The sequence below is a fragment of the Pseudomonas brassicacearum genome (assembly GCF_009601685.2).
Taxonomy (GTDB): domain Bacteria; phylum Pseudomonadota; class Gammaproteobacteria; order Pseudomonadales; family Pseudomonadaceae; genus Aquipseudomonas; species Aquipseudomonas kilonensis_B.
In genome coordinates, this window is the sequence record NZ_CP045701.2 from 746,965 (window position 1) to 861,519 (window position 114,555).

At 62.2% G+C, this 114,555-nt stretch carries 98 protein-coding genes, 2 tRNA genes and 1 rRNA gene (1 of these 101 only partly in view); 39 read left to right on the plus strand and 62 right to left on the minus strand.

Annotated elements, in window-relative coordinates; all coding sequences use genetic code 11:
* Positions 1 to 1,866: the 3' portion of an AsmA family protein gene (locus GFU70_RS03205; protein ID WP_153387587.1), read on the plus strand. Its footprint begins 210 nt before the window's first position; the window shows 1,866 of its 2,076 coding nt (coding positions 211–2,076); its start codon lies beyond the left edge, outside the window; it ends in the stop codon at positions 1,864 to 1,866.
* A gap of 65 nt (positions 1,867 to 1,931) precedes the next feature.
* Here GFU70_RS03205 and GFU70_RS03210 read toward each other — a convergent pair whose 3' ends face one another.
* Together GFU70_RS03210 and GFU70_RS03215 are read right to left on the minus strand one after the other, a co-directional pair.
* Positions 1,932 to 2,462 carry a ferritin-like domain-containing protein gene (locus tag GFU70_RS03210; RefSeq protein ID WP_058546561.1) on the minus strand — a complete coding sequence of 177 codons (531 nt, stop codon included), beginning with the start codon at positions 2,460 to 2,462 and terminating at the stop codon, positions 1,932 to 1,934.
* Between the two features lie 227 nt (positions 2,463 to 2,689).
* Positions 2,690 to 3,604 (minus strand): LysR substrate-binding domain-containing protein, encoded by a 915-nt coding sequence (locus tag GFU70_RS03215; protein ID WP_058546562.1) that lies wholly within the window; start codon positions 3,602 to 3,604, stop codon positions 2,690 to 2,692.
* 136 nt (positions 3,605 to 3,740) lie between these two features.
* Between GFU70_RS03215 and GFU70_RS03220 the strand changes: the two genes are divergently transcribed.
* The 4 genes from GFU70_RS03220 to GFU70_RS03235 all read left to right on the plus strand — a co-directional run bounded on the left by GFU70_RS03220 (position 3,741) and on the right by GFU70_RS03235 (position 6,959).
* Positions 3,741 to 4,379 (plus strand): FMN-dependent NADH-azoreductase, encoded by a 639-nt coding sequence (locus GFU70_RS03220; RefSeq protein ID WP_153387588.1) that lies wholly within the window; start codon positions 3,741 to 3,743, stop codon positions 4,377 to 4,379.
* 114 nt (positions 4,380 to 4,493) lie between these two features.
* Positions 4,494 to 5,384 carry an esterase/lipase family protein gene (locus GFU70_RS03225; protein WP_153387589.1) on the plus strand — a complete coding sequence of 297 codons (891 nt, stop codon included), beginning with the start codon at positions 4,494 to 4,496 and terminating at the stop codon, positions 5,382 to 5,384.
* A gap of 69 nt (positions 5,385 to 5,453) precedes the next feature.
* Complete coding sequence (locus GFU70_RS03230; RefSeq protein ID WP_058546565.1) at positions 5,454 to 5,726, plus strand: PsiF family protein; 273 nt, start codon at positions 5,454 to 5,456, stop codon at positions 5,724 to 5,726.
* A gap of 219 nt (positions 5,727 to 5,945) precedes the next feature.
* Entirely contained in the window at positions 5,946 to 6,959 is a 1,014-nt protein-coding gene (locus GFU70_RS03235) for an AI-2E family transporter (protein ID WP_116643271.1), read from the plus strand.
* A 134-nt stretch (positions 6,960 to 7,093) separates the two neighbouring features.
* Here GFU70_RS03235 and GFU70_RS03240 read toward each other — a convergent pair whose 3' ends face one another.
* The gene (locus GFU70_RS03240; RefSeq protein ID WP_058546567.1) at positions 7,094 to 8,368 is read right to left on the minus strand and encodes an Hsp70 family protein; all 1,275 of its coding nucleotides are present in this window, start codon (positions 8,366 to 8,368) and stop codon (positions 7,094 to 7,096) included.
* Between the two features lie 297 nt (positions 8,369 to 8,665).
* Here GFU70_RS03240 and GFU70_RS03245 point away from each other — a divergent pair, with 297 nt between their 5' ends.
* The 3 genes from GFU70_RS03245 (at position 8,666) to GFU70_RS03255 (ending at position 15,299) form a co-directional block, all read left to right on the plus strand.
* On the plus strand, positions 8,666 to 9,604 hold the full coding sequence (locus tag GFU70_RS03245) for a DnaJ C-terminal domain-containing protein (protein ID WP_058546568.1): 939 nt from the start codon (positions 8,666 to 8,668) through the stop codon (positions 9,602 to 9,604).
* 233 nt (positions 9,605 to 9,837) lie between these two features.
* Positions 9,838 to 10,137 carry a chaperone modulator CbpM gene (locus tag GFU70_RS03250; protein ID WP_058546569.1) on the plus strand — a complete coding sequence of 100 codons (300 nt, stop codon included), beginning with the start codon at positions 9,838 to 9,840 and terminating at the stop codon, positions 10,135 to 10,137.
* Positions 10,138 to 10,247: 110 nt separating this feature from the next.
* Positions 10,248 to 15,299, plus strand: coding sequence for an NEL-type E3 ubiquitin ligase domain-containing protein (locus tag GFU70_RS03255; RefSeq protein WP_153387590.1), 5,052 nt, complete (start codon positions 10,248 to 10,250; stop codon positions 15,297 to 15,299).
* A 105-nt stretch (positions 15,300 to 15,404) separates the two neighbouring features.
* On the opposite strand, the gene ureC is transcribed toward GFU70_RS03255, so the two are convergent.
* From ureC to cbiE, 23 genes are all read right to left on the minus strand, one after another.
* On the minus strand, positions 15,405 to 17,105 hold the full coding sequence (gene ureC / locus GFU70_RS03260) for an urease subunit alpha (RefSeq protein ID WP_116643269.1): 1,701 nt from the start codon (positions 17,103 to 17,105) through the stop codon (positions 15,405 to 15,407).
* A gap of 127 nt (positions 17,106 to 17,232) precedes the next feature.
* A complete protein-coding gene (locus GFU70_RS03265) occupies positions 17,233 to 17,541 on the minus strand; it encodes an urease subunit beta (protein ID WP_064107018.1) in 309 nt (102 codons plus the stop codon).
* Entirely contained in the window at positions 17,538 to 18,071 is a 534-nt protein-coding gene (locus GFU70_RS03270; RefSeq protein WP_058546573.1) for a GNAT family N-acetyltransferase, read from the minus strand. Before GFU70_RS03270 ends, GFU70_RS03265 begins: the two co-directional genes overlap by 4 nt.
* A 7-nt stretch (positions 18,072 to 18,078) precedes the next feature.
* Complete coding sequence (locus GFU70_RS03275; protein WP_058546574.1) at positions 18,079 to 18,612, minus strand: GNAT family N-acetyltransferase; 534 nt, start codon at positions 18,610 to 18,612, stop codon at positions 18,079 to 18,081.
* 9 nt (positions 18,613 to 18,621) lie between these two features.
* Positions 18,622 to 18,924, minus strand: coding sequence for an urease subunit gamma (ureA, locus tag GFU70_RS03280; RefSeq protein WP_003197350.1), 303 nt, complete (start codon positions 18,922 to 18,924; stop codon positions 18,622 to 18,624).
* A gap of 266 nt (positions 18,925 to 19,190) precedes the next feature.
* Positions 19,191 to 20,033: an urease accessory protein UreD gene (locus tag GFU70_RS03285; protein ID WP_153387591.1), complete on the minus strand. Its 843-nt coding sequence runs from the start codon at positions 20,031 to 20,033 to the stop codon at positions 19,191 to 19,193.
* A gap of 31 nt (positions 20,034 to 20,064) precedes the next feature.
* Positions 20,065 to 20,763, minus strand: a complete 699-nt coding sequence (gene urtE / locus GFU70_RS03290; RefSeq protein WP_058546576.1) for an urea ABC transporter ATP-binding subunit UrtE — start codon at positions 20,761 to 20,763, stop codon at positions 20,065 to 20,067.
* A gap of 168 nt (positions 20,764 to 20,931) precedes the next feature.
* Positions 20,932 to 21,810, minus strand: a complete 879-nt coding sequence (gene urtD, locus GFU70_RS03295) for an urea ABC transporter ATP-binding protein UrtD (RefSeq protein ID WP_153387592.1) — start codon at positions 21,808 to 21,810, stop codon at positions 20,932 to 20,934.
* Positions 21,810 to 22,886 (minus strand): urea ABC transporter permease subunit UrtC, encoded by a 1,077-nt coding sequence (urtC, locus tag GFU70_RS03300; RefSeq protein ID WP_116643266.1) that lies wholly within the window; start codon positions 22,884 to 22,886, stop codon positions 21,810 to 21,812. Before urtC ends, urtD begins: the two co-directional genes overlap by 1 nt.
* A complete protein-coding gene (gene urtB, locus GFU70_RS03305; RefSeq protein WP_116643265.1) occupies positions 22,886 to 24,382 on the minus strand; it encodes an urea ABC transporter permease subunit UrtB in 1,497 nt (498 codons plus the stop codon). Before urtB ends, urtC begins: the two co-directional genes overlap by 1 nt.
* A 126-nt stretch (positions 24,383 to 24,508) precedes the next feature.
* The gene (urtA, locus tag GFU70_RS03310) at positions 24,509 to 25,774 is read right to left on the minus strand and encodes an urea ABC transporter substrate-binding protein (RefSeq protein WP_058545695.1); all 1,266 of its coding nucleotides are present in this window, start codon (positions 25,772 to 25,774) and stop codon (positions 24,509 to 24,511) included.
* A gap of 403 nt (positions 25,775 to 26,177) precedes the next feature.
* Positions 26,178 to 27,188 (minus strand): FecCD family ABC transporter permease, encoded by a 1,011-nt coding sequence (locus GFU70_RS03315; RefSeq protein ID WP_153387593.1) that lies wholly within the window; start codon positions 27,186 to 27,188, stop codon positions 26,178 to 26,180.
* Entirely contained in the window at positions 27,185 to 28,132 is a 948-nt protein-coding gene (locus tag GFU70_RS03320) for an ABC transporter substrate-binding protein (protein ID WP_058545697.1), read from the minus strand. Before GFU70_RS03320 ends, GFU70_RS03315 begins: the two co-directional genes overlap by 4 nt.
* Complete coding sequence (locus GFU70_RS03325) at positions 28,129 to 28,917, minus strand: ABC transporter ATP-binding protein (RefSeq protein ID WP_058545698.1); 789 nt, start codon at positions 28,915 to 28,917, stop codon at positions 28,129 to 28,131. The genes GFU70_RS03320 and GFU70_RS03325 overlap by 4 nt, the downstream gene beginning before the upstream one ends.
* A 232-nt stretch (positions 28,918 to 29,149) precedes the next feature.
* On the minus strand, positions 29,150 to 30,529 hold the full coding sequence (locus tag GFU70_RS03330; protein WP_116643263.1) for a PepSY-associated TM helix domain-containing protein: 1,380 nt from the start codon (positions 30,527 to 30,529) through the stop codon (positions 29,150 to 29,152).
* 201 nt (positions 30,530 to 30,730) lie between these two features.
* Positions 30,731 to 32,857, minus strand: a complete 2,127-nt coding sequence (locus GFU70_RS03335; protein WP_153387594.1) for a TonB-dependent copper receptor — start codon at positions 32,855 to 32,857, stop codon at positions 30,731 to 30,733.
* Positions 32,858 to 32,940: 83 nt separating this feature from the next.
* On the minus strand, positions 32,941 to 33,336 hold the full coding sequence (locus GFU70_RS03340) for a DUF2946 domain-containing protein (protein WP_153389145.1): 396 nt from the start codon (positions 33,334 to 33,336) through the stop codon (positions 32,941 to 32,943).
* A gap of 57 nt (positions 33,337 to 33,393) precedes the next feature.
* Positions 33,394 to 33,873, minus strand: a complete 480-nt coding sequence (locus GFU70_RS03345; protein ID WP_116643262.1) for a copper chaperone PCu(A)C — start codon at positions 33,871 to 33,873, stop codon at positions 33,394 to 33,396.
* 46 nt (positions 33,874 to 33,919) lie between these two features.
* Complete coding sequence (locus GFU70_RS03350) at positions 33,920 to 34,318, minus strand: DUF2946 domain-containing protein (protein ID WP_058543639.1); 399 nt, start codon at positions 34,316 to 34,318, stop codon at positions 33,920 to 33,922.
* Between the two features lie 573 nt (positions 34,319 to 34,891).
* A complete protein-coding gene (locus GFU70_RS03355; protein WP_053185407.1) occupies positions 34,892 to 35,251 on the minus strand; it encodes a DUF6124 family protein in 360 nt (119 codons plus the stop codon).
* Positions 35,252 to 35,610: 359 nt separating this feature from the next.
* Positions 35,611 to 36,333 (minus strand): cobalt-precorrin-6A reductase, encoded by a 723-nt coding sequence (locus GFU70_RS03360; protein ID WP_153387595.1) that lies wholly within the window; start codon positions 36,331 to 36,333, stop codon positions 35,611 to 35,613.
* Positions 36,330 to 37,427, minus strand: a complete 1,098-nt coding sequence (locus tag GFU70_RS03365; protein ID WP_153387596.1) for a cobalt-precorrin-5B (C(1))-methyltransferase — start codon at positions 37,425 to 37,427, stop codon at positions 36,330 to 36,332. The genes GFU70_RS03360 and GFU70_RS03365 overlap by 4 nt, the downstream gene beginning before the upstream one ends.
* Entirely contained in the window at positions 37,420 to 38,631 is a 1,212-nt protein-coding gene (gene cbiE / locus GFU70_RS03370; RefSeq protein ID WP_153387597.1) for a precorrin-6y C5,15-methyltransferase (decarboxylating) subunit CbiE, read from the minus strand. Before cbiE ends, GFU70_RS03365 begins: the two co-directional genes overlap by 8 nt.
* A 280-nt stretch (positions 38,632 to 38,911) precedes the next feature.
* Between cbiE and cobG the strand changes: the two genes are divergently transcribed.
* Genes cobG through cobJ form a run of 4 tightly spaced genes read left to right on the plus strand, consistent with a single transcriptional unit; the run spans position 38,912 to position 43,278 of the window.
* The gene (gene cobG / locus GFU70_RS03375; RefSeq protein WP_153387598.1) at positions 38,912 to 40,231 is read left to right on the plus strand and encodes a precorrin-3B synthase; all 1,320 of its coding nucleotides are present in this window, start codon (positions 38,912 to 38,914) and stop codon (positions 40,229 to 40,231) included.
* A complete protein-coding gene (locus tag GFU70_RS03380; RefSeq protein WP_003197389.1) occupies positions 40,224 to 40,850 on the plus strand; it encodes a precorrin-8X methylmutase in 627 nt (208 codons plus the stop codon). The genes cobG and GFU70_RS03380 overlap by 8 nt, the downstream gene beginning before the upstream one ends.
* On the plus strand, positions 40,850 to 41,581 hold the full coding sequence (locus GFU70_RS03385) for a precorrin-2 C(20)-methyltransferase (RefSeq protein ID WP_058544608.1): 732 nt from the start codon (positions 40,850 to 40,852) through the stop codon (positions 41,579 to 41,581). The genes GFU70_RS03380 and GFU70_RS03385 overlap by 1 nt, the downstream gene beginning before the upstream one ends.
* Complete coding sequence (cobJ, locus tag GFU70_RS03390) at positions 41,581 to 43,278, plus strand: precorrin-3B C(17)-methyltransferase (RefSeq protein WP_153387599.1); 1,698 nt, start codon at positions 41,581 to 41,583, stop codon at positions 43,276 to 43,278. The genes GFU70_RS03385 and cobJ overlap by 1 nt, the downstream gene beginning before the upstream one ends.
* 117 nt (positions 43,279 to 43,395) lie before the next feature.
* On the opposite strand, the gene GFU70_RS03395 is transcribed toward cobJ, so the two are convergent.
* Positions 43,396 to 44,043, minus strand: coding sequence for a hypothetical protein (locus tag GFU70_RS03395; RefSeq protein WP_153387600.1), 648 nt, complete (start codon positions 44,041 to 44,043; stop codon positions 43,396 to 43,398).
* A gap of 224 nt (positions 44,044 to 44,267) precedes the next feature.
* Here GFU70_RS03395 and GFU70_RS03400 point away from each other — a divergent pair, with 224 nt between their 5' ends.
* Positions 44,268 to 45,092, plus strand: coding sequence for a hypothetical protein (locus GFU70_RS03400; protein ID WP_153387601.1), 825 nt, complete (start codon positions 44,268 to 44,270; stop codon positions 45,090 to 45,092).
* 17 nt (positions 45,093 to 45,109) lie between these two features.
* Here the strand turns inward: GFU70_RS03400 and GFU70_RS03405 are convergent, their stop codons facing one another.
* The 8 genes from GFU70_RS03405 to prmA all read right to left on the minus strand — a co-directional run bounded on the left by GFU70_RS03405 (position 45,110) and on the right by prmA (position 55,426).
* Complete coding sequence (locus GFU70_RS03405; protein WP_058544601.1) at positions 45,110 to 45,706, minus strand: MarC family protein; 597 nt, start codon at positions 45,704 to 45,706, stop codon at positions 45,110 to 45,112.
* A 62-nt stretch (positions 45,707 to 45,768) separates the two neighbouring features.
* Positions 45,769 to 48,543: a hybrid sensor histidine kinase/response regulator gene (locus GFU70_RS03410; protein ID WP_116643255.1), complete on the minus strand. Its 2,775-nt coding sequence runs from the start codon at positions 48,541 to 48,543 to the stop codon at positions 45,769 to 45,771.
* Positions 48,544 to 48,642: 99 nt separating this feature from the next.
* Positions 48,643 to 49,938 carry a phosphoribosylamine--glycine ligase gene (gene purD, locus GFU70_RS03415; RefSeq protein ID WP_058544599.1) on the minus strand — a complete coding sequence of 432 codons (1,296 nt, stop codon included), beginning with the start codon at positions 49,936 to 49,938 and terminating at the stop codon, positions 48,643 to 48,645.
* Between the two features lie 151 nt (positions 49,939 to 50,089).
* Positions 50,090 to 51,697, minus strand: coding sequence for a bifunctional phosphoribosylaminoimidazolecarboxamide formyltransferase/IMP cyclohydrolase (gene purH, locus GFU70_RS03420; RefSeq protein WP_116643254.1), 1,608 nt, complete (start codon positions 51,695 to 51,697; stop codon positions 50,090 to 50,092).
* 83 nt (positions 51,698 to 51,780) lie between these two features.
* Positions 51,781 to 52,101, minus strand: a complete 321-nt coding sequence (fis, locus tag GFU70_RS03425) for a DNA-binding transcriptional regulator Fis (RefSeq protein ID WP_003186237.1) — start codon at positions 52,099 to 52,101, stop codon at positions 51,781 to 51,783.
* Complete coding sequence (gene dusB / locus GFU70_RS03430) at positions 52,098 to 53,105, minus strand: tRNA dihydrouridine synthase DusB (RefSeq protein ID WP_053177936.1); 1,008 nt, start codon at positions 53,103 to 53,105, stop codon at positions 52,098 to 52,100. The genes fis and dusB overlap by 4 nt, the downstream gene beginning before the upstream one ends.
* Positions 53,106 to 53,290: 185 nt before the next feature.
* Positions 53,291 to 54,517, minus strand: a complete 1,227-nt coding sequence (locus GFU70_RS03435) for a DUF3426 domain-containing protein (RefSeq protein ID WP_153387602.1) — start codon at positions 54,515 to 54,517, stop codon at positions 53,291 to 53,293.
* A 30-nt stretch (positions 54,518 to 54,547) separates the two neighbouring features.
* A complete protein-coding gene (gene prmA, locus GFU70_RS03440; protein WP_116643252.1) occupies positions 54,548 to 55,426 on the minus strand; it encodes a 50S ribosomal protein L11 methyltransferase in 879 nt (292 codons plus the stop codon).
* Between the two features lie 195 nt (positions 55,427 to 55,621).
* Between prmA and GFU70_RS03445 the strand changes: the two genes are divergently transcribed.
* The gene (locus GFU70_RS03445; protein ID WP_153387603.1) at positions 55,622 to 59,593 is read left to right on the plus strand and encodes a dermonecrotic toxin domain-containing protein; all 3,972 of its coding nucleotides are present in this window, start codon (positions 55,622 to 55,624) and stop codon (positions 59,591 to 59,593) included.
* An 80-nt stretch (positions 59,594 to 59,673) separates the two neighbouring features.
* On the opposite strand, the gene accC is transcribed toward GFU70_RS03445, so the two are convergent.
* From accC to GFU70_RS03470, 5 genes are all read right to left on the minus strand, one after another.
* On the minus strand, positions 59,674 to 61,029 hold the full coding sequence (gene accC / locus GFU70_RS03450; protein WP_064107020.1) for an acetyl-CoA carboxylase biotin carboxylase subunit: 1,356 nt from the start codon (positions 61,027 to 61,029) through the stop codon (positions 59,674 to 59,676).
* A gap of 17 nt (positions 61,030 to 61,046) precedes the next feature.
* Complete coding sequence (gene accB, locus GFU70_RS03455) at positions 61,047 to 61,511, minus strand: acetyl-CoA carboxylase biotin carboxyl carrier protein (RefSeq protein WP_003197423.1); 465 nt, start codon at positions 61,509 to 61,511, stop codon at positions 61,047 to 61,049.
* Positions 61,512 to 61,558: 47 nt separating this feature from the next.
* A complete protein-coding gene (gene aroQ / locus GFU70_RS03460; RefSeq protein WP_058543870.1) occupies positions 61,559 to 62,011 on the minus strand; it encodes a type II 3-dehydroquinate dehydratase in 453 nt (150 codons plus the stop codon).
* A gap of 262 nt (positions 62,012 to 62,273) precedes the next feature.
* Positions 62,274 to 62,822, minus strand: coding sequence for a methyl-accepting chemotaxis protein (locus tag GFU70_RS28990; RefSeq protein WP_413468846.1), 549 nt, complete (start codon positions 62,820 to 62,822; stop codon positions 62,274 to 62,276).
* Positions 62,823 to 64,271: 1,449 nt separating this feature from the next.
* Entirely contained in the window at positions 64,272 to 65,942 is a 1,671-nt protein-coding gene (locus GFU70_RS03470; protein ID WP_058543872.1) for a response regulator, read from the minus strand.
* A gap of 284 nt (positions 65,943 to 66,226) precedes the next feature.
* On the opposite strand from GFU70_RS03470, the gene GFU70_RS03475 reads away from it, so the two are divergent.
* From GFU70_RS03475 to GFU70_RS03500, 6 genes are all read left to right on the plus strand, one after another.
* Complete coding sequence (locus GFU70_RS03475; protein ID WP_058543873.1) at positions 66,227 to 67,294, plus strand: DUF2333 family protein; 1,068 nt, start codon at positions 66,227 to 66,229, stop codon at positions 67,292 to 67,294.
* A 3-nt stretch (positions 67,295 to 67,297) separates the two neighbouring features.
* Positions 67,298 to 67,855 (plus strand): NUDIX hydrolase, encoded by a 558-nt coding sequence (locus GFU70_RS03480; RefSeq protein WP_058543874.1) that lies wholly within the window; start codon positions 67,298 to 67,300, stop codon positions 67,853 to 67,855.
* Positions 67,856 to 68,024: 169 nt separating this feature from the next.
* Positions 68,025 to 68,396, plus strand: coding sequence for a translation initiation factor Sui1 (locus GFU70_RS03485; protein ID WP_153387604.1), 372 nt, complete (start codon positions 68,025 to 68,027; stop codon positions 68,394 to 68,396).
* 211 nt (positions 68,397 to 68,607) lie between these two features.
* Positions 68,608 to 70,521, plus strand: a complete 1,914-nt coding sequence (gene speA, locus GFU70_RS03490; protein WP_058543876.1) for an arginine decarboxylase — start codon at positions 68,608 to 68,610, stop codon at positions 70,519 to 70,521.
* 559 nt (positions 70,522 to 71,080) lie between these two features.
* Complete coding sequence (locus tag GFU70_RS03495) at positions 71,081 to 72,388, plus strand: type VI secretion system Vgr family protein (protein ID WP_058543877.1); 1,308 nt, start codon at positions 71,081 to 71,083, stop codon at positions 72,386 to 72,388.
* Entirely contained in the window at positions 72,385 to 73,182 is a 798-nt protein-coding gene (locus tag GFU70_RS03500) for a DUF4123 domain-containing protein (protein ID WP_153387605.1), read from the plus strand. The genes GFU70_RS03495 and GFU70_RS03500 overlap by 4 nt, the downstream gene beginning before the upstream one ends.
* A gap of 3 nt (positions 73,183 to 73,185) precedes the next feature.
* Here GFU70_RS03500 and GFU70_RS03505 read toward each other — a convergent pair whose 3' ends face one another.
* Positions 73,186 to 74,535, minus strand: coding sequence for an MATE family efflux transporter (locus GFU70_RS03505; protein ID WP_058543879.1), 1,350 nt, complete (start codon positions 74,533 to 74,535; stop codon positions 73,186 to 73,188).
* A gap of 272 nt (positions 74,536 to 74,807) precedes the next feature.
* Complete coding sequence (locus GFU70_RS03510; RefSeq protein WP_003197447.1) at positions 74,808 to 75,101, minus strand: hypothetical protein; 294 nt, start codon at positions 75,099 to 75,101, stop codon at positions 74,808 to 74,810.
* 164 nt (positions 75,102 to 75,265) lie between these two features.
* Between GFU70_RS03510 and GFU70_RS03515 the strand changes: the two genes are divergently transcribed.
* Genes GFU70_RS03515 through GFU70_RS03530 form a run of 4 tightly spaced genes read left to right on the plus strand, consistent with a single transcriptional unit; the run spans position 75,266 to position 77,513 of the window.
* Positions 75,266 to 75,571: a MazG-like family protein gene (locus tag GFU70_RS03515; RefSeq protein WP_058543880.1), complete on the plus strand. Its 306-nt coding sequence runs from the start codon at positions 75,266 to 75,268 to the stop codon at positions 75,569 to 75,571.
* On the plus strand, positions 75,568 to 76,317 hold the full coding sequence (locus GFU70_RS03520) for a methyltransferase domain-containing protein (RefSeq protein WP_058543881.1): 750 nt from the start codon (positions 75,568 to 75,570) through the stop codon (positions 76,315 to 76,317). The genes GFU70_RS03515 and GFU70_RS03520 overlap by 4 nt, the downstream gene beginning before the upstream one ends.
* 12 nt (positions 76,318 to 76,329) lie before the next feature.
* Positions 76,330 to 76,938 (plus strand): DUF4136 domain-containing protein, encoded by a 609-nt coding sequence (locus GFU70_RS03525; RefSeq protein WP_058543882.1) that lies wholly within the window; start codon positions 76,330 to 76,332, stop codon positions 76,936 to 76,938.
* 20 nt (positions 76,939 to 76,958) lie between these two features.
* A complete protein-coding gene (locus GFU70_RS03530) occupies positions 76,959 to 77,513 on the plus strand; it encodes a DUF4136 domain-containing protein (protein WP_058543883.1) in 555 nt (184 codons plus the stop codon).
* A 104-nt stretch (positions 77,514 to 77,617) separates the two neighbouring features.
* On the opposite strand, the gene GFU70_RS03535 is transcribed toward GFU70_RS03530, so the two are convergent.
* Together GFU70_RS03535 and GFU70_RS03540 are read right to left on the minus strand one after the other, a co-directional pair.
* Complete coding sequence (locus GFU70_RS03535; RefSeq protein WP_116643247.1) at positions 77,618 to 78,472, minus strand: MaoC family dehydratase; 855 nt, start codon at positions 78,470 to 78,472, stop codon at positions 77,618 to 77,620.
* A gap of 2 nt (positions 78,473 to 78,474) precedes the next feature.
* Positions 78,475 to 79,827 carry a 3-oxoacyl-ACP reductase gene (locus GFU70_RS03540; protein WP_116643246.1) on the minus strand — a complete coding sequence of 451 codons (1,353 nt, stop codon included), beginning with the start codon at positions 79,825 to 79,827 and terminating at the stop codon, positions 78,475 to 78,477.
* Between the two features lie 256 nt (positions 79,828 to 80,083).
* Between GFU70_RS03540 and GFU70_RS03545 the strand changes: the two genes are divergently transcribed.
* The gene (locus GFU70_RS03545; protein ID WP_116643245.1) at positions 80,084 to 81,361 is read left to right on the plus strand and encodes an acetyl-CoA C-acetyltransferase; all 1,278 of its coding nucleotides are present in this window, start codon (positions 80,084 to 80,086) and stop codon (positions 81,359 to 81,361) included.
* Here the strand turns inward: GFU70_RS03545 and GFU70_RS03550 are convergent.
* On the minus strand, positions 81,348 to 82,376 hold the full coding sequence (locus tag GFU70_RS03550) for a bile acid:sodium symporter family protein (RefSeq protein WP_058543887.1): 1,029 nt from the start codon (positions 82,374 to 82,376) through the stop codon (positions 81,348 to 81,350). The two genes, GFU70_RS03545 and GFU70_RS03550, sit on opposite strands and share 14 nt — an antisense overlap.
* Positions 82,377 to 82,455: 79 nt before the next feature.
* Between GFU70_RS03550 and GFU70_RS03555 the strand changes: the two genes are divergently transcribed.
* Together GFU70_RS03555 and GFU70_RS03560 are read left to right on the plus strand one after the other, a co-directional pair.
* Positions 82,456 to 83,247, plus strand: a complete 792-nt coding sequence (locus GFU70_RS03555) for an AraC family transcriptional regulator (RefSeq protein WP_058543888.1) — start codon at positions 82,456 to 82,458, stop codon at positions 83,245 to 83,247.
* Between the two features lie 240 nt (positions 83,248 to 83,487).
* Positions 83,488 to 84,381: a PA4780 family RIO1-like protein kinase gene (locus GFU70_RS03560; RefSeq protein ID WP_025211642.1), complete on the plus strand. Its 894-nt coding sequence runs from the start codon at positions 83,488 to 83,490 to the stop codon at positions 84,379 to 84,381.
* Positions 84,382 to 84,694: 313 nt separating this feature from the next.
* Here GFU70_RS03560 and cueR read toward each other — a convergent pair whose 3' ends face one another.
* The 3 genes from cueR to GFU70_RS03575 form a co-directional block, all read right to left on the minus strand.
* A complete protein-coding gene (cueR, locus tag GFU70_RS03565; protein WP_058543890.1) occupies positions 84,695 to 85,096 on the minus strand; it encodes a Cu(I)-responsive transcriptional regulator in 402 nt (133 codons plus the stop codon).
* On the minus strand, positions 85,093 to 87,486 hold the full coding sequence (locus tag GFU70_RS03570; protein ID WP_058543891.1) for a heavy metal translocating P-type ATPase: 2,394 nt from the start codon (positions 87,484 to 87,486) through the stop codon (positions 85,093 to 85,095). Before GFU70_RS03570 ends, cueR begins: the two co-directional genes overlap by 4 nt.
* Positions 87,487 to 87,611: 125 nt before the next feature.
* On the minus strand, positions 87,612 to 87,995 hold the full coding sequence (locus GFU70_RS03575) for a hypothetical protein (protein ID WP_058543892.1): 384 nt from the start codon (positions 87,993 to 87,995) through the stop codon (positions 87,612 to 87,614).
* Positions 87,996 to 88,142: 147 nt separating this feature from the next.
* Here GFU70_RS03575 and GFU70_RS03580 point away from each other — a divergent pair, with 147 nt between their 5' ends.
* Both GFU70_RS03580 and GFU70_RS03585 read left to right on the plus strand, forming a co-directional pair.
* The gene (locus GFU70_RS03580) at positions 88,143 to 88,349 is read left to right on the plus strand and encodes a heavy-metal-associated domain-containing protein (protein WP_058543893.1); all 207 of its coding nucleotides are present in this window, start codon (positions 88,143 to 88,145) and stop codon (positions 88,347 to 88,349) included.
* 85 nt (positions 88,350 to 88,434) lie between these two features.
* Positions 88,435 to 89,637, plus strand: a complete 1,203-nt coding sequence (locus tag GFU70_RS03585; RefSeq protein ID WP_058543894.1) for a multidrug effflux MFS transporter — start codon at positions 88,435 to 88,437, stop codon at positions 89,635 to 89,637.
* Position 89,638: 1 nt separating this feature from the next.
* Here the strand turns inward: GFU70_RS03585 and GFU70_RS03590 are convergent, their stop codons facing one another.
* Positions 89,639 to 89,809, minus strand: a complete 171-nt coding sequence (locus GFU70_RS03590) for a hypothetical protein (protein ID WP_165826052.1) — start codon at positions 89,807 to 89,809, stop codon at positions 89,639 to 89,641.
* A 218-nt stretch (positions 89,810 to 90,027) separates the two neighbouring features.
* Positions 90,028 to 91,041: a zinc-binding alcohol dehydrogenase family protein gene (locus tag GFU70_RS03595; RefSeq protein ID WP_153387606.1), complete on the minus strand. Its 1,014-nt coding sequence runs from the start codon at positions 91,039 to 91,041 to the stop codon at positions 90,028 to 90,030.
* A 113-nt stretch (positions 91,042 to 91,154) separates the two neighbouring features.
* Here GFU70_RS03595 and GFU70_RS03600 point away from each other — a divergent pair, with 113 nt between their 5' ends.
* From GFU70_RS03600 to GFU70_RS03610, 3 genes are all read left to right on the plus strand, one after another.
* A complete protein-coding gene (locus tag GFU70_RS03600; RefSeq protein WP_058543896.1) occupies positions 91,155 to 92,084 on the plus strand; it encodes a LysR family transcriptional regulator in 930 nt (309 codons plus the stop codon).
* Between the two features lie 141 nt (positions 92,085 to 92,225).
* Complete coding sequence (locus tag GFU70_RS03605) at positions 92,226 to 92,960, plus strand: ArsR/SmtB family transcription factor (protein WP_058543897.1); 735 nt, start codon at positions 92,226 to 92,228, stop codon at positions 92,958 to 92,960.
* Positions 92,961 to 93,071: 111 nt separating this feature from the next.
* Positions 93,072 to 94,454, plus strand: a complete 1,383-nt coding sequence (locus tag GFU70_RS03610; protein WP_058543898.1) for an MFS transporter — start codon at positions 93,072 to 93,074, stop codon at positions 94,452 to 94,454.
* A gap of 54 nt (positions 94,455 to 94,508) precedes the next feature.
* Here the strand turns inward: GFU70_RS03610 and GFU70_RS03615 are convergent, their stop codons facing one another.
* The 3 genes from GFU70_RS03615 to GFU70_RS03625 form a co-directional block, all read right to left on the minus strand.
* Positions 94,509 to 95,462 carry an adenosine deaminase gene (locus tag GFU70_RS03615; RefSeq protein ID WP_058543899.1) on the minus strand — a complete coding sequence of 318 codons (954 nt, stop codon included), beginning with the start codon at positions 95,460 to 95,462 and terminating at the stop codon, positions 94,509 to 94,511.
* 83 nt (positions 95,463 to 95,545) lie between these two features.
* Positions 95,546 to 96,511, minus strand: coding sequence for a 2-oxoglutarate and iron-dependent oxygenase domain-containing protein (locus tag GFU70_RS03620; protein ID WP_058543900.1), 966 nt, complete (start codon positions 96,509 to 96,511; stop codon positions 95,546 to 95,548).
* A 146-nt stretch (positions 96,512 to 96,657) separates the two neighbouring features.
* Positions 96,658 to 97,740, minus strand: a complete 1,083-nt coding sequence (locus GFU70_RS03625) for a BMP family ABC transporter substrate-binding protein (protein WP_064107025.1) — start codon at positions 97,738 to 97,740, stop codon at positions 96,658 to 96,660.
* 377 nt (positions 97,741 to 98,117) lie between these two features.
* On the opposite strand from GFU70_RS03625, the gene GFU70_RS03630 reads away from it, so the two are divergent.
* Positions 98,118 to 99,209 carry a calcium:proton antiporter gene (locus tag GFU70_RS03630; protein WP_153387607.1) on the plus strand — a complete coding sequence of 364 codons (1,092 nt, stop codon included), beginning with the start codon at positions 98,118 to 98,120 and terminating at the stop codon, positions 99,207 to 99,209.
* 97 nt (positions 99,210 to 99,306) lie between these two features.
* Here GFU70_RS03630 and GFU70_RS03635 read toward each other — a convergent pair whose 3' ends face one another.
* The 3 genes from GFU70_RS03635 to GFU70_RS03645 all read right to left on the minus strand — a co-directional run bounded on the left by GFU70_RS03635 (position 99,307) and on the right by GFU70_RS03645 (position 101,883).
* Positions 99,307 to 100,665, minus strand: a complete 1,359-nt coding sequence (locus GFU70_RS03635; RefSeq protein WP_116643239.1) for an 8-oxoguanine deaminase — start codon at positions 100,663 to 100,665, stop codon at positions 99,307 to 99,309.
* A 155-nt stretch (positions 100,666 to 100,820) separates the two neighbouring features.
* Positions 100,821 to 101,507 carry an SDR family oxidoreductase gene (locus GFU70_RS03640; RefSeq protein WP_058545037.1) on the minus strand — a complete coding sequence of 229 codons (687 nt, stop codon included), beginning with the start codon at positions 101,505 to 101,507 and terminating at the stop codon, positions 100,821 to 100,823.
* A 25-nt stretch (positions 101,508 to 101,532) separates the two neighbouring features.
* Positions 101,533 to 101,883: a MerR family transcriptional regulator gene (locus GFU70_RS03645; RefSeq protein ID WP_116643238.1), complete on the minus strand. Its 351-nt coding sequence runs from the start codon at positions 101,881 to 101,883 to the stop codon at positions 101,533 to 101,535.
* 81 nt (positions 101,884 to 101,964) lie between these two features.
* Here GFU70_RS03645 and GFU70_RS03650 point away from each other — a divergent pair, with 81 nt between their 5' ends.
* Entirely contained in the window at positions 101,965 to 102,387 is a 423-nt protein-coding gene (locus GFU70_RS03650; protein ID WP_064107021.1) for a hypothetical protein, read from the plus strand.
* A gap of 141 nt (positions 102,388 to 102,528) precedes the next feature.
* Here GFU70_RS03650 and GFU70_RS03655 read toward each other — a convergent pair whose 3' ends face one another.
* From GFU70_RS03655 to GFU70_RS03680, 6 genes are all read right to left on the minus strand, one after another.
* Complete coding sequence (locus tag GFU70_RS03655) at positions 102,529 to 103,455, minus strand: ABC transporter permease (protein WP_058545034.1); 927 nt, start codon at positions 103,453 to 103,455, stop codon at positions 102,529 to 102,531.
* The gene (locus GFU70_RS03660; protein ID WP_153387608.1) at positions 103,455 to 104,561 is read right to left on the minus strand and encodes an ABC transporter permease; all 1,107 of its coding nucleotides are present in this window, start codon (positions 104,559 to 104,561) and stop codon (positions 103,455 to 103,457) included. The genes GFU70_RS03655 and GFU70_RS03660 overlap by 1 nt, the downstream gene beginning before the upstream one ends.
* Positions 104,562 to 104,572: 11 nt before the next feature.
* A complete protein-coding gene (locus GFU70_RS03665; protein ID WP_058545032.1) occupies positions 104,573 to 106,126 on the minus strand; it encodes an ABC transporter ATP-binding protein in 1,554 nt (517 codons plus the stop codon).
* A gap of 532 nt (positions 106,127 to 106,658) precedes the next feature.
* Positions 106,659 to 107,240, minus strand: a complete 582-nt coding sequence (locus GFU70_RS03670; RefSeq protein WP_153387609.1) for an IMPACT family protein — start codon at positions 107,238 to 107,240, stop codon at positions 106,659 to 106,661.
* Positions 107,241 to 107,247: 7 nt separating this feature from the next.
* Positions 107,248 to 107,898, minus strand: a complete 651-nt coding sequence (locus GFU70_RS03675; RefSeq protein WP_153387610.1) for a TetR/AcrR family transcriptional regulator — start codon at positions 107,896 to 107,898, stop codon at positions 107,248 to 107,250.
* A gap of 107 nt (positions 107,899 to 108,005) precedes the next feature.
* Positions 108,006 to 108,926 carry a LysR family transcriptional regulator gene (locus GFU70_RS03680; RefSeq protein WP_058542943.1) on the minus strand — a complete coding sequence of 307 codons (921 nt, stop codon included), beginning with the start codon at positions 108,924 to 108,926 and terminating at the stop codon, positions 108,006 to 108,008.
* A gap of 121 nt (positions 108,927 to 109,047) precedes the next feature.
* Here GFU70_RS03680 and GFU70_RS03685 point away from each other — a divergent pair, with 121 nt between their 5' ends.
* The 5 genes from GFU70_RS03685 (at position 109,048) to GFU70_RS03705 (ending at position 114,399) form a co-directional block, all read left to right on the plus strand.
* On the plus strand, positions 109,048 to 110,397 hold the full coding sequence (locus tag GFU70_RS03685) for an aspartate aminotransferase family protein (protein WP_153387611.1): 1,350 nt from the start codon (positions 109,048 to 109,050) through the stop codon (positions 110,395 to 110,397).
* A gap of 71 nt (positions 110,398 to 110,468) precedes the next feature.
* Positions 110,469 to 111,962, plus strand: coding sequence for a CoA-acylating methylmalonate-semialdehyde dehydrogenase (locus GFU70_RS03690; protein ID WP_153387612.1), 1,494 nt, complete (start codon positions 110,469 to 110,471; stop codon positions 111,960 to 111,962).
* Positions 111,963 to 112,598: 636 nt separating this feature from the next.
* Positions 112,599 to 114,135 (plus strand): 16S ribosomal RNA (locus GFU70_RS03695).
* Positions 114,136 to 114,216: 81 nt separating this feature from the next.
* Positions 114,217 to 114,293: transfer RNA gene (locus tag GFU70_RS03700), tRNA-Ile, on the plus strand.
* Positions 114,294 to 114,323: 30 nt separating this feature from the next.
* Positions 114,324 to 114,399, plus strand: a tRNA-Ala gene (locus GFU70_RS03705).
* Positions 114,400 to 114,555: the final 156 nt, after the last annotated feature.

The window sequence follows — 114,555 nt, forward strand, 5'->3', positions numbered from 1 at the left end:
GCCTGGTTGCCGTGGCCCCATGTGGTGGCCGAGGACTTGAGCCTGGGCAACCCGGAGTGGTCGAAAACCCCGCAAATGGTCACGCTCAAACGTGTTGAGTTGCGCGTCTCGCCCTTGGCCTTGCTGGCCCGGCGGGTGGCGATTGCGCGTATCGACCTGACGGAGCCCGACGCCAACCTGCAACGCCTGGCTGACGGGCGCGCCAACTGGACCTTCCAATTCGATCCGAAAGACCCTGACGCCAAGCCGTCCAGCTGGGTGGTGGACATCGGCGCCATCAGCTTCGACAAGGGCCACGTCACCCTTGACGACCAAACGCTCAAGACTCGCCTCGACCTGTTGATCGACCCCTTGGGCAAACCCATCCCGTTCAGCGATATCGTCGGTGAAAAGACCGCCAAAAAAGCCCAGGACCAGGGCGCGACACCGCAGGACTACGCGTTCGCCTTCAAGGTCGACGGGCAGTATCACGGGCAAGCCCTGGCCGGCTCCGGCAAGGTCGGCGGCTTGCTGGCATTGCAGGATGCGTCACGACCCTTTCCGCTCCAGGCCCAGGCGAAAATCGCCGAGACTCGCGTCGAACTGGCCGGCACCCTCACCGACCCGCTGAATCTGGGGGCCCTGGACTTGCGCCTGAAGCTGGCCGGCAACAGCCTGGCCCATCTCTACCCGCTGACCGGCGTCACCTTGCCGGATTCGCCGCCTTATGCCACTGACGGCCGCTTGATTGCCAAGCTGCATGAGCCGGGTGGGGCGCTGTTTCGCTATGAGGCGTTCAACGGCAAGATCGGCGACAGCGATATCCATGGCGACCTGGCTTATGTCGCCAGCCAGCCGCGGCCAAAGCTCAGTGGCACGCTGGTCTCCAATCAACTGCTGTTCAGCGACTTGGCGCCGTTGATCGGTGCCGACTCCAATACCGAGCAAAAGGCCCGGGGCGGCGCCAGCAAGCAGCCGGCCGACAAGATTTTGCCCGTGGAGGAGTTTCGCACCGAGCGCTGGGGCGTGATGGACGCCGATGTGGAGTTCACCGGCAAACGCATCGTTCATAGCGAGCAACTGCCGTTCACCGACCTTTACACCCATCTGGTGCTCAACGATGGGCAGTTGAGCCTCGAGCCCCTGCGCTTTGGCGTGGCCGGTGGTCGCCTCGATGCGCAGATCCGCCTCAACGGCCACACCCAGCCCCTGGAAGGCAAGGCGAAGTTGACGGCGCGCGGCTTCAAGCTCAAGCAGCTGTTTCCGGGCTTTGAGCCGATGAAAACCAGCTTCGGCGAACTGAACGGCGATGCCGATATCACCGGGCGCGGCAATTCGGTGGCGGCGTTGCTGGGCACTGCCAATGGCTCGCTGAAAATGCTCATCAACGATGGCGCCATCAGTCGTGAGCTGATGGAGCTGGCGGGGCTGAACGTCGGTAACTACGTGGTGGGTAAAATCTTTGGCGACGAGGAAGTGAAGATCAACTGCGCGGCGGCGGACTTCGACATCAAGACGGGCCTGGCGACCACGCGCCTGTTCGTGTTCGACACCGAGAACGCGATCATCTACATCGACGGCACGGCGAACATGGCGAGTGAGCAACTGGACCTGACCATCACTCCCGAGTCCAAGGGCTGGCGCCTGATTTCCCTGCGCTCGCCGTTGTACGTGCGGGGCTCGTTCGCCAAGCCTGCCGCGGGGATCAAGGCGGTGCCGCTGATGCTGCGCGGCGCCGGGATGGTGGCGTTGGGTGTGATCGCTGCACCGGCCGCCGGCTTGCTCGCGCTGATAGCGCCCAGCGGCGGTGAGCCGAACCAGTGCGCGCCGCTGCTGGAGCAGATGAAGGCGGGCAAGGCACCAGTGACGGTCAAGCCCACGCGGTAGCCAGATTTTGCGGTGAGGCGGTGGGCCTCATCGCGAGCTAGCTCGCGAAGGGGCCCTAAGGTGTATTAGAGATCGGCCAGGATATCGGCCATGTCATCGGCATGCTCTTCTTCCTGGGCCAGGATGTCTTCGAAGATGCGCCGGGTGGTTGGGTCTTTTTCGCCGATGTACTGGATGATTTCCCGATAGCTGTCGATGGCTATCCGTTCGGCTACCAAGTCCTCGTAGACCATTTCCTTGAGCGTGTTACCCGCCACGTACTGGGCGTGGGAATTGCGGGTCAACAGGTCGGGGTTGAACTCCGGCTCGCCACCCAACTGCACGATGCGTTCGGCGAGTTTGTCGGCGTGTTCGGCTTCCTGGTTCGCGTGTTCGAGGAATTCACTGGCCGCCACGCTGGCCTTGAGGCCGGCGGCCATGAAGTAGTGGCGCTTGTAGCGCAGCACGCAGACCAGTTCGGTGGCCAGCGCTTCATTGAGCAGGCGGACGACTTCCTGCCGATCGGCGCCGTAGCCCTCGGTCACTGCGCCGTTCTGCACGTTCTGCCGTGCACGTTCGCGCAGGGTGGTTACATCGGATAAGTGCATGTCGCTCATCTCGTTCTCCTGGAGGCTGATCCGGTGGGAGCGTCACGCTCTGATGGCGCGATCACTTCTTAAAGTGGGAGTGATGAGCGAAGCAAAAAGTTTTATGAAATACCCCGTGTAGGAGCTGCCGAGTGTAACGAGGCTGCGATCTTGTCCCAGACCATTGAGTCATGAGCGAACGCCAAAAGAGCAAAATCAAAAGATCGTCCGAACGCGGCCCGAGCCTTCGGCAGCTCCTACACCGGTGATGGCGTCAGGAGCGATGCGGACAGCCGCGCTTCCTCACCTAGCCACTGGAAGAACGCCCGCACCGGCGGATGGCGTTCGCGGCCCGGGACGCACAGTGCGCTGTAGCCGGCGCCGTTGACCTGGACGTCCGGGCGATAGCCCACCAGCAAACCGCTGGCGATGCTTTCAGAGGCCAGGATATTGCTCGCCAGCACCAGGCCCTGTCCGGCAATCGCCGCTTGCAAGGCGTAATGCTCCTCGTCGTACTCGCGCATGCACGGTTGCCGGGTGAGCCAGGTTTCCCCGGCCTGGGCGCACCAGGCATCCCAACCGTGGGCGTACAGCTTGGAGTTGTGCCAATGCACGCTGATCAGCGTCGGCACCTGTAGGGCCGCCAGGGCCACTTGTTCAGGCGAGCCATAGACCCCGAAGCTTTCATCGAACAGGCACATGCCGTACAGGTTCGGGTAGGCGTCCAGGCTGTAGCGCACCACCAGGTCGACGCTGGCGTCCTGGTGCAGGTCGATCACCTCGCAGTGGGTGTCCAGGCGCACGTTGATGTTCGGGTGGCGCGCATAAAAACGCCCCAGGCGAGGCACCAGCCACAGGGCGGCAAACGCTGCGGTGGTGGACAGTGTCAGGTGGCTGGTGCTGCGTTGCGGACGCAGGGTGTCGACGCTTTGTGCCACCTCCAGCAATGCCCCGTGCAGGCTGTGGAACAAGCGTTGCCCGCCGTCGGTGAGGCGTACCTGGCGAGGCAGGCGTTCGAATAGCACCAGCCCCAGCCAGCTCTCCAGGGACCGAATCTGATGGGAGACCGCCGTAGGCGTCACCGACAGCTCCGCCGCAGCCGCCTTGAAACTGAGCAGCCGCGCGGCTGCCTCGAAGGCGCGCAGGGCGTTGAGCGGCAGCTTGGCGAACATTCTGATTCTCCTGAAATACGATGGATGAAATTAACTCATCCAGATGAACTAACGCTCATTTGTCTGCCAGCGGCTACGAGCTTCAAGCTGCAAGGCACAAGCAGTGTTGATTGTAGCCGCATAAAAGGAGATTCAGATGAGTAAGATTCTTGTGGTGCATGGCAGTCCCCGTGGCGAGCGCTCTCATTCCCGGCGCTTGGCCGAGGCCTTTGTTTCGGCGTGGCAGGGTGCCCATCCGCAATCCCGATTGACCCGTCGCGAAGTCGGGCGGACGGTGATTGCGCCTGTCAATGAAGCATTCATCGCCGCGGCGTTCTACCCCGAGCCGCAGGCTCGACCGTTGACCATGCAAGCGGACCTGGCCCTGAGCGATGCCTTGGTCGAGGAGTTGCAAGCCCATGACCGATTGGTGATTTCCGCGCCCATGCACAACTTCAGCGTGCCCAGCGGCGTGAAGGCCTGGATCGACCAGATCGTGCGCATCGGGCTGACGTTCAACCACAGCCTGGATAACGGCGTGTCGCACTACGAGCCGCTGGTGCTGGGCAAGAAGGCCTTGATCGTGACCAGTCGCGGCGATTTCGGTTTCGGGCCCGGTGGCGCGCTGGAAAGCATGAACCACGCCGACACGCTATTGCGCTCCGTCCTGGGGTTTATCGGCATCACCGATGTGACGGTGGTGGCGGCAGAAGGCGAAGAATCGGCCGAGCGCAGCTTTGCGTTGTCCTGCGCCGAGGCCGAGGAGCGTTTGCTGGCGCTGGCGCGGACGTTCTGATCGGCCCAACGGGCGGCAATCTCTGGCCGCGGATCCCTAGCAGTGACATGGGTGTCATAGACGGGTCATCATCAGTGCCGATGCTGATCCCCTCTTGATCACAAGGATGTCGCCATGTCGCAACGCTGCGCCACTCGTTACCCGCTGGTACTGGTCCCGGGCATGCTCGGGTTCATCCGCCTGGTGCTGTATCCGTACTGGTATGGGATCGTCTCGGCGTTGCGTCGCGGCGGTGCCGTGGTCGTGGCGGTGAAGGTTTCGCCGCTGCATTCTTCCGAGGTGCGCGGCCAGCAATTGCTGGCGCGGATCGAGGAGATCCTGCGGCAAACCGGAGCGCAGAAAGTCAACCTGATCGGCCACAGCCAGGGCAGCCTCACCGCCCGCTATGCGGCCGCCAAACGTCCGGACCTGGTGGCGTCGGTCACGTCGGTGGCCGGCACCAACCACGGCTCCGAACTGGCGGATTACCTGCAAGCCCACTACCCCGCCGACAGTGCCAAGGGGCGTCTGCTCAGTGCCGTGCTACGCCTGGTCAACGCCCTGATGAGCCTGCTGGAAACCGGCTATCGTGGGCCCAAGCTGCCGGTGGATATTCACGCGTCCCATGCCTCCCTGACCACCGCCGGCGTGGCACTGTTCAACCAACGTTATCCACAGGGCCTGCCGGTTACCTGGGGCGGGAATGGGCCGGAAGAGGTCAGCGGCGTGCGCTATTACTCGTGGTCCGGCACCCTGCAGCCGGGCAAGACCGACAAGGGGGGCAACCTGTTCGACGGGACCAATCGCAGCTGCCGTTTATTTGCCCGCACGTTTGTAAGGGAAGCGGGGCAGTGCGACGGCATGGTCGGACGCTACAGCTCGCACCTGGGCACGGTCATCGGCGATGACTATCCGCTGGACCACTTCGATATCGTCAACCAATCGCTGGGACTGGTGGGCAAGGGGGCCGAGCCGATCCGCTTGTTTGTCGAGCATGCCGAGCGGTTGAAGGCTGCCGGGGTGTAGATCAGTAACAGGCTTTGTCTACACTGCATTTCATCGCCACGCCCTCGTGTGGCAGCCAGGAGAAACACTATGAAGATGCTGCGTGTGCCTTTGTTGATGATCGGTTTATTGCTTTGTTCCCAGGGCTTCGCCGAAACGGCGCAGCAGTCCAAGATGACCACCTGCAACGCCGACGCTACCGCCAAGGCGCTCAAGGGCGACGAGCGCAAGGCCTTCATGAGCAAGTGCCTCAAGGCTACCCCGCAGGAACGCATGAAAAGCTGCAACGCCACGGCCACCGAGCAGGCCCTGAAGGGTGACGCCCGCAAGGCGTTCATGAGTGAGTGCCTGAAGAAAAAATAAGCGTTGAATCCATAACCCTATCGCGAGCAAGCTCGCTCCCCACAGTGGGTTTTTATTGCCCGGCCCAGGGTGGGAGCGAGCTTGCTCGCGATGAGGGCGGCACAGCCACTGCAAAAAACACCTGAACTGCGGCCAATGTCGGCCGATACAATCTCTAGTGCTGCTGGTGGAAGGCTGGCAGACTGCCGATCCTTTCACGCCGTTTTGTCCTGAGGCTGTATGCCAACGTTTTCTCAGCGTCATGTGTTGTTGGTGATCAGTTGGGTGATCATTTTTGGTGGGTTGTTGCTGGTGCTGCCGCTGCGCCTGTTGCCGAGCCTGCTGGCCGGGCTGCTGGTGTTCGAACTGGTCAACATGCTCACCCCGCAGTTGCAGCGCCTGATCGAAGGCCGACGCGCTCGCTGGCTGGCAGTGGCGTTGCTGGGCACGCTGGTGGTCAGTGTGCTGACGTTGATCTTCGCCGGCGCCTTCAGTTTCCTGTTGCATGAAGCGGAAAACCCTGGCGCATCCCTGAACAAGTTCATGACCGTGGTCGACCGTGCCCGTGGGCAATTGCCGCCGTTCATCGACGCTTACCTGCCGGCCAGCGCCGCCGAGTTCCGGGTGGCGATCGGTGACTGGGTGAGCAAGCACCTGAGCGACCTGCAACTGGTGGGCAAGGACGCGGCCCACATGTTCGTGACGTTGCTGATCGGCATGGTGCTGGGGGCCATCGTTGCCCTGCAGCGCATCCCCGACGTGACCAAGCGCAAGCCCCTGGCCGCGGCGCTGTTCGATCGCCTGAGCCTGCTGGTCAAGGCGTTTCGCAACATCGTCTTCGCACAGATCAAGATTTCCTTGCTCAACACCTTCTTCACCGGGATTTTCCTGGCGGTGGTGCTGCCGCTGTTCGGCATCCATCTACCGTTGACCAAGACCCTGATCGTGATGACGTTTTTGCTGGGCCTGCTGCCGGTCATCGGCAACCTGATGTCCAACACCTTGATCACCATCGTCGCCTTGTCGCTGTCGATCTGGGTGGCGGTGGCGGCGCTGGGTTACCTGATCGTGATCCACAAGCTCGAGTACTTCCTCAATGCCCGCATCGTCGGCGGGCAGATCAGCGCCAAGTCCTGGGAGTTGCTCATGGCGATGCTGGTATTCGAAGCCGCATTCGGCCTGCCGGGGGTGGTGGCGGGGCCGATTTATTATGCGTATCTCAAGAGTGAGTTGAAGCTGGTGGGGATGGTCTGATCCAGTCAATGGGTTGACTGATCTGGCGTCTTCGCGAGCAAGCCCGCTCCCACAGGTGACCGAGTTCCTTCAGGAAGAATGCGATCAAACTGGGGGAGCGGGCTTGCTCGCGAAGGCCGCGCCTGGGTCTTGGATCAGACCTGGCTCCCATACCGCTTCATCGCCTCGATCGCCAACCCACTGCCAATACTGCCGAAGATATTGCCTTCCACATGCCGCGCCTGGGGCAGCATCGCCGAGACGCTGTTGCGCAGCGCCGGGATGCCGCTGGAACCGCCGGTGAAGAACACCGTGTCCACCTGATCGACCCGCACGTTGGCATCGTTGAGCAGCTGCGTGACGCTGCCGCGTACCCGCTCCAGCAAGCCGTCGATGGCCGACTCGAACAAGGCCCGGCTCAGGTCCACGCTCAGGCCCGGCTCGATCCGGTCCAGCGGCACGTGGCGCTGGTCGGCGTGGGTCAGCTCGATCTTGGTTTCTTCCACTTCCATCGCCAGCCAGTGCCCGGCGCGCTGTTCGATCAGTTTGAACAGCCGGTCGATGCCGCCGGTGTCTTCGATGTCGTAGCGCATGCTGCCCAGGGCCAGGGTGGATTTTTGCGAGTACACCGCGTTGATGGTGTGCCAGGTCGCCAGGTTCATGTGGTGACTGGTGGGCATGTAGGCGCCACTCTTCATGCGGCTGCCATAGCCGAACAGCGGCATCAGGCCGGCCAGCGAAAGTTGCTTGTCGAAGTCGGTCCCACCGATGTGCACGCCACCGGTGGCGAGGATGTCGGCGTGACGGTTATCGTGGGTGCGACGCTCGGGGGACAGGCGCACCAGGGAGAAGTCGGAGGTACCGCCGCCGATGTCGACGATCAGCACCAGCTCTTCTTTCTCGATGGTCGATTCATAGTCGAATGCCGCCGCGATGGGCTCGTACTGGAACGAAACCTCCTTGAAACCGATGGCGCGGGCGACGTCCACCAAGGTGTTTTCCGCTTCCTGGTCGGCCATTTCATCGTCGTCGACGAAAAACACCGGGCGACCCAGCACCACTTCTTCGAATTCCCGACCGGCGGTGGCTTCGGCGCGTTTCTTCAGCTGGCCGATGAACAGCCCCAGCAGATCCTTGAACGGCATGGCCGTGCCCAACACGCTGGTGTCGTGCTTGATCAGCTTGGAGCCCAGCAGGCTCTTGAGCGAGCGCATCAGCCGGCCTTCGTAGCCTTCCAGGTATTCGTGCAGGGCCAGGCGGCCATACACCGGGCGACGTTCCTCGAGATTGAAAAAGACCACCGAAGGCAGGGTGATCTTGTCGTCCTCCAGCGCGATCAACGTTTCCATGCCGGGGCGCAGCCAGCCGACAGTGGAGTTGGACGTGCCAAAGTCGATGCCGCAGGCACGGGCCGGGGATGCGTTTTTCATGTCTTTCGGGTTCCAGTTGAAAAAACGGCCGCGCAGTGTATGCCAGTGTGGCGCGGATTCGAAGGCCGGTTATCTAGTAATTCGCAATCGTCGGCCTTGAAAGCGGCCCTTATACCCCCAAACTTGCTGGCATGGGCCTGGTAGCCACAGGGCGGGTACAAGAACCGCCACCGGCTGCCGATAAACTTCTGAAGCGCCGCCCGGTCACAAACCTTGAGATTGGTCAAATTCCGGGGCTTGTACCACGGGCATGCTGTGCATGGCGGTGCTATATCGATAACGGATGGTGATCCTTCAATGGACTTCAAAGACTATTACAAGATCCTGGGTGTCGAGCCGACGGCTGACGACGCCACGATCAAGGCCGCCTATCGCAAACTGGCGCGCAAGTACCACCCGGACGTAAGCAAGGAAAAGGATGCCGAGACCCAGTTCAAGGACGTCTCCGAAGCCTATGAAGCGCTGAAAAGCGCCGACAAGCGCGCCGAATACGACGACCTGCGCCGCTACGGTCAGCACGGCCAACCCTTCCAGGGCCCGCCGGGCTGGCAGAGCCGTGGTGGTTTTGGTGGCCAGGACACCGGGGACTTCTCGGACTTCTTCAGTTCGATCTTCGGTAATCGCGGGCCAGGTTTCGGTGGTGGGCAGTCAGGTCGCAGCGCCGGCCGTCGAGGGCAAGACGTGGAAATGGAATTACCGATCTTCCTGGAAGAAAGCCTGTCGAGCGAGTCGAAAAAGGTCAGTTTCCAGGTGCCGCAGTACAACGCGGCCGGTCAGCATGTGAGCAACACCAGCAAAAGCCTGAACGTGAAGATTCCGCTGGGGGTGACCGACGGCGAACGCATCCGCCTCAAGGGCCAGGGCGCGCCGGGTATCGGTGGCGGCGCCAATGGCGATTTGTACCTGACCATTCGTTTCGCCCCGCACCCCAAGTTCGATGTCGAAGGCCAGGACCTGATCATCACCTTGCCCCTGGCTCCGTGGGAATTGGCGCTGGGTACGGAAGTGGCGGTGCCGACCCTCACTGGCAAGATCAACCTCAAGGTCCCGGCCGGCAGCCAGAACGGCCAGCGCATGCGCGCCAAGGGCCACGGCCTGCGCAACAAGGCCGGCGAGCGCGGTAACCTGTTCGTGCAGCTCAAGGCCGTGATGCCCAAGGCCAGTGACGAGGCGGTCAAGGCGTTGTGGGCGGAACTGGCGAAGAAAGCCGCATTCGATCCGCGGGAGAACTTCTGAACACGGGCCGGTTTTTGAGCATCGCCCCGTAGGAACGGGTAGGAACTTGTAGGAGCATGTAGGAGCTGACGAGTGAAACGAGGCTGCGATCTTTGCGCTAGCCATTGAGTCCGAAGCGAAAGATCAAGATCAAAAGATCGCAGCCTCGTTTCACTCGTCAGCTCCTACCAGCTCTACCAGCCCCTACCAGCTCCTACACTGCTACACAGTTACAGCATTGGGAGAAGCAGGCCATGAACAACCCGATCATTGAACTGAACCTGAGGGAATTTTGCGAGGCCGCGGCTTTGCTGGATGTCCATGTCATCGAAATCGTCGAACACGGCATTCTCGAACCTCACGGCGCCGCCCCCTCGGATTGGCGTTTCACTGACTACGAACTGGTCCTTGCCCGGCGCGCCGCCAAGCTGCGGCGCGAATTGGAATTGGAATGGGAAGGCGTTGCCCTGGCGCTGGACCTGCTCGAGGAAGTGCAACAGTTGCGCGCTGAGAACCGGCGGCTGCGTCAGCAATTGGGGCGTTGGGTGGGCTGACCATGGTGGGCCTTTACGTCATGTCATGTTGTACAAGCGATAAATAGTTACCTCATTCAACATGGGGCGAATGCTTAGGCTCGGGTTTTCTTCGTCAAGGATGACCCGATATGCCTATACCGCCAAACGAAGCCATTGCGGCTTCGCCTTCCAACCCCGCCGGCGTGCATGACGATCTGCTCAAGAGTCGGATCCCCGCCTGCTACACCCAGGCCAGTACGCTGCGCCAGGTGGCGCTGAGCAAACATCAGCTGGAAATTCCTGACTGGTACGCGAAGGCGGCCCCTGAAACCAGGACCGAGCTCAAGCGCAGCCATGAGCGATACTGCGCCGTCTTGAGCCAGATCGACAACACGTTGGGCTCGGTGCAAGACATTCGCACCTTTGCCGAACCGCTTCTCAGCCAGGCCATTGAAAACACCTTCCGGCGAACGTTGAACGTCAGGGAGGTTTATCTTGCGCGCAAATTCGCCGTCAAGACCCGCACCGACCTCGGCAGCAATCTGCTCCATCGCTTGACAGGAGAGGCGTTCGATACCATCGAGTATCGGGGCAGTTCGTTGCTGGAGGCGGCCCTCGCGAATTTCGAGCCGGACGAAGAACGCAAGCTCGACTGCGATGACTGCCATTTCATCACGACGACGCCCGTATCTTCCGATGGCACCCTGAACCATACCTTGCAGTCTGTCCGGGAGGGCGCGCTGCCGATTGCCCCGCAGGCCTTCATCAAGCTGTGCCGCGAGCTGGACCTGGGCCGCCGATACCAGGAGCACCTCAAGGCGATCCTGCAACCGAGCAATGACCGGGGCCGCAACGAACTGGACCGCCAACTGCGCGAGCATCATAGACAATCGCTGGCGATCAGCATCGAAATTGCCCGATCCAAGTCCGATATCCGCCAGGACACCTACCAGATGCTGCTGCAGCTCGTCGGGGGTCAATCCGGCATCAAGCTCGATGGCCGCTCGGTGACCGTCGCTTCGCTGAAAATCTTCGATGTGGAACTGATCGGCCCCCTGCTGATCGGTCCCGAGCGCGAGCACAGCAACCGTGTGGAGCGGGTGGTGGCGTACATACCTGACGACCCGGAACACCCGGTCAAGGAATATGCCTCCAGCGCCGAATTCATGGTGGAACTGCGTCGACGCCTGCATGGCCTCCAGTACCGGCGTTTCTTCAGTCGCTTCGTGCCGCTGCGCGAGCAAGGCGCTTTTTTCGAGCGCTTCAACCGGCTCTATCAACCTTCATCGCAAACCGACCAGCAGGCGGATTTTCCTCTCGCGTCGCAGTTGCGCAATCTGCCCATGGAGACATTGCTCATTCGTGACGCCCTGTGGGAGAAGCTGCGCCGCGAGCAAGTTGGCAAGATCCTGACGGATGCACGCGCGGCGGCGGTGCCCACCGGCGACGAAGACCAAAAAGCGCGCCAGGCGCGTCTGGATAGCTGGGAGAACACGGTTATCGATGTGCTCAACATGGCCGCCTTCATAGTGCCCGGGCTAGGGCCGGTGATGATGACGGTGTGGGCCGTGCAGATGCTCGATGAGGCAGTCGAGGGCATTGAAGCATTCGAGCGCGGTGAGACCCAGGAGATGTGGGCGCATTTCTCAAGCCTGGCGCTTAACGTGGTATTCGCCGCCGCCGGCGCGAAAGTGCTGCCGCACGTCGTGCCATCGGACACGGTGGCCCAAATGGAACCTGTGACCTTGGCCAATGGCGAGTCACGCCTCTGGCGTCCTGACCTGCGCGCCTACCGCAGCGATCGGGAACCGCCGGCCGCGTCGGTTCCCGACGCTCGAGGCCTGTATCGAGTCGATGGTCGGGATGTCGTGTCGCTGGACGGCGACCATTACGAAGTGCAACAGGAGCCGACGACCCAGCGTTATCGTGTCCGTCATCCTTCCCGCGGACCGCAGGCCTATCAGCCCGAGTTGATGCACAACGGCAGCGGGGCCTGGCGCCATGAACTGGAGCAGCCCCGGAGTTGGGAGGGAAGCACGCTGATGCGAAGACTCGGTCACCTCGTCAGGGACTTCAGCGATGCCGAACTGGAACAGATCCGTACGGCCAGCGGTACGAGCGAAGCGGTGCTGCGACGGATGCACGTCGAGGGCGAGCCGATGCCTGCCTTGCTGGCCGATACGATCAAGCGCTTCGGCCTGTGTCGGCAAGTCGACACATTTATCGGGCAACTGCGTAGCGAAGACCCGGAGCAATTTGAACAAGCCGATCCGATGACCCAGTTGCATCTGCTGGCGGGCTACGGGCCTTGGCCGAAGGGGCTGAGGCTGAAAGTGGTCGACGGCGCCGGCAAGACACGTTGGGAATACACTCGGCCATCGCAAACGGCAGGCGGCGACCGCGATGTTGTTCTCGCCGAGACGAAAATCCGCACGCCTCACGTGCTGAAAAACCTGATCGAGTCGGTGGACGTCGTCGGGGGCGACCTGCTGGCTGGTACGAGTCCGGCGATTCCAAAAAACGCTATCGACGCTCGGGTCCGGCAGTTGCGCAAAAATCTGGTGGCCCTGGTGGAGCGTAACAAGGTGCAGCTGTTGAACGATCACTATGCCAGAACGGATGTGGCGAGTGACCCGCGTGCGGCGCTGATCAAGTTCCGTTTTCCCTCGGTTCCTGCGGCGGCAGTCGAACAACTGGTGGCGTGTGCCAGCCCCACCGAGCAACAACAGATGGCCGCCTGGAACTTCGCCGACGCCGCCCAGACCAAACCCATCCCGTTGCGTATCGTCGAAGAACTGCGTGACTACCAGAAGGCGTTGCGTTTGAACCGGGCTTACGAAGGGCTCTACCAGCAAGCGCTGGCCACAGTCGACACGCCTCGACTGGCCTTGGCGACCCTGGAAACCTTGCCAGGCTGGAACGACTCGGTGCGCATCGAGTTGCGCGAGGAAGACGTCTCGGGTGCCTTGATCGACAGCATCGGATCGCCAGACGCATCGCAGACCAAGGTGGTGGTCAAGGATGGCGAGCGCTATATGGCCTTCGACGACAAGGGCAACGACCTGAGCCTCTGGGACAGCCTCTACGTAGCCTTGCAGCATGCCCTCCCGGATGCCGAGCGCCAGGCCATGGGCCGGCCTTCGATTCATCAGGGCGACCTTTTGCAGAAGGCGATCGGGGCGACGCCACTGAGCCGCGACGCGCTGGCCAGGCGTTTGAAGATGCAGCCGTCAAAGCCGTCCTTCAAGTCGCCGATGCGGCTGGTCTCGGGCGAGCTCGGCTATCCCATGAGTGGCATACGGGAACGTTTGGGCCTGGGCCGGTCGCCGGAGCTGCGGGTGTTGGATCTGTACCCGGACTATACGGTCGAGCAGGTCCAGACCTTGTTGCGGTCCCTGGGAGATGACGCCGTTGCGGAGCTCAAGCGGCGTAAAGTCGAATTGGAAACGCTGCGTCGGGATCTGGACCGCTGGGCCGGTCTTCCCCTGGTGCTGGATATCGGTGGGGATCGTGTCGTGCGGGTGCCGCAGGCCGTCAGGCAAGGCGTGGCTGAACGCATCAAGCGGTGCTGGAGGCGTCAGTCCACCATGGCGGTGACGGTGGACGGAACCCGGGCCGGATATGTGCTTGACTTGGGCGGACAGGACGTAGGTACGCTGCCAACCCTGACGGCTGACTTCAGCCATGTGGCCTCGCTGAATCTTCGGGACATGAACTTGTCACCGCTGTCTTGCGACCGCTTCCTCCAAGGGTTTTCCTCTGTTCGTTGGTTGGACATGACCAACAACCGGTTGACCGATCTCCCCGAATCGCTGGGGAGTATGAATGGTTTGACCCGGCTGCAATTGAGGGCGAATCAGATCAGGCTGACACCCCGCAGCATCCGGATCCTGGAGGAACGTGTCAGCCTCAAGATCCTCGTCCTGGACAATAATCCGCTAGGCCGGTTGCCGGACTTCAGCAGCCTGGTTGATTTACGGGGACTGAGCCTTAGGGGCGCGTGGATCGACACGTGGCCGACAGGGTTGCGCGATCAGCCGCTGGAGCAAATCGATTTGCGCGGCAACTTACTGACCGATGTGCCGGCAGAGCTGACCGATCCGCCGGCTGAGCGCGCTCATGCCACGGCACGTCTCAATGGCGTGACGTTGCTTCAAGGCAACCCGCTGAGCGAGGCGACCCAGCAGCGCTTGCGTGAATACTGGGCGAATCTTTTGCTGTCGCATCCCGAGTGGGTGGCCTTGCGTTGGCCCGGTGCGTTTGAAGCGGTCGAGGTACAGGGCCCCTCCACGGTGCAGCAATGGTTGCGAGACGTGCCCAGGGAACAGTTGCCGGACAAAACCACCTTGTGGCAAAACCTGGAGGCTGAAGCGAGTTCCGCGGAGTTTTTCCAGCTGCTGAATCGGTTGGCCGAGTCCTACCAGGGGGCGGAGCATTATTCCGACCTGCAGGCGCGTGTCTGGCAGATGCTCGAGGCGGCCGGTGCGTCCACCGAGTTGCGTCGAGAACTGTTCGACCTGGCCGGTGCCCCGGCGTGTGAAGATCGCGCCGCGTTGTCCTTCAGCTATTTGGAAATCCGTTTGATGATTCACAACGCCAAGGCGCTGTCGGCCGGGGAGCACGAGAGTGCGACGTTGATCCGCCTGGCCAAGGGGTTGTTTCACCTCGATGAAGTGGAGAGCATTGCCCTGCAGGATATCCAACAGCGGCGTGACGCGATCAACGCCCGTCAGGATCTCACCGCTGCGCAAAAGAACCGGCAGATCAGGCAGATCGAGGAAGTGGAGGTGCGCCTGGCCTACCGTGTCGGTCTCAAGGATCGATTGGCGCTGCCGGGGCAACCGGAGGGCGGGCGTTTCATTCAGATGGCCGGTGTCACGCCGGACATGCTCGAGGCGGCGGCAACCCGGGTCCTGGCATTGGACGATTCCCCCAGGGAGCTACAGGCGCTGGTCGGTCGGGATTTCTGGATCGAGTACGTCAAGCAACAGCACCGGGCATCGTTCCAGGCGCTCACTGACACACTCATCGCCAACCAACTCGAGCTGGATGAGGCGAGCGCGGCCGGAAACCTGGAGGAGGCTGACTATGTCCATCAATCCGAGGCGCTGGGCTTGCAGCACAAGGTCAAGGAAGCGGAACTGATCCAGTCGTTGACCAAAGAAGAGCTGGACGCGCAGGTGGAAAGCACGGACCTGTAAGACGACTCCGAAAAAATGTGGGAGCGAGCTTGCTCGCGATGGCGGCGGCACATTCAACACGTATGCAAGCTGAACCACCGCTATCGAGCAAGCTCCCACACAGGATCAAAACAGGAAATAGCGCTGCGCCATCGGCAACACATCCGCCGGTTCACACCACAACAGCACGCCGTCGGCCTTGACCTGATAGGTCTGTGGGTCGACGTCGATGCTCGGCAGGTAATCGTTGTGGATCAGGTCGGTCTTCTGCACATCGCGGCAGCCTTTGACCACGGCGATTTTCTTCTTCAACCCAAGCTGTTCCGGCAACCCGGCCTCGGCGGCGGCCTGGCTGATGAAGGTCAGGCTGGTGGCGTGCCGCGAGCCGCCGTAGCTTGCGAACATCGGCCGGTAGTGCACCGGTTGCGGCGTCGGAATCGAGGCGTTGGCGTCGCCCATCAGGCTGGCGGCAATCGCCCCCCCTTTGAGGATCAGGGTCGGCTTGACGCCGAAGAACGCCGGGCGCCACAGCACCAGATCGGCCCACTTGCCCACTTCGATGGAGCCCACTTCATGGCTGATGCCATGGGTGATCGCCGGGTTGATGGTGTACTTGGCGATGTAGCGCTTGATGCGCAAGTTGTCGTTGCCTTCGCCATCGCCGGGCAGGGCGCCGCGTTGCTTCTTCATCTTGTCGGCGGTCTGCCAGGTGCGCGTGATGACTTCGCCGACGCGGCCCATGGCTTGGCTGTCGGAGCTGATCATCGAGAAGGCGCCCAGGTCATGGAGAATGTCTTCGGCGGCGATGGTCTCGCGGCGGATGCGGCTTTCGGCGAAGGCCACGTCTTCAGCGATGCTCGGGTCCAGGTGATGGCAGACCATGAGCATGTCCAGGTGTTCGTCGATGGTATTGCGAGTGAACGGTCGGGTCGGGTTGGTGGAGCTGGGCAGCACGTTAGGCAAGCCGCAGGCCTTGATGATGTCCGGTGCATGACCGCCGCCGGCGCCTTCGGTGTGGTAGGTGTGGATGGTGCGGCCCTTGAACGCGGCGAGGGTGGTTTCGACAAAACCGGACTCGTTGAGGGTGTCGGTGTGGATCGCCACCTGCACGTCATACTGGTCGGCCACGCTCAGGCAGTTGTCGATGGCCGCGGGTGTGGTGCCCCAGTCTTCGTGTAGTTTCAGGCCGATGGCGCCGGCCTTGACCTGCTCGATCAACGGCTCTGGCAGGCTGGCGTTGCCCTTGCCGGTGAAGCCAATGTTCATCGGGAAAGCGTCGGCAGCCTGGAGCATGCGCGCCAGGTGCCACGGGCCGGAGGTGCAGGTGGTGGCGTTGGTCCCGGTGGCTGGGCCGGTGCCGCCACCGATCATGGTGGTGACACCGCTCATCAGCGCTTCTTCGATCTGCTGCGGGCAGATGAAGTGGATGTGGGTGTCGATACCGCCGGCGGTGAGGATCATGCCTTCGCCGGCGATCACTTCGGTGCTGGCGCCGATGGCGATGGTCACGTCGGGCTGGATATCCGGGTTGCCGGCCTTGCCGATGGCAGCGATGCGCCCGTCCTTGAGGCCGACGTCGGCCTTGACGATGCCCCAGTGGTCGATGATCAGCGCGTTGGTGATCAGCGTGTCGACGACCTCGGCGGCCAGCAGCTGGCTCTGGCCCATGCCGTCGCGAATCACCTTGCCTCCGCCGAACTTCACTTCTTCGCCGTAGGTGGTGAAGTCTTTTTCCACTTCGATCCACAACTCAGTGTCGGCCAGGCGGACCTTGTCACCGACGGTGGGGCCGAACATGTCGGCGTAGGCTTGTCTCGAAATCTTCATGTGCTCGCCTTGAAACTCAATTGACTGTTGGACCGCTCGCATAGCTCGCTATCGCAGCCTTCGGCAGCTCCTACAGGGGAAATGTGTACACCTGTAGGAGCTGCCGAAGGCTGCGATCTTTTGATCTTTAATCCAGGTTGCCCATGACCCGCGCGGCAAACCCGAACACCCGGCGATGCCCGGCCAGGTCCACCAGTTCCACCTCGCGGCTCTGGCCTGGTTCGAAGCGCACCGCGGTGCCGGCCGGGATGTTCAGGCGCATGCCACGGCTGGCGGCGCGGTCGAAGGTCAGGGCGTCGTTGGTCTCGAAAAAGTGATAGTGCGAGCCAACCTGGATCGGCCGGTCGCCGCTGTTGGCGACGTTCAGCGTGAGCGTGCGGCGGCCGACGTTGAGTTCGATGTCGCCAGGCTGGACCTGGTATTGCCCTGGAATCATTGCGGTTGCCCCAAAGTCTTGTAGTAAATGGCGGTCGGTGTGTAGGTCCCGTCCGGGCTCTGGCAGTAGTCGGGCAGTTCGCCGACGCGGATGTAGCCCATGGCGCGGTAGAACGCCTCGGCCTCGGAACCGGCCTCGGTGTCGAGGTACAGCAGGCCGCGCTTGTGCTGGCGGGCGCCGAGCTCCAGGGCGCTCATCAATTGCTGGCCCAGGCCCCGGCGACGGGCCTCGCCGCGCACCAGCAGCTTCTGCACTTCGGCGCGGTTGAGGCCGTTGGGTTTCTGGCACAAGGCAAGCTGGACGCTGGCCTGCACCTGTTCATCCTTGACCACCACCCACAGCAGCAGGTGGCCCTGGTCGAGGCTGGCCTGGACCTCGTCGAAATAGGCACGGGCCTGGACGGCATCGAGATCGGCCATGAACCCCACGCTGGCGCCGTACCCAACGGCGTCGAGCAACAGATCGATCAGACCCTGGCGATAATGCGCAAAGCTTTCGGCGTGGACTCGACGCAACTGGGCGGCGTTCATTGGCTTTTCACTCCTTGTTGACGGCAGGCGGTAGCGCCCCGGGGTTAAGGTTCAACTGCATGAAGGTCAGGTCCAGCCAGCGGCCGAACTTGGTACCCACCTCGGGCATCTGCCCGGTGGTGACGAAACCGGCCCGCTCGTGCAGGCGAATCGACGTCGTGTTGCCGCTTTCGATGGCGGCGACCATGACGTGTTTGCCGCAGGCCCTGGCGCGCTCGATCAACGCGCTCATCAGCCGTGGGCCGAGGCCGTTGCCGCGCTGGTCGCGGCAGACGTAGACCGAATGCTCCACGGTGTGCCGGTAACCATCGAAGGGGCGCCAGTCGCCGAACGAGGCATAGCCAAGCACGTTTTCATCGGCATCGACGATCACCAGCACCGGATAGCCCTGGGATTGCCGGGCGCTGAACCACGCCTGGCGATTGCCCAGGTCGACGGTCTGTTCGTTCCAGATCGCCGTGGTGTTGAGCACCGCGTCGTTGTAGATGTCGCGGATTGCCGGCAGGTCGGCAGGCCGGGCGTCACGAATGTGATAAATCATGCCGCGGCCTCAGGCGATGGGTTGGTGGACGGTGACCAGTTTGGTGCCGTCGGGAAACGTCGCTTCGACCTGGATTTCCGGGATCATTTCCGGGATGCCTTCCATCACCTGCTCGCGACTGAGCAGCGTGGTGCCGTAATGCATCAGCTCGGCCACGGTCTGGCCGTCACGGGCGCCTTCGAGCAAGGCCGCGGAAATATAGGCCATGGCTTCCGGGTAGTTGAGCTTCAAGCCACGGGCCAACCGTCGTTCGGCGACGAGGCCGGCGGTGAAGATCAGCAGCTTGTCTTTTTCGCGTGGGGTCAGGTCCATGTGCAATCCATAAGGGCAGATAAAAAAATTCGCTGTAAATAAACCCATTTCCCTGTGGGGGCGGGCCAGGGGAAGCAAAGCCTGTGAAAGCAAAGCCTGTGAAAGCAAAGCCTGTGAAAGCAAACCTGTGGGAGCAACGCTTGCTCGCGATAGCCGCGCCTCGGTCGATCAGAAGGACCGCGTTATCGTTCATCGCGAGCAAGCGTTGCTCCCACAGAAATTCATTGCTTCGACTTGCATGGTATCGCTCCCACAGAAAAGCAAATTCAGGTACTCCAGATTCTCGGTGGCAGGGCCTCTCGTCCAAGCAACGCAGGCCTGAGCAAACGCCACAATTCAATCAACCACCCCCGCGCCAGCAGCGCCTCGCTCGCCAGGCAGCGGGCCACGACCAGGCCGGGTAATTGGGTCAGGTCGCCACGTACGTCATGGCCCAGGGATCGGCATCGCGCCAGCAGCTCGCTGTCGATCTCGCCGGTCACCAACAACGTGGCAAACACCGGATCGCCGCCCAGCCCGATGGGTGAATCGAGCAACCCATCACCGCCCACAATGCGCTGGCGCTCGTGCCACAGCAACTGGCCGTCGCGCCGAATGTCCAGGCGTGACTGGAAGTGCCCCAGGTCGAACCGCTCGCCGCTGGCCGGTCGGCCGAGGGCAACCATGTCCCAGTAGAACAGGCGCCCGTCGCCCTGCAGGTCGATGCAGGTGCTGAGTTCGGCCTGGGCCGCGCTGAAGACGATGGTTTCCTGGGGCAGCCATTCCAGGGTCGCGCCGGGGGCCACGCTCAGGGTCAACTGCTGGTACGCAGGGCCTGCGGCGCGATACCACTTGGCCGCGCCGGGGCTGGTCAACTGCGCCCAGGCACCCGGGCCGACGTCGGCCGAGATGTCCAGTCGGTCACCGCCGGCAATCCCGCCGGGCGGGTGGACGATGATGTGCTGGCACACCTCGGGGCCTTCGGCATACAGGTGCTTCTGCACCCGCAGCGGGCCTTTATGACGGCGCTGTACCGGGCGTGTGCACTCGCCGAAGCGGGCGTAACCCAAGTCCAGCTCGGCGTGCCAGCTGGGGGTGAACAGGGCGGATGGCGAAACAGGTAGATTCATGATTTTCTGATTATCGTCAGGACGCTACAGACTAGATCGTAACCAGCCCGCGCACACCCTCGGCTTCCATGTTTTCTCCGCGCCCCTGCTGCACGATCTCGCCCCGGGACATCACCAGGTACTGATCGGCCAGCTCGGCGGCGAAGTCGTAGAACTGCTCCACCAGCAAAATTGCCATGTCGCCCCGGGCCGCCAGTTTCTTGATGACCACGCCGATCTCCTTGATCACCGACGGTTGGATGCCTTCGGTGGGCTCGTCGAGAATCAGCAGGCGCGGACGGCTGGCCAGGGCCCGGCCAATGGCGAGTTGCTGTTGCTGGCCGCCGGACAGGTCGCCGCCACGGCGCTGTTTCATTTGCAGCAGCACCGGGAACAATTCGTAGATAAACGCCGGCACCTCCTTGGCTTCGGAGCCGGGAAAGCGCGACAGGCCCATCAGCAGGTTTTCTTCCACCGTCAGCCGCCCGAAAATCTCCCGGCCCTGGGGCACGTAGGCAATGCCGGCATGCACCCGTTGGTGTGGCTTGAAGGTGGTGATGGCTTTGCCTTCCCAATTCACCACGCCTTCCTTGGCTGGCAACAGACCCATCAGGCATTTGAGCAGGGTGGTCTTGCCCACGCCGTTGCGCCCCAGCAGGCAGGTCACCTCGCCGACCTTGGCGTCGAACGACAGGCCGCGCAGGATGTGGCTACCGCCGTAGTACTGGTGCAGTTTGTCGACTTGCAGCATGTCTTGAATCCCCCCTCAAGTCCCCTGTGGAAGTAATGGCTTTCTGTGGGAGCAAAGCTTGCTCGCGATAACAGCACCTCGGTCTATCAGAAGGACCGCGTTTTCGTTCATCGCGAGCAAGCTTTGCTCCCACAGGCGCGCTCCCACAGGGGGAGTGTGTTTGCAGGTCTACCGCCCGAGATACACCTCGATCACCCGCTCATTTTCCTGTACCTGCTCCAGCGACCCTTCGGCCAGCACGCTGCCCTGGTGCAACACGGTGACGTGGTCGGCAATCGCGCCGACGAAGCCCATGTCGTGTTCCACCACCATCAGTGAATGCTTGCCCGCCAAGGACTTGAACAGCTCGGCGGTGAACTCGGTTTCGGCGTCGGTCATGCCTGCCACCGGCTCGTCGAGCAGCAGCAGTTGCGGGTCTTGTACCAGCAGCATGCCAATCTCCAGGAACTGCTTTTGCCCGTGGGACAGCAGCCCGGCGGCGCGGTTGACCGAGGAGGTGAGGCGGATGGTCTCGAGCACTTCGTTGATCCGCTCGTGTTGCTCGCCAGTGAGTCTGGCCCGCAGGCTGGCCCACACCGATTTGTCGGTCTTGAGCGCCAGCTCCAGGTTCTCGAACACGCTCAGCGCTTCGAACACCGTGGGCTTCTGGAACTTGCGGCCGATGCCGGCCTGGGCGATCGCCACTTCGCTCATGCTGGTCAGATCCAGGGTTTCGCCGAACCAGGCCTTGCCATGGCTGGGGCGGGTCTTGCCGGTGATCACGTCCATCAGCGTGGTCTTGCCGGCGCCGTTGGGGCCGATGATGCAGCGCAGTTCGCCGACGCCGATGTACAGGTTCAAAGCGTTCAAGGCCTTGAAACCGTCGAAACTGACGCTGATGTCTTCCAGGGTCAGGATGGTGCCGTGACGGGTGTTCAGGCCCACGCCGGCTGCCTGGCCGAGGCCGAGGCCGATGGCGTCGCGGCTGCTGCCTTGGTCCCGATTGGCATCGACAGGGGGTTCGAGGATGGGTTCGAGCATGAAATCCGCCGTTGGTGTGATTCGCATCATTCGCCCCTTTTCTTCAGCAGCCCGATCACACCCTTGGGCAGATACAAGGTCACGACGATGAACAGTGCGCCAAGGAAGAACAGCCAATATTCGGGAAACGCCACGGTGAACCAGCTCTTCATGCCATTGACCACGCCGGCACCCAGCAACGGCCCGATCAGCGTGCCACGCCCGCCAAGGGCGACCCACACGGCGGCCTCGATGGAGTTGGTCGGCGACATTTCGCTGGGGTTGATGATGCCCACCTGCGGCACGTACAACGCCCCGGCCAGGCCGCACAACACCGCGCTCAATACCCAGACGAACAGCTTGAAACCACGGGGATCGTAGCCGCAGAACATCAGGCGGTTTTCCGCGTCACGCAGGGCGGTCAGTACTCGGCCGAACTTGCTGCGGGCCAGGCGCCAGCCGATGAACAGGCTCGCCACCAGCAACACCACCGTGGCCAAAAACAGCACCGCCCGGGTGCCCGGCTCAGTGATGCCAAAGCCCAGGATCGAACGGAAATTGGTGAAGCCGTTGTTGCCGCCAAACCCGGTTTCGTTGCGGAAAAACAGGAGCATCCCGGCGAAGGTCAGGGCCTGGGTCATGATCGAGAAGTACACACCCTTGATCCGCGAGCGGAACGCGAAAAAGCCGAACACCAGCGCCAGCAAACCGGGCGCCAGTATCACCAGGCACATGGCCCAGAGGAAACTGTCGGTGCCGGCCCAGTACCAGGGCAGCTCGTTCCACGACAAGAAAGTCATGAACGCCGGCAAGCCATCGCCGGCGGCCTGGCGCATCAAGTACATCCCCATGGCGTAGCCGCCCAGGGCGAAGAACAGGCCGTGCCCCAGGGAGAGCAAACCGGCATAGCCCCAGACCAGGTCCAGCGCCAGGGCGACGATGGCGTAGCAGAGAATCTTGCCCACCAGGGTCAGGGTATACGCCGAGACGTGCAGCGGATGGTCCGCTGCCAGCAGCGACAGCAACGGCAGGCTCAGCAGCACTGCCAGGATCACCGCGCCGACGACGAGGGTGACTTTGGGACCGGCCTTTTGCGTGGCCGTGAGCATCAGGGGCTGGTTCATCAGTCGATTACCCGTCCTTTGAGCGCGAAGAGGCCTTGCGGACGCTTCTGGATGAACAGGATGATCAGCGCGAGGATCAGGATCTTGCCGAGCACGGCGCCGATCTGCGGTTCGAGGATCTTGTTGGCGATGCCCAGGCCGAACGCGGCGAACACGCTACCGGCCAACTGGCCGACGCCGCCGAGCACCACCACCAGGAACGAGTCGATGATGTAGCTCTGGCCCAGGTCCGGACCGACGTTGCCGATCTGGCTCAGGGCCACGCCACCGAGCCCGGCGATGCCCGAGCCGAGGCCGAAGGCAAGCATGTCCACCCGGCCGGTGGGCACGCCGCAGCAGGCGGCCATGTTGCGGTTCTGGGTCACGGCGCGCACGTTCAGGCCCAGGCGCGTCTTGTTCAAAAGCAGCCAAGTCAACACCACCACGAACAGCGCGAAGGCAATGATCACGATGCGGTTGTACGGCAGCACCAGGTTCGGCAACACCTGGATCCCGCCCGACAACCAGGCCGGGTTGGCGACTTCGACGTTCTGCGCACCGAACAGCAGGCGCACCAGTTGGATCAACATCAGGCTGATGCCCCAGGTGGCGAGCAGGGTTTCCAACGGGCGCCCATAGAGGTGGCGAATGACCGTGCGCTCCAGGGCCATGCCGATGACGGCGGTGATGAAAAACGCCACCGGCAGGGCGATCAGCGGATAGAACTCGATGGCGTTCGGGGCGAAGCGCTGGAACAGCAACTGCACCACGTAGGTGGAATAGGCGCCCAACATGAGCATCTCGCCATGGGCCATGTTGATCACCCCCAGCAGGCCGAAGGTGATGGCCAGGCCGAGGGCGGCGAGCAGCAGGATCGAACCCAGGGACATGCCGCTGAAGGCTTGGCCCAGCAACTCGCCCACCAGGAGTTTGCGTTTGACCTGGCTGAGGCTGGTTTCGGCCGCGGTGCGCACAGCGGCATCGGTTTCGACGCCGGGTTCGAGCAAACCTTCCAGGCGGGTGCGGGCCAGTGGATCGCCGGTTTCCCCCAGCAGGCGGACGGCGGCCAGGCGCACGTTCGGGTTGGTGTCCACCAGTTGCAGGTTCGCCAGGGCCAGGCTCAGGGCGGCATGCACGTCTTCGTCTTGCTCGCCGGCCAGTTGCCGGTCGAGAAAGGCCAGTTGGGCCGGGCGGGCGCTTTTTTGCAGTTGCTGGGCGGCGGCCAGGCGCACATTGGCGTCGGCGGCGAGCAGTTGATGACTGGCCAGGGCGGTTTCGATCAGCCCTCGCAAGCGATTGTTCAGACGCAGGGTCTTGGGCTGGCCGTCGACGGTCAACTGGCCTTGTTGCAAGGCGTTGATCAGTTCGACACGCTCAGGTTCCGGTTGCGCGGCCCAGGATTGCAGGAGTTTGGCCTGCTGGGTCGGGTTGGCGGCGACGAAGTCTTCGGCGTCGCCGGCGTGGGCGGCCATTGGTAGCAGCAAACATGCTAGGAGGAACAAACGATAAAGGGACATAGCTACGTCCTGTAAGGCGACGACGGACCCTGTGGGAGCAAAGCTTGCTCGCGATGACGGTGTGTCTGGATGACCGCGATCGCGAGCAAGCTTTGCTCCCACAGAGTTAGGGGCTTGTTCCCAGGCTCAGTTGCTCTTCACCGCATAGTCAGGCTTCTTGTCGTTGCCTTCGATGAACGGGCTCCACGGTTGGGCGCGGATCGGGCCTTCGGTCTGCCAGACCACGTTGAACTGACCGTCGGCCTGGATCTCGCCGATCATCACCGGCTTGTGCAGGTGGTGGTTGGTCTTGTCCATGGTCAGGGTGTAGCCCGACGGTGCGTCGAAGGTCTGGCCGGCCAGGGCTTCGCGGACTTTGTCGACGTCGGTGGACTTGGCTTTTTCCACTGCTTGCGCCCACATATGGATGCCGACGTAAGTGGCTTCCATCGGGTCGTTGGTCACTGCTTTGTCGGCGCCTGGCAGGTTCTTGGCCTTGGCGTAGGCTTTCCAGGAATCGACGAATTTCTTGTTCGCCGGGTTATCCACGGATTCGAAGTAGTTCCACGCCGCCAGGTTGCCTACCAGTGGCTTGGTGTCGATGCCGCGCAGTTCCTCTTCGCCCACCGAGAACGCCACGACCGGTACGTCGGTGGCTTTGAGGCCCTGGTTCGCCAGTTCTTTATAGAACGGCACGTTGGAGTCGCCGTTGACCGTGGAAATGACCGCGGTCTTGCCGCCGGCCGAGAATTTTTTGATGTTGGCCACGATGGTCTGGTAATCGCTGTGGCCGAACGGGGTGTAGACCTCTTCGATGTCCTTGTCCGCCACACCTTTGGAGTGCAGGAACGAGCGCAGGATCTTGTTGGTGGTGCGCGGGTAGACGTAGTCGGTGCCCAACAGGAAGTAGCGCTTGGCACTGCCGCCTTCTTCGCTCATCAGGTATTCCACCGCCGGAATCGCCTGTTGGTTCGGCGCCGCACCGGTGTAGAACACGTTTGGCGACATCTCTTCACCTTCGTATTGCACCGGGTAGAACAGCAGCCCGTTGAGTTCTTCGAACACCGGCAACACGGATTTACGCGACACCGACGTCCAGCAGCCGAAGACCACGGCGACCTTGTCCTGGGTCAGCAACTGGCGGCCCTTTTCGGCGAACAGCGGCCAGTTCGACGCCGGGTCCACGACCACCGCTTCAAGCTGCTTGCCGTTCACACCACCCTTGGCGTTGATCTCATCAATGGTCATCAACGCCATGTCCTTGAGGGACGTCTCGGAGATCGCCATGGTGCCGGACAGCGAATGCAGGATGCCGACCTTGATGGTCTCGGCGGCTTGGACGGTCCAGGCCATGCCCATCGCGGCAATGCTTGCCGAGAGTGTAAAAGCCTTGATCAAGCTACGACGCTTCATTGTGCGATCTCCGTGGTCTTTTGAGTTTTTTCGAGGGCAGATGCAAACGCTGAAAGCGCTTTTGCAAGGGGTGTGCCCGGTTGGGGGAAGGCCAGGAAACACGGGAGTAGCGCACAGGGGGAGCAGAGCAGTGCACCATGAGCGAACGCGTCATGGGGGCTGGTGCGAAGGGGTGCGCCACATTGGGGCGAGAGAGTTGCAAGTCGGTTACAGTTCAATTGTGGCGAGGGGATTTTATCCCCGCTGGCCGTAGGAGCTGTCGAGCGAAGCGAGGCTGCGATCTTGTCCCAGGCAATTGAGTCGCGAACGAAAGCTCAAGATCAAAAGATCGCAGCCTTCGGCAGATCCTACAGAGTCCAGCGGGGATAAATCCCCTCGCCACAGGGAGGGGTGTTGATAAGTATCAGCGACGGCGCATCAGGCCGATAAAAAACAGTCCGCCGATAGCGGCTGTCGCGACCCCAATCGGCAGGTCTTCCGGCGCAATCAACGTCCGCGCCGCCACGTCCACCCACACCAGGAACAGGCTGCCAAGCAGCACACAAGCCGGCAGTAACCGCCGATGCTCGGCGCCCACCAGGCGCCGGGCAATGTGCGGCACCATCAGCCCGACAAAACCAATCGAGCCGCTGATGGACACCAGTACGCCGGTCATCAGCGAGGCGATCAAGAAGATCCACAACCGCACCTTCGCCGCATTCAGGCCCAAGGTCACGGCGGTCTGTTCGCCGGCCATCAGCGCGTTCAGTGGCCGGGCCATGCCCAGCAGTAACACCAGCCCCAGCATCACACTGGCGGCCGGCACCGCCAGCAGTTCCCAGCGGGCCAGGCCCAGGCCGCCGAGCATCCAGAACATCACTGCCGAACTGGCGCGATGGTCACCGAGGAACAACAGCAGGTTGGCCGCCGCCATCATCACGAAGGACACCGCCACGCCGCACAGCAACAGGCGATCACTTTCCAGGCGACCCTGGCGGGCAGCGATGGTCAGCACCAGCAACATGCTCAGCAGCGCTCCGATGAACGCCGCCAGCGGCAGGGTCAGCAGGCCGACAATCTCGCCGACATGCAGCACCACGATGACCGCACCCAAGGTCGCGCCCGACGTGACGCCCAGCAAGTGGGGGTCAGCCAGTGGGTTGCGCGTGACCGCTTGCAGCACCGCCCCGATCAACGCCAGCCCGGCGCCGACCAAAGCACCGAGCAGCAGCCGCGGGACGCGAATCAGCCACACGATATGCTCCTGGCCGGGCGTCCAATGCACGTCACCCACCCCGAAGGCCTTGTTCAGCAGAATGTCCCAGACCACGGCCAGCGGCACCCGCGCCGGCCCGAAACCCAGGGACACCACGCATGACACCAGCAGCAGTGCGCCGAGGAACATCAGCAGGGCGCCGTAGCGACGACCGTTCATTGGCCGTGAAAACCCCGCGCCAGGGTTTGCACCGCCAGCACGTTATCGATGCCCGGGGTGGCCTGCACGTAGGGAATTACAATGAAGCGCCGTTGCTGGATCGCCTCCACCGATTGCAGGGCCGGGTTGTTCAACAAGAATTGTTGCTTCTGCTCGGCGCTGACTTCGCCGTAGTCGACGATCACGATGACCTGCGGGTTGCGCTCGACCACGTTCTCCCAGTTCACCCGGGTCCAACTGGTTTCCACATCATCGAGGATATTGCGCCCACCGGCCGCGTCGATCAGGGCCTGGGGCATGCCCAGGCGCCCGGAGGTCATGGCGCGGTCTTCGCCGCTGTCGTACAGGAACACGCGCGGTTGCTGGGCGGGCAGGTGCTTGCGCACTTCGGCCACCTGGGCCTGCATCGTGGTGATCAGCGCGTTGGCGCGATCTTGCACGTCGAAGATCTTCCCGAGGTTGCGCAGGTCGTTGTAGGTGTCCTCCAAGGAGGCCGCCGGACGCTTCATCACGAAGGCGCAGGATTCGGTCAGTTCGTACACGTTGATGCCCAGCGGTTGCAGGGTCTGTGGGGTCAGGTCGCCGCCCACGCGCATGCCGTAGTCCCAGCCGGCGAAGAAAAAATCCACGTTGGCATTGAGCAGGGTTTCCACCGAGGGGTATTTGGCGGCCAGTTCCGGCAGGCCATCGAGGATCCTGGCCATCTCGGGCGTCACCGATTTCCAGCCGCTGATGCCGCTGTAGCCGACCATGCGCGGCTTGAGGCCCAGGGCGAGCATCATCTGGGTCATGTTGATGTCATGGCTGACGGCATGGCGTGGGGCTTCATTGAACACCACCTGGCGGTTGCAGCTTTGGATCGTCAACGGGTAGTGGGTGGCTTCGGCCAGAGCGTGGGCACTGCCCAGCAGCAGGGGCAGCAACAGCAGGGAACGCAAGGTCATGGTTGGGTTATCCAGGTGATTCGTGGGTAGCCAGACAGGGGATGTTCATCCACCAGCGCGTCGATGCCGAACACCTCGCGCAACAACTCGACGGTGAGGACATCCTTGGGCGTGCCGCTGGCGACGATGCGCCCGTGTTCGATCACGTACAGGCGGTCGCAGAAGGCGGCGGCCAGGTTCAGGTCGTGGAGGCTGGCGAGGGTGCCGATGCCCAGGCCCTTGATCAGTTGCAGCAATTGCAATTGATAGTGGGGGTCGAGGTGATTGGTCGGTTCGTCGAGGATCAGCAACTGCGGTTGCTGGGCCAGGGCCCGGGCGAGGATCACCCGTTGCTTTTCACCGCCCGAGAGGGTGGCGAATGCATGGTCGCCAAAGCCTGCGAGCCCGGCCGATTCCAGGGCCTGGCGCACCAGCCGACGGTCGTCGTGATTGTCGCCGTCGAACAGGCCTTTGTGGGGCGTGCGGCCCATGGCGACCACTTCCTCGACCGTCAGGCCGAAGGCGTCGGGAAACTCTTGCAGCACCACGGCGATGCGTTGGGCGCACCAGCGCGAGGACTGTTTCCAGACGTTGTGATGCTCGAGTCTCACCTCGCCATGTTCCGGGCGGCTGAAGCGATAGGCGCAGCGCAACAGGCTGGTTTTGCCGCTGCCGTTGGGCCCGATCAACCCGACAAACTCACCGGCCGCCACCTGCAACGTCACGTCACGCAGCTGGAACTGGTGATGGCAGTGGCCATGGCCCAGGGGCGTCCAGGCGAGGTGGGAGAGGGTCAGGGAGGTCATGCAGCTACTCGGCATTTGGTTTGAAACACAAGTTTCTTTGTGAGAGCGGGCTTTGTGGGAGCAAGGCTTGCCCGCGATGAAAACGCCGCGGTCTCTTGAGGACCGCAGCGCCTGGATCGCGAGCAAGCTTTGCTCCCACAAAGCCCGCTCCCACAGCTTGAACTGTGTTCGTGGTTTGGAAAGCGGGCGCGATTGTAGAGGTTTCGCGCCGCCTTCCGTTAACGCACTGTCTTCAGCTTGAAGATGAGGCAATCTCAGGCTGGCGCTTGAGTCGGAGGATGAGGCGATCAAGCAACCACACCACCACCAGCGAAGCCCCCACCAGCGGAAACACCACCGCCAGGGCCAGCATGATGAATACGCCGGTCTTCCAGGTCGGCAGGTCGTGACGCAGTGGCGGCACGCCGAACTTGCCTTCAGGCCGGCGCTTCCACCAGATCACCAGGCCGCTCACGGCGCTGAGCAGGATCATCAGGCAAATCAGCAGCACGATGATCTGGTTCAGCGGGCCGAACATCTTGCCTTCGTGCAGCATCACGCCCGTTTCGGTGGCGCGGGCCACTACGCCGTAGTGTTCCCAGCGCACATCGGCCAGGACCTTGCCGGTGTATTGGTCGACGTGCAGGGTGGCGTCGTTGCGCGGGTCGTCGGCGAACACGGCGATGGTGAACACACCGCTGGAAGTGGTGGGCAGGGTGATGCTGTAGCCGGGCGTGACCTGGCGTTCAGTGGCGATGTCCTGCACCGCTTGCAGGCTGACAGTCGGGGCGGCGGGGCCTTCGTGCATGCCGCCGTGGCCCATGTGCTCGGCATGGTCGCCGGACATCGGCATCGGCGTGTTTTCCACAGCCCATGGCACGGTCTGGCGGTGGGCGTTGTTGAGGCTGCCGGCCTCGACATCGGATTTGGGCACGTCATTCCACATCGCCGCGGGGAAGCGGTTCCAGAGATTGGCGTATTGCTTGCCCCAGAAACCGGTCCAGGTCATGCCGCTGAGCAGCATCACCAGCAGCAATGCCGCGCCCCAGAAGCCAACGACTACGTGCAGGTCACGCCAGAACAGCCGACCGCGTGCACTCCAGCGCGGCCACAGCACTCCGGCCGATGATTGCCCGCGCGGCCACCACAGGTACAGCCCGGAGACCACCAGCACCACGCCCCAGCCGGCGGCCATTTCCACCAAGCGGTCACCGACGGTGCCGATCAGCAATTCGCCGTGGATGGCCCGGGCCATGGCTTGCAGGTTGTTCTTCGCATCCTGCTCGCCGAGGACATCGCCGTGGTACGGGTCGATGAATACATTCAGTTCACGACCCTGGTCGATCACTACGAATTGCGCGCTGCGCTCGGCGTTGACCGGCGGCAGGTATTGTTTGACCTGGCCTTGGGGGTAGGCCTGGCGGACCTGCTTGAGCAGGTCGTCCGCCGCCAGGGTGTGATGCCCGGCCGGCACGTTCAACAGGCTGCCGTACATCAGCGGATCGAGTTGCGGCTTGAACAGGTAAATGATGCCGGTCAGGGCCAGCATCACCATGAACGGCGCCACGAACAGCCCGGCATAAAAATGCCAGCGCCAGGCCAGGTTGTAGAAATTGGGTTTCGGTTGGCTCATTGCAAAGCGCTCCGCAGGGCTAATTGGTTGTTATGTTTTTGGCGGTTGCTGCGCAACCGATCGCGGGCAAGCCTTGCTCCCACAGTATTTGTCATGCTGTGGGACAAGTTGTGCCCCCACAGCAATGAGATGCTTATGGGAGCAGTGCTTACCCCCTCAGCAATGAGATACCTGTGGGAGCAAGGCTTGCCCGCGATGCTTTTAGAAACTCATGTCCACCTTGGTCCAGAGCGTGCGCCCCGGTTCGTTGATGGCCTGCGGGTCGCTCGCCGGGTAGCCGAACCCGGCGTTGCCGGCCAGGTTCAAGTGCTCGGCGTAGGTTTTGCCGAACAGGTTGTCGACGCCGCTGCTGACCTTCCAGTGCTTGTTGATGCGGTAGGCGCCGTTGAGCGAGAACACGCCGAAGCCCGAGCTCTTGCCGTAGTCCTTGCCGACCACGTTGCCCTTGTTCTCGTCGACCCGGTGCTGCGCCGCCACCACCCGCCACAGTGCGCCGGCGCTCCAGCGGTCTTCGCTGTAGGTCAGGCCCAGGCGTGCATCCAGCGGCGGCATTTGCGCCAGGGCGCTGCCGTCGCTGCTGTTCTTGCCCCAGGCGTAGGCCAGGGTGGCGTCGGCTTTCCAGCGCTCGGTCAGTTGATAGGCTGCGCCCAGTTCAGCGCCCATGATCCGCGCATCGATGTTCTCGGCCCGGGAGGTGGTGCCCATCATCCCGGGGGTGTAATCGAACAGGATGTAGTCGCGCACCTGCCCGACATAACCCGACGCCCAGGCTTCGAGGGTTTCGGTCTTGTACTGCAGGCCGAAGTCGAGCTGGGTGGTTTTCTCCGGCTTGATCGCGTCGAAGGCATTCAGTGAACCGCTGGGGCCGACGTTCGCCGAGAACAGCTCCCAGTAGTCCGGGAAGCGTTGCGCGTGACCCACACCGGCATAGAGGGTGGTGGGGCTGTCGTCCAGGTCGTGTTCGTAGCGGACGAAACCGCTGGGCAGGGTGTCGGCGCGGGTGTCATCGGCGGTGGGGTTGGGCCGGGCCGACATGCCGGAGCCGATGCTCTGGCGGTAATCCTTGGCCGAGGCACGGTCGAGCCGGGCGCCGGTGATCACTCTGTCGCGGTCGGCGGCGTACCAGGTCAGTTCGCCGAACACTCCGTAATTGTGGAAGTCGGCGTCCTTGGTGTACGGCAGGTCCTTATAGGTGTCCACGCCCATGCTGCTGCGTTGGCGATGCTCGTTGGTCTGCGCGTCCAGGCCACTGATCAGCTGCACATCGGCCCAGCGCCAGGTGGCCTTGATGCGGGCGCCGAGGGTACGGCGGTCGACGTTGGAGGCCATGGGCCCGGCCATCATGCCGGTGCCGGAGGGGGTGCGCAGCGTGTAGTTGTCCATCACGTGGTCGGCGTAGTTGTAGTAGACCTGGGCCTCGATCTTGTCCAGCACCTCGCCGATGTTCGAACGCTCGAACCGCAGCCCGAGGCTTTCGCGCTTGAACTGCGAGCCGTCCATGCTGCGCCCGGCGTAGCGTGCTTCACCGTCGCCCTTGCCGGCCGTCAATTCCAGTAGGGTATCGGCATCCGGCGTCCAGCCGAGGGTGACGTCGCCATTCCACTTGTCATAGCGCGACGGCACGGTGTCGTTGTTACCGTCGCGGTAATCGTCCGAATGCGCCGTGTTGCCGATCACCCGTACATAACCCAGCGGCCCACCGGCGGCGGCATCCACCACTTTGTCGAAACGACCGTTGGAGCCGGCCAGCACACTGGCGTTGACCCGGGTGCCGAGTTCGCCGAACTGTTCCGGCTCGCGCTCGAACAGCACCGTCCCGGCCGATGCGCCGGGGCCCCAGAGCACGGTTTGCGGGCCTTTGATAACCGTGAGCTTGTCGTAGGTCTCCGGCGATATGTAGGACGTCGGCGCGTCCATCCGGCCTGGGCAAGCACCCAACAGCATGCTGCCGTTGGTGAGGATGTTCAGCCGCGAGCCGAACATGCCGCGCAGAACCGGGTCGCCATTGGTGCCGCCGTTGCGCACCAGGGCGAAGCCGGGGATGGTCTTGAGGTAGTCGCCGCCGTCACTGGCCGGTACTGGCTGACGCGGGTCCTTGGGGTTAGTGACGACGGTCAGGGGCGAACTGGGGGCGATGGCGGTGATGACCGTCGGGCTCAGTTCTTCGACCTGATGGTCATGCTGCTCGTGCTCGTCGGCCAGCGAGAGTGGGGTGAGCAGCAGGCCGCAGAGTGCGGCGATGGTTTGGCGCAAACGAACCCGTGGCTCGTTCAGGGGGCAGCGAACTTGGGCAGAGCCCAACGCGGTACCAGCAGAAAACCTGGACATGATAATTCCATCGAACAGACGTAGACGACACGGTCGGGCAGCCTGGGGCTGTCTTATGCGACCGGGTTGGGTAAGTGTCGGGTTTACGCGTCGAAGGGCGGTGCGCGGGTGCGGGCACCCGGGAAGAACGCCGGCTGGGCATGGCCCAGGCGTGGGGAAGGACTGGTGTAGGTGTTGGTGTGGGGTGTGTCGAAAACGGCGAACGTGTGGCCGCCAGGCAGCGCGGGACAATTGAACAGCAGGCTGCAATAGCCGCATTTTTCCCACAACGCATGGTGCTCGCTCTGGGGCGGGCAGTGTTCGGCTGCCGGCGCTTCGTGCGCCGACATGTCCATGCTCATCTCCATGTTCATGTTCATGTCCATGGACACAGGCATGGACATGCGCTGACCCATCGGCATCGACTGGGAAATCAGCGGACCGATAAAGATCATCAGCATGGCGAACAGGCTGATCCAACTGCCGCGTGTCAGGCTCATGGGCTGACGGCGGGGCATGGACGGCCTGGCGCGAAGTGGTTGCACGGGCGGCTACGACTACTGGTCGTGCATGTGTGTCTTGGTGCCGTCGGGGGCTTTTTTCTGCACCGCGACGTCGACCGTGACATCCCCTGCTTTTTCAAAATGCAGGGTCATGGCAAAGCGTTTGCCATCGCTGAGGAGGCTGCGGTCCTTCAGGTCCAGCAGCATCACGTGATACGCCATCGGCGCGAAGGTGACGGTGGCGCCAGGGGCGATGTCCACGACGGGCACCGGTTGCATTTTCATCAGGTCGTTTTGCATCACATGCTCATGGAGCTCGGCCTTGCCGGCAATCGGCGAGTCGACGCTGAGCAGCTTGTCGGCGGTGGTGCCGCCGTTGTGAATCACGAAGTACGCGGCCACGGTTGGCGCGTTGGGCGGCAACTCCTGGGACCACGGGTGGGCGATCTCAAGCTCGCCCACCTTGTACTGGTGAGCTTGGGCGAAGCCGACGGGAAGCAATAGGGCAACCAGCAGGATAAGTCTGTTCAACATGGCAATTCTCCGGAACGATTCAGGGCGCAGTTTTATGCGGGAAGAATCAGGCCAGAGGCGAGGCGCGGGGATTAAGGCTGGGCCATTGCCGGCGTGGCGTGGGGCTGTCGAGTTTGGAATGGACGGCACTGCGATGGGCCAGCTGTGCATCCAGATACAACTGCGGGACATGCCCGGTGAGTGCCACCAACGGCGCTGAGCCTGAGCAGCACCAGCAATGCTGCATGGTCGAGTGATTGTCTTTCTGCGGTGTGTCTTGTTCGAGTTTGCCCAGGGAAATCGCCAGCATCTTCGTGCCGCTGGAGGAACAGAAACTGCCCCACAGCAGTTGTTCGGCTGGCGAATTGGCGGTTGCGCCACCGCTGTTGGAAAGCGGCATGGCAAGCATGTTGAACAGCACTGCGAAGCAGGCGATCCAGGCAAATGCAAGCCGTTGTCGGGACATGGGCGAATCCGCTCGATGGGCGATCAGGTGGCGGTATTTAGCCTGATCGGGGTTGAGAAGTAAAAAGGCCACGTGCGGTATAGGGTCGCAGGGCTGGTGTTAACAGTAGCAACAGATCTGCAAGTGAGTGTTTTTGTGGCGAGGAGCGCTTGCTCCCGTTGGGGCGCGTAGGAGCTGTCGAGCGAAGCGAGGCTGCGATCTTTCCACAGGCGCTTGAGTCCGAAGTGGAAAGATCAAAAGATCGCAGGCTTCGCCAGCTCCTACAGAGTTCAGTGGGAGCAAGCTCTCATGGAACAAATTGCAACCATGTGATTTTTAAGGCTGAAAATACATATCGATCGTTCCCACGCTCCTGCGTGGGAATGTCGCCAGGGACGCTCCGCGTTCCGCTTCTGGAAGGTGACGCAGAGCGTCACGGGATGCATTCCCACGCAGAGCGTGGGAACGATCAATCCCCTCGCCACAAGACCTGTTCGCTGCGCGACAGCGCAGCGTCGAAGACGTGGCGGGGACTCCCTCGCCACAGGGGTGGGTTTGACCAATTGATTTTGATCAAACCCAACGTCCTGTCGCTTATCTCGGGTCGACCACATCCAATGCCCGATTCGCCAACAACTGGCCCAGCTCAATCATCTGCTGGACCCCTTGCGCGATATGTCGTCGCGAGCCCTCCAGATCGAATGCGAGGTCGCTGACCATGGCATTGGCTGAGGCCAGGGTTTCGCTGAGGTTGGCGAGCAGGCATTCGGCGTCGATGTTAGGTGCGATGACGAAAAGGGTATCTAGCCTGTCGGATGGTTCTTTGTCGGCTGACGGCTTGAGGTAATAGTCCAAGGCGCGGGTGGCCGCATCGTCGAGTTTTTTGGCGTTGGCCGACTGGCAACGGGATGTGTGGTCGTCTGGGGTTGGGGGATTCGGTGTGTTCTTGAACATTGCTGGAAACTCCATGTTATGGAGCCGCAACCGTTTCGCGACTAAACGAAGGGCGGCGGCTGTGCGCAGGTTAGTCGACCGGGGAGTCCAGCATTACCGGCGCGCCCGAAGGCGCCCTGCGCACAACCACCATCGAGTGCAGGGGTGAGATACCTGACTGACGGAGCTTGTGAACCTGCTGAAAACCTCGGGCGACTAAACCCGATCACTGATGGGCAGTGACGGGAATCAAGTTACCGACGGCCTGCAAGGCGCACAAGCCGGCGGATTCTGGCGTAGTTGTAGGTAGCGGCGCAAGGTGACGTAGCCTGCTGGCGTAGTTCCGACAGGACAGGCTTGTAGGACGGTGCAGGTTTCTGTCAGACCAACTGCCGCAACCCCTGCAACACCTCATCCACCGTCCCAAACTCCCGATCCACCCCCGGCAACACCGGCCGCTTCAACACCAACACGGGCACCCCCCGCTCCCGCGCCACCTCCAGCTTCGGCTCGGTGGCCGTGCTGCCGCTGTTTTTGCTCACCAGCACATCGATCCGCCGCCGTTCGAACAGTTCGCGTTCGCCGTCAATGTGAAACGGTCCACGGGCCCCAATCACTTCGCAGCGCTCATTACCGGGGTAAACGTCCAGGGCACGCAAGGTCCAGAATTGCTCGGGCGGAATTTCATGCAGATGTTGCAGCGGTTCGCGACCGAGGGTGAACAGGGGGCGGTGGAAGGGTTTCAGGGCCTGGATCAGTTCGGCCCAGTCGGCCACTTCGCGCCAGTCATCGCTGGCCTGGGGCTGCCATGCCGGGCGGCGCAGGGCCCAGCAGGGGATGGCGCAGGCGCGGGCCGCGTGGGCGGCGTTGTGGCTGATCTGGGCGGCGTAGGGGTGGGTGGCGTCCAGCAGCAAGTCGATGTCCTCGGCGCGGATGAATTGCGCCAACCCTTCGGCGCCGCCGTAGCCGCCGACGCGCACCTGGCAGGTCAGGTCGGTGGGAATGCGACCGATGCCGGCCAGGCTGTAGATGTGCTGGGGCCCGAGGATGCGGGCGATGGCCAGGGCCTCGGTGACGCCGCCCAGCAGAAGGATACGTTTCATTTCAAGGCCCCGGCATGGCCGACGATCCCGCCTTGGCGGTCGATGGCGAAGACTTCGACCTGGACCTGGGCCGGCACCACGCTGCGAGCGAAGGCCAACGCGTGTGCGCACACCGCGTCGCCGAGGGCGATGCCGGCGGCGCTGGCCATGGCCAAGGCCTGTTGGCTGGTGTTGGCTTCTCGGATGCCCTGTTGCAAAACCTCATCGGCACCGATGGCAGCCGCCCACTCGGCCAGTTGTGGCAGGTCGATGCTCGAGTGACGGCTGTGCAGGTCCATGTGGCCGGCGGCGAGTTTGCTGATTTTGCCAAAGCCGCCGCAAAGGCTGAGCTTTTCCACCGGGACCTTGCGCACATGCTTGAGCACGGCGCCGACGAAATCGCCCATTTCGATCAGGGCGATTTCCGGCAGGTTGTAGACCCGACGCATGGTGTCTTCGCTGGCGTTGCCGGTGCAGGCGGCGATGTGCAGGTAGCCGTTGGTTTTTGCCACGTCGATGCCCTGGTGGATCGAGGCAATGTAGGCAGCGCAGGAGAACGGCCGGACGATGCCACTGGTGCCGAGAATCGACAGGCCGCCAAGAATCCCCAGTCGCGGGTTCATGGTTTTCAGCGCCAGGGCTTCGCCACCCTCGACGTTGACCGTGACTTCGAAACCGCCGGCGTAACCGCTTTCCTCGGCCAAGCGACCCAGGTGATCGTTGATCATTTTGCGCGGCACCGGGTTGATCGCCGGTTCGCCGACGTCCAGTACCAACCCCGGTCGCGTCACCGTGCCGACGCCGTGACCCGCGACGAAACGCACCCCGGGCTCAGCAATCAAGCGCACCTGGGAAAACAACAGGGCACCGTGGGTCACGTCCGGGTCATCGCCCGCATCCTTGATCGTCCCGGCTTCGGCGCCTTGTTCGGTCAGCCGGCAGAACTCCAGGCGCATCTGCACTTGCTTGCCCTTGGGCAATACGATTTCCACGGCATCGGCTTCGGTACCGCGCAGCAGTAATCGAGCCGCCGCCAGGCTGGTGGCCGTGGCGCAACTGCCGGTGGTCAGGCCGCTGCGCAAGGGGGCGGGTTGTTCGGCGGTTTCGTCACGCATCGAGAGGTTTCGTCAGGTCCAGCAAGGTGATCGGCAAGGCCTGGCGCCAGGTGTCGAACTCGCCCAAGGGCTGGGCCTGGGCGATGTGGATGCGGGTCAATTCACCGCCGTGACGTTCGCGCCAGTGCATCAGGGTCGTTTCGCTTTGCAGGGTCACGGCGTTGGCGACGAGTCGACCGCCGGGCTTGAGTTGGGCCCAGCAGGCGTCGAGCACGCCTTCGCGGGTGACGCCGCCACCGATGAACACCGCGTCCGGCCGCTCCAGGTTCTCCAGCGCCTGGGGGGCTTTGCCGCGAATTAGTTGCAGGCCGGGCACGCCGAGGGTGTCGCGGTTGCGCTCGATCAGCGCTTGTCGGCCTTCGTCGGCTTCGATGGCCAGGGCTCGGCAACTGGGGTGGGTGCGCATCCATTCGATGCCGATCGAGCCGCTGCCGGCGCCGACATCCCAGAGCAGTTCGCCGGGTGTGGGGGCGAGGCGGGCGAGAGTGATGGCGCGCACGTCGCGTTTGGTTAATTGGCCGTCATGTTCGAAGGCGGTGTCCGGCAAACCGGCCAGGCGTGACAGGCGCGGTGTCGACGGTTCGGCCCGGCATTCGATGGCGATCAGGTTCAGGTCGGCGAAGGTGTCATCGGACCACTGCGCGGCGAAACCGTCGATCCGTCGTTCTGCCGCGCCACCCAAATGTTCCAGCACAGTCATGGCGCTCGGGCCGAATCCCCGCTCGCGCAATAACGTCGCCACGGCGGCAGGACTCTGGCGATCGTTGCTCAGCAGCAATAGCCTGAGACCTGTGGATAAGTGAACATTGAGCGCCGCCAGGGGCCGGGCCACCAACGACAGCGTGACCACGTCCTGTAGCGGCCAACCCATGCGTGCCGCGGCCAGAGAACAGGAGGAGGGCGCAGGGATGACCAGCATCTGATCACTCGGCACCTGTTTCGCCAGGCTGGCGCCCACGCCGTAGAACATCGGATCGCCGCTGGCCAGCACGCACACCGGTTCACCCTGCCGGGCAAGCAGCGGTTCCAGGGAGAACGGGCTGGGCCACAGCGCCCGTTGGCCGCGGATGCACAGCGGCAGCAGCGCCAGTTGGCGGTCGCTGCCGACAATGCGTGACGCCCGCAGCAAGGCATGGCGAGCCGTTCGGCCCAGGCCCTTGAAGCCGTCTTCACCGATGCCCACTACGGTCAGCCAGGGGGTCATCTCTGTTCCTCGAATAATTGGGTTGATCGACAGGCGTCTTGCCGCCGCGAACCGGGCCGCCATCATACCGCGCCCCGGAGGATCAGGCGCCTGCGCAACATCATCTTCGCAGCCAGACCGCTTTCGCGAGCCGGCTCGCTCCCACAGTTTGGAATGGGGGCGTTCGGAAATTGTGTGTCCGCCGTCAGCAATCCGACCGGCAAGCTTTTCATGACCCCCGGCAAAGCAGGCATAATGGCGCTCCTTCGCCGATGTGGCGTGCCTATCTACCGGTTTTCCCTTGAACGAACGTCCATCCTCCAACGTCGTACGCCCCTCCGGTTGCCCGGGGTTGCTGCGTGTCGTCCAGGCGCTGGACGGTGGGATCTGTCGGATCAAGCTCGATGGCGGTGCCATCCAGGCGGATCAGGCCGACGTCGTGGCGTCAGTGGCCGAGCGGTTCGCCGGGGGCGTGATCGAGGCGACCAACCGGGCCAACCTGCAAATCCGTGGGATCGGTCCTGGGCACGACGCGCTGATCCAGCCGTTGCTGGCCGCCGGGCTTGGCCCGCGCAAGCCGGCCGGCGATGACGTGCGCAACCTGATGCTCAGCCCGTCGGCCGGGATCGACCGACAGATGCTGTTCGATACGCGCCCGTTGGCGGCGCAGATCCTCCTCACCCTGCAAACCCATGAACGCTTCCCAGAGTTGTCGGCCAAGTTCGCCGTGCAACTGGACGGTGGCGAAGCGTTGGCGATGCTCAAACATCACCACGACCTGTGGTTGTCGGCCCTGGTCCGTGATGGCGAGCCTTGGCTGGCCTTCGGCTTGGCCGGTTCGCCATTGGATAAACCGGCGGGCAGGGTGCCCCTGGCCCAGGGGCATGCCTTGGTGGTGGCGGTGCTGGAGCTGTTCCTCGACCTGGCCCGCCCGGACCAGATCCGCATGCGTCACTTGCTGGCTGAAATATCCGCCGATGAATTCATGAGCCGATTGGCCCGCCGCATGCCGGTGCAAGCTTGCCTGGATTGGCAGCGGGGGGCGTCCATCGACGGACTGCACATCGGCGTTCATCCACAGCACGACGACCGCGTCTACGTCGGCGCGGCTGCGCCCCTGGGTCGGCTCGACGCCGGCATGCTGCGGGGAGCGGCGCAACTGGCGCGGGAGAAGGGCGACGCAAGCCTTCGTTTCACCCCTTGGCAAAGCCTGTTGCTGCCCAACGTGCGCCGCGAGGACGCCGACGAAGTGCTGGCGCGGCTTGAGGGATTGGGCCTGTTGTGTTCGGTCGATCAGCCGCTGGCGCAACTCATCGCCTGCACCGGCTCCAGTGGCTGCGGTAAAGCCCTGGCCGACACCAAGGCCGACGCCCACCAACTGGCCGAGTTGCTGCAACGCCAGGGTAGTGCCCTGAAGGTTCATCTGTCGGGCTGCCCGCGTTCCTGCGCGGCGGCCCATATCGCGCCTGCCACCTTGCTGGCGGTCGCCCCCGGTCGTTACGACCTGTATTTTCGCGATGCCACGCTGCCGGGTTTCGGCGCGTTGCAGGCACACAATCTGACTATTGAAGCGCTCGGCCATTGGCTCGACGCTCGCCCCCGGAGCCCCCTTGATGCTTGATTACATCCGCGACGGTCAGGAGATCTATCGCAACTCCTTCGCGATCATCCGCGCCGAAGCCAACCTGGCGCGCATTCCGGCCGACCTGGAAAAACTCGCGGTGCGGGTGATCCACGCCTGCGGCATGGTCGAGGCCATCGATGGCTTGCAGTTTTCCGAGGGCGCGGGCACGGCCGGGCGCCAGGCACTGGCCGCCGGTGCGCCGATCCTGTGCGATGCGCGGATGGTCTCCGAAGGCGTGACCCGGGCTCGCCTGCCGGCCAACAATCCGGTGATCTGCACCTTGCGCGACGAAAGCGTGCCGGCGTTGGCCCTGGAGTTGGGCAACACCCGTTCGGCAGCGGCGCTGGAGTTGTGGCGCCCGCACCTGGAAGGCAGTGTCGTGGTCATCGGCAACGCGCCGACCGCGCTGTTCTACTTGCTGGAAATGCTCGATGCCGGCGCGCCGAAACCGGCACTGATCCTCGGTTTCCCGGTGGGCTTCGTCGGTGCCGCCGAGTCCAAGGCGATGTTGGCGGCCAACAGCCGCGGCGTGCCGTTCGTGATCATGCAAGGCCGCCTGGGCGGCAGCGCCATGGCTGCCGCCGCCGTCAACGCCCTCGCTACGGAGATTGAATGATGCAGCAGCCTGGACGTCTGATCGGCCTCGGCGTGGGCCCCGGTGACCCGGAACTGATTACGGTCAAGGCCCTGCGCCTGCTGCGCGAATCGCCGGTGGTGGCGTACTTCGTCGCCAAGGGCAAGAAGGGCAACGCCTTCGGCATCATCGAGGCCCATTTGCAGGACGCGCAGACGTTGCTGCCGCTGGTCTACCCGGTCACCACCGAAGCGTTGCCGGCGCCGCTGTCCTATGAACAGGTGATCGCCGACTTCTACGACACCGCCGCCGAGCAGTTGGCCGTGCACCTGGATGCCGGTCGCGACGTGGCCGTGATCTGTGAGGGCGATCCGTTTTTCTACGGCTCCTACATGTACCTGCATGATCGCCTGGCCGAGCGCTATGAAGCCCAAGTCATTCCCGGCGTGTGCTCGATGCTCGGCGGGGCCTCGGTGCTCGGTGCGCCGCTGGTCTATCGCAACCAGAGCCTGTCGGTGCTCTCCGGCGTCTTGCCCCACGACGATCTCAAGCGTCGCCTGGCCGACGCCGATGCGGCGGTGATCATGAAGCTGGGGCGCAATTTTCCCAAGGTTCGCCAGGTGCTTCAGGAACTGGGCCTGGACGGACGGGCGCTGTACGTCGAGCGGGCGACCATGGCCAACCAGAAAATCGTGCCGCTGGATGAAGTCGAGCCGATGTCTTCGCCGTACTTCTCGCTGATTATCGTGCCGGGCGAACGGTGGCAGGGTTGATGGCCGCCAAGACGCCGGCCATCGTCATCCTCGGCCCGGGTAGCCTGGCGACGGCCCGACGGATCCAGCAGCGCTACCCAGACGCCCTGATCCACGGCCTGGCCGGGCGGGTCGAAGCTGATCGTCAATACCTGGAATTCGGCGCCACGTTGCGCGAACTCTACCAACAGGACACGCCGATCATCGCCCTGTGCGCGGCCGGCATCGTCATCCGCACCCTGGCGCCGTTGCTGCTGGAAAAAGGCGTCGAGCCGCCAGTGCTGGCGGTGGCCGAGGATGGCAGCGCCGTGGTGCCGCTGTTGGGCGGCCTGGGCGGGGTGAATGTCATGGCCCGGGACATCGCGGCAACGCTGCACGTCGCGCCGGCGATCACCACCAGCGGCGAATTGCGTTTCGGCACTTGCCTGCTCAATCCGCCAAGCGGCTACAGCCTCGGCGACCTGGAGCAGGGCAAGCGTTTCGTCTCCGACCTGTTGGCCGGTGAACCGGTGCGCATCGAAGGCGCGGCGCCGTGGCTGGATCAGGCGCAGTTGCCACAAGACCCGCAGGCGCGGCGCACGATTCATGTCGGCCATGCCGAGCGTGAGGCGAGCGCCCACGAACTGCTGATTTATCCGCGCAGTGTCGCGGTGGTGGTGAGCGTCGAGGTGGCTGATCTGCCGAGCGCCGTTCGTGCCGCTTTGCAGCAAGCGAAAGTGGCGGTTCAGAGCCTGGCGTGCCTGGTGGCGGCGGATACGCTGATGGCCAGTGCGGCCTTGCGTGAAGCGGCGCTGGAACTCGGGGTGGCGCTGCGCTTTGTGGCGATGACTGGCAATGCCGCCACCTTGGCGCGCAGTTCTGTGCCGGGGGCGAACATCTTTTCGGCGACGGACAACCTGGCCATCGCCGTTGCCGCGCAGCCCTTGGAGGTGGCTCAAATCGGTCGTCCGCGTGGACGCCTGGCGGTGATCGGCCTGGGGCCGGGCGCGGCCGAACTGATGGTGCCGGCGGTGAAAGCCGAACTGGCGCGGGCCACCGATGTGCTCGGTTACGAAACCTATGTGCGCATGGCCGGCCCGTTTCGCGACGATCAAGTGCTGCACTGCACCGACAACCGCGAAGAAATGCAGCGTGCCCGACACGCCTTTGAGTTGGCCGCCCAAGGCCGTTCGGTGATCGTGGTGTCGTCCGGCGACCCTGGTGTATTCGCCATGGCGGCGGCGGTGCTCGAAGCGTTGCACGAGTCCAGCGACCCCGCCTGGCACCAGGTTGACCTGGAGATCCTGCCCGGTGTGTCCGCCTCCCTCGCCACCGCTGCCCAGGCCGGTGCGCCGTTGGGGCATGACTTCTGCGTGATGTCGCTGTCGGACAATCTCAAGCCATGGTCGATCATCGAAAAACGCCTGGACCTGGCGTCCGAAGCCGATCTGGCGTTGGCCTTCTACAACCCGATTTCCCGTGCACGGCCGTGGCAATTGGGACGTGCGCTGGAGATCGTCGGCCAGCACCGCACGCCGCAGACGCCGGTGGTGTTGGGGCGTGATATCGGTCGTCCGGGCCAGACCTTGCGTGTCACCACGTTGGGGCAACTCACGGCCGAGCAGGTGGACATGCGCACCATGGTGCTGATCGGCTCTTCCACGACCTGCGTATTCCCTCGTGCCGAAGGTGGCGAGTGGGTGTACACGCCGCGCTGGTATGGCCACAAACCTGTCTGAGCACCGGTCTCGACATTCGCCACGTTCGATCCAATGATTGTTGTCCTCGGGTGTTTCAGGACAGGGCTGCGGGGCAGCCCTGTCCTGTCCAGTAGCCGTCGCAACCTTCCACTAGCGCTAGAGACGATGCTTTCGTAAGTCAAATCGCCTCATGGTCTGCTCTTGCAGTTTTTTCTTCATCAAAGCTCTTCTTCTGTCCAGTGCGTCTCTGTCCAGCCTCAGGTATGCCTTGCGCTGGATGAGGCTGGCGCAGTGTTTTTCCCAGTCCCAGAACAGGAACCTGCTCCTTTTTACATTGACGCTGAGTTCAAGTTTAAACAGAGCGATATGGAGATTGCCCTTTGCGTCGTAGCGCGCCGGGACAACTTGAAATGACTCGCCTTGTCGGGTTTCCGTATCGAACGAGAGCATGGCCGGATCGTTGGTTTTCAACGTGTCCAGTGTATCGATCAGCGCATTGGCCTGTTGAGAGTCCTTCATGGTGTCGGCGCTCTCTACCAGGAAGTTCGCCAAAGAGCCCGAGACGTCATGTTGGGTGCTTTTAAAGATGGCTCCGTCATACAGCTCCCAGCCGAAGTAGCGCAAGGTGAAGACGTACTCCTGGAACCAGTCCTCGGGTTGGGTGTAGCGATGATGGCCGAAGTCGGCGGATCGGGTCGCGAGATTGTTGCAATCGGCAATGTCATTGTGATCGTGAAGGGTAAGCTCGCCTATATAGGAGAGCACGTTCGGACCTGTTACCAGGCCGGTTAGTGAGTCATCCATGTTTGATATATGTCCATGTGGGTTGTTGGACGTTATATGGATTCAGTAATGGCTGGACTTATCAAGTGCTCTGACTGAGTGGTTGGTTGCTGGATATTTGAATGGGTTATTTGTTCTGCCGGGTTTACATATGTTGTATTTGGTTTGGGTTATTCATTTTTCTGTCAATGCTCTAGATTGTTGTCTGTCCGCAGGCGCGGTCATTCAATTAACAAGGACGTGTTATGAACGAGTTTGAAAGTGAAGTGAGCATTGCGCAAAGTATCAAGTTGGTTGGAGCGCGTATCGACAGGCGCAAGGTGCAGATTTCATCGGGTCGGCGTATGCGCAGGTCCGTCGCGCAATGGGTACAGGACAACCCTACCAAGGACATGGATGCGGTCATGCTGGGCGATGCTCTCGTGGGCTATGGCAATAACATGTCGGCCAATAACATGGCGATCATGGAGAACGTCATGACCATGGCGATCCTGGAGGCCAACGATCTGGTGCCCGGAGGGAAGAATACCCATCAATGGTATAGGGAGTTCATTAAATGCCTACAGGAACTCGGCTGTTTCGTGGCGGATGATGGTTATTCGCGTTATTCCGAGAGTGCCATGCAGGTGGACATGGACAATGTGCTCAGCGATATCGTCAAAGGCGTCATTGAGGGCGCCAAAGCCAGTGTCCCGGCTGCGGCAGTACTGGGGACGGTGGTCAACACCACAATTGATGGTTTGAAGCAGGACAAAGGAACCTTCGATCTGTTTGGCACCCAGGCCAAATCTGCCGATGGCGCGCGTCTGTCCGTCATTCCCTGCGAACAACTATCCAATGGTGTGCTGATCGCATCCTCCAGTTCGATAAAACAGACCGGCTCTTCGAATAACGGAGGGATTCTTTTTGTGAACTGGAGCGCATCGGCACGAGAGATTTTCCGTGGCAAGTCGTTCGTGACCTTCAACCCTGAGCGTTATGAAGACTTCCGGCCGGAAATCGAAGAATACCTTGGCGCGCATCGCAAGGACGTTCTGAGCAAGCGTTTCAGCCGCCGCAAGCGCACTTGAGGCAGCCGCGACCGAGGTTATGGCGCCAGGTAGCCTCTCACGCCGGTAAAGATGATTTGTGCGGCCAGGGCGCAGACAAACAGCCCCATCAGGCGGCTGACAATCTGCAAGCCCTGGTCGCCAAGAATTCGCTCGATGCGGCTGGACAGGTACAGCACCACGCCGACGGTGAAGCTGGCCAGGGCGATGCTGATGATGGCCATGAGTTTGTCGTCCCAGTGCGGCTGGCTCACGCCCATCACCAACAGGGCGCCGATGGTGCCGGGGCCGACGGTCAAGGGAATGGTCAGCGGGACGATGGTTACGTCCTGCTGGACATTGTCGGTCTGTACGGCCGACTTGCCTTGGGCCATGCCCAGGGCCGAAATGAACAGCACGCTACCGGCGCCTATACGGAACGCATCCACGGTGATGCCGAACACGCTGAAAATCACCCGGCCAAACAAATACAGCAATACGCTGGACACCAGCGTAGCGGTCGCGACCTTCCAGGCCAGGCGACGTTGTTCCTTGCGTGAATACCCACGCGTCAGACTGATAAAACACGACAGTACGAAGAAGGGGCTATAGAGCACCAACATCTTCAGGTAAACGCTGAACAGCACATGGAGCATGGTCGAGGCTCAGGACGGAGGAGGACGACGGGAGTCTATCAGGCGCTGCCGCGTCTGTCGGCTCAGGAGGTCTGTGCCGTTCGGTTCTGCTGTTCGCGCTGGGCCACCCAATGTTCGATCAGCTCGCGCAACTGCGACAGTTCCACCGGCTTGGCCATGTGCCCGTCCATGCCCGCCTGACGGGCGCGCTCCTTGTGTTCGGCCAGGATATGCGCCGTGAGCGCCACCACGGGCGTGCGGGTGCGCTGGTTGCCCATTTCCCAGGCACGCAATTGCTGGGTGGCGGAAAAGCCGTCGAGAATCGGCATTTCGCAGTCCATCAGCACCAGGTCGTAGCGATGCTCCTTCATGGCCTTGAGGGCTTCTTCGCCGTTGCTGGCGGTATCGGGTTGCAGGTTGAGCTTGCCGAGCATGCCGCGGATGACCTTGGTGGAAATACTGTTGTCCTCGGCCACCAGGATGCGGAAATCGCTCGGCACCTTCACCGGGATGGGTGGGCCGGCGTTCACCTGCACATTTGTCGCCTGGCCCCGGTTGCGCTGGTTCAGCTCGTCCGCCAGGGTGGTCTTGAGGGTGTAGCCGGCCACCGGTTTGGCAAGGATGCGCTTGACCCCGCTATTGCGTGCCACGATCTTGCTCGGCGCATTGCTGATACCAGTGAGCATGATCAACAGGATGTCGTGGTTCAGACTCGGGTCTTCCTTGATCTTGGCCGCCAGTTGCATGCCGGTCATGCCCGGCATGTTCTGGTCCAGCAACACCACGTCGAAATAATCACGCAGGTGCGCCTTGGTGCGCAGCAGCGCCAGGGCTTCCTTGCCCGATGGCACCGCACTGACGTTCAGGCCCCAGGCACTGCACTGTTGCACCAGCACTTTGCGGCAGGTGTCGTTGTCGTCGACGATCAACACCCGCGCCCCTTGCAGCGGGCTATCGAGGTCGGAAGTCGGATGTTCGAGGCGATCCGGGTCCAGCGGCAGGGTCAGCCACAAGGTGCTGCCCTGGTTGCTGCCGCTTTTGATACCGAACTCCCCGTGCATCAGGATGATCAACTGGCGGGCGATGACCAGGCCCAGGTTGCCCCCCAGGCGCGTGGCCGACAGGAAATTCTTGCTGTGCAGCTCGGCGTGCATCAGCGTGTCGCGCTCTTCGGCGTCCATCGGCGTCCCGCTGTCCTGCACGGCGATGCGCAGGCGCGGTTGATTGCTGCGCTCGTCGAGGGCGACGACGATCAACACTTCGCCCTCGTCGGTTTTCTTCAGGGCGTTTTCCAGCAGGCTCAGCAGCGCCTGGCGCAGCCGCGTCGGGTCACCGCTGATCACACGCGGTACCTGGGGCTGGATGAAGCTGATCAGCTCGACATTCTGCTGTTCGGCCTTGGCACGGAAGATACTCAGGCAATCCTCGATCAGTGCATTGAGGTCGAACTGCACGTCGTCCAGTTCGATCTGCCCGGATTCGAGCCGGGAAATGTCGAGGATCTCGTTGATCAGGGTCAGCAGCTCATTGCCGGCGCTGTGGATCGTCTGCACGTAGTCGCGTTGCTTGACCGACAATGGCGTACCCAGCAGCAGCTCGGTCATGCCCAGCACGCCGTTCATCGGGGTGCGGATCTCGTGGCTGATCTTGGCCAGGAACTCGGCCTTGGCATTGATCTCGGCATTGCTCGCCGCCAGGTCGCGGCTGATGCTGAACCGGCTTTCGTTGATCGAGCGCTGGCGTTCGCCCAGGGCGACACTCATCAACAGGCCGCTGATGCAGATGAAGATCAGCAGGGTGATGATCAAGCCCTGGGGAGGAACTTCCGTGAGCCCTTGCAGTGCCGGAAGGATGATCAGCGTGCCCAGGTTGAAGACCACCATGGCCGCGACGAACAGCCTGGCCGGGCGGTAGCCCTTTTGCCAGTGCCAGGCGCTGACGAGCAGCATGCTCAGGCCGGCGAGGGCCACCAGGGCATAGGTCATGACATTGAGCGGCAGCGTGTTGACGAACAACAGCAACAGGCTGCACAGCATGACGAGCACAATGTCCCCCAGCAGCAGCCGGTTCAACGGGTGCGGCCCCAGGGGCGCGAAGAAACGGTAGGCGAACATCAGGCCGCAGGGCGCCGTCAACAGCAAGGCCAGGTAGGCCCCGGGCGTCTGGACGGCTGGCCAGTCGGGCAGCCAGGGCCCGGCCAGGTTCAGCAACAGCACCAGGCTGAGCATCAGCAGTCCTTCACAGGCTGCCAGCCACAGGCAACTGCGTGAGCGGGTGTAGGCATAGCGGGTGAGGTTGTGCAGGACCAGCATGGCGATGCAGCCGAACAGCAACCCATAGATCAGCGTCTGGTTCTGATCGGCCGCGGCCACGACGGCTGATTGCAAGGTGATGTAGGGGCGCAGTTCGTGGCGCGAGGCCAGTCGCAGGTAGACGTCGAGCGATTTGTCGCTGCGCGGCAGGGGCAGCATGAAATCGCTGCTGGGCACCACAGGTTCGGTGTGCGGCGTGGCATTGCCGCTGATTTGCTGGTCAACCAGGGCGTCGCCATCCAGCACATAGAGGTTCAGGCGTGACAGGTCGGGCGCAAAGATGCGCAGGATCTGTTCGTGTCTGTCGGGGGCCAGGCGGAAACGCAACCACAATGCCCCGTCGGGCTCGGCGGCCTTGAGGCGGTCCAGGTCGATGGGGCTGAATTGATTGGTGTAGCGGGCAGAGCGGATGTCGCTCAGCGTCAGGTCACCCTGTTCGTCGAGCAATACCGCCCAGCCACTGCCTGGCGCGGCCTGGGCCGGGAGCATGCAGAGCAGCGTCAGCAGGGTGACGGTAAGGCCTATGGCGATCCTGAGCCAGCGCACGGCGAAATCCCTTCGTAGGTTGATGCCAGATTATAACTATGCGCGGCGCCGGAACAGTCAGGCAAGGGCCGCAGACCCTTGCCTGGCTGAATGGCTGGGTTATTCCAGATTTTCGCCACGCTCGCGGGCAATGGCGCGGTAGCCAATGTCCTTGCGGTAGAAGCAACCTTCCCAGTCGATCTCGGCGGCAAGCTTGTAGGCCTGCTGCTGAGCTTCGTCGACACTGGCGCCCATGGCGGTGGCGCAAAGCACACGACCGCCGGCGGTAACCACTTGCCCATCCTTCAACGCGGTGCCCGCGTGGAAGACCTTGCCGTCCAGCCGGGCTGCGGCGTCCAGACCCTGGATCGCGCTACCCTTGGCATAGTCGCCCGGGTATCCGCCTGCCGCCAATACAACCCCGACGCTTGGGCGCGGATCCCATTGGGCTTCGACCTTGTCCAGTGCCTGGGCCAGCGCGGCCTCGACCAGCAGGACCAGGCTCGATTGCAGGCGCAGCATCACCGGCTGGGTCTCAGGATCGCCGAAACGGCAGTTGAATTCGATGACTTTTGGGTTACCAGCCTTGTCGATCATCAGGCCAGCATAGAGGAAACCAGTGTAGACGTTGCCTTCCTCGGCCATGCCGCGCACGGTCGGCCAGATCACCTGGTCCATGACGCGCTGGTGGACCTGGGCGGTCACCACCGGGGCCGGAGAGTACGCACCCATGCCGCCCGTGTTCGGGCCGCTGTCGCCATCGCCAACACGCTTGTGGTCCTGGCTGGTGGCCATTGGCAGGACGTTCTTGCCATCGACCATGACGATGAAGCTGGCTTCCTCGCCGTCGAGGAACTCTTCGATCACCACACGGGAGCCGGCGTCACCGAAGGCGTTGCCGGCGAGCATGTCGCGCACGGCGTCTTCGGCCTCGGCCAGGGTCATGGCAACGATCACGCCTTTACCGGCGGCCAGGCCGTCGGCCTTGATCACGATCGGTGCGCCTTTCTCGCGCAGGTACGCCAGGGCCGGTTCGATTTCGGTGAAGTTCTGGTAGTCGGCGGTCGGGATCTTGTGACGCGCCAGGAAATCCTTGGTAAACGCTTTCGAGCCTTCCAGCTGCGCGGCGCCGGCAGTCGGGCCGAAGCAGTCCAGGCCACGGGAGCGGAACAGATCGACCACACCGGCAACCAGCGGCACTTCCGGGCCGACGATGGTCAGCGAGACGTTCTTCTCGGCGAAGTCGGCCAGTTGCTCCAGGGCCAGTACGTCGATGGCGACGTTTTCGCACTTGGCTTCGATGGCGGTGCCGGCATTGCCCGGGGCCACGAAAACCTTCTGCACACGAGGGTCCTGGGCCACTTTCCAGGCCAAGGCGTGTTCGCGGCCACCGCTGCCAATGATCAAAACATTCATTTCAAAAACCTCAAAACTGTGGGAGGCGCTGCAATCCCCTGTAGGCGCTGACGAGTGAAACGAGGCTGCGATCTTTGATGTTGCTTTCACAGCCAGATCAAAAGATCGCAGCCTCGTTTCACTCGTCAGCTCCTACAAGGGGAGCGGTGTATCAGTGACGGAAGTGGCGCATGCCGGTGAATACCATGGCGATGCCAGCCTCGTCGGCCGCGGCGATCACTTCGTTGTCACGCATCGAACCACCCGGCTGGATCACGGCGGTGATGCCGACTTTGGCCGCGTTGTCGATACCGTCGCGGAACGGGAAGAACGCATCAGAGGCCATGACCGCGCCTTGTACCTGCAAACCGGCGTGCTCAGCCTTGATGGCGGCGATGCGAGCCGAGTTCACGCGGCTCATCTGGCCGGCGCCGACACCAATGGTCTGGCGATTCTTGGCGTAGACGATGGCGTTGGACTTGACGTACTTGGCGACTTTCCAGGCGAAGATCAGGTCGTTGATTTCCTGCTCGCTCGGGGCGCGCTTGGTCACCACTTTCAGGTCTTCGCTGCCGATCATGCCGATGTCGCGGCTCTGGACCAGCAGGCCGCCATTGACGCGTTTGTAGTCCCAGGCCGGCGCACGGTCGGCCGACCATTGGCCGCAGGCCAGCAGGCGCACATTGGCCTTGGCGGCAACGATGGCGCGGGCTTCTTCAGTGACCGACGGGGCGATGATCACTTCGACGAACTGGCGCTCGACGATGGCCTTGGCGGTCTCGGCGTCCAGCTCACGGTTGAAGGCGATGATGCCGCCGAAGGCCGACTCGGTGTCGGTGGCGTAGGCCAGCTCGTAGGCCTGGCGGATGCCGCCCTCGGCGTCCGGGCTGACGGCCACGCCGCACGGGTTGGCGTGCTTGACGATCACGCAGGCGGGCTTGACGAAGCTCTTCACGCATTCCAGCGCGGCGTCGGTGTCGGCCACGTTGTTGAACGACAGTTCCTTGCCTTGCAGCTGGGTGGCGGTGGCAATGCCGACTTCGGCAGGTTTGGCTTCCACGTAGAACGCCGCGCTCTGGTGCGGGTTCTCGCCGTAGCGCATTTCCTGGGCCTTGACGAACTGGGTGTTGAAGGTGCGTGGGAATTCGCTGCGGCCTTCGGTCGACAGGGTTTCAGCGGCCTGGTTCACGGTGCCCATGTAGTTGGCGATCATGCCGTCGTAGGCGGCGGTGTGTTCGAACGCCTTGAGCATCAGGTCGAAACGCTGGGCGTAGGTCAGGCCGCCGGCCTTGAGGTTTTCCAGCACGCTGGCGTAGTCGCTGGCGTTGACCACGATGGCCACGTCCTTGTGGTTCTTGGCCGCCGAGCGGACCATGGTCGGGCCGCCGATGTCGATGTTCTCGATGGCAGTCGGCAGGTCGCAGCCGGGCTTGTTGATGGTGGCTTCGAACGGGTAGAGGTTGACCGCTACCAGGTCGATCGGCTTGATGCCGTGTTCGTTCATGATGGCGTCGTCGATGCCGCGACGGCCGAGGATCCCGCCGTGGATTTTCGGGTGCAGGGTCTTGACCCGACCGTCCATCATTTCTGCAAAACCGGTGTAGTCCGCGACTTCCACTGCGGCGACGCCGTTGTCCTGCAGCAGCTTGAAGGTCCCGCCGGTGGAGAGAATCTCGACGCCCAGCTGTTGCAGTTCGCGGGCGAATTCGAGGATCCCGGTCTTGTCGGAGACGCTGATCAAGGCGCGGCGGATCGGCAGGCGGGTGGTCTGGTCGGTCATTTCAATTTCCATCAAAAGCAAGGGAAGTCAGCAAAAAAGGCGACCGTTTTTTACGCGGGCGCCTTTCTGGTTTGATTGAATGCTTACAGCAGATCGTACTGCTTGAGTTTCTTGCGCAGGGTGCCGCGGTTCAAGCCCAGCAGCTCACTGGCCTTGGTCTGGTTGCCCTTGACGTAGTTCATCACGCTTTCGAGCAGAGGCGCCTCGACTTCGGAAAGCACCAGGTTGTACACATCCGTGACGGCAGCGCCCTCAAGGTGGGCGAAATAATTGTGCAGCGCCTTCTCGACACTCCCGCGAAGGGTCTGGCCTTCTTCGCTGGGCGTATTGAGGTGCTGTTTCAAATTCACGTTGTCGCTCACGGGTGTTGTTCCACTCACTAAAGTCTCGGTCATCATCGTCATGCGGCCACCCCTTCGTCCCCTGTCAGGCTCTTGTAACGCTCAGCGAAGAACGCCTGAACGTCGGCGCATTGTGCTTGCGTACCATCCAAACGATTGAAACGGGCGCGAAACTCCCTGGCGCCCGGCAGGGTTGCGAGATACCAGCCCACATGCTTGCGAGCGATGCGTACGCCCATGACTTCTCCATAGAAGGCATGCAGCGCGGCCAGATGCTCTAGCAGAATACGTTCCACCTCGGACAGCTGCGGCGCAGCGAGCTTTTCGCCCGTGCGCAGGAAGTGTTCGATCTCACGAAAAATCCATGGCCGCCCCTGGGCGGCCCGACCGATCAACAGGCCATCGGCACCGGTCGCGTCCAGCACGTACCGGGCCTTCTCGGGCGAATCGATGTCGCCATTGGCAAAGACCGGAATCGACACCGCCTGCTTGATCGCGGCGATGGTGTCGTACTCGGCTTCGCCGGTGTACAGGTCGGCACGGGTGCGGCCGTGGACCGCCAGCGCCGTGATGCCCGCCTGTTCGGCGATCTTCGCCACTACCAGGCCATTCTTGTTCTCCCGGTCCCAGCCGGTGCGGATCTTCAGGGTCACCGGCACATCCACTGCGGCGACGACCGCCTGCAGGATCTCGGTAACCAGCGCTTCATCTTTCAACAGTGCCGAACCTGCGGCCTTGTTGCAGACCTTCTTCGCCGGACAGCCCATGTTGATGTCGATGATCTGCGCCCCCAGCTCGACGTTCGCCCGGGCCGCCTCCGCCAGCATCTGCGCGTCGCCACCGGCGATCTGTACCGAGCGGGGCTCGGGATCACCTTCGTGGATCATGCGCAGACGCGATTTGCGGGTGTTCCACAAACTCATGTCGCTGGTGACCATTTCCGAAACCACCAATCCTGCACCCAGTCGCTTGCACAGCTGACGAAAGGGCTGGTCGGTGACCCCCGCCATAGGGGCGAGAACCAGGCCGTTCTGCAATGTATATGGGCCGATGCGTACCGCCGACATAGGACTTCCCTGAAGTGGGGCCGGATCATGAGACTTCGAAAAAGGGTTGGCATGATACCCGCTCTCGATGACTGGATAAAGATCGGATTGGATAAAATCTGAACAGCTATTTTGTTATCGCCAGCGGTTTGGTCTGGGTGGGGTTAGTCAGAAAGCTGTCGTCAATCGGCCGACCCGGGCCGGCTTCATTCGGGGGAATGGAAGCTCAGGCTGTAGTTCACCGCTCTGGGGCCAGGGTCCAGGATATCCAGCGCGATGTGAATGGGCGTCTGGGGCGGCATTTCGCCGCGGTCCTCGAGGTCGCCACCCAGGTACTCGCCGGGCTTGAAGCGACGGCTGGCGATCAGGTGTCCGTTGAGGTCGGCAAAGCGCAGCTCCAGCAACGGAAAAGGTTGGGAGAAGGGCGCACGGTTGTAGATGATCGCGTCCACCACCAGGGCACCGCTGAACTCCGGATGGCTGCGCACCACCAGGTTGCTGCTCTTGATCTTGGCGATGTCGACCTTGGACGGTACTTCGCAGCCGATGGTCGGGCAGATTTGCAGGAACCACGGCCGGTACTGGTCCTGGCGGGCCAGTTCTTCGAAATGGTAGGCGATGTACTGGCCGCCCAGGGCCGCGCTGGCGAACAGTATCAGCAGGCCCCACAACAAACGTCGGCCCCAGGGCGAGCGGCGTTTGCGCCAGTCCAGTTGCAGCGGGTCGTCGTCCAGGTCGTGGAGGGCCTCGGCGCGTATCCCCGGCTCCTGGCGTTCCCGTGATTTGCGAAGCGGCACCGGTTGCTCGGGTTCGTCGTCGTGCTCGTCGGTGGCGGACAGGCGCTCGAGGTGTTCGTCGGGGTCGTCGTCCGGCGCCAGGTGGAGCGGGGCGACAGGCTCGTCGTCCGGTTCCAGTGGTTCAAGGGCCAGGGACAGGGACGGCTCGGTGCGCGGTGGCCGGGCCGGTTCGTGGGGTTCGAACGGTTCGATGGGGTCCTGGAGGATGGCTTCGGCGTGCTCGCTGGAAGATTCGCTGTACAGGCTGTCGGACCAGGCTTGCTGTTCGCTGGAGAGCGAGTCGCGTTGCGCGCTCAGGTTGTCTTCCCGGCGCCGGCCGGCATTGCCTGGCGCGCGATTGTCGCGCCGCTCCAGGCGCGCCAGTTCCTTGTCCAGGTCATCCAGGTCCAGCTCGGCGGCGCTCCATTGTTTCTGGCTGATCGCCCGGGGCAGAGTTTCGACCGCAGGTTTGGCGGTTGGCGCGACGGCAGGTGCCGGTTGCTTGGCGGTGCGTTGCTCCAGCAACTGTCGCGCGGCATTGAACACCTGCAGGCACGAGCCGCAACGAACCACCCCGCGGGCCACGCTCAATTGAGCATGGCTGACGCGAAAACGGGTGTGGCAATGCGGGCACTGGGTGACGAAGCTGTCAGTCATGCGGCAATCCGGTGAATACAGGCGCTCATTCTAGCGCCGACGTCCGGTGATGCGCACCCAGCCATCGCGATTGGCGATCGGGTCCAGGTCAAAGTCCGCGGCATAAGCGGCGGCGACTTCTTCACCTTGTTCGGCGAGGATGCCCGACAGCGCCAGGCGTCCGCCCGGCTTGACCAGGCTCGACAGTTGCGGCGCCAGGGACACCAGCGGGCCTGCGAGGATGTTGGCCACCAGTACGTCGGCCTGGACTTGTGGCAGATCCTGCGGCAAGTACAGCGGGAACAGGGCATCGGCAATGTTATTGCGCCCGGCGTTGTCGCGGGAGGCTTCCAGGGCCTGGACGTCGATGTCGGTGCCGACCGCTTCCCTGGCGCCCAGCAGGAGCGCGGCAATCGCCAGGATCCCCGAGCCGCAGCCGAAGTCGAGTACGTTGCAGCCCTTCAGGTCCTGGCCGTCAAGCCATTCCAGGCACAGTGCGGTGGTCGGGTGGGTGCCGGTGCCGAACGCCAGGCCCGGGTCCAGCAGCAGGTTGACTGCGTCCGGCTCTGGCGCGGCATGCCAGCTCGGGACGATCCACAGGCGTTGGCCGAAACGCATCGGCTGGAAATTGTCCATCCAGCTGCGTTCCCAGTCCTGGTCTTCGATCACTTCGCTGTGATGCTCGGGCAGCGGGCTGCCGGTCAGCAGCTCGAGATGGGCCAGCACGCTGGTCGCCTCGGTGCCGTCTTCGAACAGGGCCAGCAGGTGGGTGTGGGACCACAGCGGGGTGGTGTTGAGCTCCGGCTCGAAGATCGGCTGGTCTTCGGCGTCCATGAAGGTTACCGATACAGCGCCTACTTCAAGAAACGCGTCTTCGTAGGTTTCGGCTTGTTCCGGGCTGATGGCCAGACGTACTTGTAGCCAAGGCATGGCGGGCACCTTTGGAAAAAAATCTACAGGGGGCAGCGCAGGGCTGCAAAGGCGCGCAGTGTACGCCAGGTCGCCGCCAAAGTGGATAAGCGAGTCTCGTGCCGTTCGGGTGGGTGTTTCGAATATATATATGTATGCCATGGGCGTATCGCCGGGAGGATAAGGTGCCGGTCCACACAACAAGGAGGAATGTGTATGGACATCACTGCCGAACGGCAAGGCAACATGGGGTACACCGGGCCACTCTCTTCTTTGCAGGCGGCGACTGCGCAAGTGACCCTGGAGAAATTGACGCGTTGGCAGGTGGCTATCGATGCGCGGCTGCAAACCCAGATGAGCTTGCTGGAGGTGCTGGAAGAGTACCTGCTGGTCGAGCTGCGCACCCATTATTACCAAGGCAACATCGACCCGCACTTCATTGACACCCTGCTCGACACGGTGTTGCAGCGCATGATCGACCAGGCGCCTGTGGCTTATGACGAAGAGCAGGATTCACCTTACCGTTGGCCTGAGGGGATAGACCTGGGTTTTGCCCCCGAGCGCCGGGAGTCCGTTGCCCTTGCGGTGGAAAGTGCCGCGTCGAGGTTTGTCAGTCACTACAAGGACTATCTGCGGCGACATTGGCGAATGGCTTCGCAGGATGCCGCGCTCGAGGCGTTGATCAGGCAAAAGCTCGATGAGCATCAGGTCTCTGTCGACGGGGTTTTCCAGCCGGACCATCTGGCCGGCCTGGACGTCGATGAATTGCGAGAACAGATCGAAGAACTCCAGGACGCCTGGCGCCGGACGAGTCGCTTGACGGCGTTGGCAACGACGCGCGAGCGCCGGGATCTTGGAGCGGTGGCGCGATTGCAGTTGCCGTATTGGCTACGGAGTCTGGGCCATCCGGATCGTGAACGGCTGCGCACTTTTGAAAGGCAGGCCGCGCTGGCGCAGGCACAGGTCGATGAACTGGTCGATGGCCTGGGTTCGCTGCGCGCTTTCGCTCGGCAGCTGGCCAGGGACTATGTCCGGGATGAATTGGACATAGCGGTCGAGCCTGACGGTATTCGCGTGCAGTTGCAGTGGCGAACGGTGATGGGGCAGCCGGTGCACACCTACAGCCTGAGTGAGCTGGTGGCGGCCGGTCCGATAAGGCCGGACGCGGTGTCGGTGTTCCTGGTGGAAAATGGCGGCATGCTGCGTAACCAGTCTCTTTCACCCGCCTTCATTGGTCGATTGTTGGCGAACGTCGATGCACCTGCCGGATACCTGCCAGCACTGGTCGAGCGATATGAGCGCGGGGACCTGAAAGACGCCATGCTCGATTGGTTTTTGGCGCGGCTGCAGCACAGTGCATTTGTTGCGCGTTGTGCGGGCCAGTTGTCGACGGCCGGCCATGACGCGCTCAGTGCCCTATGGGAGAACGATGTTGCGACGCCAGCCTCCAGCGTGCTGCGTGTCGCCAGCCTTGTTCTGCCCAATGACCTGAAGTGTGCCGATCTTCTGCTGTTCTACCGCGAAGACGTGCGCGATGACGTCAGCGCCCTGCTGCTGTATGCCCCCGGCAAACCCGATGGCCAGGAATGGGTCGAATTGACCTCGCTCCGGGCGTTGAGCGGGGAGGTGGGTGCCTGGACCCAAAACGAAGCCGGTCGCGAGTACCTGCTGCAACAACTCTCTGCGACCGATCATGGTCGGGCCCGGGAGTACTTTGCCGGCGTGGTGGAGAAACCAGCCTTGTGGGACCTGGGCAAAGACCTCAGGGGAGCGTTCACCGGTTTCAGGGCCTGTCTTCAAAACGCGGTCTTGACCGGCCTGGCCAATAACCTGGCGCAGGTGGAGCTGAACGAGTCGCCTCGCTGGTACTCGGCGTTGCCCCTTGAGTCCCGACGCAACATCAGCGGCTTGAACCAGGAGGTTCTGGTTCAGCGGCAGGTATTCGATGAGCAACTGGCCGACTATGAAGTCTTCATCGACTTCGCCAAGCGTACCTTCGCCCATTCGATTACGCCTTACCTGCATAGCAAGGGGGTGCTTGAAGCGGTCGATCCGGCCACGGTCTTCATTGACTACAGCCCGGGGCTGGCCGCCGAGAAAAAAACGGCCAGCCTGCTGGACCTTGCCATCTTCGGATACGAGCACAACGCGGATATCGACGACCCCGCAAAAGGCGTGCGTTCTTCTGTCGGGCAGGACTTGAGGCAGGTTCGCAGCGCCGAACTGGCGTCATACATTCGCGCGGCTTACCTGGGGGAGCGATACGCCAGGCACATCCGCGCCAGTTTCCTCGATGCCAAGGCCACGGAGTATCCGAGGCGCCGTGAGGCTTACCGTTACATGCTGTTGGCCAGGATGGACCGTGACCTGCGTGTGGCCCATGGCAAGTCGATATTGAACACCGATGAATTCCAGTGGCTCACCCGGCAAGTCACGTTGCTGAGCGATGGGAACTCTGCGAACGGCGCCACGCACCCCGGCGCTGCCGTGACGCGCGAAGGTGTCATCAAGTTGACGGTCGGCGGTCATGTCGTGCAAGGCGTCTACGTTTTCACCTACTTCGATCCGAAGGCCTTTTATTGGTTGTACACCCCCGACGCTCCGGATGGGGTCCTGTTTCGCAAGTACCTGGATTTTTCCGGGAGCGTCGCAGCACAACTGCATGGTTACGTACTGGAGCGGGTTGCACTCACCGCGCGTGCCGCTGTAGGGCGTTCGCTGGTGGCTCTGGCCGCCGGGAACACGCGTGTCGATACATTGCGCGAACTCAATCGGGTCATGGATATCAGCGCTGAATTCGATGCCTGCATCGAGCGCGCTGTCACCGATGTGGAGGACATCACCACAAGTCGTGCCGAAATGATCAGGGATCAGGTATTCAAGGGCCTGATCTTCGCGGCGCTTCCTGTGTGCATGGTCTATCCCCCATTTGCCTTGTTGCTGGATATCGGCATGGTGGCTGTCAGCGCCAGGCAGGCGGTCGAGGCGCATGCGCAGGGCGACACGGAAGGGGCGCTCGGTCACTGGCTGGCCGCGACCTGGGGGGCGCTGTTCGCCACACTCGGCGCCGCAAGCATGGCCACGCTGCTGGGGCGCGCGGCCAGGAGCCTGAAGCTTGTCGTGAAACCTCTGTCGTTGTCCGCTGAACGCTTGAGACGCGCGACATCGGCCGTCGCCAGGGAGGCCGGACCGGTGACCCCGCCCATACGCCTGAAGCCGCAGCAGGCGGTCGGCAAAGTACCGGAATACCTGCAGCCGGTGACCGAGGAGGGGATTTTTTTGGGCACCTATCGCAGCCCGCCCAGCGCAGCGCAACCGCGAAGCGCTCATTACATACGGAGCAAGGGCCGGTACTACCAGGTGATGGAGGATCCCTACTTCGGCGGGTTGTGCCTGGTGGATGCCAGGCGTCCCGGTGCGTTGTACAAGATGCCCATACGGAGGATGGCGAATGGAAAATGGACCCATAACAAGGTCGGCTTGAGAGGCGGCAATGATCATGTGCGCAACCTCGGACGGGTGGGTGATCTGCGGGAGGCGTTTCCCGGGCATGTCGTCCCGGACGTGACAAGGGGGGCGTTGCAGGGCGAGGCCGTGGTGGCGAAGTTCAGCGAAGGGGCAGACAACTACCTGTTCTCGCTGAATGCGCAGACGTGTGTGATAGCTTCGTTGTACAACCCGGCCACCAAGGTTGGCGCGGTCATTCATTTCGACCACAACATCCGCCCGCTGATCGAGCGCAGTGTCCGCGATGTGACGCGGCGCCTGGGGGGCTCGGCCAAGGACATTCGCGTCACCTTGGTCGGCGGGGACTGGCTGACGGGGACCGACATCGGCGAGCCGGTCAGGGTGGTGATGAGGCAGCATGGGCTGCAACCGACCTGGAATCACTGGTCGTATTCTTCCTGTTTCGGCAATACCTATGGTGTGTCACTGGATCTGCGCAGCGGGGTCACTTCGGTATTCAAGACCGCTCGTGGTCAAGTCGAGAGCTACTACAAACCGGTGTTGGCGAGGGCCAAGCTGGCTTCTGACCCGGTATCGGTGCGTGCACGCAGGTTCATGACGCGCTTGCGCAGCGAGCCGTTGGTGGCCAATGCCAACGGTGCCGTTCGCACCCAGCAGGGCCGACGGGCGACGGCGGCGCACCTTGCCTTGCAGGAGTTCACTACGGTGACGCTGAGCTGATGCCCTTGCCAGCAGCGTGAGCGACAGGCAAAAAAATACCCCGGCCAATGGGCCGGGGTATTTTTACATCACTTGAAGCATCAATGCTGGTTGCCCAGCTTGTGCTCCAGGTAATGGATGTTGACGCCGCCTTTGCAGAAGCCTTCGTCACGTACGAGGTCGCGGTGCAGCGGGATGTTGGTCTTGATCCCGTCTACCACGATTTCGTCCAGAGCATTGCGCATGCGCGCCATGGCTTCGTCACGGGTCGCCCCGTAGGTGATCAGCTTGCCGATCAACGAATCGTAGTTCGGCGGAACGGCATAACCGCTGTACAGGTGCGAATCGACGCGAACGCCATTGCCACCCGGGGCATGGAAATGCTTGACCGTGCCTGGGCTTGGCATGAAGGTTTTCGGGTCTTCGGCGTTGATCCGGCATTCCAGCGCGTGACCGCGGATGACCACGTCATCCTGGGTGAACGACAGCTTGTTGCCGGCGGCGATGCTGAGCATCTCCTTGACGATGTCGATACCGGTGACCATTTCCGAAACCGGGTGCTCCACCTGAACACGGGTGTTCATTTCGATGAAGTAGAAACGACCGTTCTCATACAGGAACTCGAAGGTGCCGGCGCCGCGATAGCCGATGTCGATACAGGCCTTGACGCAGCGCGCCAGGACTTCCTGGCGAGCCTGCTCGTCGATGCCCGGTGCCGGTGCTTCTTCGAGGACCTTCTGGTGACGACGTTGCAGCGAGCAATCGCGGTCGCCCAGATGGATCGCCTGGCCCTGGCCGTCGGACAGCACCTGGACTTCGACGTGACGTGGGTTGGTCAGGAATTTTTCCAGGTAGACCATCGGGTTGCCAAACGCCGCGCCAGCTTCGGAGCGGGTCAGTTTCGCCGAGGAAATCAGGTCTTCTTCCTTGTGTACCACGCGCATGCCGCGACCACCACCGCCGCCAGCGGCCTTGATGATCACCGGATAACCGACTTCGCGACCGATGCGCAAAGCGGTTTCTTCGTCTTCAGGCAGCGGGCCGTCGGAACCCGGGACGGTCGGTACACCCGCCGCGATCATGGCGTGCTTGGCCGAGACCTTGTCGCCCATCAGGCGGATGGTGTCGGCTTTCGGGCCAATGAAGGCAAAACCGGAATTTTCGACCTGTTCGGCGAAGTCGGCGTTTTCCGCCAGGAAGCCGTAGCCAGGGTGAATGGCGGTGGCGCCGGTCACTTCGGCAGCGGCGATGATCGCCGGGATGTGCAGGTAGGAGTGCGCAGCCGACGCCGGACCGATGCAGACGGATTCGTCCGCCAGGCCCAGGTGCATCAGTTCTTTGTCGGCCTTGGAGTAAACGGCGACGGTCTTGATGCCCATCTCTTTGCAGGCGCGCAGAATCCGCAGGGCGATCTCACCGCGGTTAGCGATCAGGACTTTTTCCAACTTCGCAGTCATCAAAGGCTCTCCGCGGTTCAAACGATGGTGAACAGCGGTTGGTCGTACTCAACCGGCTGGCCGTCTTCGACGAGGATGGACTCGATCACACCGCTGGTTTCAGCTTCGATGTGGTTCATCATCTTCATGGCTTCGACGATGCACAGGGTGTCGCCTTTCTTCACGGTCTGGCCGACTTCAACGAAGGACGGCGAGGATGGCGAAGACTTGCGATAGAACGTGCCCACCATTGGCGAACGGGCGACAGTGCCGTTGAGCGCTGGCGCAGCCGGTGCGGCTGGCGCTGCTGCGGCAACCGGCGCTGCTGCTGGAGCAGGCGCGGCGGCTGGAGCGTGCATCGGTGCCGGTGCATAGAACTGCTGGGCCGGAGTCTTGCTGTGGCGGCTGATGCGTACGGACTCTTCGCCTTCCTTGATCTCAAGCTCGTCGATGCCGGACTCTTCCAGCAATTCGATCAATTTCTTAACTTTACGGATATCCATGAATCATCAACTCCCAAGGGTCGGTCAGGGGCGTTTAACGCTTGTTTTCAAGCTGTTGCCTGTCTTTCAAGCTGCTCTAGGGCGGCCTCCAGGGCCAGTCGGTAACCGCTGGCGCCAAGGCCGCAGATCACTCCCACTGCTACATCCGAGAAGTAGGAGTGATGGCGGAAAGGTTCGCGTTTGTGCACGTTGGACAAATGCACTTCGATGAATGGGATGCTCACCGCCAGCAACGCGTCACGTAATGCGACGCTTGTGTGTGTAAAAGCTGCTGGATTGATCAAAATGAAATCCACGCCTTCGCCACGTGCGGCATGGATACGGTCGATCAATTCATATTCGGCGTTGCTTTGCAGATAGAGCAAATGATGGCCGGCGTTGCGGGCCCGCTGCTCCAGGTCCTGGTTGATCTGCGCCAGCGTCACGGCGCCGTAGACGCCCGGTTCGCGGGTGCCCAGCAGGTTCAGGTTGGGTCCGTGCAGGACCAATAGGGTCGCCATCTGCTGTTCCTTGTTATCTGTGAGCAGGTATCAGAACCTGGCGACTATGCCGCAAAGCCTTTGTGACTGTCCAGTTCTCTGCAATAGCCAGCACGATGACCGATGTTTGCGCGAAATTTGTGACCCAGGCCTCTGATCCGGTCATATGGTTGGTACCGAACCCCTGTGGGAGCGAGCTTGCTCGCGAAGGGGGCGGTACATTCAACATCGATGCGAACTGAGCTGGCGCTATCGAGCTCGCTCCCACAATGGATCTGTGGTGCTAAACCCGAAACGCCTGCACCGCCGTATGCAACCGCCCACCCAGCACCAACAGGTTGTCGCCTTGTTCCCGGCCCTGGCCGATACGCACCAGGTTGTCCCCACCCAATTGATGAATCCGCTCACTGTGATCGCGGATTTCGCTGACGGCGCCGCTTTGTTGGGCGGTAATGTCGGCGATGCGAACCGCGGTGTCGGAGATGGTCTGGATGGCGCCGACAATCTCATCCAGCGCGCCGTCGGCTGCTTGCGCCTGGTTGGCGGTGGCTTCGGCGTGTTCGACCTGGGCACGCATGCCGTCCACCGATTGGCGCGCCGCCTGTTGCAGGCGGGCGATCAGCGTCTGGATTTCGGCGGTGGCGCCGGCCGTGCGTTGGGCCAGGGAGCGGACTTCCTCGGCCACCACCGCAAACCCCCGGCCCATTTCCCCGGCGCGGGCGGCTTCGATGGCGGCGTTGAGGGCCAGCAGGTTGGTCTGGTCGGCAATCGAGCGAATCACCGTCAACACGCCGCCGATGGTGGCCGATTCCTCGGCCAGTTGTTCGATCATCTGCGCATTGCCTTGTACTTCTCCCACCAGCGCATGCAGGCCTGTGAGGCTCAGGCCGATGACTTTCTGCCCTTGCTCCACCGCGTGCCCGGCGCTGCGGCTGGCGTCCGCGGCCTGGCTGGCATCGCCGGCCACTTGCTGGATCGTCGCCTCCAGTTCGCTGAGGGAGTCACGGATCAGCGCCGTGTCGCCGGCCTGATGCTCGGCCCCACTGTGCAAGTCGCCGCTCAGCTCGGCCAGGGTCCGGCTGCTACCCGCGACCTGTTCGGCGTTCACCCGAATGGTGCCCACCAGGTCCACCAGATAAGCGCGCAGACGATTGAGCGAAGCCTCGATATCTTTCAATTCGCGGTTGCTGGCGCCCACGTGGATATCACGGCTGAAGTCGCCTTCGGCCCAGGTCGACAGGGCTGGCGCCAGGTGCGTCAAGGTACGGGCCAGGCGCCGCTGCAAGGTGTCGATGAGCAGCGCGATCAGCAGGATCAGGCCAATCATCACCCCCTGGATCAAGCGAACCTCTCCCTGGATCTGTCCATGCTGGGCCCGTACCGCCGGTTCCATGGCATCGATCGCCTGTTGCACATCGGCGATTTTCAGGTGCGTGGCGCTGCTCAGTTCGGTGCGTTTCTGGATCAGGTCACGGGTGCGGGCCAATTCGGCCGGGTAACGAGCGAGCAGGCTGTTGAGTTCGCGCTTGAGGGCGATGCCAGCATCTTCGGCGCTGGTTTTTTCCTGGGTTTGCAAACCCATCAGCGCGGCGAAATCATCGCTGCCTGATTCACTGCTGTCGGTGACGCCCAGCAGTGGAAGGCTGTCGAGGCGTTCGGCCTCTACACGGATGCTCGCCAGTTCCCGCTCGACGTCGGCGGCCAATTCGCTGCGGCCACTGCTGACCAGTTTGTCCCGCGTGAGGGACAACCGGCCCAGGTGCTGCGAAGCGACAAACAACGGTGGCAAGTAGGCCGGGGCCCCGTTGGCATATTGGGCCAACTGGTCGAGGCTGGCACTCAGCTCACGCTCGGCCTGCAGCAGCAAGGCCTGGGGGTCGCCGGCCAGTTTGCCGGCGGCCAGCAGGTCGGTCTTGCTGAAGCTGTCGAGGTTCGACAGGCTCGGGCGCAGGGGCTTGGCCAGTGCAGGGGGGAACTGATCGAGGTCTTTTTGCAGGGTCTCCAGGGCCTGGGTGGCGGCACTCAGGCGCAAGGCGTCGCCGCTGGCCAGGTAGTCCTCGATGTTGCGCGCCACCTCGCCCTGGAACTGCCGCGACAGGCCCAGGTAGCGTTCCATCAGCAGGTAGGGCCGTTCCAGGGCGATCTGCGACCACCATAAGGTGGCCCCAAGGCCCAGGCACACGGCAACTAAAAGGAGGGTGTTGAGATTGGTCAGCAGCTTCAGGCGCATCAAGGTCTACCGGGGGCAGAATCGTAAGTGCCTGAATTTATTGCGCTTGAGTTACAGGTTTATGACCGAATCAGTCGATTCCGATGAAAAGGTGGCACTTTGCTTTGATTGGCGAGCGCTCTGCACCCGGTTGCGCCCGGCGTGCTTGGCGCGGTACAGCGCTTCGTCCGCCTGGCTGGCCATCATCAGGCTGTCGAAGTCATCGCTCATTTCCACCACGCCGGCGCTGAAGGTGCACCACAAATCGTGGGGCTGGGCCGGGTAGTGGATTTCGGCAAAGCGCTGGCGAATTTCATCCAGCACCTTGCAGGCGGCGTCGATGTCGGTGTCGGGCATGACGATGGCGAACTCTTCGCCCCCATAACGGCCGATGAAATCGGTCTTGCGCAGGCGCTGCTTGAGAAACAGCGCCAGGCTCTTGATCACGCGGTCGCCCATGGGGTGGCCGTGGCTGTCATTGACCCGTTTGAAATGGTCGATGTCGAGCATGGCAAAGCTCAGGGGCTTGCCTTCGCGACGAGCGCGGAAGCTGCAATCCTCGAGCAATTGCAGGATATGGGTGTGGTTGTACAGGCCGGTGAGGCTGTCGCGCACCATCCGTGCCTTGAGGTTGCGCGCCCGGGCCGCACGGTTGCGCACCGTGGTGATCAGGTGCCGGGGCTTGATCGGTTTGGTCAGGAAGTCGTCGCCACCTTCGCTCATGGCGTCGAGTTGCTTGTCCAGGTCGTCTTCGGCAGACAGGTAGATGATCGGCACGCTGACGTAGCGGTCGTTGTGGCGTATCACCTTGGCCAGTTCCGTGCCGGTGCAGGCCGGCATGTACATGTCGAGGATGATCAGGTCGGGCTGGAAGTCCGCCAGCTCGGCCATGGCCTGGATCGGCTCGATCAGCGTGCGGGTGATGATGCCGGCGCTGTTGAGCAGGCGCTCGGTGTGCATGGCCTGGGCACGGGAGTCATCGATGATCAGTACTTTGTACGGATCGTACTGGGCGACGCAGGTCAGCACTTCGATCTTTTCCAGCAGGCTCGAGGCTTCGAGGGTGCCGGTGAGAAATTCCTGCCCACCGGCGCGTACCGCGGCCAGGCGTGTCGGCGTGTCGGTTTCCAATAAACTGAAGAACAACAGCGGCAGCGGTTGTTCCAGGCCTTCCTGGGCTTCGGCGGCCAGTTTCAGGCCGGCGCCGGGGCCACTGAAATCCACATCCATGACAATCGCCGCCGGCAGGCGCTCGACCATCGAGGCGCGGAACGCCGCGACACTGTCCAGCGCCTGGGCGCTGAGGCCGAAGAACTCCAACTGCTTGGCCAGGCGCTCGGCGCGGTCATGGTCCTGCAGCAACACGTAGATGGGCTTGCGCAGCGGCGGCAGAAAGGTTTGTTCGAGCTGGTCGCCATGGCGCAGGCCGGTACGAGACAAGCGCTGCATCAGGCGGTTGATTTCGGTGATCAGGTGGCTGCTCAGGCGCCCGCGATTGGCGTCCACCGCTTGCAGCGACTGGCTGATGCCTTGGGCCAACTGGGAGTGCTCGGGCTGTTCGAAGCGCTCGGCAAAGCGCAGCAGGCGCAGATTGGCTTCGCTGAGCTCCGACAGGTCGGTACTTGTCCACTCACTGCGTTGCAGGCGCTGCCAAATCTCCAGGATCTGACGAGCCTGATGAATTACCCGCTGGGCAAAGTGGTGCTTGAGGCGCTCACGGCTGGGGTCTTCTGGCTCGGTCATATCCTGACTACTAGTTAGGGTGCATGCTGAGATCGACTGGTGGCTCTATGCTAGCACCTCTTTTCCTTTGCATGAGTGTCATACGTCAATAATCTGTCCTGTCGCGAAATTCAGTTCGTGACCGGACAGTCTCGTAGGCCGATGGCCACGCTTCCTTTATAGTGCTGTTCGATTGCCCTGTCGCGCCCGGCATGATTGGGGCCGCATTATCGCGTTTCAAATCAGGCACGATGGCGTAGGGTTGTGGTCGAACCGAGAACTCAAGTGATTGAAGGGATATCGCCATGCTGGACTGGAAAAACCGCGCGGGCAGCGCGCCTGAACGTGCCGCCGAGCCGAAATCGGCCACCCGCAGCTACCTGGGTGGGCTTTTTTTCAGCCGCGCACTGGCCACGCTGATCGGCCTCTACCTGCTGGTGACCATCGCCGTCGCTTGGTATTGGAGCCAGGAGCCCGCGCTGTTTCCAGTGCAGCAGAACGCCCAGGCCGCGGCCGAGAAAGATGGCCGGCAGATGGTGTTGGGCTACACCACGGTCGAGACGCTCAAGACGGTGGCCGGGACCTTGCTGACCAAGCCGGGTGGCTATATTTCCAACGACCGCTTCCCGCCTGGCCTGTGGATGGACAACATGCCGAGCTGGGAATATGGCGTGCTGGTGCAGGTCCGCGACCTGAGCCGCGCCCTGCGCAAGGACTTCGCCCGTTCCCAGTCGCAGTCCGCCGAGGACGCCGACCTGGCCAAGGCCGAGCCGCGTTTCAACTTCGATAACCGCAGCTGGGTGCTGCCCTCCAGTGAGTCGGAGTACCAGGAAGGCATCACTCTGCTGAGTCGCTATCAGGCGCGCCTGTCCGACCCAAACCAGAAAAGCGCGCTGTTCTACGCCCGCGCCGATAACCTGAACAACTGGCTGGGGGATGTCGGCACTCGCCTGGGGTCGTTGTCCCAGCGCCTGTCGGCCAGCGTTGGCCGGGTCAAGCTCAACACCTCGCTGAAAACCGAAGTCCCGGTCCCGGGCCAGGTGCCGCAGGTGGATGAGGAGGTGGTCGAGACGCCGTGGATGCAAATCGATAACGTGTTCTATGAGGCCCGTGGCCAGGCGTGGGCGTTGTCGCACTTGCTGCGCGCCATCGAAGTGGACTTCGCCGATGTGCTGGCGAAAAAGAACGCCACGGTCAGCGTGCGGCAGATCATTCGTGAACTGGAAGCGTCCCAGGAACCGGTCTGGAGCCCGATGATCCTCAACGGCAGCGGCTTCGGTGTATTGGCGAACCACTCGCTGGTCATGGCCAACTACATTTCCCGGGCCAACGCAGCGGTCATCGATTTGCGGCAACTGCTGAACCAGGGCTGATCCATGAGTGAAAGCCCCCGGGAGGACGCTCACCGAGTGGCCTCGGATGCCGAGCTGATTGCGTGGGTCGACGAGCAGGACAACCTGCTCGGCAGCCTGGTGCGTTCAGAACTGCGTGAGCGTGGCCTGATCGGACGCGGCACCTACATCATGCTGTTCAATTCGTCCGGTGAGCTGTGTGTTCACCGGCGCACCCTGAGCAAGGCCATTTACCCCGGTTTCTGGGACGTGGCGGCGGGCGGCATGGTGCAGGCCGATGAGACCTACGCCGAATCGGCTGCTCGCGAGCTGGCGGAGGAGCTGGGCGTGAGCGGCGTGGAACTGACCGCCCATGACCATTTTTATTTCGAGGACCCTGGCATTCGCCTGTGGTGCTCGGCGTTCTCGGCAGTGTGGGACGGCCCATTGGTCCTGCAACCCGAAGAGGTCCTCGAAGCGCGTTTCCTGCCCCTCGAGCAGGTGCTCGATGAAATCCAGTACAAGCCTTACTGCCCGGACTCTCTGGCGGCGCTTGAACGCTATTTGCGGGTCCATGGTGGCAGCGTCGCAAAGAAGCTATAAATTGGCGCTGATTGGCCCTTAGCAAGTCGGCTTTTTGCCGTTACACTGCGCGACTTTTCAAGCTGAACCGCGTCTGCGGTCCAGTAGCGCTGCCCCTGCCTGAGTGGGGTTTCGCGGTCGCGGCACGTTCTGTCCTCGACCAGTCTTTGTCCTCCCAAGAGGATTGCCGGTGGCCAAAAAAGCCGCATCCTTCGCCGCCCTGGGCGGCCTGGTATTTTCTACCGACGCCGGTCGTCATTGTCCTGATTGCCGTCAGCCGGTGGATGCCTGCATCTGCAAACAGACCGCCATCCCGGAAGGTGACGGCATTGCGCGCGTGCGCCGTGAAAGCAAAGGTCGCGGTGGCAAGACGGTGACCACGATCACCGGCGTGCCGTTGGCCGAAGACGCGCTCAAGGAATTGGCCACCACGTTGAAGAAACGCTGTGGCACCGGTGGTGCGTTGAAAGACGGCATCATCGAGATCCAGGGCGATCACGTCGAGCTGCTGCTGGCGGAACTGGTCAAGCGCGGCTTCAAAGCCAAGAAATCCGGCGGCTAGCAGCCTCTGTGAAAACCACCCTCGGCTTGACCCGAACCCCACGTTCGAGGTCCCCCGCATGGTTTTCACAGAGCCTGTTCTGAACGGGTTTCTAAACTCATCGCTGGGAGCAGGGTCTACCTTGCTAACAGGCAATTCGTCATTTTCACTCTCTAGACTGCCCCAGCCTCCGACCGGATGGTGCATTTTGACTTCTTTATAGGGGACTTCGATGTCCGTACGACGCACACGCAAAGACGATGGCAGCCAATGGACAGTTGCGGACAGCCGCAGTGTTTACGGGATTCGCCATTGGGGGGCCGGGTATTTCGCGATCAATGAAGCCGGTCGCGTCGAAGTCCGTCCGAACGGTCCCGACAGCTCGCCCATCGACCTGTTCGAACAAGTCGACCAATTGCGCCAGAGCGGCCTGTCGCTGCCCTTGCTGGTGCGCTTCCCCGACATCCTGCAAGACCGTGTGCGCCAGCTAACCGGCGCGTTCGACAGCAACATCGCGCGTCTGGAATATCAGAGCCAGTACACCGCGCTCTATCCGATCAAGGTCAACCAGCAGGAAGCGGTGATCGAGAACATCATCGCCACCCAGAACGTCTCCATCGGCCTGGAAGCCGGTTCCAAGCCGGAGCTGCTGGCGGTCCTGGCCTTGGCGCCGAAGGGCGGCACCATCGTCTGCAACGGCTACAAGGACCGCGAGTTCATCCGCCTGGCGCTGATGGGCCAGAAGCTCGGTCACAACGTCTTCATCGTCATCGAGAAAGAGTCCGAAGTCGGCCTGGTGATCGAAGAGGCCGCAGCGCTCAAGGTCAAGCCACAGGTCGGCTTGCGCGTGCGCCTGTCGTCCCTGGCGTCGAGCAAGTGGGCCGATACCGGTGGCGAGAAGTCCAAGTTCGGCTTGTCGGCCGCGCAACTGCTGTCGGTGGTCGAGCGCTTCCGCGCTGCCGGCCTCGACCAAGGCATTCGCCTGCTGCACTTCCACATGGGTTCGCAGATCGCCAACCTGGCGGACTACCAGCACGGCTTCAAGGAAGCAATCCGGTATTACGGTGAACTGCGCAACCTCGGCCTGCCGGTGGATCACATCGACGTCGGCGGTGGCTTGGGCGTGGACTACGACGGCACGCACTCGCGCAATGCCAGCTCGATCAACTACGACATGGACGATTACGCCGGTGTCGTGGTCGGCATGCTCAAGGAATTCTGCGATGCCCAGAGCTTGCCGCATCCGCACATCTTCTCCGAAAGCGGCCGCTCCCTGACCGCCCACCACGCGATGCTGGTGGTGCAGGTGACCGATGTCGAGAAACACCACGACGACGTGCCGGTGATCGACAACAAGCAGGAACTGCCGGAAACCGTGCAATGGCTGGTGGACCTGCTGGGCCCGACCGATATCGAGATGGTCACCGAGACTTACTGGCGCGCCACCCACTACATGAGCGACGTGGCCGCCCAGTACGCCGACGGCAAGCTGACCCTGGCCGAAAAAGCCTTGGCCGAGCAGTGCTACTTCGCCGTGTGCCGTCGCCTGCACAACTCGTTGAAGGCGCGCCAGCGCTCGCACCGCCAGGTGCTGGATGAGCTCAATGACAAGCTTGCCGACAAATACATCTGCAACTTCTCGGTGTTCCAGAGCCTGCCGGACACCTGGGCCATCGGCCAGGTGCTGCCGATCCTGCCGCTGCATCGCCTGGACGAAGAGCCGCTGCGCCGTGCCGTGCTGCAAGACCTGACCTGCGACTCCGACGGCAAGATCAAGCAGTACGTCGATGAGCAGAGCATCGAGACCAGCTTGCCGGTCCACGCCCTCAACCCGGGTGAAGACTACCTGCTGGGCATCTTCCTGGTGGGCGCCTATCAGGAAATCCTCGGCGACATGCACAACCTGTTCGGTGACACCGACTCGGTGAACATCTACCAGAACGCCGATGGCAGCGTGTACCACGCCGGTATCGAAACCCACGACACCATCGAAGACATGCTGCGTTACGTGCACTTGTCGCCGGAGGAGTTGATGACTCACTACCGCGACAAGTGTGCCAGCGCCCGTATCAGTGCCGCTGAACGTACCCAGTTCCTCGATGCATTGCGCCTGGGGCTGACGCGTTCGTCTTATCTGTCTTCTTGATGGGGAAGTGAACGTCTTCCGGGCAATGTGGTGAGGCAAGCTTGCTCGCGCTCGGCTGTGCCCTGTAGGAGCTGCCGAAGGCTGCGATCTTTTGATCTTTCGCTTGTTGGGGCTCAAGCGTCTGGGGAGAGATCGCAGCCTCGTTGCACTCGACAGCTCCCGGCTGTGCCCTGTAGGAGCTGCCGAAGGCTGCGATCTTTTGATCTTTCGCTTGTTGGGGCTCAAGCGTCTGGGGAGAAATCGCAGCCTCGTTGCACTCGACAGCTCCTACACAGCTCCTGCACAGCTGAGCTCGCCATGGGATTACATCAGCTCTATCTTTTGGGCTGATCGGCACCGCCCGCCGGGGCTGTCAGAAAATGCACCGCACGCTGCGGTTTTTTTCGGACGGTCCCGGAGGGCGTTTTTATTTGTGCCGTCGTTATTTCTCTCCGTCGGTGCATTTAACCGGCGATGTCCTTATTTCGTGTAGTCCCTTTCCTAACTTGTACTTGGCCCCTCTACTCGGCCATGGCTCTCGGCGAAAATCCCCGACCGCCCCTCCTGTAGAGAAACGCCGATGTCCGATCCAGCCAGCGAGCCAGTCTTTCGTCTGGAGATAGCCGGTCTGCCCGAGCCTGTTGACGTCGTGGCCTTCACGGGTAGCGAAGCGATCAGCGAACCCTTCGTCTATGAAGCGCAGCTGTTGTTGCGCGACGCGAACCTGGACCTGGCGGGCCTGTTGTACCGCAGCGTCTGGCTGAGTTTCGGGGCCCCAGGCCGGGGCATTCATGGGCAGCTTCATGAGTTGGTTCAACACCGTCATGGCGCCGGCTGCCGGGTGCGTATCGGGCCGAAGCTGGCCTGTCTGGCGCAGCGCTTCAGCCAGCGGGTCTTCAGCGCCCGTTCGGTGCCGCAGATCATTCGCCAGGTGCTCAAGGCCCATGGCATCAGTGGCCGCAGCCTGTGCCTGGACTTGAGTGGCGATTATCCACTGCAGGATTTCTGTACCCAGTATCGAGAGTCGGACCTGCAGTTCCTGCAGCGCGTATGCGCCCAGGCGGGTATCCACTTTCATTTTGAACACACCCGGGACGGGCATTGCCTGGTGTTCGCTGATAATCCACACAGCTTCCCCCCTGCCGGTAAGGCGGTCTATGCGGACGACGGCCCGATTGCCGCAGTGCGGTCCTTCAGCGTGCAAACCGATGCGTCGGGGGAGCAGACCGCCCAGGGCCGTAGCGACTTGATGAACCTGCACGGTGGTCAGGTGCTGACGCTGATGGCCCATCCGTTTGCCGGCTGGGACCGGCGCTGGCTATTGACGAAGGTCGAGCACCGCGCACAGGCGGGGGTGTACGGCAATCATTTCAAGGCCATTCCCCGGGGCGTGCTGTTCGTGCCGGACGAGGTCCCGGCAAAGCCGCGCATGGTGAGCCGGCAACGCGGCTGGGTCGTGGCAGTGGACGAGCCGTCGGAGCTGGGGGCGGGGCGTGTGGCGGTGCAGTTTGACTGGGTCTACCAGGGCGAAGGCGCCAGCGCCAGTCATTGTTGGCTGCCCTTGGCACCCGAACTGACCACGGGCGGGGCGGGCGTCTTGAGTGACGGTACCGAGGTGCTGGTGAGCTTTATCGAAGGCGATCCGGATCGACCATTGATCAGTGCATTTCTGGACGTGCCTGACTCGGTGGAGGTTATGAATGATTCATCTGCAGGCGAAACACGGGGGCCGTCGGTTGCCGATCCGGTCCTGTTGTCTGCAATCCGGGATGCCGAACCGCTGGTCTTGTTGTGCTTGTTGCCCGAAGGCGGGCCTTTCAACCCTTGCGCCCAGCCACTATGCACCTGCCGTATGCTCATGGGGCGCGGTGTGGGCGTTACTCGATGAATGCCGCGGCCCTGTCTGGATCAACGCCGCAATGGCTGCTGCTCGACGTACCGAGTGCGCCTGACGCCGCGCGGCTTGTGCACGCGCAGTTCGCCGAGGCCCGGTGTTTTGCCTTGTTTGAAAATACCGAGCTGCATGGGTTGCGAGAGCACGGTCCGCTGTTGGTGGATCTGCGCCACTCACCTGCGCTGGTCAGCCTCTGCCATCTGGACCCACGTTCCTGGCCGGGATTATTGTTGGTCAGCCCATCGCCCGTTACGCAATTGCTGGCGCATCTGCGGCGCATGTTGACGGTGACGCTAGGCCTGCATCACAAAGCCTTGTTGAGCTACTACAACCCGCACATCGCCAGCTATTTCTTCGACGGTTGCGACCCTCAGGAGCTCAGTTGCTGGCTGGGCCCGATCAGTTTGTTGCGCTGGTTTGGTGGCACCTGGGCCGACCGGGCGATCGGCAGCCAGGGTTGGCAGCAGCTGTCAAACCCGGGGCTGTCGGTGGCGGTGCTGGAGAAGGAGCACGGCCTCAGTGCCCGACAACAGGGCCAGTTGCAACGATGCCTGCTGGAGCGCCACGCCTGGCAATGGTCCCGTTCTACCGCGTGTGATTACCGTAGGCTCTGGGAGGATTTGCAGCAGGGCCTGGCGCTGGGGTTTACCGAGCGGACGGTGCTCGATGACTGGCTGTGGCTGCGCCTGCAATACCCCGATGCCCGTCCAGGCCCTGGCCTGGTGGGCGGTTCGCAGCGCGAGCGGCTCGAGCATCTGCGCCGGCGCTGGCAGGGCAGCCAGGATTGAACGTTAGTGGGCTGATGCGCCGAGCCAGCGGTCGCTGCGCTGCAAGTGCCAGGCGAAAGCACCGAGGGTCAGGCTGCGCAAGGCCATGAACAGCAGGAAGGTGATCCACAGCCCATGGTTGCCCAAGCCTTGCAGCGCCCAGGCAATGGGCAGCACCAGCAGCAGGGTCAGCAGCATGCCGTTGCGCATTTCCCGGGCACGGGTGGCGCCGATGAACAGCCCGTCCAGCAAGTAACTCCAGACGGCGATCAGTGGCAGGGTCGCCAGGTAAGGCAGGTAGAGATAAGCGGTGGCGCGCACGTCGGGAATGTCGGTCTGCATGTCGATGAACAGGTGGCCAGCGAGCAGGAACAGCAGTGCAAAGCCCAGGCTTGCGATCAACGACCAGCCGCACGCCACCACCAGCGAGCGACGCAGGGCCAGGCGGTCGCGGGCGCCAATGGCATGGCCGCACAGCGCTTCGATGGCATGGGCCAGGCCGTCCAGGGCATGGGCCGTCAGCAGCAGGCCGTTGAGCAGCAGGGCATTGGCCGCCACGGTCGCATCCCCCAGGCGTGCGCCTTGCACGGTGATCAGGAAAAACACCGCTTGCAGCGCCAGGCTGCGGATGAAAATGTCCCGGTTCACCGCCAGCAGCGGGCGCCAGTTGTGCCACAGCCCCAGGGCCGCCCAGGCGATCTGCCCGGGCCAGGCGCGCAGTGTGTTGCGGGCCAGGGCCAGGCCGACCAGTGCCCCGGTCCACTCGGCAATGACCGACGCCCGGGCCGACCCGGTCACGCCCCAGTCCAGGCCGATCACGAACCACAGGTTCAGGGCGATGTTGACCAGGTTGGTCGCCAGCAGGATCGCCAGCGGGGCCCTCGCATTCTGGGCGCCGAGGAACCAGCCCACCAGCGCATAGCTGGCCAGTGCCGCCGGCAAGCCGAAGAGCCGGGTGTGGAAGAAGTCACGGGTCAACTGGTTGAGCTCGGCGGACGGCTGCATGAAGTGCAACGCCACGTCGCTCAACGGCACGCCGACGGCGCCGAGCAGCACCGCCAACCCCATCGCCAACAACAGTCCTTGCACCAACACTTGTCGCAATGCCGCCCCGTCACTGCGCCCGGCAGCCTGGGCAGCGAACCCGGTGGTGCCCATGCGCAAGAACCCCATGGCCCACGCCAGCACCGTATACAAACTCGCCCCGACCGCCACCGCGCCCAACTGATGGGCATGGGGCAAATGGCCGATGACGGTACTGTCCACCAAGGCCACCAGCGGTACGGAAATGTTCGAGAGAATCATTGGCGCAGCCAGCGCCCAGACCCGGCGATGGGTCTGGCGGTCGCGCCAGTCGGTGGTCAGGTTGGACATGCGGGCTCCTTGATGGAGCGCGATTGTAGCGGGTTCTCGCATTGATCGTTCCCTGCGGAACTTGGGATTCATTGTGGCGAGAGGATTTAGCGAAACGTCGCACCGCCCCGCTGGGTTTTGTAGGAGCTGGCGAAGCCTGCGATCTTTTGAACTTGATCTTTCGCTCTTGACTTAATGAGCGTTGAGAAGATCGCAGCCTCGTTGCACTCGACAGCTCCTACAGAGATAAATCCCCTCACCACACTGGTGTCAGGCAAGGGATCGCCGGGGCTTCAGTGAATGATCCAGCTCAACAACCACAACCCCAGCACCAGCCAGATGATGCCCATGACGATCGAGGCCCGCATGAAGGCGCGGATTGCCGAGTACAGCAGCATCAGCCCGAGAATCAGCGCGATGATGCTGATGATCGAGGTGTCCATGCCCAGGGTGCGTGACAACCCGTCGACGAAGTTGCCGCCAGCGTTGGCCAGGGTGTTGAAGAGACCGCTGAGAAGGTCGACGATGAAACGGATCACCGAACCGAGCGCCTGGCCGAGCCATTCGAAAAAGCTTTCTACCTGCATACGTGCATCCTGATGGGAGGGGATCTGAGCTGAGCCGCTGGCTCCTGATTGTAGGAGCTGTGGCGGCCGAGTTGGTTCGATTATGGGGCAAACTGTCGCTTCGTACCGAGACGCTTGCCTTCCCCGGGCATCCCCCTGAAGCTATGCGTATTCAGGAGAACCCGATGAACCTTGTTGAACTGACCGAACGCCTGCATGCCATTCGTGACCGTAACGACTGGCGGCAATTCCACAGCCCGAAAAACCTCGCCATGGCTGCCAGTGTGGAAATGGCCGAACTGGTGGAGATTTTCCAGTGGCTGACCGAGGACCAGTCGCGCCAGTTGCCGGCGGACACACTGGCCCACGCCGGGCAGGAGGTCGGTGACATCGTGTTGTACCTGTTGCTGCTTTGCAGCGAACTGGGCCTGGACATGGACGCCGTGGTGCGCAGCAAGCTGGCCGACAGCGAGCGGCGGTTCGGCCAATGAGCGACCGTCATTTCGATCAGCTCGCCACGCGCTTCGCGGAAAAAATCTACGGCGGGGCCAAGGGCGCGATCCGCCTGGCGGTGCTTCAGGCCGATCTGCTGGAAAGCTTGCCACAGCGCCCGTTGCGCGTGCTGGACATCGGCGCCGGCCTGGGCCACATGTCGTTGTGGCTGGCCGAGCGCGGCCATCAGGTGACCCTGGCCGAGCCGGCCGAACCCATGCTCGAAGGCGCCCGCCAGCGCTTTGCCGAGGCGGGCCAGAGCGCCACGTTCATCCAGGCGCCGTGGCAGGATCTGCCCGGCCAGCTCACCGAGCCTTACGACCTGGTGCTGTGCCACGCGGTGCTGGAGTGGCTGGCCGAGCCCTATGCGATCCTGCCGGTGCTGCATCAACTCACGGTCCCGGGCGGCTGGCTGTCCCTGGCGTTCTACAACCGCGACGCGCTGGTCTATCGCAACCTGCTCAAGGGGCATTTTCGCAAGTTGCGCAAAAACGACATGGCCGGCGAAAAACAGAGCCTGACGCCGCAACAGCCTCTTGATCCGCGGGAATTGGCGGCGCAACTTGAAGGCCTGTGGCAGGTCGAAAACCAGAGTGGCGTGCGGGTTTTCCATGACTACATGCCGGTGGAGTTCCAGGCACGCGTGGAACTTGCGCAGTTGCTGGAAATGGAACTGGCCCATCGTCGCCATCCGGCGTTTGCCGGGTTGGGACGTTATCTGCACTGGATCTGCCGTCCAGTGTGACCGGAGCGCGAAATGAAAGGTCGTTCAGGGTTGTTGATGCTGTGCCTGGGACTGGCGGCCTGCCAGGGCAGCAACCCCTATGTCGCCACGTCCAATCCGCTGCCGCCGGCACCGCCCGAGGCCGCCACGGTGTTCGACCGCAGCGCTTACCCCGCGCCGCCCCGTGACTATGGGCGCTATCGCAGTTGGGCCTGGCGCGACGGGCGCCTGCCATCGGGTTCCGCCTGGGCGGATTCGGCCCAGGTGGCCGAAGCGGTGAGCAATGCCCTGGACCAGCGTGGCCTGCGCCCGTTGCATGACAACCGGCCCGCCGACCTGTTCGTCAGTGCCGACCTGCGCCTGGAAACCCGCGTGCGCCAGGTCCGGGACGACTATGATGCTGGCTACTACGGCGGCTACAACCGTTATGGTCCGGGTTATGGCATGTACCATCCGGTGCCGATGGTGCGCACGTATCGGGAACAGGTCGTGGTGGTTCGGGTGGACCTGTTCGATGCCCGCACGGGGCAACCGGTGTGGAGCGCCAGTGCCGAAACCGGCCAGCGTGGCAGTCAGAGCGAGCGCACCGATGCCATACGCCAAGCAGTGGAAAAAGCCCTGTCGGCGTATCCACCAAGTTGATTACGCAACGGAGAAAAACCATGTTTCGCCGTCTTGCTCTACTGGCCTTCACCCTGTTGCTGGGCGCCTGTGCCTCTAACCAGGTCAACCATGACTTTGACACCAGCCGCGATTTCGCGGCGTATCGCAGTTGGAGCTGGAAAGACCCGGCGCTGCAATATCGCCCCGATGACCCACGCATCAAGAGCGACCTGACCGAACAGCGGATCCGCCAGGCGGTGGCCGATCAACTCGATCAACGCGGCCTGCGTCCGGCGGCGAGTGGGCACGGCGATGTGCTGGTCCAGGCCTATCTGATCGTCGAGGATCGCCAGCAACAGGTCACCACCAACTACGGCGGTGGTTGGGGCGGCCCGTGGAATGGCTATTGGGGCGGGCCGATGTACAACGAAACCCGCAACATCAGCTACAAGGTCGCCACCGTGCAGATCGACCTGCTCGATGGCAAGGACGGCAAGCTGGTGTGGCGTGGCAGTGACGAACAACTGCTCAGCAACTCTCCCAACCCGACTGACCGCAACACGGCCGTGCGCGAGACGGTTGGGCGGATTCTGTCCAACTACCCACCTCGCTGATCGCGGCGTGACCCACCGCCATCGCGAGCAAGGATTTTGTGGCGGACACCAGCTCTGTGAACACCCGCTCCCACAGGGATTTACGGTGAATGCCGTCGACCTGCTCAGGCCACCGGCCGCCACTCTCCGACCATATGCTCCAAACCCCCAGCCCCCACCAGTTGCAGTTGTCCACTGGACCCCGCCGCACTCGCCAGCAGTACCACCTCACTGGGCAGGCGCACCGGTTTCTTGAAGGCCACGTCGATCTCGATGTTGGCCTCGGGCAGGTGGTCATCCAGCGCCGCCAGGGTCCTGGCCTTGTTCCACAGGCCATGGGCGATGGCGGTGGGGAAGCCGAACAGCCGCGCGCTGATGCCGCTCAGGTGAATGGGGTTGTAGTCGCCGGACACCTTGGCGTATTGCCGACCGATGTCAGCCGGTGCGGTCCAGCGCGCGACTTCAACCAATGGCAGGCTGGCCTGCGGCGAGTCTTCCACGAGAGCCCCGTCAAGCTGGACACCTTTGCAAAGCATCTGGCTTTGGGCCTCCCATAACGGCCCCAACTGATCATCAAGGCGGGTCACCAGGTCGAACACCGCGCCCTTGGGGTGGGCTTGCAGGTTCTCGACATTGACGCTGGCCCGCACCTGGCCGACCCCGCCCATGGGTCGCAATACGCGAATGCGATTGCTCAAATGGATCAGCCCCAGCAGTGGGAATGGAAAATTGCGCGCGGTGAGCAATTGCATTTGCAGGGCAAACGCCAAGACGTGGGGATAGGTCGGCGGCAGCAGTCCGTTATCGACGAAACCGCAGACTTTGCGATAGGCGGCCAGGCGTTGCGGGTCGACCTGAAGCACTTGACGCAGTCCTTCCTCGGGCAGGGTCGTTCCGGTGACCTTGCGCCGTGTCGCCGCTTTGGAATAAAGCCCGGACATCGAGGGCGAGCTGCTGACTTCATGCCATTGGATCGTCATGGTCACGCTCCCAGAAGGCTTTGCCCGCAAACCCGCAGCGCCTGCCCGGTCACGGCACCCGTGCCCGGTTGCGCGAGCCAGGCCACGGCTTCGGCGACATCCTGGGGCAGGCCGCCCTGGCCCAGGGAGCTCATGCGTCGCCCGGCTTCGCGCAAGGCGAAGGGGATGTCGGCGGTCATGCGGGTTTCAATGAAGCCCGGCGCCACGGCGTTGATGCTGATGCCGCGTGGCTGCAGCAGCGGCGCCCAGGCCTGGGCCAGGCCGATCAGCCCGGCCTTGCTCGCTGCATAGTTGGTTTGCCCACGGTTGCCGGCAATGCCGCTGATGGACGCCAGCAGAACCACTCGGCCATTGTCGCGCAGGGTGCCGCTGTCGAGCAGGGCCTTGGTCAGCACCTGCGGGGCATTGAGGTTGACGGCCAGCACCGCGTCCCAGAATTCCGGGGTCATGTTGGCGAGGGTCTTGTCCCGCGTGATGCCAGCGTTGTGGACCACGATGTCGACGCCGTCGGGCAGGTGCTCGATCAACTGGGCGGCGGCGTCTTCGGCGCAGATATCCAGCGTCACGCTGCGTCCGCTCAAGCGTGACGCCAGGGCGTCGAGGTCGGTCTTGGCTTGTGGGACGTCCAGCAGGATCACGTCGGCGCCATCGCGTGCCAGGGTTTCGGCGATGGAGGCGCCGATCCCGCGGGCTGCGCCAGTGACCAGCGCCTTGAGCCCCGTAAGCGGTCGGGTCCAGTCCTGGACCTGGGTGTCACAGGCGTTGAGGCGAATGACCTGCCCGGAGATGAAGGCGCTCTTGGGCGACAGGAAAAACCGCAGCGCACCTTCCAGCTGGGCTTCGGCGCCGTCGCCGACGTACAGCAATTGCAGCGTCCCGCCGTGGCGCAACTCTTTGGCCAGGGAGCGACTGAAACCTTCCAATGCCCGCTGGGCACTGGCGGCGAACGGCTCGGCCAGACTTTCCGGCGCGCGACCGAGGATGACGACATGGGCGCTGTGGTCGAGGTTTTTCATCAGTGGCTGGAAAAATTCCCGCAACTGCTTGAGCTGGTCGGCCTGCACCAGGTGGCTGGCGTCGTACACCACTGCCTTGATTTTCGGGCCATGGCCGGGGATCCACTCGGTGGCCAGGGTCGGCTCGCCGCCGTAGATGAAAATGGTGTCGGTCAGGCGCTTGGCAAACGTGCCGATCTGCTCGGTCAACGGCCCGCCGCCCAGCAGCAATGCGCCTTCGATCGGCCGCAGGCGCCCAGCCTGCCAGCGTTCCAGGCGCACCGGCGATGGCAGGCCGAGGGACCCGACCATGCGCCGGCCAATGGGCGAGTTGGCAAAGTCGATATAACGGTCAGACATGGAACACACTCCGGCTGATGAGGTTCCAAGTGTGGACCATGATTGGCAATCAGTCGTTCGATTGGCGAGATAAAGCCTAAGCTTGAGCGGGAGCGGTTTTTCCAGGGCACCGAATCCCTGTGGGAGCCAAGCTTGCTCGCGATGCAGGCACCGCGTTTTTCAGGGTGGGTTGCGTCATTGTTCATCGCGAGCAAGCTGTGCTCCCACAGGGGACAGTTGAGTTTTATCAGTGCATAGACCTACAGGGGAGTTCTTCATGACACAACTACGCCGCGTCGCGATCATCGGTGGTAACCGCATTCCGTTCGCCCGCTCCAACGGGCCCTATGCCACCGCCAGCAACCAGGCAATGTTGACGGCTGCCCTCGAGGGGCTGATCGAACGCTACAACCTGCACGGCTTGCACATTGGCGAGGTGGCTGCCGGTGCGGTGCTCAAGCACTCCCGGGATATGAACATGACCCGCGAATGCGTGCTCGGCTCGCGGCTGTCACCGATGACGCCGGCCTATGACGTGCAGCAGGCCTGTGGCACCGGGCTGGAGACGGTGCTGCTGGTGGCCAACAAGATTGCCCTGGGCCAGATCGACAGCGGCATTGCCGGCGGCGTGGACACCACCTCGGACGCGCCGATCGCGGTCAATGAAGGGCTGCGCAGGATCCTGCTGCAAGCCAATCGCGCCAAGACCACCGCCGACAAGATCAAGACCTTCCTGCAACTGCGTCCCCAGCACCTCGTTCCCGACCTGCCGCGCATCAACGAACCGCGCACCGGTCTGAACATGGGTGAGCACTGCGAATTGATGGCCCAGACCTGGCAGATCCCCCGGGAGGCGCAAGACCAGTTGGCCCTGGAAAGCCATCAGAAAATGGCCGCGTCTTATGCCGAAGGTTGGCAGAACGACTTGATGACACCGTTTCTTGGCCTGACCCGGGACAACAACCTGCGCCCGGACCTGACCCTGGAAAAACTCGCCTCCCTCAAGCCAGCCTTCGAGAAAAGCGCCAAGGGCACGATGACCGCAGGCAATTCCACGCCACTGACCGATGGCGCTTCGTTGGTACTGCTGGGCAGTGAAGACTGGGCCAAGGCCCGGGGGCTGCCGATCCTGGCGTACCTGCGCGACGGTGAAACAGCCGCGGTGGATTTCGTCAATGGCGCCGAAGGGCTATTGATGGCCCCGGTCTACGCCGTGCCGCGATTGCTGGCGCGCAACGGTTTGACCTTGCAGGACTTTGATTACTACGAGATCCACGAAGCCTTCGCCGCCCAGGTGTTGTGCACACTGAAGGCCTGGGAAGACCCGGACTACTGCAAGACCCGCCTGGGCCTCGACGCGCCGCTGGGGGCCATCGACCGCAGTCGGTTGAACGTCAAGGGCAGTTCCCTGGCCGCCGGGCACCCGTTTGCCGCCACGGGCGGGCGCATTGTCGCCAACCTCGCCAAGTTGCTCGATGCCGCCGGGCGAGGTCGCGGCTTGATTTCCATCTGCGCCGCAGCGGGCCAGGGCGTGACGGCGATTATCGAGCGCTGAGGACGGCGCCGTTCTGGCGGGACGCCAGTTCCCGGTGATGACTGGCGTAGCGCTCGGCGAGGACCGAGCAGACGATCAACTGCAGCGGGTGATAGATCATGATCGGCAGCAGGATCAGCCCCAGGCCGGGATGGTTGCCAAAAATCAACGCCGCCATCGGCACCCCGGCGGCGAGGGATTTCTTGCTGGCACAGAACACCGCGGCCACTTCATCGGCGCTGCTGAATTTCAGGACGCGAGCGGTGCGGGTGGTCGCCCACAAGATGATCGCCAGCAGCACGGCACTGCCAAGCACTGCGCTCAATAGCACACCGTTGCCTTGCTGTTGCCAGATGCCGGACACCATCGAGTTGCAGAACGCCGCGTAGACCAGCAGCAGGATCACCAGCTTGTCGATGATGCTGGTGTAGCGCTTGTACCTGCCGAAAAAGCCGGCCAGCCAACGCCGCAGGAACTGCCCCAGCACCAGTGGCAACAGCAACATCATGCACAGGTCGAGCAGGGTCGAACCGAGGTCGATGCCACCGGCGCCGCTGCCGACCACTAAACTGACCAGCAGCGGGGTCAGGAAAATCCCCAGTACGCTGGACAGGCTCGCGTTGAGAATCGCCGCCGGCACGTTACCTTTTGCACTGCCGGTCAGGGCCACCGAGGAGGATATGGTCGAGGGCAGGGCGCACAGGTAGAAGAACCCCAGCATCAGCAGCGCTGGCACGTGGCTGCCGACCAGCCAATGGCTGATCAGCCAGAGCAACGGAAACACGCCAAAGGTGAACGCCTGCACCATTACGTGCAGCCGGATGTTCTTCAAACCGTGACGGATCTGTTCGCCGGACAGGTTGACCCCGTGCAGGAAGAACACTACGAAAATGCCGATGTTGACCACCCATTCGGCATGCATGGCACCGCCCGTGGCACCAAAGGATGGAAAGAAGTACGCCAACAGTGTGGCGAGCAACATGCCGCACAGGAACCAGTCGGTCACCATGCGTTTGAGGTGTCTGAGGATGTGCATAGGGCACCGCAAGTTGTAAGAAAAGTCGACTTAGCCTAACGTCGTCCCAAATAGTCGTCTTGCGACATAAGGCCAATCAATGCCGCCTAACGGACACCAGCAGCTCGAACGCCGCATCCCCGACCTGGCGCAATTGCCGAGGCCGCTCTACGCCCGTGTCGAAAGCTTGAGCGCCGGTTCCTGGACGCAAGCCCATCGTCATGACTGGGTGCAGTTTTCCTACGCCATCAGTGGCGTTCTCGGTGTACACACCGCCGCGGGCAGCTTCTTTGCACCGCCACAACGGGGCATCTGGATCCCGGCCGACCTCGAACACCATGTGGTGACCTCCACCCGGGCGGAAATGCGCAGCCTGTATGTGCATCGCCACGCCTGCCCCTGGGCCGATGAGCGCTGTCGGGTGCTGGAAGTCACGCCACTGGCCCGTGAGTTGATCAAGGTGTTTTGTCAGCTTCCGGTCGATTATCCACAGGGTGATACCCAGGAAGAACGCCTGGTGCAGGTGCTGCTGGACCAACTGGCGACCCTGCCGGAGGTAGGATTCTCCCTGCCGCTGCCGCGACATGCCCGTCTGCTGGGGCTGTGTAACGAATTGATCGAACAGCCTGAGCAGAACGTCACCCTGCAAGCCTGGGCTGAGCGCCTGGGCACCTCGGAAAAAACCCTGATGCGCCTGTTCCAGCGCGAGACCGGCCTGAGCTTCCGCGCCTGGCGCCAGCGCATGCGCCTGTTGTCGTCCCTGGGGTCGCTGGAGAAGGGCGACAGCGTCACCAGCGCCGCGTTGTCCTGTGGGTATGATTCAACGTCCGCGTTCATTGCGGCGTTCAAGGGGATGTTCGGGTTTACCCCGGGGGAGCTGTTCAAGCATTGAGTCGTCGCACTTGCCTGCAACTGACGGTGGACATGGCTGTCAGCTCTTGTCGCAAATGCCCGGGCATTGAGATGCCAACGCCAGGTCCGGTCTCGGCTATGATTCGGCTCGGTCGATTGATCCGGCACATTGTGTGCATCACAGGTTCATAGGTCGGCAACCCCTCCCCGTGGAGGAAAGATTGCCGTATAACGACTGTCATTCGCGTGTTTGGTAATAAAGGACCCACAATAAAAGCTGATGAAGACTCCAAAACGCATTGAACCCCTGATCGAGGACGGTCTGGTCGACGAGGTGCTGCGCCCACTCATGAGTGGTAAAGAAGCAGCTGTTTATGTGGTGCGCTGCGGCAACGAGCTACGTTGCGCGAAGGTCTACAAGGAGGCGAACAAGCGAAGTTTTCGTCAGGCGGCCGAGTATCAGGAAGGCCGCAAGGTCCGCAACAGCCGTCAGGCCCGGGCGATGGCCAAGGGCTCGAAGTTCGGGCGCAAGGAAACCGAGGACGCCTGGCAGAATGCTGAAGTGGCGGCACTGTTCCGCTTGGCTGGCGCGGGTGTACGCGTGCCCAAGCCGTACGACTTTCTTGAAGGCGTGCTGCTGATGGAGCTGGTGGCCGACGAGTATGGCGATGCCGCGCCGCGTCTGAACGATGTGGTGCTGGAGCCGGATCAGGCCCGTGAATACCACGCGTTTCTGATTTCCCAGATCGTGCTGATGCTGTGTACCGGTCTGGTGCACGGCGACCTGTCGGAGTTCAACGTCCTGCTCACGCCAACCGGACCGGTGATCATCGACCTGCCGCAGGCCGTGGATGCTGCGGGTAACAACCATGCTTTCAGCATGCTGGAGCGGGACGTGGGCAACATGGCGTCCTACTTTGGCCGGTTTGCCCCGGAGCTCAGGCGCACCAAGTACGCGAAGGAAATGTGGGCGCTGTATGAAGCCGGCACCTTGCACCCGGCCAGCGTGCTGACGGGCGAATTCGACGAGCCGGAAGAGCTGGCGGATGTCGGCGGGATCATGCGCGAAATCGAAGCCGCCCGCCTGGACGAGGAACGCCGCCAGGCCGTCCGCGCCGCCGACGATGCCCCACCCGGCAAGGCCGAAGAACCGCCGCCACCGTGGATGCAGTGATCGGTTGAACAGAAACCCGGCCAATGGCGGTAATGCTGTTCACTTAGAAAAAACGGCGCTTCTTTCAGAAATGGAAAGGCGCCGTTTTTTTGGCTTCGTTTTTTGGGGGGATTTTGGGGTTGGTGTGTATATCCATTTCTGCGGTAACGGATATACACCCTTACCCCAATGGGTCGAAACTGAAGATCCACAGCCTTAAGTGAACAGCATTAGGCCCTGGCCGGTTTTTTGTGGGCACTCTAAAATCTCATGCCCACCGCAGTCCCCTGTGGGAGCGAGCCTGCTCGCTCCCACAGGGGACTGGCGCAGGGCATCAATTCTGGCAACACCCCGACGCCAGTTCCTTGAGGATCGGGCAATCCGGGCGGTGGTCGCCGTGGCAGTGCTCTACCAGGTCCTGCAGGGTGTCGCGCAGCTCGGCCAATTCGCGGATTTTCTGGTTCAGCTCTTCGATGTGCTGGCGGGCCAGGGCCTTGACGTCGGCGCTGGCGCGTTGGCGGTCTTGCCAGAGGGTCAGCAGTTTGCCGACCTCTTCCAGGGAAAACCCCAAGTCCCGGGAGCGCTTGATAAAGGCCAGGGTATGCAGGTCATCGGCGCCGTAGATCCGGTAGCCGCTGTCGGTGCGATGGGCTGCCTTGAGCAGGCCGATGGACTCGTAATAGCGGATCATCTTCGCACTCAGGCCGCTTTGGCGGGCCGCTTGGCCGATGTTCATCGCTTGTCCTCCAGCTGCTTGGGTGTCCAGAACTTCAACAGTAACGCATTGCTCACCACGCTGACGCTCGACAGCGCCATGGCCGCGCCGGCCAGCACCGGGTTGAGAAAACCGAACGCCGCCAGAGGGATGCCGATCAAGTTATAGACGAACGCCCAGAACAGGTTCTGGCGGATCTTGGCGTAGGTCTTGCGGCTGATGTCCAGCGCCGCCGGCACCAGTCGCGGATCGCCGCGCATGAGGGTGATGCCTGCGGCATGCATCGCCACGTCGGTGCCGCCGCCCATGGCAATGCCGATGTCGGCGGCGGCCAGGGCGGGTGCGTCGTTGATGCCATCGCCCACCATCGCCACCACCGAATGGCGCTTCAACTGTTGGACGATGGCGGATTTGTCCGCTGGCAATACCTCGGCATGGACATTGGAGATCCCCAGCGCCTGGGCCACCACCCGGGCGCTACCTTGGTTGTCGCCCGTGAGCAAGTGGCTGGCGATGTGCTGTTCATTCAAGGCCTGTACCGCGGCGAGGGCACCGGGCTTGAGCGTGTCACCGAAGGCGAACAGGCCCAGCACTCGAGGCGTCGTGCCTTGTTCGATCAGCCAGGACAACGTGCGGCCTTCGGTTTCCCAGGCCTGTGCCGACTCGGCCAGCGAACCGGGGTCCAGGCCCAGTTCATCCAGCAGGCGTCGATTGCCCAGGGCCAGGCGACGCCCGTCGAGGCTGCCGGCGATACCGCGTCCAGCCAGGGACTGGCTGTCGCTGACATCCGCCACGTCCAGGCCGCGCTCGGCGCAGGTATCCAACACGGCTTTGGCCAGAGGGTGCTCACTGCCGCGTTGCAGCGCGCCGGCCATTGTCAGCAACGCGTCTTCATCACCGTCGAGGGCCGTCAAGTGGGCGATGCGCGGCGTGCCGGAGGTCAGGGTGCCGGTCTTGTCGAACACCACGGTGTCGACTTCATGGGCGCGCTCCAGCGCCTCGGCGTCCTTGATCAGAATCCCGTGGCGAGCGGCCACGCCGGTGCCGGCCATGATCGCCGTGGGCGTCGCCAGGCCCAGGGCGCAGGGGCAGGCAATCACCAGTACGGCGACGGCGTTGATCAGCGCGGTTTCCAACGGCGCACCGTACATCCACCAGCCGATCAACGTCGCCAGGGCCAGCAGCAGTACTACCGGTACGAATACCTGGCTGACTTTATCCACCAGTTTCTGGATCGGGGCCTTGGCGGCCTGGGCGTCTTCTACCAGGCGGATGATGCGCGCCAGGACGGTCTCGGTGCCCAGGGCTTGCGTGCGTACCAGCAGCCGGCCTTCGCCATTGATGGCGCCGCCGGTGACTTTGTCGCCGGGCTGCTTGGGCACCGGCAGGCTTTCGCCGCTGATCAGCGCTTCGTCGGCGTGGCTCTGGCCTTCCAGTACTTCGCCGTCCACCGGGAAGCGTTCGCCGGGCTTGACCAGCACCAGGTCATTCAAGCGCAGGGCGCTGATGGCCACGTCCCGCTCCTGGCCATCGACCACCTGGATCGCCCGTTCCGGGCGCAAGGCTTCAAGGGCGCGGATGGCGCTGGCGGTTTGTCGCTTGGCGCGGCTTTCCAGGTATTTGCCCAGCAGTACCAGGGCAATCACTACGGCCGAGGCTTCGAAATACAGGTGCGGCATGCTACCGGGACGGGCGATCACCCATTCATAAAGGCTCAGGCCGTAGCCGGCGCTGGTGCCCAGGGCCACCAGCAGGTCCATGTTCCCGGCACCGGCACGCACGGCCTTGAAGGCGGCGACGTAAAAGCGCGCACCGAAGATGAATTGCACGGGCGTGGCCAGGGCGAACTGCACCCAGGCCGGGAGCATCCAATGCACGCCGAACGGCTGCAGCAGCATCGGCAGCACCAGCGGCACGGACAGCACAATCGCCAGCACCAATACCAGGCGTTCACGGTTCAGACGGTTGGCCTGCATGTCAGCGGGCTGTTCGGCCTGCCAGACAGTGGCGTCATAGCCGGCGCGCTTGACCGCATCGATCAGGGTTTGTGGCTCCACCTGGCCGAGCAGTTCGAGGTGGGCCCGCTCATTGGCAAGGTTGACGCTGACGCTGTTCACACCATCGACCTTGCCCAGGGCGCGTTCGACCCGGCCGACACAGGAGGCGCAGGTCATCCCTTCGATGTTCAGCTCCAGGGTTTGTACGGGGACGCTATAGCCAGCCTGTTCGACGGCTTGCATCAAGGCCGGCAGGCTGCCTTCGGGGGCCTGCACGCGTGCCAGTTCAGTTGCCAGGTTCACACTGACGGCGCGCGTGCCGGAGACTTTGCTCAAGGCCCGCTCGACCCGCCCGGCGCAGCTGGCGCAGGTCATGCCGGCAATCGGTAGATCGAATGTGGTGGATTCGGACATCGGTCAGGCTCCCTGTAGTGAATGACTACAGAATCAACCTTGCCATGTTGGCAAGGTCAAGCGCCAATCCAAATTGTGGGAGCAAGGCTTGCCCACAAAGCTTGCCCACCGGTGCAAGTGGTGTGTCAGTAACCGAGCCCAGCCTGCTTGAGGTACATGCCTTGCTCATTCATGGTGATGCGGAACTTCAGAATGTCACCGGCCTTGAGCGTGATGTCCTGCGACCCTGGCGCGAGCATGCCCGGATTGCACCCCGGTGCCTGTCCCGGAAGCAATTTCAGGCGCAAGGAAAACTGGCCCGGCGGCAGGTTGAACGAGGTGCTTTGCTCCTGGAACAGCCTGGCCGAGAGCTGATCCTGGATGTAGATGCCGATTTCGCAACTGGTCGCCACTTCCAGGCGCTCGCGAGAAATGATCAGCACGCCGTAGTCTTCGCCGACGGCCGATGCCTGGGGCGCCACCGCTGAAAAACCGAGCATGCAAAACAGGCTGAACGCTGACCAGCGCATGGCTGAACCTCCGGTGTTAATCCTTGATGTGTGCAGCTTGGCTGAGCGCGATGCCGATTGCCAGCCCGGCAGTTTTCGTCAGAACTTGACCTTGCCATGATGGCAAGCTTGAGACTGCTGGCAACCTCAATCCCAAGGAGTTATCTCATGCAAATTTTCAATGTTCCGGGCATGTCCTGCGGTCACTGCGTCAAGGCCATCACCCAGGCAGTCAAGGCCAAGGACCAGGGGGCCAATGTGCAAATCGACCTGGGTGCCAAGACTGTCCAGGTCCAGAGTTCGTTGCCGGCCGATGCCGTGCTCGCGGCCATCAAGGAGGAGGGCTATGAGGCCGCTCTGCTTGAAGTTTTTTAATCGTTAGCGACCTACCGGAATGTTCAAGACCGCCCGGCACGGCTAGACTGTCGGGCTGTCGAACGACGCCTGAGCTGGACGCCCGATGAACTTCCGTACCATTCTGATTCTTGGCGCCTTGAGCGCTTTCGGTCCCTTGGCGATCGACTTCTACCTGCCTGCCTTTCCGGCGATGGCCACCGCCTTCGGCACCGATGAAAAACACATCCAGTTGACCCTGGCGGCCTATTTTCTCGGCTTGTCCATCGGGCAACTGGCCTATGGGCCAGTGGCGGATCGCTTCGGACGGCGCATTCCATTGCTGACCGGGGTCGGTTTGTTCACGTTGGCATCCCTGGCCTGCGCCTACGCGCCGAGCCTCGAATGGCTGATCGGCGCCCGCTTCGTCCAGGCCCTGGGTGGATGCGCCGGGATGGTGATTTCCCGGGCGGTGGTCAGCGACAAATGCGACGCGGTGGGTTCGGCCAAGGTGTTTTCACAGTTGATGCTGGTGATGGGCCTGGCGCCGATCCTCGCGCCGATGCTGGGCGGGTTGCTGGTGAACCTGCATGGCTGGCAGTCAATCTTCATTGCCCTGACCGTGTTTAGCGCATTGGCGTCGACGGCGGTGGCCTTGTGGCTGCCGGAAAGCTTGCCGGACCATGTGCCTCGGCAACCGTTGTCGGGGGCGTTGCGCCAATACGGTCGTTTATTGACCGACGCCGCCTACCTCGGCCATGCGCTGACGGGGGGCATCGCTATCGCCGGGATGTTTGCCTACATCGCCGGTTCGCCGTTCGTCTTCATCAAGCTTTACGGTGTTCCGGCCGAACACTTCGGTTGGCTGTTCGGCACCAACGCGGCGGGCTTCATCCTGGTGGCCCAGGTCAACGCCCGGCTACTGTCCAAGCGCGGCCCAGCGTTCCTGCTGAGTCGCGCGGTATGGGTCTACCTGGGTGCGGGGCTGAGCCTGCTGGCCGTCAGTTCATTGCAACCTGCGCAGTTGTGGCCGCTGCTGGTCCCTCTGTTTATCTGCATCGCCAGCCTGGGGTGCATCCTTCCCAACGCCTCGGCTTGCGCCATGAATGGGCAGGGCGCCCGGGCCGGCAGTGCTTCGGCGATGCTGGGATGCTTGCAGTTTTCCGTGGCCGCCGGAGCCGCCGCGTTGGTGGCGGCGCTGCATGACGGCACCGCCGTGCCAATGGCGCTGGTCATCAGCCTTTGCGGGCTGTTGGTGGTGAGCGCCGCGATGCTGACCCGTCGCCTGCAAAATGCCCGGGCCCTGGCCCAGGCCAGTCGCGAGGGCTGACTCAGCCGGCCGCGCGCTGCTGTTGTTCGGGGAAATGATGAGGGGCGAGGATCCGCGCTTGCAGGGTGCTGGCGAAGGCTTGGGCTTCGGCCTCGGTACGGAAGGTGACGACGTGCTGGTCAAGACGCACTTGCCATTGGGATTTTGCCACTTCTTTTATCAGGATCTTCATTGCTGACCTCCTCACGAAAAGATTGTGTTGCAAAGGCCTCGAGTGTAGACCTGAATGTGATCGCAATTGTGACAAGGATCAATTCTCGGACTGACGGCATGGGTTTTTGTGGGAGCAAAGCTTGCTCGCGATAAATGGTGACGCGATCTTATAGAGAACCGCGGTGCCTCCATCGCGAGCAAGCTTTACTCCCACAAGCGCTAGGCCCATATCGTGGGTCAGAAGCCCTCGAGCACAATCTTGCCCTTGGACTTGCCGCTTTCCAGCAAGGCATGGGCGCGGCGCAGGTTCTCGGCGTTGATGGTGCCGAAATGCTCGCCAACCGTGGTCTTCAGCGTGCCGGTGTCGATCAGGGCGGCCACGCGGTTGAGCAGTTTGTGCTGTTCAACCATGTCGGCCGTCTCGAACAGCGAGCGGGTGTACATGAGTTCCCAATGCAGCGACAGGCTCTTGCGCTTGAGCTTGGTCACGTCCAACGCCTTGGGATCGTCGATCAGCGCCAGTTTGCCCTGGGGCGCGAGGGCTTCGACCAACTGGTCCAGGTGCTGGTCGGTCTGGGTCAGGCTGGCGACGTGGGTTACCTGAGACTGCCCAGCTTCTTTCAACACTTCGCTCAACGGCCGGCTGTGGTCGATCACCAGGTCGGCACCCAGGCCGCGCACCCAATCCTGGGTCTGTGCACGGGACGCGGTGCCTATCACCTTCAGCCCGGTGAGTTGGCGGGCCAGTTGCGTCAGGATCGAACCCACGCCGCCCGCGGCGCCGACGATCAACAGGCTTTGGCCCTGGTCGTCCTGGCCTTCCTGGATTTGCAGGCGCTCGAACAACAACTCCCAGGCGGTAATGGCCGTCAGCGGCAGCGCCGCCGCTTCGGCGAAACCAAGCGTCTTGGGCATGTGGCCGACGATGCGCTCATCCACTACGTGCCGCTCGCTGTAGCCGCCGGCCCGGGCGATGGAGCCGGCGTAGAACACCTTGTCCCCGGTCTTGAACAACGTGACCTCGCTGCCCACCGCCTTGACCACGCCGGCCAGGTCCCAGCCCAGCACCTTGGCCGCGCCGTCTTCGGGCTGGACGTTCTGGCGAACCTTGGTGTCCACCGGGTTGACCGAGATGGCCTTGACCTCTACCAACAAGTCCCTGGGACCGGCGACCGGTTCCGGCAGCTCGATGTCCTGGAGCGATTGCGGGTCGGTGATGGGCAACGAGTGGTAGTAGGCAATGGCTTTCATGAAGCGGCTCCGTGAAGTGAGTGAGATGACGGCCATGTTTAGCTATTTATCGCCGAGATAAAACCGGCTAAAAGAACAGGCTCTTTCAATGATTTTTTGATAATGGAGTCGTCATGCTTCGCTTCGATGACTTGCAGTTGTTTGTCCGGGCGGCGGACCTGGGCAGTCTCTCGGCTGCGGCCAGGGCCATGGACCTGTCGGCGGCGGTGGCCAGTGCCGCGTTGAAACGGATCGAGCAGCACCTCGGCGCGCGGCTGTTGGCCCGCTCCACCCGTAGCTTGCGCCTGACCGCCGAAGGCGAGGGCTTTCTCGAATATGCCCGTGCCGCGTTGAGCAGCCTTGACGAAGGCCGGCGGTTGTTGACCAGCGGCCAGGACCAGGTCAGCGGGGTGTTGCAGTTGTCCGCGCCGTCGGACTTGGGGCGCAACCTGCTGCTGCCTTGGCTGGATGCGTTCCAGCGTGAGCACCCCGGGCTGACGGTGCGGCTGCTGCTGGGCGATCGCATGGCCGACCTGTTCAAGCAGCCGGTAGATATCGCCTTGCGTTATGGCGAGCCGGAAGATTCGAGCCTGGTCGCGCTGCCCATTGCCGGGGATAACCGCCGGGTGTTGTGCGCATCGCCGGACTATCTGGCTCGCCAGGGTGAACCCCATCAACTGGAACAACTGGCCCAGCACAACTGCCTGTTGTACATGCTTGGCAGCCGGGTTCATGACCGATGGGCTTTTCATGACGGCAAACGGGAGATGAGCCTCACCGTCAGTGGCGACCGGTTCAGTGACGACGCCGATGTGGTGCGGCGCTGGGCGGTGGCGGGTGTCGGGATTGCCTATAAATCGTGGCTGGATGTGTCCACCGACGTCCTGGCCGGGCGCTTGAAAATCCTCTTGCCGCACCTGCAATGCGAACGCGCACCCCTCAATCTGCTGTGTGCCCACCGGGCGCAATTGAGCAAGCCCATCAACCTTTTGCGAGACATGCTCCAGGCTCGCTGCGGTGAGTTGACGGCTCGTTTTCCACTTTCGGCGGGAGTCGGCCATTAGTCGCGGGCAAATAGAGACTTTTCCCTCAGGAACAATCGCCTCCAAAGGTTTCCGGAGGACAGGAAAGCTCGATCGCCACGCTTATACTAGCGGCCGCCTGCGCCAGAGCAGTAGACGAATGATTCAACAGGGAGTGAATACATGGAACATGCACCTTGCATCAGCCAGATCGCCACGCTGCTGGCCGACCCCAAGCGCAGCGCAATGATGTGGGCCTTGATGGACGGCACGGCCCGGCAGGCCGAGGAGCTGGCGTTGCTCGCCGGGTTATCGCCGTCCTCGGCCAATGCGCACCTGGGGCGCTTGTCCGCCGGAGGCCTGTTGAAAGTCGAAGCCCGGGGCCGCAAGCGGTTTTTCCGCCTGGCAGCGCCTGAAATCGGCGCTGCCGTCGAAGCGCTGGCCAGCGCGACGCTGGTCAGTACACCGCGGCAGATTCCGGACGTCCTCAAGCGCCGGGTCCTGCCGACCAAGGCGCCGTCGGCCCCTGCCTCGTTGATGCGGGCCAGGCTTTGCGACGATCACCTGGGGGGAACCCTGGCGGCGGACCTGTACCAGCGCCTGCTGGACGCCGGGTGGATCGAGCAGTTCGAACAGCGGGTGATCGTCACCCACAAAGGCGCCAATCAGTTGGCCGAGCGTGGCTTGTTCATCCAGGCCCTGGCCCATCGCAACACCCGCATCGCCTGCGCCTGCCCGGACTGGAGCGAGCGTCGTCCACACTTGGGGGGCACGCTGGGGGCAGCCCTGTTGCAACTGTTCATGCAGTCGGGTTGGCTGAGCTTGCCCAACGATTCGCGAGCCCTGCAGGTGACGACGCTCGGCCAGCAGGAAATCCACCGGTTCGCCCGGCAGGAGGCGGTTGAGATGGCGATATAGGGAACGCTCCTGGTGCGTCGCTCAGGGCTGTCGGCAGGTCGTATTCAGCAATAGCTGCCTGCAAGGTTCGCGCAAACTCGGTCCGGGGAATTATCGGATTGGGGAGGCAGCATGGACATTCACGGCTACAACGCGGCGGAACGATTGGAGCGGTTACCCATCAGCGGTTACCACCGGGTCATCTTCATCATTATCGCCCTGGCGTTTTTCTTCGACTCCATGGACCTGGCGATGATGACGTTCCTGTTGGGGTCGATCAAAGCCGAGTTCGGCCTGAGCACCGCCCAGGCCGGTTTGCTCGCCAGCTCCAGCTTCTTCGGCATGGTGGTGGGGGCATCGCTGTCGGGCATGCTGGCCGATCGTTTCGGGCGCAAGCCGGTGTTCCAGTGGAGCATCGTGTTGTGGGGCGTTGCCAGTTACCTGTGCTCCACCGCCCAGGACATCGAGACCTTGACGCTGTTTCGCATCTTGCTGGGGATCGGCATGGGCATGGAGTTTCCGATTGCCCAGTCGATGCTCTCGGAGCTGATCCCGGCCAAGCGTCGGGGCCGCTACATCGCCTTGATGGACGGGTTCTGGCCGCTGGGTTTCGTGGCGGCCGGGATACTGTCGTATTTCCTGCTGCCGGTGGTCGGCTGGCGCGACATCTTTCTGGTGCTGGCGGTGCCGGCGGTGTTTGTCCTGGCGATTCGTTTCTTCATTCCCGAATCGCCACGCTGGCTGGAACAAGCCGGTCGGGGGGACGAAGCGGACGCGGTGCTCAAGCGAATCGAAGACAAGGTCCGCGCCTCGCTGGGGCGTCGCGACCTGCCGGAACCGATTCGCCTGCCGAGGATTGAGAGTACGCCGGGCAATTTCTTTTCGGCCCTGGCGCAGATCTGGTCACCGCTGTATCGCCAGCGCACGATGATGATCTGGAGCGTCTGGTTCTTTGCCTTGCTCGGTTTCTATGGCCTGACATCCTGGCTCAGTGCGTTGTTGCAGCAGTCGGGGTTCGCGGTGACCCAATCGGTGTATTACACCGTGCTGATTTCCCTGGGCGGGATTCCCGGCTTCTTGATGGCGGCCTGGCTGGTGGAACGCTGGGGGCGCAAACCGGTGTGCGTCATCACGCTGCTGGGCGGCGGGATGATGGCGTTTCTGTATGGGCAGAGCGCAGTGTTTGGTGGCAACGTCGGGCTGTTGATCAGCACCGGTTTGCTGATGCAGTTTTTCCTGTTCGGTATGTGGGCGGTGCTCTACACCTACACGCCGGAACTGTACCCCACCTCGGCCCGGGCCACCGGTTCGGGCTTTGCTTCGGCGATCGGTCGCGTCGGTTCGCTGCTCGGCCCGCTGGTGACCGGTCTGGTATTTCCCATCACCGGCCAGGGTGGCGTGTTCGCCCTGGGCGCGTTGTGCTTCGCCGTGGCGGCGGGGGTGGTCTGGTTGTTCGGGATGGAGACGCGGGGCAAGACGTTGGAGGAGTTGAGCGAAGCGAGCGTCGCCGATTAAACACGATCCCCGGTGGGAGCGGGCAAGCCCGCTCCCACCGGGGGATTGTCGGGCTTAAGGTTTTACCAGCCGCGCATCCAGGCTGTTCTGCGCCAGGCGCTTGGCCTGGTCCTGGGTCATGCCCAGGTGGGTGTACAGCGCATGGAAGTTTTCGGTGACGTAGCCGCCGAAGTACGCCGGGTCATCGGAGTTCACCGTCACCTTCACGCCGCGCTCGAGCATGTCGAGGATGTTGTGCTGCGACATGTCGTCGAACACACACAGCTTGGTGTTGGACAGCGGGCACACGGTCAACGGAATCTGCTCGTCGATGATCCGCTGCATCAGTCGCTCATCTTCAATGGCTCGCACACCATGGTCGATGCGCTGGATCTTCAACAGGTCCAGGGCTTCCCAGATGTACTCGGGCGGGCCTTCTTCGCCGGCGTGGGCGACGGTCAGGAAGCCTTCGTTGCGCGCGCGGTCGAATACGCGCTGGAACTTGCTCGGTGGATGACCCATTTCCGAACTGTCCAGGCCCACGGCCACGAAGGCCTCGCGGAACGGCAGCGCCTGGTCGAGGGTCTTCTGGGCTTGTTCTTCGCTCAGGTGGCGCAGGAAACTCAGGATCAGGCCGCTGGTGATGCCCAGTTGCTGCTCACCGTCCTTGAGGGCGGCGGCGATGCCGTTGAGCACCACTTCGAACGGGATACCACGGTCGGTGTGGGTTTGCGGATCGAAGAACGGTTCGGTGTGGATCACGTTCTGCGCCTTGCAACGCAACAGGTAGGCCCAGGTCAGGTCGTAGAAGTCCTGGGAGGTGCGCAGCACATCGGCGCCCTGGTAATACAGGTCGAGGAATTCCTGCAGATTGTTGAAGGCATAGGCCTTGCGCAGGGTGTCGACGTCGCTCCACGGCAGGGCGATCTTGTTGCGTTCGGCCAGGGCGAACAGCAGTTCGGGCTCCAGCGAGCCTTCCAGGTGCAGGTGCAGTTCAGCCTTGGGCAGGGCGTTCAGCCAGTCGTACATGGTCTTTTCTCATCAGTGAATCGATGGCGGGCATTCTACAGGCGCTGGCTGCCTTGTCGGGTAAAACCTGACCGGCTGATCCACTACACGGCGAGTGGCTCACGCCGGTAAGCATAGGTGTCGGCGAAGCGCGACAGCAGGAATTCGGCGCAGGTAGTGGTTGGGTACTTTGGCGGGTGGGTGTCATCCTGGCAACCGGGCAGGCATTGGATCAACGTGTCGGGGTGCGGCTCGGCAAAGAACGGCATCGAGTACCGGTCCACCCCCAGCGGGCTGATCACCCGATGCGGTGTGGACAGGTAACGGTCGTTGCTCCAGCGCGCCATCATGTCACCGAGGTTGACCACGAAGGTGCCGTCGATGGGCGGTGCGTCGATCCATTGGCCGTCGACGTTGCGCACTTGCAGGCCACCAGCGGCGTCCTGGTAGAGCAGGGTGATGCATCCATAATCGGTATGGGCACCGGCACCTTGCTGCTCGGCGCTACTGGCGGTTTGGCGTGGCGGGTAGTGGATCAGGCGTAGCACGCTGACCGGTTCGTTGAAGCGCGTGTCGAAAAAGTCTCGCTCGATACCCAGGGCCAGGGTCATGGCCCGCAGCAGGGTTTGGGCAAGTGCCTGCATGTCGCGGTAGTGCTGCTCCATCAAGCTTTCCCAGCCAATCAGGTCGGGGTGGCGGTTGGGGCCACGCAGGGGTTTTTCCGCCAGCACGTCGGGGTGACCGGCCGGCAAGTGCAGGCCCATGTCGAAGGTTTCCTTCAGGTCGCTGGGCTTGGTCGGGTCCAGCTGTTCGGTGGCGACGGCGCCATAGCCGCGGTGGTGGCGGGTCTGGGTGATGTCGATCTTGAGTTTTTCTTCGACGGGCAGGGCGAAGAAACGCTGGGCGCTGTCCAGCACCTCGGCGATGCGCGCCGGGCTGATGGAGTGGCCCTTGATGTAGAAAAAGCCCCATTCGCGGCAGGCGCGGTCGATCTGTTCGGCGACGGCTTGCCAGGCGCCGGATTCATCGCCGTAGAGCGGGCTGATGTCGATAATGGGAAGGCTGTTCATACTGCTTTCCTGATTTAAAAATGGAGATCCCTGTGGGAGCGGGCTTGCTCGCGAAGGCGGAGTGTCATTCAACATTGATGTCGACTGATACACCGTCTTCGCGAGCAAGCTCGCCCCCACATTGGGTGTTGTGTTGGGCCTGAAGGTTATTTGGGCATCTCAGCCTTCATGCCTTCGACGTAATAATTCATCGAGGCCAGTTCCGCGTTGGTGGCGCTCACGCCCGCCGGGATTTTCTCGACGCCGGCCTGGTCCTTGATCGGGCCGGTGAACGGGTGGAAGGCGCCGCTCTTGATGTCGGCGATGATCTGCTCGGCTTCGCCCTTGACCGCTGCCGGCACCAGGTCGCTGATCGGCAGTTTCACCGTGCCTTCCTTCAAGCCACCCCAGTAGTCCTGGGATTTCCAGCTGTGATCGAGCACGCTCTGGGTCGCCTGGATGTAATGCGGGCCCCAGTCATTGACGATGGACGTCAGCACCGCCTTGGGACCGAAGTGAGCCATGTCCGACGCGTAGCCCACCGCATAGACGCCGCGTCGCTCGGCAGCCTGGATCGGCGCCGGGCTGTCCGTGTGCTGGAACACCACGTCCACGCCCTGGTCGATCAGCGCGTTGGCAGCGTCGGCTTCCTTGCCCGGGTCGAACCAGGAGTTGACCCACACCACTTTGATCTCGCTGCCGGGGTTGTACTTGTTCAGGGCCAGTTGGATGGCGTTGATGTCGCGGATGACTTCCGGGATCGGGAAGGAGGCGACGTAGCCGATCTTCTTGGTCTTGGTCATCTTGGCCGCGAGGAAGCCACCGACGTAGCGGCCCTCGTAGGTGCGAGCCAGGTACGTGCCCATGTTCTTGTCCTGCTTGTAGCCGGTGGCGTGTTCGAAGATCACCTTGGGAAATTGCTTGGCGACCTTGAGCGTCGGGTTCATGTAGCCGAAGGAGGTGGTAAAGATCAGGTCGTATTTGTCCTTGGCCATGTTGCGGATCACCCGCTCGGCGTCGGCGCCCTCCGGCACGTTTTCCACGTAGTTGGTGGTGATCTGCTCGCCGAATTTCGCTGCCAGCTCCTTGCGCCCTTGTTCATGCTGATAGGTCCAGCCGTGGTCGCCGATCGGGCCGATGTAGACGAAACCGACCTTCAGCGGGTCGGCGGCACTGGCATTCAGGCCAGCGCCCAGGCCGACGGCGGCGACGACGGCGCAAAGCAACTTCTTCAAGGGGCGTTTGTGCATGAACTCGAACTCCATTTTGTTGTGAGGTTGGCTGTGCAGCATCAATGCAAAATGCTGACCAACAAGACAACAAATATTCGACACCTTGATGCCGTCATCGTGGGCAAGCCTTGCTCCCACAAGTGCAAGGCCAAATCATGTGGAATCAGGCCTTGCCCCGACAGATGGGGCAGCCCAACCTCATGGGAAGGCAAGCTTGCTTCACAAGTGCGACGCAATACCTGTGGGAGCAAGGCTTGCCCGCGATGAGGCCTTTGAGAACAATAAAGGTGCACCCTGCCTGCGAACGCCACCCCCTGGTGCATCACACCGAACGAAACGTTCAGCGCCTCCTATAGTCAGTAACTCATGACCCCGCCCACGGTGACAGGCTCGCGATGCTCACTTTGTTCAAGCAAGAAAAACTGCTGTTGCTGGCGCTGATCGCCGCGTCTATCGCCTACCCGCTGGAGCACTGGCTGCTGGGCAGCGGGCAGGTGGTGGCGTTGGCCGGCGGCCTGGTCCTGATCGGTTTCATCGTCGCGGCGTCCATGCGCGTGGCCCATCACGCCGAACTGCTGGCGGAAAAGGTCGGTGATCCTTACGGCACCATGATCCTGACCTTGTCGGCGGTGTTGGTGGAAGTGGTGATCCTGGCGATCATGATGAGCAACGAGGCGTCGTCGACGTTGGTGCGGGACACGATCTACTCGGCGGTGATGCTCGACATCAACGGCATCCTCGGGCTCGCGGCGCTGATGGGCGGGATCAAGCATGGCGAGCAGGCTTACAACGACGATTCGGCGCGCACCTATAGCGTGATGATTCTCACCGCCATGGGCGTGTCGATGGTGGTGCCGGAGTTCATTCCTCGCGAGAGCTGGAAAATCTATTCGGCTTTTACCATCGGCGCGATGCTCGTGCTGTACACCTTGTTCCTGCGCATGCAGGTCGGGCCTCACAGTTACTTCTTCAGCTACAGCTACCCGGAAAAACGCCGCAAGAAAGAACCGGTGGAGAACGAACCGGAACCCATCAGCCTGACGATTTCCATCGGTGCACTGGTGTTTGGCGTGGTGGTGATCGGCGCCCTGGCCGAAGTCATGTCCAAGGCCCTCGACCTGGGGCTGGAAGGCTCGGGGGCACCGCCGGTGGTCACGGCGATCCTGGTGGCCGCCATCTCCGCCGCACCGGAAATCCTCACCGCCCTGCGCGCAGCCCTCGCCAATCGCATGCAGTCGGTGGTGAACATCGCGCTGGGTGCTTCGCTATCGACTGTGATCCTCACGGTGCCGGTGATGGAAGCCATGGCGCTCTATACCGGCCAACCGTTCCAGATGGCAATGACTCCGGTGCAGACGGTGATGATCTTCATTACCCTGATCGTCAGCGCGATCAACCTCAACGATGGCGAAACCAATGCTATCGAAGGCATGACCCATTTTGTGTTGTTTGCGACGTTCATCATGTTGTCCCTGCTGGGCCTCTAGAAGAGCGTCGCGGGCAAGCCTTGCTCCCACGGATATTCATGTGTCCACAGACTTTCTGTGACCTGTGGGAGCAAGGCTTGCCCGCGATGGCGTTGGGTCAGGTGCCGGCGATCAGTTCCCGCGCCGCCTGGCTATGGTCAGCAATCAAACCTTTCAAATCCAACCCCTCGACCTGCCCGTCGATGACCCGCCATTGCCCACCGATCATCACCCGATCTGCCCGGTCCGCGCCGCACAGCAGCAGCGCCGAGACTGGATCGTGACTGCCGGAGAAGCGCAGCTCGTCGAGCTTGAACAGCGCCAGGTCGGCCTGCTTGCCCACCGCCAGCTCGCCGATATCGCTGCGCCCGAGCAGTTGCGCCGAGCCTTGGGTCGCCCAGCCCAGCACGCGCTCCGGGGTGATCGCTTGCGCGCCGTAGCGCAGGCGCTGGATGTACAGCGCCTGTCGGGTTTCGAGGATCATGTTCGAGGCATCGTTGGATGCCGAACCGTCTACCCCCAGGCCCACGGGAGCGCCCGCGGCGGTCAGGTCCAGGGTCGGGCAAATGCCCGAAGCCAGTCGCATGTTCGAACTTGGGCAGTGACAGATGCCGGTGCCGGCGGCGCCGAGACGGGCGATTTCATCCGGGTTGAAATGAATGCCGTGGGCCAGCCAGGTACGCGGGCCAAGCCAGCCGACGCTGTCCAGGTAATCCACGGTGCGCAGACCAAAGCGTTGCAGGCAAAACGCTTCTTCATCGAGGGTTTCGGCCAGGTGCGTGTGCAGGCGTACGTCGAGCTTTTCCGCCAGCTCGGCGCTGGCGCTCATGATCTGTGGCGTGACCGAAAACGGTGAGCAGGGCGCCAGGGCAATCTGGATCTGCGCGCCGTCGCCGCGCTCGTGGTACTCGGCGATCAAGCGCTGGCTGTCGTCGAGAATCACCTGGCCCTGCTGCACGGTCTGCTGCGGCGGCAAGCCACCGTCGGCCTCGCCCAGGCTCATGGAGCCACGGGTCAGCATCGCGCGCATGCCCAGTTCACGAACACTCTGTACCTGCACGTCGATGGCACTTTCCAGGCCTTGTGGAAACAGGTAATGGTGATCGGCCGCGGTGGTGCAGCCCGATAGCAGCAACTCGGCCAAGGCCACTTTGCTGGCCAGGGCAAGTTTTTCCGGAGTCAGCCGCGCCCATACCGGGTAGAGGGTTTTCAGCCAGGGGAACAACGGCTGGTTCACCACCGGCGCCCAGGCGCGGGTCAGGGTCTGGTAGAAGTGATGATGGGTGTTGATCAGCCCCGGCAGGATCACATGTTCGCTCGCTTCGAAGATATGGTCACAGGGCTGGGCGGGTAGCTGGCCGGCGCTCAGCAGTTCGACGATCACACCGTCCTGCAGGACGAGGCCGCCACGGGCATCGAGGTCGTTGGCTGTGAAAATGGCGAGGGGATTTTTTAACCAGGTACGGGTCGCAGGCATGGTGGCCGGCTCCTCTGAAAGTGGGTTCAGGTTAGCCAGCTCAGTGATGCCCTGTCTGCTGATCCAGGGTCGCCTGTGGGGGCGAGGTTTGGAGTGTACTCAGGTTGTGTTGTAGTTTTCCAGAGCCCGCCGCTCCCACAAGGGAATGGCGGTGTTTACCAGGGAATGGTTTCACCCCTGTAGTTGACGAAGTGATGTCCGCCTTTGCCGGCGAAGGCATTCACTTGATCGATCAGCCCGCGAGTGCTGGTCTCGACGTCGATGTCCGCGCCTTCACCGCCCATGTCGGTCTTGACCCAGCCCGGGTGCAGCGACAGCACGGTCAGTGACTGCTCGCCCAGTTGGCTGACGAAGCTGTTGGTCATGGAGTTGAGCGCCGCCTTGCTGGCCTTGTACAGCGCCAGTTCCGGCGCGTCGGGCATGGTCACGCTGCCCAGCACCGAACTCATGAACGCCAGCACGCCGCTGCCGTCGCGGATCTGGCCGACAAAGCGTTGGGCCAGGTTGATCGGGGCCACGGCGTTGGTGAAGAACAACTGGCCGACTTCGGCCAGCGTCGCTCCGCCCGGGCTCTGGTTGTCCGGGCCCTTGACGCCGGCATTGACGAACAGCAGGTCGAAGGTCTCGCCCTTGAGCTGTTGGCTCAGGGCGATGACCGCTTGCTGGTCGTCCATGTCGAGTTTTTCGATCCGTACCGGGCCCAGTGCTTTCAACGCCTCTGCGTTCCGTGGGTTGCGCACGGTGGCGGTCACGTTCCAGCCATCGTTGAGCAGCGTCTTCACCAGACCGAGGCCCAGGCCTCGGGAGGCGCCGATGATCAATGCGTTTTTTGCCGAATTCATGAGGGGCATCCTTGATAGGAAAAGGTCACGGATTTAATGGACAGCGTTGCCCGAGCCGTTGTTTCAGCTCGTGACGCAACGCGTCGAGTTCGGTCATGCGGGTTTCGATCAGGTTCAGTTTGTCTTGCAGCAATTGCGTCACGGCGCAGTCCGGGTCGGGGGCGTTCCACAGGGCGGCGACGCTGGCGCTGATCTCGCCCAGGGTAAAGCCCAGGCGCTGGGCCGTCTTGATATAGAGCACCAGTTGGACCATGTCGGCAGCGTAGTCGCGATAGCCATTGGCGCTGCGCGTCGCCGCGATCAGGCCACGCTGCTCGTAGAAGCGCAGCGTGTCTCGACTGACGGCGCAGGCCTGGGCTAGTTCACCGATGCGCATTGCGGAGCTCCAGAGGACTTGACCTTGGAGCATACCCCAGGCTTTAGCCTCTTTGCTCCCCAATTATCTGGAGCAAGGTGTATGTGGACTTCGATGCAATACCGCCGGGTGGTGCTTGGCAGCGCCTGGTACGACCTGATCGTGTCGGCTGCGCTGGTCACGCCGTGGAGCTTTGCCGCGCTGCATGGTGTGTTGATGAGCATGACTCAGCTATTTGACCTGCCTGGAGAACTGCCGCCGTTTGCGCCGGCGCATGTGCTGATGGTGAATCTGCTGGGATCGATTGTCTGCGTGTGGGCGGTGCTGCGGATTCGGGATCCGCAGGCGCTGTATGGGCGTTATGACGCGGTGGGGCGGTTTTTGTTTGCAACCTGGATGCTGTATGCGCTGCTGCATGGGGCCAGTGCGGTGTTGTGGGTTTTCCTGTTTTTCGAGGTGGTGTGGGGCGTCATGCAGATACTGCCCGTCCGTGGCGAGGGAGCTTGCTCCCGCTGGGCTCTGTAGGAGCTGGCGAAGCCTGCGATCTTTTGATCTTTCGCTTGGGATTCAAGTGGCTTTGGAAAGATCGCAGCCTCGTTGCACTCGTCAGCTCCTACACAGCTCCAGCGCAGTCGAGCGGGAGCAAGCTCCCTCGCCACAGGGTTCTCAATGCCCCGCCTGCCAAGGTTGCCCCAGGGACACTGGCGCATACAGCCGGGTGCGCACCGCATCCCGGGACAGCAGCACCAGCACCACAATGGTCGCGGCATACGGCAGCATCGCCAGCAGACTCGATGGAATCGCCAGGCCCAGCCCCTGGGCCACCAGGTGCAGGATGCTAGCGAGGCCGAACAGGTAGGCGCCCAGCAGCAGGCGCCACACCCGCCAACTGGCGAACACCACCAGCGCCAGGGCGATCCAGCCGCGCCCGGCGCTCATGTTCTCGGCCCACATCGGCGTGTAGGCCAGCGACAGATAGGCGCCGGCCAACCCCGCCATGGCGCCGCCAAACAATACCGCCAGGGTCCGCACCCGCAACACCGGCAGGCCCATGGCGCTGGCGGCATCGGGGTTTTCCCCGACGGCCTGGATGATCAATCCGGCGCGGCTTTTCATAATCATCCACGCCACCAGGGCAAACAAGGCGAACGACAGGTAAACCAGCAGGTCCTGGGCAAACAGCATCCGCCCGATCAGTGGTATGTCACTCAAGTAAGGAATCGCCAGCGGCTCGAATCCCGCCAGCGGTTTGCCGACCCAGGCCGCCCCGACAAAACTCGACAGGCCTACGCCGAAAATCGTCAACGCCAGCCCGGTGGCGACCTGATTGGCGTTGAATACCAGTGCCACCAGCGCGAACAATGCCGACAACAGCATCCCGGCGGCCATCGCCAGCAACACGCCGAGCCAGAGGTTGCCGCTGTTGAACGCGACGATAAAACCGATCACTGCGCCGAACAGCATCATGCCTTCCTGGCCCAGGTTGAGGACGCCGCTTTTTTCGCAGACCAATTCACCCAGGGCCACCAGCAGCAACGGCGTACCGCAGCGGACCATGGCGTAGAAAATATTGCTCAACAGGTCGATATCCATCACAGCGCTCCTGCCTGTACGGCGGTGGTTCGGGTGCGCCGGGCCCAGCGCAGGTTCAGGCGTGGCCGGTAAAGGATCAGCACGTCGCAGGCCAACAGGAAAAACAGCATCATCCCCTGGAACAGTTGGGTGATGGCCTGGGGAAGGTTCAGCGACATCTGCGCGCTCTCGCCGCCGATGTACAGCAACGCCATCAACAGGCTGGAAAACAGAATGCCAATGGGATTGAGGCGACCCAGGAACGCCACCGTAATCGCCGCATAGCCGTAGCCCGGCGACACCTGCGGCACCAGTTGGCCGATCGGCCCGGTCACTTCGCAGACGCCGGCCAGCCCGGCCAGTGCCCCGCTGATCAACAACGCCAGCCACACCAACGGTTTCTGGCGGAAACCGGCGAAACCGGCGGCGCGGGCATCGAGGCCCAGCACCTTGATCTGAAAGCCAACGAAGCTTTTCTGCAGCAACACCCACACCGCCACCAGCGCCAGCAGGGCGAAATACAGCCCGGCATGGGCCCGACCATCCTCCAGCAGCAACGGCAGGCGACTGGCCTCGCCGAACATCGCCGACTCGGGGAAGTTGAAACCCGCGGGGTCTTTCAACGGCCCGTGAACGCAAAACAGCAACAGGTTCAGGGCGATGTAATTGAGCATGATGCTGGTCAGGATCTCATTGGCATTGAAGCGCGTGCGCAGCCACGCCGTGAGCCCGGCCCAGGCGGCACCGGCCAGGGTGCCGGTCAGCAGGATCAGCACCAGTGCCCAGCGGCTTTGCATGTCGATGATGTTCACCGCCAAGGCACTGCCGGCCAGGGCGCCCAGCAGCAGTTGGCCTTCAGCGCCGATGTTCCAGATACGCGCCTGATAGGCCACTGCCAGGCCAAGGGCGCACAGCAGGATCGGCAAGGTCTTGACCAGCCACTCGGACACGCCGTACAGATCGCTGATCGGGGCGATCAACAGGGTGTACAACGTTTGCAACGGGTCGTGCCCCAGGGCGATAAACAGCAGCGAGCCACAGATCAGGGTCAACACGGCGGCCAGCAGCGGCGAACACCAGAGCATCAGGCGCGATTGCTGGCCGCGAGGTTCGAGAGAAAGCAGCATGTAGAACTCCGTTAAACCGGTGCGGGGGCCGGGGATTGAGGGGCGTCGAATTGGCCGGCCATCCAGCCGCCAACGTCACTGAGCCGGGTCTCGACCGTGGGCCTCAAGGCCGATAGGCGCCCGCCGCACAAGGCGCCGAGGCGGTCGCTGATCTGGAACAGTTCGTCGAGGTCTTCGGAGATCACCAGAATCGCCGCGCCTGCATCGCGCAGGGCAATCAGGGCGCGATGGATGGTTGCCGCCGCGCCGACGTCCACGCCCCAGGTCGGGTGAGCGGCCACCAGCAGCTTCGGCTGTTGCAGGATTTCCCGGCCGAGAATGAATTTCTGCAGGTTGCCTCCCGAGAGGCTGCGCGCCGGGGTTTTGGTGTCGGGTGTCTTCACGCCAAAGCGACGGATGATCTCTTCGGCCAAGTGTTCGACCTTGCTGCGTCGAATCAGTCCGTGGCTGACCAAGCCCTGTTGGAAAGCGCTGAGCAAGGCGTTATCCGCCAGGCTCAATTGCGGCACGGCGCCATGGCCCAGGCGCTCGGCGGGGACAAATGCCAGCCCGAGCCGGCGACGAGCGTCGGGGCGCAGATGAGCGACAGGTTGCCCGTCGAATCGGATTGTTTCGCCTTGCCGGCGGGCAAGCTGCGTTTCTCCGCTGAGCAACGCCAGCCATTCGTCCTGACCATTGCCCGCCACCCCGGCGATGCCGACGATTTCGCCGCTGCAGACCTCAAGGTCAATATCCCGCAACGAGCAGCCGAACGGGTCCGGGTTGTGCCAGGACAGTTTGTTGATCTGCAGAAAGGCTTTGTCTGCGCTGACCTTGGGGTAGTCCGTGATCAGTCCGGCCGCTTCGCCGACCATCAGTTGCGCCAGTTCCCGGTCCGAGCAGTGCGCCGGCGTGCAATGCCCCGATACCCGCCCGCCGCGCAGCACTGTGGCGCTGTGGCACAACGCTCGCACTTCCCCGAGCTTGTGGCTGATAAACAAGATGCTGCAGCCCTCGCTCGCCAGGCGGCGCAGGGTCACGAACAGTTCTTCGGCTTCAACGGGCGTGAGCACCGAGGTCGGTTCGTCGAGAATCAGCAGGCGAATGTCCTGCATCAGGCAGCGAATGATCTCGACCCGTTGCCGCTCGCCAATCGACAGGCTGTGGACCAGCCGCTGCGGCTCCAGCGCCATGCCGTAGCGCCGGGAAACCTCGCGGATCCGGGGTTCCAGCTGCGCCGGCGTACCGGCTGCCGCGCCCATTGCCAAGGCAATGTTTTGCGCAACGGTGAGGGTTTCGAACAGCGAGAAATGCTGGAACACCATGCCGATTCCCAGGCTGCGGGCCTGGGCCGGGTTGCGCAGGTTGACGCGCTGGCCTTGCCAGATCACCTCGCCTGAATCGGCGGGGGTGACGCCGTAGATAATTTTCATCAGGGTACTTTTACCTGCACCGTTTTCTCCGAGCAGGGCGTGGATCTCGCCGGGTTGGATGCTCAGGTCGATGGCGTCGTTGGCCAGGCAACCGGGGTAGCGTTTGCTGATATTGCGCAATTGCAGGCGCGCGATGGAATCGGGGTTGGACATGACAGGCTCGGGCCGATGGACAGGAATACCTGTGGATAAAGCAATTTCCTGGCCATCAGGTCAGGAAATCGCCTCGAGCCGCATCGCCAAGGCTCTCTGGATGTTGTCTGGGCACCCACCGTAGGAAATTTTGCACCGGCTTGGAGCGCGCAAGTTTTGCGCAGGCATCGGTTTGCCCTGAAATAGGTGGTTAAAAATTGATCAAGCGGCTGCGAGCCATGCCCTTCTTGGGGTGGCAGGAGCCATGAACGGGTTATCCACAGGTTGCTCCACAGTTATTGTGTGCAAGCCGGGAACTCGGGCATAAGCAGTGCAAGGCTTTCTTCTAAAGGTGATAAACCGTCGCAAGCGTTTGTTTTGTGGATGGATTTGGCGGTTTGGCGGGACTTTGGCTGAAAAATGAGCAACCCGCTCAAACCCGCATGACAGAAGGGTTACAGAGGGATGTGCTCAGGTTATCCACAGTCGGGTGCACAGTGGATGTGGGCAAGTTGAACGTTTGCGGGGCGCCCTGAAAGATCGCACGCTGATCTCAACGTGCCAGCAGAATCCGTCCACGGCTCAGGTCGGCCAGGTGCGTTTGCAATGTTTCGATCTGCGCTTGGCCCACAGCCAGTTGAAGGTCTACGCCATTGGCCGTAAAGCGTTCTTCATTGACCAGCCCGCCGCATTCGGCGACGCGCAGTTTCACCAGGGCCAGTTCGGCGAATCCGCAGGAACAGCGCAGCGCCACGCGACTGATCAATTCGATTTTCTCGGCGTTTTGCAGGCATTTGTTCGCGCCCCCGCCATAAGCCCGGGCCAGCCCGCCCGTGCCCAGTTGAATCCCGCCGTACCAGCGGATCACCAGCACCGCGACCTGGTCGCAGGCTTGTGCTTCGATCGCGGCCAGGATCGGCCGCCCGGCGGTGCCACCTGGCTCACCATCGTCGTTACTGCGGTATTGATCGCCGAGTTTCCAGGCCCAGCAATTGTGCGAGGCATTCAGGTCGCTATGCCGGTCGATAAAGGCCTGGGCGTCGGCGGGGCTGGTAATGGGCGCGGCGAACGTGATGAAGCGGCTTTTGCGAATTTCTTCGCGATACTCGCAAAAGCCGGCAAGGGTAAAGGGCATGGCGATCTTATAGGGTTGGTGTCAGGCCGCAGCCTTTGAGAATGATGCGGATCAGGTTGTCGCCAGCCTCGATCATGTCTTGCTTGGTCAACTTGCTGCGCCCGGTCACGCGACAGATCTGGGTGGCGAAGTCGGCGTAATGCTGAGTACTGCCCCACAACAGGAAAATAAGGTGCACCGGGTCGATCGGGTCCATCTTGCCGGCATCGATCCAGGCCTGGAATACGGCCGCCCGGCCATTGAACCAGGCGCGATAATCCTGGTTGAAATACTCGGTCAGGCATTCGCCACCGCTGATCACTTCCATGGCAAACAGTCGCGACGCCTGGGGTTGGCGACGAGAGAACTCCATCTTGGCGCGGATATAGCGGGTCAAGGCTTCGGCCGGATCATCCTCGGCGGTGAGGGTATTGAAGGTGCTGTCCCACAATTCGATGATGTTGCTCAACACCGCCACGTACAACCCGAGCTTGTTGGTGAAGTAGTAATGCAGGTTGGCCTTGGGCAGCCCGGCCTTGAGGGCGATGGCATTCATGCTGGTGCCTTTGAACCCGTGACGAGCGAATTCATCTTCGGCGGCCTTGAGGATCGTCTCTTCGTTCTTTTGACGAATGCGGCTGGTGGGCTTGCCACCGTGGGCAGGGACTTCAAAGGTCATGGGCGTTTCCGGGCTGGGTCTGTGGGCAAGCAAATGCGTTGATAGCGCACCGGCATCAATCCGACAAGTGCCATTACACTAAAAGCCTCTTGATGGCTCCCACAGGATTAGCGGGTTGCCGCCAGGCTTTGGAGAAAACTCTCCAGCACCAGATGAGGCCGACGCCCCTTGCGCGTGACCGACGCCAGGCTCAGGTCATAGAAACGTGCGCAGGGCTTCAAGGCGCGCAACCGACCTTGCTGGACCCAGAGGCTGGCATAGTGATCGGGCAGGTAACCGATGTAGCGCCCGGTGAGGATCAGGAATGCCATGCCTTCGCGGTCCGATGCGCTCGCGGTGCAATTGAGCACCTGGTAGTGGGCCTGGATCTCGGCTGGCAGGCGGAAAGTAGGGGCGATGGCGTCCTGGCTATTGAGGCGAGCATCTTCGAGTTGCTGGTCATCGACATAAAACAGTGGATGCCCGACCGCGCAGTACAGCAGCGAACGTTCGCTATAAAGCGGTTGGTATTCCAGCCCGGACAGGGCGCTGGCCTGGGGGACTACGCCGACATGCAGGCGTCCGTCGAGCACGCCTTGCTCGACTTCGTTGGGGGCGATCATGCGAATCTGGATCTGCACGTCGGGCCCGCGTTCTTTCAATTGAGCCAAGGCGTGGGTGATGCGCATGTGAGGCAGGGTGACCAGGTTGTCGGTCAGGCCGATGATCAATTCACCGCGCAAATGCTGGTGCAATCCGTTGACCTCGGTGCGAAAGCTTTCCAGTGCGCTCAATAGCTGCAACGCCGATTGATACACCTCGCGACCTTCCTCGGTCAGGGAAAAGCCCGCGCGCCCACGCTGGCACAGACGCAGGCCGAGGCGTTGCTCAAGGTCGCTCATCTGCTGGCTGATGGCCGAGCGGCCGATGCCAAGCACGGTCTCAGCGGCGGAAAACCCACCACACTCCACCACGCTGCGGAAAATGCGCAGCAGGCGAATATCAAAGTCGCTGACTTGGGCCAGTGGATCGGGACGACGAACGCTCATAGTTTAGTGATCCACCGACTGAAGGTTACAAAAGTTGAATTTCATCGACTTTATCGCCGTGGCAACTTAGCTGCAAGAACGCTTTCGATCCCTGTCGCTTATGACCTGCGAGGTTTTGTCGATGAACATGCCCGAACACGCTGCCGGTTCCCTGGCCAGCCAGCTCAAGCTGGATGCCCACTGGATGCCTTACACCGCCAATCGCAATTTCCAGCGTGATCCGCGCCTGATCGTCGCTGCCGAAGGCAGCTGGCTGGTGGATGACAAGGGGCGCAAGGTATACGACTCGCTGTCGGGCCTGTGGACATGCGGCGCCGGGCACACCCGCAAGGAAATCCAGGAGGCGGTCGCCAAGCAGCTGGGCACCCTCGATTACTCGCCGGGGTTTCAATACGGTCATCCGCTGTCGTTCCAGTTGGCGGAAAAAATCACCAGCCTGACCCCGGGCAATCTCAATCATGTGTTTTTTACCGATTCCGGCTCCGAGTGTGCCGATACCGCGGTGAAGATGGTCCGCGCCTACTGGCGTCTCAAGGGCCAGGCGACCAAGACCAAGATGATTGGTCGTGCCCGTGGCTATCACGGCGTGAACATCGCCGGCACCAGCCTCGGCGGTGTCAACGGCAACCGCAAACTGTTCGGCCAGGCCATGATGGATGTCGATCACTTGCCTCACACCTTGCTGGCCAGCAATGCCTATTCCCGTGGCATGCCGAAAGAGGGTGGCATCGCCTTGGCCGATGAGCTGTTGAAGCTGATCGAACTGCACGATGCTTCCAACATCGCTGCGGTGTTCGTCGAGCCGATGGCAGGGTCGGCCGGTGTGTTGGTGCCGCCGGAGGGTTACCTCAAGCGCCTGCGGGAAATCTGCGACCTGCACAGCATTCTCCTGGTGTTCGACGAAGTGATCACCGGTTTCGGCCGCACCGGTTCGATGTTCGGTGCCGACAGCTTTGGCGTGACCCCGGACCTGATGTGCATCGCCAAGCAAGTCACCAATGGCGCGATCCCCATGGGGGCGGTAATTGCCAGTTCCGAGATCTACCAGACCTTCATGAACCAGCCGACGCCCGAGTACGCGGTGGAATTTCCCCACGGCTATACCTACTCGGCACACCCGGTGGCCTGCGCGGCTGGCCTGGCGGCACTGGACCTGCTGCAGAAGGAAAACCTGGTACAGGGCGTGGCCGAGATCGCCCCGCATTTCGAGAACGCATTGCACGGCTTGAAGGGTGCGAAGAACGTCATCGACATTCGCAACTATGGCCTGGCCGGCGCGATCCAGATCGCCGGGCGCGACGGCGATGCGATCGTGCGTCCGTTCGAGGCCGGCATGGCGTTGTGGAAAGCCGGGTTCTATGTGCGCTTCGGCGGCGACACCCTGCAGTTCGGGCCAACGTTCAACAGCAAACCGCAGGATCTGGACCGCCTGTTCGACGCGGTCGGTGAAGTGCTGAACAAGCTCGACTGATGCGTCCTTCTATATAGCTTTCGATTACGAGCGTCCGGTCACGGGCGCTTGTGGATAATTTTGGAGTCCCCATGAGCCTCATCCCGCATTTGATCAATGGCGAACTGCTGAGCGACAGCACTCGCACCGCCGATGTGTTCAACCCGTCCACTGGCCAGGCCATCCATAAAGTGCCGTTGGCTGATCGCGCAACCATCCAGCAGGCCATCGACGCCGCCAAAGCGGCTTTCCCGGCCTGGCGCAATACACCGGCGGCCAAGCGTGCGCAGGTGATGTTTCGTTTCAAGCAATTGCTGGAGCAGAACGAGTCGCGCATCGCGCAGTTGATCAGTGAAGAACACGGCAAGACTTTGGAAGACGCGGCCGGTGAGCTCAAGCGCGGCATCGAAAACGTCGAGTTTGCCTGTGCCGCGCCAGAAATTCTGAAAGGCGAATACAGCCGTAACGTAGGACCGAACATCGACGCCTGGTCAGACTTCCAGCCTTTGGGTGTGGTGGCCGGTATCACACCGTTCAACTTTCCCGCGATGGTGCCGCTGTGGATGTATCCGCTGGCGATCGTTTGCGGTAACTGCTTCATCCTCAAGCCGTCCGAGCGTGACCCGAGTTCGACACTGCTGATCGCCCAGTTGCTGTTGGAAGCCGGGTTGCCCAAGGGCGTGTTGAGCGTGGTGCATGGCGACAAGGCTGCGGTGGACGCACTGATCGAAGCGCCAGAAGTGAAGGCGCTGAGTTTTGTCGGTTCGACGCCGATTGCCGAATACATCTATGCCGAGGGCACTCGGCGCGGCAAACGCGTCCAGGCGCTGGGTGGGGCAAAGAACCATGCGGTGCTGATGCCGGATGCGGACCTGGACAATGCCGTCAGCGCACTGATGGGCGCGGCGTATGGTTCGTGCGGTGAGCGCTGCATGGCGATTTCGGTGGCGGTGTGTGTCGGCGACCAGGTGGCGGATGCACTGGTGACCAAGCTGGTGCCGCAGATCAAGTCGTTGAAGATTGGCGCAGGTACATCCTGTGGGCTGGACATGGGGCCGTTGGTGACAGGGCAGCATCGCGACAAGGTCAGTGGCTATATAGAAGACGGTGTGGCGGCTGGCGCTTCGCTGATTGTCGATGGTCGCGGCTTGAGTGTGACCGGGCATGAGGAAGGGTTCTTCCTCGGTGGTTGCCTGTTTGATCGTGTGACCCCTGAGATGCGCATCTATAAGGAAGAGATCTTCGGGCCGGTACTGTGTATCGTCCGGGTCAATAGCCTGGAAGAGGCGATGCAGTTGATCAACGATCACGAGTATGGCAACGGCACCTGCATCTTCACTCGCGATGGCGAGGCGGCGCGGTTGTTCTGCGATGAGATCGAAGTCGGCATGGTCGGCGTCAACGTTCCATTGCCGGTGCCGGTTGCCTATCACAGCTTTGGCGGCTGGAAGCGCTCGCTGTTCGGCGACCTGCACGCCTATGGCCCGGACGGTGTGCGTTTCTATACGCGTCGCAAGGCCATTACCCAGCGCTGGCCGCAGCGTGCAAGCCACGAGGCTTCGCAGTTCGCTTTCCCCAGCTTGTAAACGGAGAGTGAAGAGGCCGGCGCCCTTGGGCGCCGGCCTCTGCATTTACGGGGCTTTTAGGCTGATGTGACAGAATTATGAAAATAGGTGTTGACGGCAGATTCTGGAAGTCTATAATTCGCCCCACTTCCGGCGCAGTCGAAGCGGAAAACTCCTTGATATTCAATGAGTTAAGTAAGTTTCGAAAGTGTTGGGCTTCAGTTCATCGAGGCCCGGAAGGAGCAGGTAGAGCAGTGTTGTTTGGCTCTATCGGCGGTTCGATCTTCTCGGTCGAAAGCGGTGAAAAAGAGGTGTTGACAGCAGCGAGTAACGCTGTAGAATTCGCCTCCCGCTAACGAGAGATCGGAAGCGCAAGTGGTTGAAGTTGTTGATGTTTCCGAAGCGAAACTTTGAAAACTTCTTAAAATAACCGCTTGACAGATACACGGGGCGCTGTAGAATGCGCGCCTCGGTTGAGACGAAAGACTCAGCCAGCCGCTCTTTAACAACTGAATCAAGCAATTCGTGTGGGTGCTTGTGGAGTCAGACTGCTAGTCAACAGATTATCAGCATCACAAGTTACTCCGCGAGAAATCAAAGATGTAACCAACGATTGCTGAGCCAAGTTTAGGGTTTTCTCAAAACCCAAAGATGTTTGAACTGAAGAGTTTGATCATGGCTCAGATTGAACGCTGGCGGCAGGCCTAACACATGCAAGTCGAGCGGTAGAGAGGTGCTTGCACCTCTTGAGAGCGGCGGACGGGTGAGTAATGCCTAGGAATCTGCCTGGTAGTGGGGGATAACGCTCGGAAACGGACGCTAATACCGCATACGTCCTACGGGAGAAAGCAGGGGACCTTCGGGCCTTGCGCTATCAGATGAGCCTAGGTCGGATTAGCTAGTTGGTGGGGTAATGGCTCACCAAGGCGACGATCCGTAACTGGTCTGAGAGGATGATCAGTCACACTGGAACTGAGACACGGTCCAGACTCCTACGGGAGGCAGCAGTGGGGAATATTGGACAATGGGCGAAAGCCTGATCCAGCCATGCCGCGTGTGTGAAGAAGGTCTTCGGATTGTAAAGCACTTTAAGTTGGGAGGAAGGGCATTAACCTAATACGTTAGTGTTTTGACGTTACCGACAGAATAAGCACCGGCTAACTCTGTGCCAGCAGCCGCGGTAATACAGAGGGTGCAAGCGTTAATCGGAATTACTGGGCGTAAAGCGCGCGTAGGTGGTTCGTTAAGTTGGATGTGAAATCCCCGGGCTCAACCTGGGAACTGCATTCAAAACTGTCGAGCTAGAGTATGGTAGAGGGTGGTGGAATTTCCTGTGTAGCGGTGAAATGCGTAGATATAGGAAGGAACACCAGTGGCGAAGGCGACCACCTGGACTGATACTGACACTGAGGTGCGAAAGCGTGGGGAGCAAACAGGATTAGATACCCTGGTAGTCCACGCCGTAAACGATGTCAACTAGCCGTTGGGAGCCTTGAGCTCTTAGTGGCGCAGCTAACGCATTAAGTTGACCGCCTGGGGAGTACGGCCGCAAGGTTAAAACTCAAATGAATTGACGGGGGCCCGCACAAGCGGTGGAGCATGTGGTTTAATTCGAAGCAACGCGAAGAACCTTACCAGGCCTTGACATCCAATGAACTTTCCAGAGATGGATTGGTGCCTTCGGGAACATTGAGACAGGTGCTGCATGGCTGTCGTCAGCTCGTGTCGTGAGATGTTGGGTTAAGTCCCGTAACGAGCGCAACCCTTGTCCTTAGTTACCAGCACGTTATGGTGGGCACTCTAAGGAGACTGCCGGTGACAAACCGGAGGAAGGTGGGGATGACGTCAAGTCATCATGGCCCTTACGGCCTGGGCTACACACGTGCTACAATGGTCGGTACAGAGGGTTGCCAAGCCGCGAGGTGGAGCTAATCCCACAAAACCGATCGTAGTCCGGATCGCAGTCTGCAACTCGACTGCGTGAAGTCGGAATCGCTAGTAATCGCGAATCAGAATGTCGCGGTGAATACGTTCCCGGGCCTTGTACACACCGCCCGTCACACCATGGGAGTGGGTTGCACCAGAAGTAGCTAGTCTAACCTTCGGGGGGACGGTTACCACGGTGTGATTCATGACTGGGGTGAAGTCGTAACAAGGTAGCCGTAGGGGAACCTGCGGCTGGATCACCTCCTTAATCGACGACCGCAGCTGCTCCATGAGCTCCCACACGAATTGCTTGATTCATTGAAGAAGACGAAAGAAGCAGCCCGAAATTGGGTCTGTAGCTCAGTTGGTTAGAGCGCACCCCTGATAAGGGTGAGGTCGGCAGTTCGAATCTGCCCAGACCCACCAATTTTGTGTGGGAAACGCCTGTAGAAATACGGGGCCATAGCTCAGCTGGGAGAGCGCCTGCCTTGCACGCAGGAGGTCAGCGGTTCGATCCCGCTTGGCTCCACCACTACTGCTTCGATTGTATAAAGCTTAGAAATGAGCATTCCATCGGTTCGATGGTGAATGTTGATTTCTAGTCTTTGACTAGTTCGTTCTTTAAAAATTTGGGTATGTGATAGAAAGATAGACTGAACGTTACTTTCACTGGTAACGGATCAGGCTA

Coding starts and splice junctions, on each gene's coding strand:
- GFU70_RS03210 (WP_058546561.1), bottom strand. CDS start 2,462: ATGAGCGACATGCACTTATCCGATGTAACCACCCTGCGCGAACGTGCA.
- GFU70_RS03215 (WP_058546562.1), bottom strand. CDS start 3,604: ATGTTCGCCAAGCTGCCGCTCAACGCCCTGCGCGCCTTCGAGGCAGCC.
- GFU70_RS03220 (WP_153387588.1), top strand. CDS start 3,741: ATGAGTAAGATTCTTGTGGTGCATGGCAGTCCCCGTGGCGAGCGCTCT.
- GFU70_RS03225 (WP_153387589.1), top strand. CDS start 4,494: ATGTCGCAACGCTGCGCCACTCGTTACCCGCTGGTACTGGTCCCGGGC.
- GFU70_RS03230 (WP_058546565.1), top strand. CDS start 5,454: ATGAAGATGCTGCGTGTGCCTTTGTTGATGATCGGTTTATTGCTTTGT.
- GFU70_RS03235 (WP_116643271.1), top strand. CDS start 5,946: ATGCCAACGTTTTCTCAGCGTCATGTGTTGTTGGTGATCAGTTGGGTG.
- GFU70_RS03240 (WP_058546567.1), bottom strand. CDS start 8,368: ATGAAAAACGCATCCCCGGCCCGTGCCTGCGGCATCGACTTTGGCACG.
- GFU70_RS03245 (WP_058546568.1), top strand. CDS start 8,666: ATGGACTTCAAAGACTATTACAAGATCCTGGGTGTCGAGCCGACGGCT.
- GFU70_RS03250 (WP_058546569.1), top strand. CDS start 9,838: ATGAACAACCCGATCATTGAACTGAACCTGAGGGAATTTTGCGAGGCC.
- GFU70_RS03255 (WP_153387590.1), top strand. CDS start 10,248: ATGCCTATACCGCCAAACGAAGCCATTGCGGCTTCGCCTTCCAACCCC.
- ureC (WP_116643269.1), bottom strand. CDS start 17,105: ATGAAGATTTCGAGACAAGCCTACGCCGACATGTTCGGCCCCACCGTC.
- GFU70_RS03265 (WP_064107018.1), bottom strand. CDS start 17,541: ATGATTCCAGGGCAATACCAGGTCCAGCCTGGCGACATCGAACTCAAC.
- GFU70_RS03270 (WP_058546573.1), bottom strand. CDS start 18,071: ATGAACGCCGCCCAGTTGCGTCGAGTCCACGCCGAAAGCTTTGCGCAT.
- GFU70_RS03275 (WP_058546574.1), bottom strand. CDS start 18,612: ATGATTTATCACATTCGTGACGCCCGGCCTGCCGACCTGCCGGCAATC.
- ureA (WP_003197350.1), bottom strand. CDS start 18,924: ATGGACCTGACCCCACGCGAAAAAGACAAGCTGCTGATCTTCACCGCC.
- GFU70_RS03285 (WP_153387591.1), bottom strand. CDS start 20,033: ATGAATCTACCTGTTTCGCCATCCGCCCTGTTCACCCCCAGCTGGCAC.
- urtE (WP_058546576.1), bottom strand. CDS start 20,763: ATGCTGCAAGTCGACAAACTGCACCAGTACTACGGCGGTAGCCACATC.
- urtD (WP_153387592.1), bottom strand. CDS start 21,810: ATGCGAATCACACCAACGGCGGATTTCATGCTCGAACCCATCCTCGAA.
- urtC (WP_116643266.1), bottom strand. CDS start 22,886: ATGAACCAGCCCCTGATGCTCACGGCCACGCAAAAGGCCGGTCCCAAA.
- urtB (WP_116643265.1), bottom strand. CDS start 24,382: ATGTCCCTTTATCGTTTGTTCCTCCTAGCATGTTTGCTGCTACCAATG.
- urtA (WP_058545695.1), bottom strand. CDS start 25,774: ATGAAGCGTCGTAGCTTGATCAAGGCTTTTACACTCTCGGCAAGCATT.
- GFU70_RS03315 (WP_153387593.1), bottom strand. CDS start 27,188: ATGAACGGTCGTCGCTACGGCGCCCTGCTGATGTTCCTCGGCGCACTG.
- GFU70_RS03320 (WP_058545697.1), bottom strand. CDS start 28,132: ATGACCTTGCGTTCCCTGCTGTTGCTGCCCCTGCTGCTGGGCAGTGCC.
- GFU70_RS03325 (WP_058545698.1), bottom strand. CDS start 28,917: ATGACCTCCCTGACCCTCTCCCACCTCGCCTGGACGCCCCTGGGCCAT.
- GFU70_RS03330 (WP_116643263.1), bottom strand. CDS start 30,529: ATGAGCCAACCGAAACCCAATTTCTACAACCTGGCCTGGCGCTGGCAT.
- GFU70_RS03335 (WP_153387594.1), bottom strand. CDS start 32,857: ATGTCCAGGTTTTCTGCTGGTACCGCGTTGGGCTCTGCCCAAGTTCGC.
- GFU70_RS03340 (WP_153389145.1), bottom strand. CDS start 33,336: ATGAGCCTGACACGCGGCAGTTGGATCAGCCTGTTCGCCATGCTGATG.
- GFU70_RS03345 (WP_116643262.1), bottom strand. CDS start 33,873: ATGTTGAACAGACTTATCCTGCTGGTTGCCCTATTGCTTCCCGTCGGC.
- GFU70_RS03350 (WP_058543639.1), bottom strand. CDS start 34,318: ATGTCCCGACAACGGCTTGCATTTGCCTGGATCGCCTGCTTCGCAGTG.
- GFU70_RS03355 (WP_053185407.1), bottom strand. CDS start 35,251: ATGTTCAAGAACACACCGAATCCCCCAACCCCAGACGACCACACATCC.
- GFU70_RS03360 (WP_153387595.1), bottom strand. CDS start 36,333: ATGAAACGTATCCTTCTGCTGGGCGGCGTCACCGAGGCCCTGGCCATC.
- GFU70_RS03365 (WP_153387596.1), bottom strand. CDS start 37,427: ATGCGTGACGAAACCGCCGAACAACCCGCCCCCTTGCGCAGCGGCCTG.
- cbiE (WP_153387597.1), bottom strand. CDS start 38,631: ATGACCCCCTGGCTGACCGTAGTGGGCATCGGTGAAGACGGCTTCAAG.
- GFU70_RS03380 (WP_003197389.1), top strand. CDS start 40,224: ATGCTTGATTACATCCGCGACGGTCAGGAGATCTATCGCAACTCCTTC.
- GFU70_RS03385 (WP_058544608.1), top strand. CDS start 40,850: ATGCAGCAGCCTGGACGTCTGATCGGCCTCGGCGTGGGCCCCGGTGAC.
- cobJ (WP_153387599.1), top strand. CDS start 41,581: ATGGCCGCCAAGACGCCGGCCATCGTCATCCTCGGCCCGGGTAGCCTG.
- GFU70_RS03395 (WP_153387600.1), bottom strand. CDS start 44,043: ATGGATGACTCACTAACCGGCCTGGTAACAGGTCCGAACGTGCTCTCC.
- GFU70_RS03400 (WP_153387601.1), top strand. CDS start 44,268: ATGAACGAGTTTGAAAGTGAAGTGAGCATTGCGCAAAGTATCAAGTTG.
- GFU70_RS03405 (WP_058544601.1), bottom strand. CDS start 45,706: ATGCTCCATGTGCTGTTCAGCGTTTACCTGAAGATGTTGGTGCTCTAT.
- purD (WP_058544599.1), bottom strand. CDS start 49,938: ATGAATGTTTTGATCATTGGCAGCGGTGGCCGCGAACACGCCTTGGCC.
- purH (WP_116643254.1), bottom strand. CDS start 51,697: ATGACCGACCAGACCACCCGCCTGCCGATCCGCCGCGCCTTGATCAGC.
- fis (WP_003186237.1), bottom strand. CDS start 52,101: ATGACGATGATGACCGAGACTTTAGTGAGTGGAACAACACCCGTGAGC.
- dusB (WP_053177936.1), bottom strand. CDS start 53,105: ATGTCGGCGGTACGCATCGGCCCATATACATTGCAGAACGGCCTGGTT.
- GFU70_RS03435 (WP_153387602.1), bottom strand. CDS start 54,517: ATGACTGACAGCTTCGTCACCCAGTGCCCGCATTGCCACACCCGTTTT.
- prmA (WP_116643252.1), bottom strand. CDS start 55,426: ATGCCTTGGCTACAAGTACGTCTGGCCATCAGCCCGGAACAAGCCGAA.
- GFU70_RS03445 (WP_153387603.1), top strand. CDS start 55,622: ATGGACATCACTGCCGAACGGCAAGGCAACATGGGGTACACCGGGCCA.
- accC (WP_064107020.1), bottom strand. CDS start 61,029: ATGACTGCGAAGTTGGAAAAAGTCCTGATCGCTAACCGCGGTGAGATC.
- accB (WP_003197423.1), bottom strand. CDS start 61,511: ATGGATATCCGTAAAGTTAAGAAATTGATCGAATTGCTGGAAGAGTCC.
- aroQ (WP_058543870.1), bottom strand. CDS start 62,011: ATGGCGACCCTATTGGTCCTGCACGGACCCAACCTGAACCTGCTGGGC.
- GFU70_RS28990 (WP_413468846.1), bottom strand. CDS start 62,822: ATGATCGAACAACTGGCCGAGGAATCGGCCACCATCGGCGGCGTGTTG.
- GFU70_RS03470 (WP_058543872.1), bottom strand. CDS start 65,942: ATGACCGAGCCAGAAGACCCCAGCCGTGAGCGCCTCAAGCACCACTTT.
- GFU70_RS03475 (WP_058543873.1), top strand. CDS start 66,227: ATGCTGGACTGGAAAAACCGCGCGGGCAGCGCGCCTGAACGTGCCGCC.
- GFU70_RS03480 (WP_058543874.1), top strand. CDS start 67,298: ATGAGTGAAAGCCCCCGGGAGGACGCTCACCGAGTGGCCTCGGATGCC.
- speA (WP_058543876.1), top strand. CDS start 68,608: ATGTCCGTACGACGCACACGCAAAGACGATGGCAGCCAATGGACAGTT.
- GFU70_RS03495 (WP_058543877.1), top strand. CDS start 71,081: ATGTCCGATCCAGCCAGCGAGCCAGTCTTTCGTCTGGAGATAGCCGGT.
- GFU70_RS03500 (WP_153387605.1), top strand. CDS start 72,385: ATGAATGCCGCGGCCCTGTCTGGATCAACGCCGCAATGGCTGCTGCTC.
- GFU70_RS03505 (WP_058543879.1), bottom strand. CDS start 74,535: ATGTCCAACCTGACCACCGACTGGCGCGACCGCCAGACCCATCGCCGG.
- GFU70_RS03510 (WP_003197447.1), bottom strand. CDS start 75,101: ATGCAGGTAGAAAGCTTTTTCGAATGGCTCGGCCAGGCGCTCGGTTCG.
- GFU70_RS03515 (WP_058543880.1), top strand. CDS start 75,266: ATGAACCTTGTTGAACTGACCGAACGCCTGCATGCCATTCGTGACCGT.
- GFU70_RS03520 (WP_058543881.1), top strand. CDS start 75,568: ATGAGCGACCGTCATTTCGATCAGCTCGCCACGCGCTTCGCGGAAAAA.
- GFU70_RS03525 (WP_058543882.1), top strand. CDS start 76,330: ATGAAAGGTCGTTCAGGGTTGTTGATGCTGTGCCTGGGACTGGCGGCC.
- GFU70_RS03530 (WP_058543883.1), top strand. CDS start 76,959: ATGTTTCGCCGTCTTGCTCTACTGGCCTTCACCCTGTTGCTGGGCGCC.
- GFU70_RS03535 (WP_116643247.1), bottom strand. CDS start 78,472: ATGACGATCCAATGGCATGAAGTCAGCAGCTCGCCCTCGATGTCCGGG.
- GFU70_RS03540 (WP_116643246.1), bottom strand. CDS start 79,827: ATGTCTGACCGTTATATCGACTTTGCCAACTCGCCCATTGGCCGGCGC.
- GFU70_RS03545 (WP_116643245.1), top strand. CDS start 80,084: ATGACACAACTACGCCGCGTCGCGATCATCGGTGGTAACCGCATTCCG.
- GFU70_RS03550 (WP_058543887.1), bottom strand. CDS start 82,376: ATGCACATCCTCAGACACCTCAAACGCATGGTGACCGACTGGTTCCTG.
- GFU70_RS03555 (WP_058543888.1), top strand. CDS start 82,456: ATGCCGCCTAACGGACACCAGCAGCTCGAACGCCGCATCCCCGACCTG.
- GFU70_RS03560 (WP_025211642.1), top strand. CDS start 83,488: ATGAAGACTCCAAAACGCATTGAACCCCTGATCGAGGACGGTCTGGTC.
- cueR (WP_058543890.1), bottom strand. CDS start 85,096: ATGAACATCGGCCAAGCGGCCCGCCAAAGCGGCCTGAGTGCGAAGATG.
- GFU70_RS03570 (WP_058543891.1), bottom strand. CDS start 87,486: ATGTCCGAATCCACCACATTCGATCTACCGATTGCCGGCATGACCTGC.
- GFU70_RS03575 (WP_058543892.1), bottom strand. CDS start 87,995: ATGCGCTGGTCAGCGTTCAGCCTGTTTTGCATGCTCGGTTTTTCAGCG.
- GFU70_RS03580 (WP_058543893.1), top strand. CDS start 88,143: ATGCAAATTTTCAATGTTCCGGGCATGTCCTGCGGTCACTGCGTCAAG.
- GFU70_RS03585 (WP_058543894.1), top strand. CDS start 88,435: ATGAACTTCCGTACCATTCTGATTCTTGGCGCCTTGAGCGCTTTCGGT.
- GFU70_RS03590 (WP_165826052.1), bottom strand. CDS start 89,809: ATGAAGATCCTGATAAAAGAAGTGGCAAAATCCCAATGGCAAGTGCGT.
- GFU70_RS03595 (WP_153387606.1), bottom strand. CDS start 91,041: ATGAAAGCCATTGCCTACTACCACTCGTTGCCCATCACCGACCCGCAA.
- GFU70_RS03600 (WP_058543896.1), top strand. CDS start 91,155: ATGCTTCGCTTCGATGACTTGCAGTTGTTTGTCCGGGCGGCGGACCTG.
- GFU70_RS03605 (WP_058543897.1), top strand. CDS start 92,226: ATGGAACATGCACCTTGCATCAGCCAGATCGCCACGCTGCTGGCCGAC.
- GFU70_RS03610 (WP_058543898.1), top strand. CDS start 93,072: ATGGACATTCACGGCTACAACGCGGCGGAACGATTGGAGCGGTTACCC.
- GFU70_RS03615 (WP_058543899.1), bottom strand. CDS start 95,462: ATGTACGACTGGCTGAACGCCCTGCCCAAGGCTGAACTGCACCTGCAC.
- GFU70_RS03620 (WP_058543900.1), bottom strand. CDS start 96,511: ATGAACAGCCTTCCCATTATCGACATCAGCCCGCTCTACGGCGATGAA.
- GFU70_RS03625 (WP_064107025.1), bottom strand. CDS start 97,740: ATGCACAAACGCCCCTTGAAGAAGTTGCTTTGCGCCGTCGTCGCCGCC.
- GFU70_RS03630 (WP_153387607.1), top strand. CDS start 98,118: ATGCTCACTTTGTTCAAGCAAGAAAAACTGCTGTTGCTGGCGCTGATC.
- GFU70_RS03635 (WP_116643239.1), bottom strand. CDS start 100,665: ATGCCTGCGACCCGTACCTGGTTAAAAAATCCCCTCGCCATTTTCACA.
- GFU70_RS03640 (WP_058545037.1), bottom strand. CDS start 101,507: ATGAATTCGGCAAAAAACGCATTGATCATCGGCGCCTCCCGAGGCCTG.
- GFU70_RS03645 (WP_116643238.1), bottom strand. CDS start 101,883: ATGCGCATCGGTGAACTAGCCCAGGCCTGCGCCGTCAGTCGAGACACG.
- GFU70_RS03650 (WP_064107021.1), top strand. CDS start 101,965: ATGTGGACTTCGATGCAATACCGCCGGGTGGTGCTTGGCAGCGCCTGG.
- GFU70_RS03655 (WP_058545034.1), bottom strand. CDS start 103,455: ATGGATATCGACCTGTTGAGCAATATTTTCTACGCCATGGTCCGCTGC.
- GFU70_RS03660 (WP_153387608.1), bottom strand. CDS start 104,561: ATGCTGCTTTCTCTCGAACCTCGCGGCCAGCAATCGCGCCTGATGCTC.
- GFU70_RS03665 (WP_058545032.1), bottom strand. CDS start 106,126: ATGTCCAACCCCGATTCCATCGCGCGCCTGCAATTGCGCAATATCAGC.
- GFU70_RS03670 (WP_153387609.1), bottom strand. CDS start 107,240: ATGCCCTTTACCCTTGCCGGCTTTTGCGAGTATCGCGAAGAAATTCGC.
- GFU70_RS03675 (WP_153387610.1), bottom strand. CDS start 107,898: ATGACCTTTGAAGTCCCTGCCCACGGTGGCAAGCCCACCAGCCGCATT.
- GFU70_RS03680 (WP_058542943.1), bottom strand. CDS start 108,926: ATGAGCGTTCGTCGTCCCGATCCACTGGCCCAAGTCAGCGACTTTGAT.
- GFU70_RS03685 (WP_153387611.1), top strand. CDS start 109,048: ATGAACATGCCCGAACACGCTGCCGGTTCCCTGGCCAGCCAGCTCAAG.
- GFU70_RS03690 (WP_153387612.1), top strand. CDS start 110,469: ATGAGCCTCATCCCGCATTTGATCAATGGCGAACTGCTGAGCGACAGC.